Genomic DNA, 108420 nt, shown 5'->3' with positions numbered 1-108420 from the left:
CCGAAAGCGTCGCAAACGCGAACGTATTCCATGGGCTCCGGCTCGGCTGCGACGATGGCGTCGGCTGCCTGTGCGCCGGATACTGCTGCGAGAGCAGCAGCGGAGCCGAGAAGAAGGCTTTTGATGTTCATGCGGTCGATCTCTCTATGGTTGTCAAGGTCAACAAGGCCCGACCCTGGATGTCCCCCAGAGAATCATCGGCTGCCTCGCTCGCGCTGCGACGAAAGAACCGTCCGACTAACTTGCCGGCGGGCAGCGGCGACACCGCTACCAGTGCAAAACGACAGCTATGTAACAAATTTGTTTCGAGAACCCCTAAAAAGGCATTGATATAAACTGTTGCAAATTGGCAACTAACATAAATTGCTAAAATACAGGGGCAGATTTCGGGATAGTAATATTTACGAACAATATTACGGAGGCGAGATACTTATGAAAAAGCGCCTCATAAAAACTTCACAATTCGCACATTGACGACGAAATTGCTCCATTTTACTTAGTATCGGCCTTTGAGAAGAGAGGCTTCCGGTGAAGGCGCCGTCAACTATCAACAGTTGGCGGCGCAGTTGCTTTTTAGGGGTAATCGACGAGCGCATGTCGCTGGAGTGGTGTGCGTGGATCTTACTGCGTTGTTGCGACGGGTGGCTCGATGCTACGCCTTGCGACTTTGCCTTCCTCGGCCTTGTAGAAGAACTGACTTGAGACGAGCCAGCCCTTCAAGGGGCGAAGGGGTGGAATGCAGGTCAACAACATGAAGGGGCCGGTGACGAGCAGATGCACCCAAAGCGGTGCGCTATATTGGACCTCGAGCCAGACGCCGAGAAAAACACTGGGCACGCAGGCAAAGCAGATCACGAAGAAAGCGGGGCCGTCAGCCGGATCGGCGAAAGAATAGTCGAGGCCGCAGACTTCGCATTCCTTGCGCATCTTCAGAAAGCCATTGAACAGATGACCTTGCCCGCAGCGCGGGCAGCGACCGCGAAGGCCGGTCTGCATCGGCGGGATGGGCGGCCATTCGTTATCCGAAGACATTTTTCGTTCCTTTCAGGCGTGCTGGTCGGCGCTCGCGCTTGGCGCCGATATTGCCTGGGTCCGCGGTCTGCCTTTTCGTGGCGCCGCCTCAGGCTTGCGGAGATTAAGCGCCGAAAAACATACATTGTCAATTTATTGTATGCATACATTCCTGCGACAATTTCGCCCGATGCTCGCTCAGACGACGAGGCTGGACGCAACTGGAGACTGGCGGATGAGGTCTGTGATGGTCAAAAGGCTGCGCCGCAGCTCGGCGTGGGTCGGCGCGGCGCCGAGCCCCAGCCGTACGGCCTCCGTCGGCACGCCGAGCGTGAAAGCGTCGCTCGCCACGACGCTGATGCCGGCGGCCTGTAGTCGCGCGCTGAATTCGCCGCGGGTCCAGGGTTGCGGCAGCTGCAGCCAGACGTGAAATGCGTGCGGATCCGTCCGTGCGAGATTGCCGGCAAGGAGCTCGGCAGCAATCTGCTGTCGCGCCGCCGTCTCGCTGCGTATCTGCGCAAGCACGGCATCCGCCGTTCCATCCTCGATCCAGCGGGCGGCGACGGCGGCGGCGAACGGAGAGGCCATGCCGACGGTTGCGCGGATAGCGCCTTCGATGCGGACCGAGCTGCGACTGTCCGGCACGACGAGATAGGCGATGCGCAAGGCGGGCGAAAGGCACTTGGCGAGACCGCCGATATAATAGACAAGATCGGGCGCCAGCGCCGCCAGCGGGCGCGGCGCCCGTGAGGGAAGGGCGCCATAGGCGTCGTCTTCGATGATCGCCACGCCGTAGCGCCTGGCAATCGTGACGATCGCCTGGCGTCGCTCGAGTGAGAGCGTCGTCGTCGTGGGATTGTGCAGTGTCGGATTGCAATAGAGTGCTTTAGGGGTGTGTCTCGAGCACAGTTCCTCAAACGCTTCGGGAACAAGACCCTCGCCGTCCATGGCGATGCCTTGAAGGCCGATGCCAAGATGCGCCGCGAGCGCGCGCAGGCCAGGATAGGTGATCGCCTCGGCGCAAATCGTCTCGCCCGCCTTTGCCAGGCTGCTGACGGTCGCAAGCAATGCGCCCTGGGCGCCGGCGCAAACCAGCACGCGCTCCGCCGCAATGTCGCCGAGGCGCGACTTGAGCCACGCCGCGCCCGCCGCGCGATTGTGCATGGCTCCGCCAGGCGCCTGATATCGCATCAGCAGTTCGAGCCCGTGTTCGGCCTGCAGCGACGCCACGTCGTCCCAGAGCCTTGCTGCAAGTGTCGGGTCGTTGATCAGAGGCGGCAGATTCATGCTCATGTCGACGATGCCGCCGGCCATCACGCGGGCGACTTTTGCGCGCCGGGCCTTTACGTAGGTACCCTGACCGACCCGGCCGTCGACGAGGCCACGGTGTCGCGCCTCGTTATAGGCGCGGCTGACGGTGGTGAAGTCGATGCCAAGCGCCTCTGCAAGCGAACGTTGCGGCGGCAGCCGCATGCCCTCCGTAAGGCGGCCTTCGTTAATATCGGTGGCGATGGCGTCCGCGATCGCGAGATAGAGTGGCCCGTCCGATTTGCGGATGGAGGGCTGCCATGAAATTTCCAGGCGCTCGTCCTTCATTGCAATACCCCAGCTTGAATTGTATGGATATTGCATGGTTTATCGGTGGCGGGCAAGCACCCATTCTCATCGGTCGGGTCGGCGAGCCGCGACCAAGCGTCGCCTTAGCGCGCCAAGCTCGTGGTTGCCAGCAGGGCGCCGAAGCCGACGAGCAGAGTACCGAAGGCGCGATCGATCCAGTGGCGCAGATCAAGCAGACGGAGCCGCATCGTACCTGAGGAAAAGAACACAGCAACCAAGGCGAACCAGATGACGTGCGCTGCAGCGATGAAGACGCCATACCCGATCTGGACGGACAGAGCGGTCGTGGGCTCAACAACCTGCATGAAGAGGCTGACGACAAAAACCGTTGTCTTTGGGTTGAGCGCGTTGGTCAAAAATCCCATGCGCAGCGCACCGAGGTCGGACAGCGCGGCGATCTCCGCCGATGGGACCACGCCGGCCGGCTTCGCGCACAACATCCGCATTCCGAGCCAGATCAGATAAGCGGCGCCGATGAGCTTCAGGACACCGAAAAGAAGGATCGATTGCTGGATGACGAGACCGACCCCCAGCAGGGTATAGGCGACATGAACACAGACGCCCGCGCCGATCCCAAGTGCCGTCAAAATGCCGGCCCGCCGGGACAGCAAAAGACTGTTGCGGGTGACCATCGCGAAATCAGGGCCAGGGCTGATGACCGCGAGGATGGTAATGGTGATTACAGCTAACAATTCCGTCATTGCTTTTCTCGTTTACTACTCTGATATCACTTGGATACTGCATTCACGCGGCGGGGAATAACGATGATATCTGACGATATCGGTGATCCTGGATCACAGATTGGCACGACGCGACTGCCGGCGTTGGCAGCGCTTCGCTGTTTCGAGGCGGCGGCGAGGTTCGAGAGCTTCAGTCGTGCCGCCGACGCTCTCAACCTGACGCATGGAGCTGTCAGTCGAGCCGTTCGCCTGATTGAGGACGATCTGGGGGTGGCGTTGTTCGATCGGCGGAACCGTCGCGTTTTTCTGACACAGCCCGGAAGGAAGCTCGCCCAGGCGGTGCGCGAAGGCTTCGGTCTGGTCGAGGCTGCCGTGCGCGACATCAGGTCGGAGGCGCGGGCGCCTGCGCTGGTGGTCTCCTGCGAGCCGACCCTTCTGATGCGGTGGCTCATTCCGCGGCTTCCGGATTTCCAGAGGCGCCATCCGGATCTCGCCATACACCTGGTTGCGGGCGGGGGTCCGGTGATGCTGGGGCGCGGGATCGATCTCGCCATCCGGCGCGACGATTTTGTGCCGCCTGAAGGCACTCATGCCGTGCCGCTGTTTCGAGAACGAATCGGACCCGTGTGCCGGGCCGACAAGATCGCTTCGTCTTTCGACCATCTCGATGCAGGTGGATCGGCCCTTTTGCGAAGAGACGCCGTTCTTCTGCATACGCGCACTCGCCCGGACGCATGGGAGACATGGATGCGGCTCACGGATCGCCGCGTGCCGGGCCAGCGCTCCCAGAGCTTCGAGCATTTCTATATCAGCCTTCAGGCGGCGACCGCCGGTATTGGTGTTGCGATCGGGCCGTGGCAGCTCGTCCGAGACGAAATCGACAGTGGCATCCTGGCGGCGCCGCTGGGCTTTGTCGAAGACGGATCGACCTATCATCTGCTTTCGCCGGCCGCCATTGGCATGCACGGGCCGCAGGCGCTGCTGCGTGACTGGCTGTTGGCTGCGGCGATATGAAACGAAGCGCTTTCATTTCTGTTATTTGCATAAAGGGCAGCAACGTCATACGTTTACCAGCGACGCACGTTACAACCGCGATGCCGATCATCGAATGATGTGCGGTCCATCTGAAGTGCAATCGAATAGACCCGCAGGTCCCGGAGCGCCGCCATGAATATCCACAAGACCGAACTCGATCATGGACGTAGCGCACCACGCCTGCCCCTTTTCGTGCGCGAGAAAACCCTGCGGATGATGGGGCTGCTGGTGCCGGTGGTTGCCGCATGCCTTGCTTCGCTGATGGTGCCGACGGCCGGCCGCGCAGCGGCCAACTGCAAGGATTCGGCCGCCGCCGGCGCAGACTGGACCGATTGCAACAAGAAAGCGTTGATGCTTGGCGGCAGTGACCTTCAAGGTGCCAATCTCGTCAGCACGGATTTTACCCTGACGGATCTGCGCGGCGCAAATCTCACGGGCGCCAACCTGGAGAAGGCGACGCTCGTACGTTCGTCCATCGCCGGGGCCACCGCCAGCGGCGCGAACTTCGCGAAGATAGAGGCCTATCGCTGCAATTTTGCGGGGATTTCCGCCGAAAAGGCTTCCTTCGTCAATTCGGAACTGCAACGCGCCAATTTCAGCGGCGCAACGCTGACCGGGGCCAGCTTTGAAAAAGCCGAACTTGGACGGGCGAACTTCGACAAGGCGGAACTCACCGGAACCAGGTTCACCCACGCAAACCTCTCCCGCGCCGACCTCACCAACACCAGTTTTACCGGCCCGATCGATTTCCAGGGCGCCTTCATGTTTCTGACACGCATCGAGGGGGTAAACCTGTCCGAGGCGACGGGCCTCGAACAGGAACAGGTCGATATGACCTGCGGTGACGGTTCGACCAAGTTGCCGGCAGGTCTGAACACACCGGCCGGCTGGCCATGCCCCACCGATTGAGGCTTATTCCGAGAGCAGAGCCTCCTGTGCTGGGCGTCGCGAGCGCGGAACTGCCCTTCAACTCAAGTGCCGCTTGGCGGCAATCGCCAGGCACTCCTTGAAGGCCTCTAGGTTGGTCCAGCGATCGACCTCCGGTACGTCACGCTGAACGAGCGTGCCCTCCCGGCGCAACACGCCGCCGTCCAGCATGAGATTGTCGGCCATGTCGAAGTCCTCGATGCTGAGGCCGTCGGGTCCGGCCATCCGGCCGTCGGGACGGAGAGCCGCCTCGCCGTGGTAATGGTCGTTCAGGATGCGCTCGTAGTAGCTGCGCGCGGTATTGGTATAGGCGTAGACATATTTGCCCCGGCCGCACATGAAGCCAAGCTCGAACACAGTGCCGACGTCGGCGCTGATGCCGCGGAACGGCGTCAGGTTGGCGATGATCATGTCCGATGCCAGCATCATGCCTTCATCGACCGCGTAGATCGCCAGGCCACGCTCATGTTTGGTGCGCGCGGGCGGGATCTCGAGATCGCCTGGAACCAGAGGCGTAAACCCGGCGGCGCGCGCCAGCGCCGCCTTCTCCTTCTGGATTTCGACAGCGTTCGCCAGGAAAACTTCCGGGCCTGCGAGATAGACTTTCACGCTCATTCCTCCATGCAAATAGCCGCGGCAATCTAGGAGAGCGCCGTCGCCGCGCCTAGCCGCAAAAGCAAACAGGTTCATCTCACCGGATTTCTTGCTCTTGCTTCTTCATATGCCTGGCTGAAGGCTCCTACGATGTGGCTTTCGGCCCGACGTGGACAGATCGCTCGGGCATCGGCTATGTCTTGCAACCCATTTTCCCCGTATTCGAGGCCTTCCATGTCCGTCCAAGCATTGACTACCTATGTCGGCGTCGCTCACCCCTGGATGTGCGATACGATGGGCCATATGAACGTGCGCCATTATGCGGCGATGTTCGACGATGCGAGTTTCCAGCTTCTTGGCCACATTGCCGGGGTGGAGACAGCGTCAGAGCAGGGCAGAGGCTGGGCCGACGTGCGCTCGGAGGTCGAATACAAACACGAGACCAGGGCAGGCGCGCTGATCACCATCCGCTCGCGCGTCATCAAGCTCGGGCGTTCGTCGGTGACCTTCGAGCAGATCATGTCCGGTACGCTCAACGGTGTCGTGCATGCGGTCAACCGGACCACGACCGTACGTTTCGATCTTGAGGCACGCGCGGCGATTGCTCTGGAGCCGGAAGCGCGAGGGCGGGCCGAAGCGTTGTTGTCGGGCGGACCGACGTCGCGTCCCGATCACTCGGCGTAGACACGTTCCTCCGCGGGCGTCTCCGCAATCAGCGTCTGCAAGCCGGCGATCAGAGCCTTCTCGGCCCGGTTGATCGCCTTCTCCGGGTTTGTCAGCATGAAGATGTCGATGGCAGGGGGATTGTCATAGGGTGGCAGGCGCCAGAGAAGCCCGTCTGCCACATCCCGGCGGGCGACATGCAGCGGCAGCGAGCCGACGCCGAGACCGGCTAGCGTCATTCGGCGCACCTCTTCGAGGCTGGAGGAGACGCCGACGACGTTGGCATTGAGCTTGGCTTCGCTGCGCAGCAGCGCGACCGGCCGAAGCGCGTCGGCGATATGGTCGGTGTGAAACGACACCGAGGTCTCGCCCTTGAGGTCGGAAAGCTTCAATCCCGCCCGGCCGAAGAGCCGGTGGTGCGGGCCGCAGAAAAAGCCGAAAAACTCCCGGAAGACCATCAGATAGTCGAGAGCAGGATCCCGGACGCTGACGAGGCAAAGGCCGAAGGAGGCGCGCTTCTCCCGGACCTGTCGCGTAACCTCGCCGCTCGGCCCGACATTGATCGTAAGCGTCGCACGCGGATAGCTGCGGTGGAACTCCATCAACGCCCGATCAAAGAGCGGCGAGACCACGTGGCTTGCAACCGCGATCGTGACATGGCCGGTGACGTCGTCGCTCACCCCGCGCACGAGTTGAGGCAGTTGCGAAATCGTGCCGAAGACCTCGACGCTCTGCTCATAGAGCAGCTGTCCGACTTCGGTAAGGTCGAAGCGCGTCGCGTCGCGTTCCACCAGGCGGCGACCGACCCGGTCTTCCAACCGCCGGAGCGCATTGCTGACGCTCGGCTGCTTGAGATTCAGCCGTTCGGCCGCGCGCGTGATGCTTTTCACCTCGGCGATCACTACGAAGGTGCGCAACAGGTTCCAGTCGAGCTCCCAGACGAGCCGTTCCAATCGTGGTGATGCCATTCCTGAAATCTATGCCTTCTATTCCCATTATCTATTTGCGCAATGCTGATGCAGAAGCAATCATGAAATTCGGAAGGCACCCTTTGCCAGCCCCAAGCGCACAAGAAGGCGCCCCATCCAGAGGAACAAGGAACATTTCATGAAGACCCTATTTTCCGGCCTGCTGGCCGCGACGCTGACCCTTGCTGCGACCTTCTCTGCCGTGTCGGCAAAGGCCGATGACCTCGAAAACGTCAAGTCTGCCGGCGAACTGAAGATCGCGATGTCTGGTCAGTACCCACCCTTCAATTTCGTCAACGAGGAAAACCAGGTCGTTGGTTTCGACGCATCGATCGGCCAAGCCATTGCCGAGCGCGTCGGCGTAAAGGGCACACTGGTGACGACCGCCTGGGACGGCATCATCGCCGGTCTGCTCGCCAACAAATACGACACGATCGTCGGCTCGATGACGATCACGCCCGAGCGCGAGAAGGTCGTCGATTTCGTCGGTCCCTATTACCATGCCGGCCGCGCCGTCTTCGTCAGCGAAGCATCTGGTGTCCAGAAGCTCGATGAACTGAAGGGCAAGACGCTGGGCGTAACGCTCGGCGAGACGCACGAAAAGTGGGCGCGCGAGCAGGGCGGCTGGGACGTCCGCACCTATAAGGGCCTGCCGGAACTGCTGATGGAACTGAAGAGCGGCCGCGTCGATGCGATCGTCGTCGACAACATCCCGGTCATGGTCGCCGTGAAAGAAACCGGTGAGAAGGTCCGTCGTCTCGAAACGCCTGATATCGAAGGCGGCAGCGTCGCGATCGGCATCGCCATCCGCAAGAACAATCCGGAACTGAAGGCGGCGATGCAGAAGGCGCTCGAGGGCATGCTGGCCGACGGCTCCTACGAGAAGATCGCCATGCAATGGGTCGGCAGCGACATCCGCTGAACTCCGACGCTTCCCGTCTCTCCGGTCGCCGTTTGAGCCGCGGCCGGAGGTCACAAGTTTGCCTTCCGGAGTTTCCCAATGGACGTTTCGCTGGTGCAACGCGTCTTCCCGTTTTTCGTGGAAGCGGCGTGGATCACGATCGAGATCTCGATACTTGCGCTTGCGCTTGGCCTCGTCGTCGCATTCCTGATATCGGCGGCAAAGATGTCGCGCTCGTTCCTGCTGCGCGCATTCGGCACCGCCTATGTCAGCCTGTTTCGCGGCACGCCCTGCCTGATCCAGCTCTTCGTGCTCTACTTCGGTGGCCCGCAGGTCGGCATCAATCTGGAGCCCTTCGCGGCCGGCGTCATCGGCCTCGGCCTCAACATCGGCGCCTATATGGCCGAATCCATTCGCGGCGCGATTCAGTCGGTGGACCGCGGTCAGACGGAAGCCGCCCGTTCCATCGGCTTCAGCCGGCTTCAGACCATGCGCAAGGTCGTGCTGCCGCAGGCCGCTCGCCTGATGATCCGGCCGCTCGGCGTCAATGCCGTGGCACTGGTCAAGGGTTCAGCACTCGTCTCTACGATCTCCGTGGTCGAACTCACCTACACGGCCCAGCGCTACATCGGCTCAACCTACAAGCCGTTCGAGATCTTCGGCGTCGCCGCCGTGCTCTACATGCTCATCGTCTATGTCGTCGCGCGGATTGTCGATCTGCTTGACCGACGCTACGCCATAGCCTGAGGGGGACACGCCACATGCAAGGTCTCGATTTCAGCGTCGTGCCGCCCTATGCCGATATCCTCTGGATGGGAGTCTGGTGGACGGTCGTTCTGACCATCTCTGCCGCCGCCATCAGCTTCATTTTCGGTATCGTTTTCGCGCTTGTCGTTCTTTATGCCCCGAAAACGGTCGCTCTGCCGGTGCGCGGCTTCATGTGGCTGTTCATGGGCACGCCGCTGCTCCTGCAATTGTTCCTGATCTACTACGGCCTGGGGCAGCTTGGCTTCAAGATCCCGGCGCTGATCGCCGGCATCATCGGCCTCGGCCTGCACTTCGCCGTCTACAATGCCGACATCCTTCGGGCAGGCATTGTCGCAGTTGACACCGGGCAGACGGAAGGCGCGCGCAGTCTCGGCTTCGGACGGATGCAGACGCTGCGCTACTTCATCGTGCCGCAGGCGATCCGCAACACCATTCCCGCCATGGGCAACAACCTGATCGTGCTCCTGAAGGAATCATCTCTCGTCTCGATCATCGGCATTGCCGAACTGGTGCACGCAGCACAGCTCGCGATCAGCGAGACCTTCCGGCCGTTCGAATTCTACATCACGGTCGCCGCTCTCTATTACATCCTCAATCTCGTCCTCGAAGCGGGTCTGCGCCAGGTCGAAAAGAACGTGGAGGTCTCCCGATGACCGCTCAGAAGCCGATGGTCGAAGTCAGGGGCGCCCGCAAGAACTACGGCGCGCTGGAAGTCCTGAAGGGCATCGATCTCTCCGTTGCCCGCGGCCAGATCGTTGCGATCATTGGCCCCAGTGGGTCCGGCAAGAGCACCCTTCTAAGGTCGATCAACCATCTGGAGACGCTGAATGGCGGCGAGGTCTGGCTCGACGGCGTACAGGTGAACCAGAATCTAAAGGCGCAAGCCTTCGAGCGGCACATCAACGCAGTGCGCCAGCAGATGGGCATGGTGTTCCAGCACTTCAATCTGTTTCCGCATCTGACAGTGCTGCAGAACATCACCATGGGACCGATCATCCTGAAGGGCATGGGCAAGGCTGCGGCGCGTGAGCTCGCCATCGAGCTTCTGTCGAAGGTGGGGCTAGCGGATAAGGTCGATGCCTTTCCGTCGCGGCTTTCCGGGGGTCAGAAGCAGCGTGTCGCGATCGCGCGCGCACTCGCCATGCAGCCGAAGGTCATGCTTTTCGACGAAGCGACCTCGGCGCTCGACCCTGAACTGGTCGATGAGGTGAACGCCGTCATGAAGCAGCTCGCGGCCGAGCATATGACCATGCTGATTGTTACTCATGAGATGCGCTTTGCCGGCGAGGTCGCCGATCGCGTGCTGTTCATGGATGGTGGTGTCGTCGTCGAGCAGGGCGCACCAAGCGAGATCTTCCGCCAGCCGACTCAGGAACGCACCCGTGCGTTCCTCAAGAAATACCTGGCAGCGTGATGGGTGCCACGATGGAACACGCCAACCAATACCCCGATTTTGGCCTGACGCCGGAACAGCGCCGCGAAGCGGTGCTCGGTCACTACTACGAATACCCAGGCATGGACGGCGAACGCGGTGAGATCTGGTGCTACACCGACGCCTACGCCTATGCGCCGGGTGCCACCGCGCGGCTGCAGGTGAGTTCGACCGCGCAACGCTTCTCTATCGAGATCGTTCGTGACGGAGCGGTCGAGACGACGGTTCTTGAGCGTGGTGGGCTCGCTGTCTGCTGGCAGGAAACGCCGGACCAATGCTCCGTGCTCGGCTGCGGCTGGGAAACAAGCTTCGAATTCAAGATTGCCGAAGATTGGCCGTCCGGCGCCTATCGCATCACGCTGAGAGCGGAGGGCAGGGACGGCAAACCAATCCATTGCCACCATCTGTTCATTGTCCGGCCGCTCGCCGGCCGCAAGCCGGGCCGCGTGCTGCAGGTCGCCGCTACCGGGTCATGGACCTCGTATAACACCTGGGGTGGCTCCAACCACTACCAGGGCATCACGGGGCCCAACCGCGATCAATATGCGACGACGGTCAGCATCGAGCGCCCCTTCTGCCGCGGCTTCGTCGTGCTACCCGCAGATGCTCCACGCGTGCCGCTGGAGATCTATGCGCCGATGGCTGTCGCCCCGCGCTATCCGCACATGGAATGGGCTTATGCCAACGGGTACTCCAAGAAATACGCCTCCTCCGGCTGGGCAAGCTACGACAGCCACTTCTTCCGTTGGGCGGAACGTCGGGGCTATGCCGTCGACCTCGCGAGCCAGCACGAGCTTCATTTTTATCCCGAGATCCTCGACGGCTACGATTGCGTCGTCTTTGTCGGCCATGACGAATACTGGACCTGGGAGATGCGCGATGCGGTCGACAGCTATGTCGAGCGCGGCGGCCGGGCCGCGCGTTTTGCCGGCAATTTCATGTGGCAGACGCGTCTGGAAGACGGCGGCAAGCGGCAGGTCTGTTACAAATATCGGTCTCGGGCCGAGGATCCGGCCTACCGCTCGGCAGATCCGACGCGCACCAGCGGTTCGTGGGAAGCAGCCGAGATCGGCCGGCCGGGCGCGAAAACGTTCGGGCTCAATGCCACCCGCGGGCTTTACGTCGGCTGGGGCGGCTGCGCGCCGCGCGGCGCCCGCGGCTTCCCGGTCTACCGCCCTGAGCATTGGGCCTTTGCCGGAACGGGTATCTACTATGGTGACATCCTCGGTTCGGAAGGCCATGCCTTCGGCTACGAGGTCGATGGTCTCGACTACATCATCCGCAATGGACTGCCGGAGCCGACCGAAGACAGCGGTGCGCCGGATGGTCTCGAAATCCTCGCGCTCGGCATGTCGTCGCTGAAGGAAGAAAGCGCCGACATTCCCGCCGATGACCAGTTTCTTTCGGACGCCGATGCCAAATTCGTCGCCGAAACGCTGGTCGGCGACAATGGCGCGGCAGCCGTCGAGCGCGTCAAGCGCGGCTGTGGCATGATCGTCAACTTCCCGCGCGGAAAGGGCGAGGTGTTCCACGCCGGCAGCTGCGAATGGGTAGCGGCTCTGAAGCGCGGTGACGCGATGGTCGAGCGCGTCACCGCCAATGTTCTCAATCATTATCTCAATCGCTGACAGAGATTTGCCATGCTCAAGACGACAGCTTCCAACGAACGACCTGCCTCCCATCTCTTCTACCAGTCGCGCCTGCGTCGGCCGCTGGTCGACCGGGCCGAAGGCATCTATCTCTGGGACCAGGACGGGCGCCGGGTAATCGACGGTTCGAGCGGCGCCATGGTGGTCAATATCGGTCACGGCAACCGCAACGTGCTCGACGCGATGAAGAGCCAGATGGATCGCGTCACCTTCGCCTACAGGCTACACTTCGAAAACGAGCCGGCCGAGGAGTTGGCCCGCCGCGCGGCGGAAAAGCTGCCCGAGGGCATGGACAAGATCTTCTTCGTCTCGGGCGGTTCGGAGGCGGTCGAATCCTGCCTGAAGCTCGCGCGGCAATGGGCGGTTGCGACCGGCCAGAAGGATCGCTGGAAGGTGATTTCGCGCTTTCCCTCCTATCATGGCGGCACCCTCGGCGCCTTGGCGGTGACCGGCTACGCCGCGCTCTCCGAGCCATTCTCGCCAATGATGCGCGAAATGCCGAAGGTTCCGGCGCCGACCGCCTATCTCGACCGGGATAACCTGACGATGGAGCAGCGCGGCATCAAATATGCCGACATGCTGGAGGAGAAGATCCTGGCGGAAGGCCCGGAGAGCCTGCTTGCCTTCATCATGGAGCCGATCGGCGGCGCCTCCACCGGTGCGCTGGTGGCGCCGGACAGCTACTATCCGCGCATCCGCGAGATCTGCGACAAATACGGCATCCTTTTGATCCATGACGAAGTCATGAGCGGCGCCGGCCGCACCGGAAAATTCCTCGGCGGCGACCACTGGAATTGCCGGCCGGATCTGATCGCGCTCTCCAAGGGCTTTGCTTCCGGTTATTGCCCGCTCGGCGCCATGGCCGCGCCGTCAAGGATCGTTCAGCCGGTGCTTGATGCCGGCGGCTTCCAGCATGGCTTCACCTATGCCGGCAATCCGCTTGCCTGCGCCGCCGGTCTCGCCGTACTTGACGAAATCGATCGCCTTGGGCTGATCGACAATGCTGCTGCCATGGGCGAAGCGCTGAAGGCGGAGCTCGTGGGGCTCTCCAAGCGCTTCCCGTTCATCGGTGATGTCAGGGGTAAGGGACTGCTGCTCGCAGCCGAGTTCGTTTCCGACCGCGAGACGATGAAGCCTTTGTCGAAGGAACTCAACGCGCATCAGCGCATGGTCGACCTCGCCTACGAGCGTGGCCTGATCATCTATTCCAGGCGCACACGTGGCGGCGTCGAGGGCGACCACTTCCTCGTCTGCCCGCCGATGATCATCACCCGCGAGCAGATTGGCGAGATCGTCGCCATCCTCGGTGAGGTTCTCGACGTGCTTGCCGAAGAACTCAACCTTCCCGTCAACCGCTGAGGGCTGGACCATGACGAAAGCCAAGACATCGCGCAAAGTGATCATCACCTGCGCGGTGACGGGATCGGTACATACACCGACGATGTCGCCTTACCTGCCTGTTACCCCCGACCAGATCGCCTCCGAGGCGATCGCGGCGGCCGAAGCCGGCGCTTCCATCCTGCATCTGCATGCACGAAACCCCGAAGATGGCCGGCCGTCTGCAGACCCGGCGCTGTTCATGCAGTTCCTGCCGCGCATCAAGCAATCGACCGATGCGGTGATAAACATCTCCACCGGCGGCTCATCGCTGATGGCGCTGGAAGACCGGCTTGCTGCTTCCCTGCGCGCCGAACCCGAAATGTGTTCGCTGAACATGGGCTCGATGAATTTTGCGCTGTTTCCAGCGCTCGACAAGCCGACGGAGTGGAAGCACGAATGGGAACCGCAATTGCTTGAAGCAACGCGCGGCTCGATCTTTAAGAACACCTTCGCCGACATGGAGTTCATCCTGACCCGGCTCGGCCAGGGCTGCGGCACGCGCTTCGAGTTCGAATGTTATGACGTCGGCCACCTCTATTCGCTGGCGCATTTCCGCGATCGCGGCCTGGTGTCGGGCCATCTCTTCATCCAGTTCGTCTTCGGCATTCTCGGCGGCATCGGTGCAGATCCGGAGAATCTCACGCACATGAAGCGCATCGCCGACAAACTCTTCGGCGAAGACTACAGCTTCTCGGTGCTGGCCGCCGGCCGCCACCAGATGCCGATGATCACCATGGCTGCCGCCATGGGCGGCAATGTGCGCGTCGGGCTGGAAGACAGTCTTTACAACGGCCGCGGGACGCTTGCGACCAGCAATGCCGAGCAGGTCCACCGGATCCGCACGGTATTGGAAGCACTGTCGCTAGAGGTCGCCACGCCCGCCGAGGCACGCGATCTTCTGGGATTGAAGGGTGGCGACAACGTCGCGTTCTAGAACATCCCGCTCTCAGGTGGATTCACTGAAAGCGGAAAGACGCTCTAGAATCAAAGTGCTAGAGCATCCTTGTGCATTCATCAGAACGCTCGGTGCTCTAATGGCGCAGTCGGCCGCCGCGGCGCGCGCCGGCATGGCCCTGTCAATGAAGGAAGAATAGGTGATGACAGCAGCGGATGATGCTTCGGAGGTTACGATCCGCCCCGGACGGCCGGAGGATGCCGAGGACATGCATCGGGCGATCTTTGCGATGGGGCGCGGACTTGGCATGCAAGCCAAGATCACGAGCACCGTGGAGGATTTTCGCCGCTGCGGTTTCGGGCCTGAGGCCGCCTTCGGGAGCTTCGTCGCGGAAGCCGGCGGCGAATTGGTGGGCCTCTGCCTCTACTTCCCGATTTTTTCCACCTGGCGCGGCCGGCCCGGTGTTTTCGTGCAGGACCTCTATGTTGATGAAGGCCTGCGCGGGCAGGGCATCGGCGAGCGGATGCTGCGCGAGGCAGCAAGCTGGTCGAAGGCGCGAGGCGGCGATTATCTGCGCCTGACCGTCGATGCCGAGAACTTTGCGGCCCAGCGTTTCTACGAACGACTGGGAATAACCTGGCAGAAAGCCGATCACGAACATGCCGCCTATGGCGACGCTTTTCGGGCGCTGGCCGAGGGATTGAACGATTGAGGACGGAGACGAGATGAAAGCCTTCTATGCAGCCGAACAGAAGCGCCACAATCCGAAAGCCTTTCTGTCGAGCGGCGCGCCGCAGCCAAATCCGGAGCAGCCGGAACGGGTCGAGCGGCTTCTCGCCGGCGCTCGCGCTGCAGGTGGCGAAATCCTGCGGCCGCGGGACCACGGGCTCGGCCCGATTGCCGCCGTGCACACGCCGGAATATCTCGACTTTCTCGAGCATATCTACGCGCGCTGGCAGCGTATCGCGGAAGCCTCCGACGAGGTCATTCCGAACATCCATCCGCTGGCTCGCGATGGGCGCTACCCGGCCTCAGCCGTCGGGCAGGCGGGCTACCACATGGCCGATACGGCCTGCCCGATATCCTCAGAGACCTGGGAGAGCGTGCGCTGGAGCGCCTGGAGCGCGGTCGATGCGGCAGATGCGGTAATGGCCGGCGACCGGGCGGCCTATGCGCTCTGCCGGCCGCCGGGCCACCATGCCTTTGCCGATGTTGCCGGCGGTTTCTGCTTCGTCAACAACTCGGCGGTCGCGGCGCAACGCTTCCTTTCAAACTCCCGCCGTGTCGTGATCCTCGATGTCGACCTGCACCATGGAAACGGCACACAAGGCATTTTCTACCAGCGCGCCGATGTGCTCACGATCTCGATCCACGCCGACCCGGTGCGTTTTTACCCGTTCTTCTGGGGGCATGCGGACGAACGCGGCGAGGGGCCGGGCCTCGGTTATAACCTCAACCTGCCGCTCGAACGCAAATCCGGCGACGAGGAATTCCTGGCTGCGCTCGACGTCGCCTTCCGCCGCATCCGCGCCTATGCGCCGGACGCGCTTGTCGTCGCACTCGGCCTCGATGCCTTCGAGGGCGACCCCTTCGGCGGGCTCTCTGTTTCCACGCCCGGTTTTGCCCGGATTGGCGAAACGATCGCGGGCCTCGGTCTTCCGACCGCAATCGTGCAGGAGGGCGGCTATCTCTGCGATGCGCTGTCCGACAATCTGACCGCATTTCTCACGGGCTTCGGCGCGGCGGCATAGCAATTGCGGAGTGAGCCGGTCGTTTGACGACCAAGTGAACGTCCGCACATCTGCGGCCGGCGACGGCGCCGCGCACATTTCGATTTCTTCCAAGATCGGCTGTAGCGCCGCTTCGCCTTCGCTCGGACACGACCTCCGAGAGGTCGAGTAGAAGGCTGCATTTCCGCCAAAACAGTCTGCTTGCCGCATCGCCGGGCAGCCGGTGAGCGCGCTGTTTTTCCGTGTCTGGCGCAGCCTTACGTCCCCTTCACCGGCCTTCGTTCTCGCGCAATGACTGTATCCCAGGCTGCAAACCTGCGTCGAATTTTCGGACAGGGATGGCACCATATCTGCCTCGCCAACGATTTTAAACAATCATGCATACAAAATTGTCGACAAAATAGTTGACATTGTCGCCGACAGCTTCAAATCTAGGGCGGCTTGCTCACGAGTGGGCGAGAGCGCCGGAATAGGGCGACTGACGAGATAACAGAGGGAACGACATGAAACTGAGAAAGCATCTCCTCGCGGGGCTGGCATTTGCCTTTCTCGCATCCTCCGCATCCGCGGAAACGCTGCGCTGGGGAAGCCCGCGGGATATCTTCTCGCTCGACCCCTATTCCTACGGCAGCACCTCGAACCTGGCCTTCCTCAACCACGTTTATGAAGGCCTGACGCGCTATACGCCGGAGTTCAAGGTCGAGCCGGCGCTCGCGACCAGCTGGGAGATGGTTTCGGAAAAAGTCTGGCGGTTCCATCTGCGCAAGGGTGTGAAGTTCCAGAACGGCGCTGATTTCAACGCCGACGACGTCGTTGCCTCCATGGCCCGCGTCAGCCACCCGACCTCGCCGCTGCGCGGCAACATCCCGGCCTATGTCTCGACCACCAAGGTCGACGACTATACGGTCGACATCGAAGTCAATTCGCCGAACCCGCTTTTCCTCAACGACATGACCAACATCTTCATGTTCGACAAGGATTGGCTGGTCGACAACAAGTCCGAGCTTCCGACCGATGTCGGCGCCAAGGTCGAGGGTTTCGCCACCTACAACACCAATGGCACCGGCCCGTTCAAGGTCGAGTCCCGCGTTCCCGACAGCAAGACCGTGCTGATCAAGAATGACGGTTGGTGGGATACGCCCAAGCATAATCTCGACCGCATCGAATTCATGCCGATCACCTCGGCCGCAACCCGCGTCGCAGCACTGCTTTCCGGCGAGATCGACCTCACCGATGGCGCGCCGGTACAGGATCTGGAGCGCCTGAAAAGCTCACCGGACCTCAAGGTGGTCGAGCGCACCGATCTGCGCACCGTGCACATGGTCTTCAACCGTCACGAGACCTTCGCCGACGGTCGCGAGAACTTCTTCAACAATATCAAGGTGCGCCAGGCGATCGACCATGCGATCGACCGCCAGCTCATCTTCAAGCGCGTGATGCGCGGCAAGTCGCATGTCGCCGGCACCATGGTCGCGCCCGAGATCCCCGGCTACAGCGCCGAGCTCGACGTGCCGACCGCCTACGATCCGGAACTCTCCAAGAAGCTGCTCGAAGAGGCCGGCGCCGTCGGCAAGGAGTTCACGCTCGTCTGCATGAACGACGAGAGCGTCAACGAGGAAGACGTCTGCAGTGCGCTGGTTTCGATGCTGTCGCGCGTTGGCCTCAAGCCGACCCTCGACATCGGCCCGCGCGCCGTGCAGGCGCCGAAGCGCGCCGGCGGCAAGTCCGACGCCTACATGATCGGCTGGGCCAACGAGCCGACGCTCGATGCCTATTCGATCCTGGTTCAGGTTCTCTCGACCCGCGAAGGTGCGGCCGGTGTCGCCAACTACGGTGGCTGGTCCTATCCGGAACTCGACGCCATGGTGAAGAAGGCGGCACTGGAGATGGATCACGACAAGCGTCTGGCGATCGAAACCGAAGCGCTGAAGTTCGCCAAGGATGAGGTCATCATGATCCCGTTGCACCAGCAGCCAATGGCCTGGGCGATGTCGAAGAACGTCACGGACGTGATCATTCGGGCCGACAACAAGCCGCGCCACTGGCTGACCCGTATCGGCGATTGAGTTTCCTTGCCCCGGCAGAGTTTGCTCTGCCGGGCCTTCTCATTCAGCGAGAAACCCAATGATTGTCTTTCTCATCAAGCGGTTGGCCAATGCCGTGCTGGTCATGCTTGCCGTAGCACTGCTCGCCTTCCTGATCTTCCGCTTCGCCGGCGATCCGGTCGAGCTGATGGCCAACGAGCAGATGTCGCAGGCCGACCGTATCGAGCTGCGCGAAAAGCTCGGGCTCAACGATTCATTCCTCACCCAGTTCGGCCGCTTCGTCGGCAACGCCGCCCAGGGTGATTTCGGTATCAGCTACCGTAACGGCCAGGACGTGATGAAGCTCATTGCCGAGCGCTTCCCGGCAACGATGGAGCTGGCGCTGGTCGCAACCGTCCTGTCGCTCCTGATCGGCCTTCCGCTTGGCGTCCTGACCGCGATCCACCGAGGGCGATGGTATTCCGAGGGGTTGCAATTCGTCAGTATCATCGGCGTCTCCTTGCCGAGCTTCGTCGTCGGCATCCTCTTGATCCTCGTCTTTGCCGTGACGCTCGGCCTCGTCCCCGCCTTTGGCCGCGGTGATGTCGTGCAGTTCGGCTGGTGGAGCACCGGTTTGCTGACCGCCTCGGGTCGCGCGTCGCTGCTTCTGCCATCTCTTGCACTCGCGCTCTACCAGATCACCCTGGTCATGCGCCTCGTGCGCGCCGAGATGATGGAGGTTCTGCGGTCCGACTTCGTCAAGTTCGCCCGTGCCCGCGGTGTGCCGCGCTGGCGAATCTATTTCCGCCATGCGCTCCGCAACTGTCTCATGCCGGTTGTCACCATGACGGCGATGAATTTCGGCTCGCTGATCGCCTTCGCGCTGATCACCGAAACCGTCTTTCAGTGGCCGGGCATGGGCATGCTCTTCATCCAGGCGGTGACCTTCCTCGATATGCCAGTCATGGCGGGGTATCTCTGCATCGTCTCCTTCATCTTCGTCACGCTCAATACGCTGGTCGACATCGCCTATGCGGTCATCGATCCGCGGTTGCGCGATGCCACCCGCTGAGGTCGCTGTCATGACAGATCACGTCCAGCAAACCACACCGCCCCGCCGGCCATCCCGGCTTGCTCGCTGGCGCCAGAGCGATCTCTGGTGGTCCTTTACCCACAAGCCATCGGCGATCATCGGGGCGGTCATCCTCACTTTCCTGATCGTAACCGCCTTTGCCGCACCGCTGATTGCGCCGCAGAACCCTTTCGATCCGGCCCAGCTCGAACTCTGGAATTCCGAGTTGCCGCCGATCTGGGAGGCCGACGGCCAATGGCCCTACGTGCTCGGCACGGACACGCAAGGCCGCGACATGCTTTCGGCCATCCTCTATGGCTCGCGCATCTCGATCCTGATCGGCGTCGCCTCGGTGGTCCTTTCACTGGCCGTCGGTCTGAGCCTCGGCCTCGTCGCCGGCTATTTCGGCCGCTTCATCGATAACCTGCTGATGCGCATCGGCGATGTGCTTCTGTCGATCCCGACGATCCTCATCGCCATCCTCGTCAGCGCTGTCGCGCGCCAGATGCTGCCGCCGGAACTGAGGGACGTCGGCTCCGCCGCCGTTCTGGTGCTGGCGATCACGCTCAGCGCCTGGGTGCAGTACGCACGCACCGTGCGCGCCCAGACGATCGTCGAACGCGGCAAGGAGTATGTTCAGGCCGCGCGCCTTCTGAAAACGCCGGCACGGCGCATCATGCTGAAGCACATTCTGCCGAACACGCTGACGCCGATCCTGGTCGCCGCGACCTTGAACTTCGGCATGGCGATCCTGACGGAGGCGACGCTTTCCTTCCTCGGCATCGGCATGCCGCCGAGCCAGCCGAGTCTGGGAACGCTGATCCGCCTCGGCAACCAGTTCCTGTTCTCGGGCGTATGGTGGGTCGTGCTCTTCCCAGTCGTCCAGCTTTGCCTTCTCGTGGTCTCGGTCAACCTGCTCGGTGACTGGCTGCGCGATGCGCTCAATCCGAAATTGAGGTGAATGATGTCCAATCTCCTGATCCGTAACGTCAGGCCCAATGCCGGCGAAGCGCTCGACATTCTCGTGCGCGGCGGCAAGATCGCGGCCTTCGGCAAGGGGCTCGTCGCCGATGGCGTGGCGACGGAAGACGGCAACGGCCACATCGTGGTCTCCGGTCTTATCGAGGCCCACACCCATCTCGACAAGTCGGTCTGGGGCATGCCGTGGCACGTCAACGCCAAGTCTGCGACGCTGCGTGAACGCATCGATTTCGAACGCGAGCAGCGGTTGGAAATCGGCATTGACTCGCACCGTCAGTCGATGCGGCAGGCGATCATGCTGGCCGCCAATGGGGCAAGTCACATCCGCAGCCATGTCGACATCGACACCACCCACGGCCTCAGGCTGATGGACGGCATCGTCGAGACCCGCAAGGTGCTTGAGGGCGTGATCGATATCGAGATCGTCGCCTTCCCGCAGTCGGGCCTTGTCACCCGCCCGGGCACCATCGAACTCCTCGACCAGGCTCTGAGCAACGGCGCGGAAGTCCTTGGCGGTATTGATCCTTGCGGCATCGAGCGTGATCCGAAAGGTCACCTCGACGCGATCTTCGGTCTCGCCGACAAGCATGCCAAGCCGATCGACATTCACCTGCACGAGCAAGGTGAACTCGGCGCCTTCAGCATGGAAATGATGTTCGAGCGCATCCGCGCGCTCGGCATGCAGGGCAAGGTTGCGATCAGCCACGCGTTTGCGCTTGGCGCGCCGGACTATCTGCGTGTCGGTGGCCTGATCGAACAGATCGCCGAGCTCGACGTTCGCATTGTCACGACAGGTTCGCCGTCTTCGACCGTGCCGTCGATCCTTCGGCTGAAGGAGGCGGGCGTCAAGGTGGCCGCCGGCTGCGATGGTATCCGTGACACCTGGGGCCCATGGGGCCAGCCCGACATGATGGATCGCGCCCGCATCCTCGGCATGAAGAACGGGCTGCGCCGCGATGTCGATCTCGAACATGCATTGCATGTCTGCTCCAAGGGCGGCGCCGAGGTCATGGACATCGAGGGCTACGGCCTGGAGGTCGGCTGCAACGCCGATTTCACCCTGCTCACCGGCGAGACACTGGCGCATGCCGTCGTCGACGTCGCCCCGCGGCCGCTGGTCGTCAAGCGTGGCCGTGTCATCGCCCGTAACGGCGTTTCGGAGGTAGCCATCCCATGAACAGCATCAAGGACCTAACACTTGGCCATCGCCCTGAGGGGCGCACGCTTCTGACAGCGCAATGGGTGCTCGGCCACCGGGACGGTACGCACCGGCTGATCCCGAATGGCGAGGTCGTCATCGAAGGCGGCGCGCTGCTCTACGTCGGGCCACGTTTCGAAGGCGAGGTGGCCCGCAGGATCGATTTCGGCGCGGCGATGATCAGCCCCGGCTTCATCGACCTTGACGCACTCTCCGATCTCGACACGACCGTGCTGTCGATCGATCATCAGCCCGGCTGGGCCAAGGGCCGCGTCTGGCCGCGCTCCTATATCGAGCGCGGGCCCTACGAGATGTACACGCCGGAGGAACTCGCTTTCCAGAAGCGTTTCGCCTTTGCGCAGCTTCTGCTCAACGGCATCACCACCGCCGCACCGATCGCTTCGCTCTTCTATCGCGAATGGGGTGAGACCGTCGGGGAGTTCGCTGCTGCCTCGGATGCGGCCGGCGACCTCGGCCTGCGCGTCTATCTCAGCCCGGCCTACCGCGCTGGCGGCATGATGGTTACGGCCCCGGGCCAGCTCGAAGCGATCTTCGACGAGGCGCGCGGTCTCAAGGGCCTCGACGATGCGATCGGCTTCATCCGCGAGCACGAGGGTCGTCATGGCGGCCTCGTCAAGGGGTTGCTGGCGCCGGACCGGGTGGAAACCTGCACCGAGAAGCTGCTCATCCGCACCGCCGATGCGGCCCGCGACCTTGATTGCCCGATCCGCCTGCATGCGGCGCAGGGCACCATGGAGGTCGACACTGTCCGCCGCCTGCACGGCAAGACGGCGCCGGAGTGGCTGGCAAGCTTCGGGTTCCTGAGCGATCGTCTGATCGCACCGCATGCCACGCAGGCGACCGATAACGATCTCAACCTTTACGCGGAAAACGGCGTCAGCATTGTGCATTGTCCGCTGGTTTCGGCCCGCGGCGGCAGCGCGCTCAATTCCTTCCGCTCGGTCAAGGCGCGCGGCATCAACATCGCCATGGGTACCGACACGACGCCGCCGGACATGCTGATGAACCTGCTGGTCGGCCTGATCACCTGCCGTGTGGTCGAGAACGACCCGACGGCGGTCAGCTGCGCTGATCTCTTTGATGCCGCTACACTTGGCGGCGCCAAGGCGCTCGGCCGGACGGATCTCGGTCGCCTGGAAGCAGGCGCCGGCGCCGACATCGCCGTCTTCGACCTCATGGACCACCACATGGCACCCGCCATCGATCCGATCACGACGCTCGTCGTCGGCGGATCGGGGCGCGTCACCAAGGCGGTCTTCGTCGATGGCCGTCTGTCGATGCGCGACGGCGAGGTCGCAGGCTTCGATATGAACGCTGCGCGCGCGAAAGCGCAGGCCCAGTTCGATGGCCTGGTCGCCAAGTATCCGGAACGAAGCTTCGGCCATCCCCCGATCGGCGAGATCTTCCCGCCGAGCTACCCATTGGAGGTGCAGCGATGACGGAACATCTCTCATCGGCCGTGCTGGATGTGCGCGGCCTCTGCGTCGAGTTCCCCGGCCGCCATGGAACGGTTCAGGCGCTTTCCGACGTTTCGCTCAGCATTCGCCCAGGCGAAATCCTGGGCGTCGTCGGCGAGTCCGGCGCCGGCAAGTCGATGACCGGATTGGCTGTCCAGGGGCTTTTGGAGCCGCCGGGCCGCGTCTCAGGCGGCGAGGTCTGGCTTAGCGGTCGGCGCATCGACCAGCTCGACGACAAGGCGATGCAGCAGGTGAGGGGCCGGCAGATCGGCGCGATCTTCCAGGATCCGCTGACCTCGCTCAACCCGCTCTTCACCGTCGGCGCACAGCTTCTCGAAACCATCCGTCTTCATCTGAAACTCTCGAAAGCCGATGCCAAGGCGCGCGCCATCCAGCTTCTGAAGGAAGTCGGCATTCCGGCGCCCGAAGCCCGTTACGATCACTATCCGCATCAGTTCTCCGGCGGCATGCGTCAGCGTGTCGTCATTGCGCTCGCGCTCGCGGCTGAGCCGAAGCTGATCATTGCCGACGAGCCGACGACGGCGCTTGACGTTTCGATCCAGGCGCAGATCACATCGCTGCTTCGCCGTCTCTGCGACGATCACGGCACCGCGGTCATGCTGGTCACCCACGACATGGGCGTCATTGCCGAGACGGCCGATCGTGTCGCCGTCATGTATGCGGGGCGCTTGGTCGAGATCGGCCCGGTCACAGAGGTGCTGAAGAATGCGCGCCATCCCTATACCCGCGGCCTGATGGGCTCGATCCCGGCGCTTGGCCGTCGTGTCGAGCGCCTGAACCAGATCGATGGTTCGATGCCGCGCCTGAATGCAATCCCGGCGGGCTGCGCCTTCAACCCGCGCTGCCCGGATGCAGGTCCCCGCTGCCGCAAGGACCGGCCCGAACCGACACCTGTTGGCACCGGTGTCAGCGCATGCTGGCTCAATGCAGGAGGAGTTCTATGAGTGATGCCCTGACGGTCAATGACCTGACCTGCAATTTCGACGTCTCCGCCCCGTGGCTCAACCGTGTGATCGAGCGCAAGCAGAAGCAGTTCGTGCGGGCCGTGGACGATATCAGCTTCACCGTTCCGATGGGCGGCTGTCTGAGCCTCGTCGGCGAGTCCGGCTGCGGCAAGTCTACGGTCGCAAGGCTCATCACCGGTCTATACCGCGCCAGCGAAGGCGAGGTACGGTTTGCGCCGGGCAAGAATGGCGAGCCACTCTCGGCGCAGATGATCTTCCAGGATCCCTATGCGAGCCTCAATCCGCGCTGGCGCGTGCGCAACATCATCGCCGAACCGCTGCGCGAGCTGAAGCTGCGCAATTCGGAAGCCGAGATCATGGAGCGTGTCGGCGAGCTTTTGACGATCGTCGGCCTTGCACCCTCTGATGGCGGCAAGTTCCCGCATGAGTTTTCAGGCGGACAGCGCCAGCGCATCTCGATCGCGCGGGCGCTTGCCGGAGAACCCGAATTCCTCGTCTGCGACGAGCCGACCTCGGCACTCGACGTCTCGGTGCAGGCGCAGATCCTGAACCTCATGCGCAAGCTGCAGGACGAGATGGGGCTGACCTATCTTTTCATCAGCCACGACATGAGCGTGGTGCGCCACATGTCGGACCGTATCGCTGTCATGTATCTCGGGCGCATCGTCGAGGAGGCGGACACCGAGACGCTGTTTGCCAATCCGCGGCATCCCTATACACAACTGCTGTTGGAGACGATCCCCGATATCACCGATCCGAAGCGTGGGCGCAGCATTGCCGCCAGCGAAGTGCCGAGCCCGCTGAACCCGCCGTCCGGCTGCACCTTCCATCCGCGCTGCCCCTTCGCAGACGCCCGCTGCAAAAGCGAGAGGCCGGAGATGCGCAATTTCGCGGACGGTTCGCGTGCTGCCTGCCATCGCGTCGAGGAACAGGTCAAAGCAATCCACGCGGCCTGAACGGACATCTTTCCCTGAGACTTGGGCTCCGTGCTATGCCAGTGCGGAGCCTCTTTTTTGTCGGCCACTCTTGTTTGCCGCTGGGAGGATTCCGCTTTGCGAACAGGTCGCCATGTTTCATCCCTGCCACCAGCTGCGCGATTGATAACCGGAAAGCAACGAAATGGGCCGAAGACCATTTCCGGGCTTCGACACTCACGTTAGGGTAGGGCCATGAAGCGGGTGATGCTCCCTATGGGAGAAGCGGCCCGCGACCCAGTGCGTTGTTTTGAAGAGTGACCCTATGAACACGATCGCCGACACCGATTTCCCCGTTCTCACAGCCGTTGAAGCCCGCATCCTCGGGTGCCTGATCGAGAAGAAGGAAACAACGCCCGACGTCTACCCGTTGACGCTCAACGCGGCGCACGCGGCCGCCAATCAGAAGACGGCGCGTGATCCGGTCATGGCGCTGGAGCAGGTGGAGGTTCATCGTGCGCTTGCCTCCCTGGCGCAAAAGGGCCTGGTCCGACAGGCGTTCGCCTCGCGGGTGGAGCGCTATGAACACATGGTGGCGAGCCGGTTTTCCCTAACGTCACCGCAGATCGTCACGCTGGGCCTGCTGTTGCTGCGCGGCCCGCAGACAGCTTACGAGCTCTGGGCGCGCAGCGAGCGCATGGCGCGGTTTTCGTCGATCGAGGACCTTAAGGACAATCTCGACCTGATGATCGGCCGCCGCCCACCGCTGATCGTGCAATTGAACCGGGGCGCCGGCCAGCGCGAGGATCGTTTTGCTCATCTCCTGTGCGGTGAGGTGGAGCAGCCAAGTGCCGAGCGGGCCGCATTTGCTCCTGTATCGGGCGGCGCAGGACTGTCTGCGCTGGAGGAACGGCTGGAGGCGCTGGAGCAGAAGGTGGCGACGCTGCAAGAACAGCTCGACGCCTTGACCCGGTAGCAGTCGCGCCCCGATGGCCACAGTGCCGGGCGCGCGGCGCGCCGCCCGGCAGATTTCACAGATGGGGACGTCAGCCCGCGATGTCGATCAGCCGGCAGGCTGCGGTGTCCTTGACGCGCGGATAATCGTAGGCGCCGACCTTCGAGGTAGCGTAGCCAGCGCCGACGAGCGCTTCGGCGAGCTTCACGGCAGCCGTCACGCCATCGATCACAGGCATGCCGGTACGCACCTTCAAGCGATCACAGAGCTCGGACATGCCGGCGCAGCCGAGGATGATCGCTTCGGCCCCATCCTCGTTCCGAGCCTTGAGGATCTCCTGCGCCAGCAGCTCCTCGGTATGGGCAAGATCCTCTTCCAGCGCCAGGACAGGCATGTCCACGGAGCGGACTTTCCGACAGCGATGGCCGGCGCCATAGGCCTCGGCGAGATCCTCGATGATCGGCACGGAGCGTGGCAGAGTGGTGATGATGGTGAAGCGCGTCGCGATCGTCATCGCCACCTGGACGGCCGCCTGACAGATGCCGATGACCGGACCGCGGGCGATCTCACGCGCGGCACCAAGACCGGGATCGTCGAAGCAGGCGATGACATAGGCATCGACATCGCGTGCTTCGCCCTTCCTGATTTCCGCAAGCATCGCCGGCACCGCCATCGCCTCGTCGGCATGTCCTTCGATGCTGGCCGGGCTTGAGGTCGGATTGACGGATTCAAGATCGGTCTGGGGCCCGGCGACCCGTTCGGCGCTGCGATGCGCCTGTTCCGTCATCGATCGGGTGGAGTTCGGGTTGATGATCAGGATGCGCATCGGATCAGCTCGATTTCCGCAAGGCGGTTGCAGGGGGTATAGGGCGTGACGTCGGGGATCGGCATGACGAAATCCGGGCGCAGGCGATAGAGATCCCGGGCCGGCAGTTCAGTGAAATCGAAGTCCATCGGAGCTCTCAAATGGGGCCGGGGCCCGGTTTCATGCCGGTCGCGCGGTCGTGTTTAAGCGGTTGCCATTGCACATCAAGTTGCGGTACACAATATTGTCTACAATTTTGTAGTCAATATCTAACTGCAGCGGATGGAATTGACTTTGAGCGCCGCACGGCGAGAGTAAGCGAACGGCTAAAGGAGATTTCATGTACAACGCGGACGAAGCCGCCGGTGCTCCGACGGCGATCATTTGCGAGAAGATCTGGCTTGCGATTGCGGAACGGCGACTACGACCGGGAACGCGGTTGAAGGAAGAGCAGCTTGCCGAAATCTTCTCAGTCAGCAGGGCCCGCATTCGCCAGGCGTTGACGGCACTGGAGCGCGATGGCCTCGTGACCATCATGCCGAACCGCGGTGCCTTCGTCTCCGAACCCTCCGTCGACGAGGCACGCGATGTTTTTGTGGCGCGGCGGGCGATCGAGCAGCGGGTCGTCGAGCGCCTCTGCGAGCGCGCCAACCCCAAGGATATCGTCCGCTTGCGGGGCCATATCGAAGAAGAACGCATTGCCGGCCACTCCGGCAATCTCTCTGATATCGTTCGCCTTTCCGGCGGTTTCCATCTGCTGCTCGCGGAGCTTTCGGGCTCGGCCTTTCTCTTCGGCATCCTGCGCGACCTTGTCTCGCGCACATCCTTGATCACCGCGATGTACCGCTCCAACCACCTGCACAATTGCGGGCCGGACGAGCATCTGGCCGTCGTCGAGCACATCGCGTCACGCGATGTGGCGAGCGCGATCAAGGAAATGGCCGAACACCTGAACCACGTGGAAGCGGAACTGGACCTGGACGAGGAAAAGGATCAGCCGCGCGACCTTCGCACCGCCCTGCTTTGACGCTCAAACGAACCAATTGCACCGCCGATAAGAGGAGGCGGTGCCTGCCAGCAGACTGAAGGAAGATATGACCAACCGTAGTTACTATGCGCCACATGGCGGCAACCCGCCGCAAACCCAGCTCCTTTCGGATCGCGCGGTCTTCACCGAAGCCTACGCCGTGATTCCCAAGGGGACGATGATGGATATCGTCACCAGCTATCTGCCGTTCTGGGACAAGACCCGGCTGTGGATATTGTCCCGTCCACTCTCCGGTTTTGCTGAAACATTTTCACAATATATCATGGAAATCGCTCCGGGCGGCGGCAGCGACCGGCCCGAACTCGATGAAGCCGCCGAAGGTGCCATCTTCGTCGTCGAGGGCGAATTGACCGTGACGCTCGACGGCAAGACGCACAAGATGCAGCCCGGTGGTTTCGCCTTCATTCCGCCGGCGAGCAACTGGACCGTGCGCAACGGAAGCGGAGCGCCTGTTCGGTTCCATTGGGTCCGCAAGGCCTATGAACACGTCGACGGCCTGCCGGTACCGGAGGCCTTCTTCACCAACGAAGCCGAAATCACGCCGTCGCCGATGCCTGGCACGGACGGTAAGTGGGCGACCACCCGCTTCGTCGACCCGGCGGATCTGCGCCACGACATGCACATGACCATCGTCACCTTCGAGCCTGGCGCGGTGATCCCATTCGCCGAAACCCATGTCATGGAACACGGCCTCTACGTCCTTGAAGGCAAGGCGGTCTATCGGCTCAATCAGGATTGGGTCGAAGTAGAGGCCGGCGACTACATGTGGCTGCGCGCCTTCTGCCCGCAGGCCTGCTATGCCGGCGGCCCGGGCAAGTTCCGCTACCTGCTCTACAAGGACGTGAACCGCCATATGAAGCTGCGCGCGCGCTAACCGCCTACCTCAACGTTAGGCAAGAACCGCGCGTTCGGCGAATGCGCGGTTCTTCATTTTTTCAGTGGGATATGCCCGCATCTGCACCTTGTGGCTCAACGTTGTGAAAGCGCCAGCGTGCGAGCCCCCTCAATCCACCAATTGCGGATCGGCTGGTTGCAGGCTTCTCGGCTGCAGTCGCCGCAACGTGTTGCCTGTCGGGTTCTTGTCGAGATGCAGCACGCGGGTGAAGAAATCGTTGCCGCGCTCAGTGCGTCCGATGTTGACGATCGCCACACCTTCAAGCTCCTCATCAAGAAATGACAGCACCCGCTGGTAGGCGTCATCCTCAAGTGTGTCGAGCGCCTCGTCGATGATCAGCCAGCGCGGTTTGTGCAGGCTGAGCCGGGCGATCGCAAGAAGGCGCTGCTCGGCTTCGCTGAGGTTCATCTGTTTTCGTGCATCCTGATCGAGCCGGGCGGCAAGGCGACCGAGGCCGACCTTGGAGAGCACGGCCGCAAGTTCGCCCCTGCTGTAGCTGTCCGGCGCGCTCGGATAGGTAAGCACTTCGCCAAGGGTTCCGGGCGGGAAGTAGGGGGATTTCGGGATGAAGGCGAGACCTTCATCCACCGGCAGCGCTATGCGGCCATATCCCCAGGGCCAAAGTCCGGCAATCGCCCGGAAGAACGGGGCCTTCTCCACTTCCGGCGCGCCGGTGACAAGCACGCGCTCGCCGGGATCGATGGTGACGCTTGGTTCCCGAAGCCTGATGCAGCCGGTTGGCGAGACGATCTCGATATTGTCGAAGCGCATCTGCGGCGTGTCTGATGTCTTGAAGTCGATGCGCTTGTCACCCTCATGCCTTTCATCGGTCATCAGCAGAGCTGACCGGAAGGCGGCGACCCGCAGCAGCGTGGCGCGCCAGTCGGCGATCGCGCCGATGTTGTCGACAAACCAGCGCAACGACGCGTGTACCTGGTTGAAGGCGCCGACCGCCATCATCAGCCCGCCGAAACTGAGGTCGCCTGCAAAGTAGACCGGCGCGGCAATGACGATCGGCGCAACGACCGTGATCCAGCCGTAACCGCCGGTCACCCAGGTCAGCCGCGTCACGGCGCGCAGCAGGCCGTAGCTGATTTCAAGCACCGAGGCGAGGTCGCGCTGCAGCCGCTTCTTCTCGTTGGTCTCGCCGGATGAAAGCGATACGGCCTCGATATGCTCGTTGACGCGCATCAGCGAAAAGCGCAGCGCGGCTTCGCGCGCATAGTGTTCGCCGTTGAGCGCGACCAGCGGCCGACCAACCAGCCAGCTCAGCCAGGACGCCGTGCCGGCATATAGGATGGCCGCCCAGACCATGTAGCCAGGGATAGCGAAGGCATAGTCTGCAACATGGAAGACGAAGCCGTCGGAGAGCGACCACAACACACCGATGAAGCTCACCAGCAATATGCCAGATTGAAAAAGGCCAATCGAAAGCCCGGCGGAAAGATCGGTCAGATGACGCGCATCTTCGTGGATACGTTGGTCCGGATTGATACCGATCGCCCCGGCATTCGCCAGCCGAAACGCGCGTGAGGGGCGCATCCACTCGTTGATGAGATCTTCGGTCAGGCCCTCACGCATACGCAATTTAATGACCTGACCGAGCCAGGTTTGCAGAACATTGAGGATAAGGAGTACGCCGGCGATCTGGGCAAAGACGACGAGTTGATGCAGAAAAGCCGGTAAATCGCGACGCTCAAGCGTGTCGTAGAATGGCTTGTACCATCGGTTGAGGATGATCTGACCGAAGGCTGTCACAACGATGACAACGATGATGCTTATGCTCAGCCAGATGATCTTGTTGCGCAGCGGCGAGGCCATGAAGGCCCGATGCATCATTCGCAGTTGATCACCGAGGGGTTGTTCGTCGTTGGTTTCTGGCCGGCCGCTGTTCTTGCCGTTCGTCCGGTTCGACATCGGTGCGAATCTCTCCTTCCCGGTCTCCTCCATGAGAATATAGCTCGCCTTTCCCGGTCTCCCTAGCCCGGATTGCGTCAGTCTACATCGCGCCTGTGGTAAAACCGTTCCCGGGGTAACTGAAAAGACGCGTGGAACCGGCCATGCTGGCGCAACCACCGCGACTGCACGAAATTGATTTGTAACCTTGCACGGTGAGTTCATAGTCCTTGGAACGCGATGAAGCAGGCACAAGGAGGAACGTGCATGTCCGCGCATCTCGATCAAATACGCGACCAGCAAAAGGAGACCTGGGATCGGTTCTCCGCCGGCTGGAAGAAATGGGACAAGCTCGTCCTTGGATGGCTTGCTCCTTTCGGTCAGGCGATGATCCGGCAGGCGGCCATCGAGGAGCACGACCGGGTGCTCGATGTCGCGGCCGGAACCGGAGAACCGGGGTTGACCGTTGCTGCTGCCATTCCGGGCGGCCGCGTAACGGTCACCGACCTTTCCGAACGCATGCTCGCGGTGGCAGCCGAAAACGCCAAGCATCGCGGCCTCTCAAACTTTGAGACAAGAGCATGCGACGCTGGCGCCCTGCCTTTCGCCGATGCGACGTTCGACGCCGTCCTCTGCCGCTTTGGATTTATGTTCTTTCCTGACGTAGCAACAGCGGCGCGGGAGCTCACGCGCGTCGCGAAACCTCAGGCCCGTGTTTGCGCTGCCGTTTGGGGCGCCCCGGAAAAGAACGCCTGGGCAACGACCATCATGGCGACGATCGCCCGTCACGTGGACTTGCCGAAGCCGCCGGCAGGCGCACCGGGCCTGTTTCGCTGCGCCCCCGCGGGCATGATGACAGCGGTGTTCACGGACGCTGGTCTGCGTGACGTCCACGAAGAAGAAGTCACCACCACGATGGTGCACGATAGCGCCGAAGACTATTGGGCCTTCATGACCGAGATCGCAGCGCCAGTCGTCGCCGGTCTGGCCCAAGCGGATGACGCGACGCGCGCGCGCATCAGGGGCGAAGTCCTGGATCTCGCACGCCAAGCGGTACGCGCCGGCAAGGTGGAGTTACGCTCGACCGCGACAATTGTCGTCGGCACGCGTTAAGCCAGTTGGCAAACTGCGGGGGAGGGCCCGTCATGAATGAGCTGTCGGCAATGCCCAATGGCGCCGTCGAGGAAACGCTAGACCCCGAGGATTGGGCCGAGTTGCGCGCCTTGTCGCACCGGATCGTCGACGACGCGATCGACTACCTCAGTACAGTCCGCGAGCGCCCGGTATGGCGCAATATGCCGGCGGCGGTGCGAGAGACTTTCACCGCACCGCTTCCTCGATCGGCGACGCCGATCCAGGAGATCTACGCATCGGTTGCCGCGAACGTGCTCGGCTATCCCATGGGCAATATTCATCCACGCTTCTGGGCCTGGTACATGGGATCGGGCAATTTTACCGGCGCGCTCGGGGAGTTTCTTGCAGCAGTCCAAGGTTCGAACCTTGGCGGCGGCAATCACGCGGCAGCTCTCATGGACCAGCAGGTGGTCAATTGGTGCAAGGAAATGCTGGGCCTTCCTGCCTCGGCGAGCGGAACGCTCCTCAGCGGCGGTTCGATGGCCAACATTGTCGCCCTCGTCGTGGCGCGCAATGCCAAGGCCGACATCGATCTGCGAGAAAACAGCATCGCCGCGCTCAAGCAGCCGCTCTGCTTCTACGGCTCCGACCAGATCCACAGTTGCCACCGCAAGGGCGTGGAAGTGCTGGGCCTCGGTAACGAGGCACTGCGGCGCATTCCGACCGATCCCGAATTGCGCATCGACATTGCCGCGTTGCGTCGAGCCATTGACGACGACCGTGCCTCTGGACGGCTGCCTGCCTGCATCATCGCCAATGCCGGGACGGTGAACACCGGGGCAATCGACGATCTCGAGGCGCTTGCCGCGCTTGCCGCAGAACAACGCCTCTGGTTCCATGTCGATGGTTGCATCGGCGCGTTGATCAGGATCGCCCCTGAAAACGGCTGGCGGGTCGCGGGAATAGAAAAGGCCGATTCTATCGCGCTTGATCCGCACAAATGGCTGCATGCTCCATTCGAGGCCGGCTGTGTGCTCGTGCGCGACGCCACGGCCCACCGAGGCACTTTTGCCGTGACGCCAGAATTTCTTGAGGCAACGGCACGAGGCCTTGCCTCGGCGCCCTGGCTTTTCGACTTCGGACTGCAGACCTCGCGCGGTTTTCGAGCGCTGAAGATCTGGATGTCGTTGATGGAGCATGGCGTCGAGAAGTTCGGCCGCCTTATCGATCAGAACATCGCGCAGGGGCACTATCTCAGCGGCCTGATCGAGAAGGAGCCGCAACTCGAACTCGTCGCGCCGACCAACATCAACATCGTCTGTTTCCGCTATCGTGAGGGGGATATGACGACCGAGCGGCTGAAGGCGCTCAACACCGAAATCATGTTGCGGCTGCAGGATGAAGGAACCGCCGTCCTCTCCGACACCACCGTGCACGGCGAGCATTGCCTGCGCGTGGCGATCAACAACCACAGGACGCGCCGCGAAGACCTGGTCCTCCTGGTGAAGGAGGTTGTAAGGCTGGGGCAGGAAATTGCCTCGGATCACAGCAGCAACTGAGCCGTTTGCCGCGGTGTTTCAGTTTCACCGGGTGGCGGCAGGCACTTGCGTCGGCGCGGCCTGGCCTCCAGTTCCGGCCTCAAGGATGCGGACCATTTCTCCCACAGCCGCCTCCCGCTGCGGATCCTGTCCGGCCGAATAGGCAAGTGGAAATGCCACGGCTCTATCCGGCTCGATGCCGATCCCTTCAAGCCGGAGATCATCGCCAATAATTGCGTCCGAGACGGCCAGCTCCAGCAGGCTGTCATCAGGCAGGATATAGGCGCGTCCGGCGAGCAAGGCGCCGGCCGTGCGCTCCCCGACCAAGGGGACCGCGGCCTGGCGCAGCGTGTAAGCAAAGAGTTCGAGGCCGCTGCGGGTTCCCTTGTCGATCAGCGCGACGACCGGCTTTCGCCATCGGAAGTTTGCAAGTGTCGCATCCCCTTTTCGCGTCACCAGCCGGAACGTCGGGGTGTCGCCCACCAGCAACTCGGCGGCGTCGGCCGGCCCGCCGCCCCAACGCCCGCGCAGGTCGATGATAAGACCTTCCGCATCCCTCAGGCGACCGCTCGAAAGCGCCTCGGCGACGATATCGAGACCGTCTCGCGTCGAAAGCGTCCACACGCGCACATAGCCAATCTTTCTGCCGGCCCGTTCATCGAGAGCCAAACTTTGCTCGATTGCCCGCTCGAACATTGGCAAGGGCCGCAGGCGTTCGACCTCAACGCGGACCGACAGTGGCTCGGCACCACGATGCCTTCTGAGCCGAACCTCGACGTTGTGACCAACCCTATTGTCGAAGGAGGCAATTTCGCGATAGGGCAGCCCATCGACCGAAAGTATTTCGTCGCCGACCAGCAGACCGGCCTTCTTTGCCGTGGATCCATCGTAAACGTCGCTCACGAAACGCTGGCCGTCCACAGCGACCGTTACCATCCCGATGCCAGGATAACGGACCTCGCCATCGGGCGGAAAGAGACGTCGCGTGTCACCGCGAATGGCGAAGCGGAAGATGTCGGCGAGTTCGAAATAGTCGATTGTGTCGGGGGTGAATCTTCCGGTGTGGGAAACTCCCAGGTTTTCTAGGACCGAAGTTATCGCTTCCGTGACCCGGGCCGACGCGCTCGTTGCGGATATCGGCATCGGTTCGGCAGCGATCTGCGCCCGAACAGCGGCGTTGAAGCGGTCGAGCGCCTTGTCGTCGTAGAAATTCGTATTCACCAACTCGACGACGCGATCAAACACCGGCTGTCCGGAGCGCGGCTGATCCACCGCCCGCGTCACGGTTGCCATCGACAGGACGAAAATGACGAGCAGCCCCTTGCCAGCCAATCCAGCACGCATGGTTGTTCCTCCGGATCTACGGCGCCGATTATCGACAAAAGCGCGGTCACCTGTCCGCAAAATCGCGTGATCGCGGGTGTCGTGCTGGCGCCTTTTTTTGCGGGCGCCGCCAAAAACGAGTTTCCGAGACGTCGCCCGCGACAATGAGAGGAGCTGATCGTCCGACCGATCGCCTTTCAGGTTCATGTCAGGTTTCGATGGCCTTGTGGCGCATCGACCGTTCCGGCGGCGCAGGCGGCCTACCTGGACCGCTGCACATGCCCTGGAGAACAAAGGAAGGTGCGAATGGTTGGCAAAGCCCCGCATTTACACGTGCACGACAACAGCCATCCGAAAGACGAGGTGTTCGCCGCGCCGGACCAGAACGTCGGCGACTTCGCCTTCAATGCAACCGTGGCCGCCGTCTTTGACGACATGGTCATCCGCTCGGTTCCCTATTACGGCGAAATCCAGCGAATGGTCTGCGAACTCGCGAAGGACTTTGCCGAAGCTGATACCAGTCTCTATGATATTGGCTGCTCCACGGCGACAACGCTGCTCGGCCTTGATGGCATGGTTGATCCAACCGTGCGCTTCGTCGGGATCGACAATGCCCCTGACATGATCGAGAAGGCGCGGGAAAAGATCGCTCAGGCGAACACCGATCGGGCGATCGATCTGCGAGGCGGCGACCTGCACCAGGGCGTGGACATCCACAATGCAAGCGTCGTGATGATGCTGCTCACATTGCAGTTCGTGCGGCCGCTCTATCGCGAGCGGGTGATGCGGGGGATCTACAACGGGTTGAACGAACGAGGCGCTCTGCTGCTCGTCGAAAAGCTCACCAGCGAGGATTCGACCTTCAATCGCCTCTTCATCGAGCACTATTACGACTACAAGCGCCGCAACGGCTACTCCGACATCGAGATCGCCAAGAAGCGCGAAGCGCTTGAAAACGTGCTCATTCCATATCGTCTTGAGGAAAACTTCCAGCTTCTGAAGGAAGTGGGCTTTCGCAGCGTCGAAGTCTTTTTCCGCTGGTACAATTTCTGCGGCATCATCGCCATCAAGTAGGAACGTCTGGCCATGATCGCTATTGGCAATTTTTTGTTCCGCTTCCGCAACCAGCTGTTCCCGGCAATCATCGTCGTGCTGTATCTGCTGATGCCACCGCCGACCTTTGTGTTTGGCAGCCCGGCACTGACGCTCGCCAAAGACACCGTCGCGATCCTTGTCATCCTGGCGGGCCTGGCGTTGCGTGCGACGGCTGTCGGCTACAAATATATCCAGCGCGGTGGCCTGAAGAAGAAGGTCTATGCCAAGGATCTCGTGACGGAAGGCATGTTCGGCGTTTGCCGGAACCCGCTCTACGTCGGAAACATGCTGCTTTATTGCGGCGTCTTCCTGCTGCACGGCAATCCGCTTCTCGTCGTCGTCGGTGTTGGCCTCTTTGCCTTCATGTATCAATGCATCGTCTACGCGGAGGAGGCCTTTCTCCTGCGGACCTTCGGTGAAGCGTATCAGGCTTACTGCCGCGACGTCCCGCGCTGGGCCCTTCGTCTCAGAAATTTTGCGGCATCGACCGATGGCATGACTTTCAATGTCCGGCGCGTCATCGGCAAGGATTACTCGACTGTCTCCGCGGCGATGCTCGCCGTCCTTGCAACGGAAATGTACAAATTTGCGAGCTATGAGCCTGCTGGTCGCAATACCGGCGTGCTGGTCGCGCTCGGCATTGCGATGGCGCTCGTCGGTATCGCTACAGCGGTAATCAGTTATATGAAAAGACGCGGCGCCTTCCGCGAGCGGATGGCGTCGTAGATTAGCCCGCCTCTTTGCGCCTCAAGCGCGGTGGCAGACCTTGCCGGCGCGCCGTCGATCGCGCCTGAGCCTCACCCCATCACTGCTCAGGGACTTGACGCATATCCCCAATCGACAATAGGCAAGGACGAACAAGTGTCCGGTGATATCTTGAGAGTCCTACTAGTCGAAGACGATCAGGTTCTGGGGGAGGCGCTGCGCGACCACGTCGCGGCGGGCGGTCATGCAGTCGACTGGTTTACCCGTGTGCTCGACGCCACCGCCGCGACGGATACGGTCTCCTACGGCCTCATTCTGCTTGACCTTCGGCTGCCTGACGGTGCGGGCCTGACGCTTCTGCGTGCCCTGCGCGCACGAGGCGACGGAACACCGGTCATCATCCTGACGGCACACGACCAGGTTTCCGATCGGATCGAAGGGCTAAACAGTGGTGCCGACGATTATTTGCTCAAGCCTTTTGATCTCGGCGAGATGACGGCCCGCATGCTCGCCGTCTCCAGACGATATGCGGGAAATGCCGTACCGACGGTCAAACTTCCCGGCATCGAGATTGATCAGGTTCATCGCAGGATCGTTGTCAATGGCGACAGCCGGAGCCTCAGTGCCCGGGAATGGGCCGTTCTCGACAAGCTGGTCGCCCATCCGGGCGCCCTTGTTTCCAAGGAACAGCTTCACGACACGCTGTACGCTTTCGGCGCCGAGATCGAAAGCAATACCGTCGAGGTCTATGTCAGCCGTCTGCGCAAGAAGATCGGCGCTGACAGGATCGAGACCGTACGCGGCCTCGGCTACAGCATCAGGTGATCGGATGCCCACAGCCGCCAGCATGACCCGCAGACTGGCCATCGCGCTCACCAGCGTCGTCGCCCTCTTCTGGTTCGTCGCACTCGGACTTGGCGTTTACGTCATGCACGACGAATTCACGGAGATCTTCGACAGCGGCATCCAGGAAACCGCTGAGCGCCTGCTGCAAATCATCGCCAATGACGCTTCGCGCAGCGGTACCGAAGGGGTCGCCGGCGTAGCCGTAATGGTGCCTACTCCCAATTCGCAATACCTGACGTACCAGGTCCGAGACCGCGACGGCAAGGTGTTGCTCAACGATGGCGCGTCGGAGCCCTATCCGGTTTCTCTTGCTGTCGGTTTTTCGCAGACGGCCACCCACCGGATCTATACCGCCGGCACGACCGACGGATCGCTGTTTGTCCAGGTTGGTGATGCGCTCGAATACCGCAGCGAAGCGCTCATGGAAGCAGGAACCGCGCTGCTCTTGCCGCTGTTATTTCTCATTCCGGGCAGCATCTTCGCCATCATCTTCGTCGTTCGCAGCACACTTTCGCCGGTTGCGCAGCTGCGCGACGAAATTCTTACGAAGGACAGCGGCAATCTGGCGCCGATCGACGAGAGCGTCCTGCCCAGGGAACTGCGCGCGATCGCCCGCTCCGTGAACCTGCTGCTGGCACGGCTGAAAGCGGCGCTCGAAGCAGAGCGGGAATTCACCTCGAATAGTGCACATGAGCTCCGAACGCCGATCGCGGGGGCGCTCGCACAAACGCAACGGCTGTTGAGTGAGGTGCCACCGGGCTTCCGCCAGCGAACCGCTCAGATCGAACGCGCGCTTCTTCATCTCGGTCGGCTTGCCGAGAAGCTGCTGCAGATGTCGCGTGCCGAGGCAGGCATCGCCATTTCGGACGAACGTCAGGACCTGTTGCCGGTACTGATGGTTGTCACGCAGGACCTGGAGCGATCCTCACTCGGAGCGAGCCGGCTCAATGTGCAGGTCGAAACAGGCACTGTGCTTGAACGCCCGATCCGCGCGGACGCCTTTGCGATCGTTCTGCGCAATCTCCTGGAAAACGCTCTGATCCACAGTCCGCCGGGTAGCCGGGTCGATGTCCACGTCGACCTCAAGGGCATTCGCGTGACAAACGAGAGCGCCATCATTGATGCGGACGTTCGAGCGAACCTGACGAAGCGCTTCATGCGCGGCCCGACCGACGCCTCCGGCTCAGGCCTTGGTCTTGCCATTGTCCAGCGGCTGGTCGAGCAAATGCACGGCCAATTGCTGATCGCATCACCGGCGCCGGGAATGAGCCAAGGGTTCGAGGTCGAGGTCCGCCTCTGACGCCACAATCGAACGCGGCTACCGCAAAGCCGCGCTCTCCTGGCGCCGGTGGGCGCTGCTTACTGCTGGTCGAGCGCCCGTGTCAGGCTCAGCGCCACAATCGTGCAGATCGCACCGGATATCAGGTACCCGCCGATGAAGATGATGCCGAAGCTGCTTGCAAGGCCGAGTGCCACCAGCGGCGCGAAGGCCGCGCCGACAAGCCAGGCGAGATCCGACGTCAGGGCCGCACCGGTGTAGCGGTAGTACTGGGTGAATCGCGAGGAGACGGCGCCCGAAGACTGGCCAAAGGAAAGGCCGAGGATGGCGAAGCCGATCAGGATATAGGCATCCTGGCCCTTGCCGCCCGCATCGAGCAGGAAGGGTGCCGAGAAGCTGAAGATCGCGATCAGGATCGCACCGAACATCAGCTGATTGCGCCGGCCGACCCGGTCGGCGATTACGCCCGAGAGCACGATTCCAAGCGCCCCCAGCGCCGCCCCCGCAACCTGGACCCACAGAAATTCCCCTGCAGACTGGCCGCCGTTGAGCGTCACCCAGCTCAAGGGGAAGATGGTAACGAGGTGGAACATGGCGAAGCTTGCGAGGGGAACGAAGGCGCCGAGCACCACGTCGATGCTATGCTTGCTCAGCATCTCGAAGATCGGCCGCGGCTGCAGCTCCTGCGCCTCCATGGCGGCGCCAAACTCCTTGCTGGCGACGATCCGCAGGCGCGCAAACAGCGCCACGACGTTGATCGCGAAGGCGACGAAGAACGGATAGCGCCAGCCCCAGGCCAGGAAGTCGGCCTCGGAAAGGTTGGTGACGAAGTAGCCGAACAGAATGCTTGCCAGCGCAAACCCGATCGGGGCGCCGAGCTGCGGGATCATCGCATACCAGCCGCGGTGATTCGATGGCGCGTTGAGGTTCAACAGCGATGCCAGCCCGTCCCAAGCGCCGCCGAGCGCAAATCCCTGTCCCAGCCGGAACAGCGCCAGTAGCGCGACGGCCCAATACCCGATCGTGTCGTAGCCGGGCAGGAAGGCGATCGATGCCGTCGAGCCGCCGAGAATGACCAGAGCAACCGTCAGCTTCGTGCCGCGTCCATAATTGCGGTCGATCCACATGAAGACGAAAGAGCCGACCGGACGGGCGAGAAAGGCGAGGGGAAAAAGAGCGAAGGACATCAGCGTCGCCGCCACGGCATTGGGCGCGAACGGGAAAATCAGCTTCGGGAAGACGAGGATGGAGCCGAGGCCGTAGACGAAGAAGTCGAAGAACTCCGATGTCCGGCCGATCACCACGCCAATGGCGATACTGCCAGCAGACAAGGGCTTGTCGTCTTCATGGATGCGGCGTGCGTCACGCTCCAGACCAGACGATGTTGGGTTAGCGACCGAAACCATGAACTTCTCCGACGGACCAGCGTCATGTCGTTAGAGTGTTGACCAAATGGCGTCTGATATCAAGAATGCCGCGCACGTGCATGCGCAATCACCTTGTTTCAGTTGATGTCTCTCGTCGGCCAGAACGGCCGCCGTTGAGCCGACAACGCCTTTTGCGCTAGTACAAATGTGCATGGGCCGATAGTCCTATCGTTGTCATTGCACTGCGGCAAAATGCTGCGCTGCGACGATGGACCTCACTTCCATGCGCGAACATGCCCGAGTAATTGCGACTAGACAAAACGCAAGTTGAGGCCGCAATGCCGAAGCCATTCAATCTAGCCGGACGATCGGCTATGTCCGTCCTGTTGCTCCTGACCCTTACGGGATGCAATATGGTCGTGATGTCGCCGTCTGGCGACATCGCCGCGCAGCAGCGGGATCTGATCGTTATTTCGACGGTCCTGATGCTGCTGATCATCGTTCCGGTGCTTTTCCTGACCCTTTTCTTCGCCTGGCGTTATCGCCAGTCGAACACAGCTGCGAAGTATGATCCGGAATGGCACCATTCCACCGGTCTCGAAGTCATCATCTGGTCGGCGCCGCTCGCGATCATCATCGCGCTCGGTGCAATCACCTGGGTGAGCACGCACAAGCTCGATCCCTACCGTCCGCTTGACCGGATCGATGCGGCGCGCCCGGTGACCGAAGAGATTAAGCCGATCACCGTCGAGGTGGTGGCGCTCGACTGGAAATGGCTGTTCTTCTATCCGGAGTATGGCATTGCTACGGTCAACGAGATGGCTGCACCGGTGGACGTGCCGATCAACTTCAAGATCACGGCCTCCTCGGTGATGAACTCCTTCTACGTTCCCGCCCTTGCAGGCATGATCTACGCCATGCCCGGCATGCAGACCAAGCTGCACGCCGTCATCAACAAGCCCGGCGAGTACGAAGGCCTTTCGTCCAACTATAGTGGCGACGGCTTCTCGCACATGCGCTTCAAGTTCCATGGCGTGGATCAAGCAGGCTTCGACCAGTGGGTCGCCCGGGTGAAGCAGAACGGCACTATGCTCAACCGCGACGCCTACCTGAAGCTCGAAAAACCGAGCGTCAAGGAACCGGTGCGCTACTACGCCTCCGTCGAAGACGGACTCTATGACGCCGTGCTCAACATGTGCGTGCGGGTCGGCCAGATGTGCATGAAGGACATGATGCACATCGACATGATGGGTGGGGCGGGCGTCGAAAGCCATGAGAACCGCGCCAAGCTCGAGCATGACAACCGCCATGCCGGCAGTGTCACTGAAGCTGCAGCACCTGCTGCGACCTTCCCCGAAACCGGCAATCCCGCCAAGAGCGAGGAGCCGGCAGAGGGCGTCAAGGAAGAGCCGGCGCCAATGAACCACGACATGCACAAGACGCACTAGGAATTTCGCGCGCACGCCGGCTCCGATCCAGCGAGCGCCAAGGCCCCTGGGGCCGCAATTCGAGACATATTGGACGAACCATGTTCGGTGACACCAACCTCACACAACTCATCTTCGGGCGGCTGACCTTAGAAGCGATCCCCTATCACGAGCCCATTCTCGTCGTGACCTTCGCGGTCGTGGCGGTGGTTGGCCTTGCGGTCCTCGCGCTGGTCACGAAGTACAAGCTCTGGGGCTATCTCTGGCACGAGTGGTTCACCTCGGTCGATCACAAGAAGATCGGCATCATGTACATCATCCTGGCGATCATCATGCTTTTGCGCGGCTTTGCCGATGCCATCATGATGCGCCTGCAGCAGGCGATCGCCTTCAACGGCAATGAGGGCTACCTCAACCCGCATCACTACGACCAGATCTTCACCGCCCACGGCGTGATCATGATCTTCTTCGTGGCGATGCCCTTCGTCACCGGTTTCATGAACTATGTCGTGCCGCTGCAGATCGGCGCGCGCGACGTCTCCTTCCCCTTCCTCAACAATTTCTCGTTCTGGATGACCGCCGGTGGCGCCATCATCATCATGATGTCGCTGTTCGTCGGCGAATTCGCCCGCACCGGCTGGCTCGCCTATCCGCCGCTTTCGGGTGCCGACTACAGTCCCGGCGTCGGCGTTGATTATTACATCTGGGGCCTGCAAGTGGCGGGCGTCGGCACGACGCTCTCAGGCATCAACCTGATCGCCACGATCGTGAAGATGCGCGCTCCGGGCATGACCTTCATGAAGATGCCGGTCTTCACTTGGACCTCGCTCTGCACCAACATCCTGATCGTCGCGACCTTCCCGATCCTGACCGCGACCCTCGCGTTGCTTTCGCTCGACCGCTACCTGGGCATGAACTTCTTCACCAATGACCTTGGTGGCAATCCGATGATGTATATCAACCTCATCTGGATCTGGGGTCACCCCGAAGTGTACATTCTCGTCCTGCCGGCCTTCGGCATCTTCTCCGAGGTCGTCGCGACCTTCTGCGGCAAGCGCCTGTTCGGCTATACCTCGATGGTCTACGCCACCTGCGTGATCATGATCCTGTCCTACCTGGTGTGGCTGCACCACTTCTTCACCATGGGTTCGGGCGCCTCGGTCAACGCCTTCTTCGGCATCACGACGATGATCATTTCGATCCCGACGGGTGCCAAGATGTTCAACTGGCTCTTCACCATGTATCGCGGCCGCATCCGCTACGAACTGCCGATGCTGTGGACCATCGGTTTCATGGTGACCTTCGTCATCGGCGGCATGACCGGCGTCATGCTGGCGATCCCGCCGGCCGACTTCGTGCTGCACAACTCGCTGTTCCTGATTGCCCACTTCCATAACGTCATCATCGGCGGCGTTCTGTTTGGGCTGATGGCCGGCCTCGTCTACTGGTGGCCCAAGGCCTTCGGCTACAAGCTGGATCCCTTCTGGGGCAAGATGAGCTTCTGGTTCTGGCAGATCGGCTTCTTCTTCGCCTTCATGCCGCTCTATGTGCTCGGCCTGATGGGTGTTACCCGTCGTGTCAGCCAGTTCGAGGACCCGTCGCTGCAGATCTGGTTCATCATCGCCGCCTTCGGCGCCGTCCTGATCGCGATCGGCATTGCGTCCTTCATCATGCAGCTGATCGTCAGCTTTCTCCGTCGCGACCAACTGCGCGAAACATCCGGCGACGCATGGGATGGCCGCACGCTCGAATGGTCGACCTCGTCGCCGCCGCCGGACTATAACTTCGCCTTCACGCCCGTCGTGCACGATCACGACAGCTGGTACGACATGAAGAGCCGCGGCTACGAGCGCCCGCTCGAAGGCTTCAAGCCGATCCACATGCCGAAGAACACCGGCACGGGCGTCATTCTCGCCGGGATCAGCGTCGCGCTCGCTTTCGCGCTCATCTGGTACATCTGGTGGCTGGCGGCCGTGTCCTTCATCGCCATCATTGCCGTCGCGATCGGCCATACCTTCAATTATCACCGTGATTTCTTCATCCCCGCCGAGACCGTGGCGGCGACCGAGGATGCGCGCTCCAAGCTGCTGGCGGAACGGACCTGAGACGATGAGCGAAACCCAAGTCCAAGAAAACGAGACGCCGCAGTTCTACCTGACGGAAGAGCATCATCCGGAACACAGCACCATGCTGGGTTTCTGGCTCTACCTGATGAGTGACTGCCTGATTTTTGCCGTGCTCTTTGCCACGCACGGCGTCGTCGGCCGTAACTACGCGGCGGGGCCGTCACCAGCCGACCTGTTCGACCTCGGCCTCGTTGCTTTCAACACGGCGATGCTGCTCCTGTCCTCCATCACCTACGGCTTTGCCATGCTCCAGATGGAGCGCAACGCCAAGATGGAGACGCTGTTCTGGCTCGGCGTCACCGGCGTGTTCGGCGCAATCTTCGTGGCGGTGGAACTCTATGAGTTCTATCACCTGATCCTCGAGGGTGCCGGTCCGACGCGTTCGGCCTTCCTGTCGTCGTTCTTCACGCTTGTCAGCACCCATGGGCTGCACGTCACATTCGGCATCATCTGGCTGATCACGCTGATGGTGCAGGTCGGCAAACGCGGGCTGATCCCGGAAAACCGGCGCCGGCTCATGTGCCTGTCGATGTTCTGGCACTTCCTCGACGTCATCTGGATCGGCGTCTTTTCCTTCGTCTACCTGCTCGGAGTTCTCGGATGAGTTCGCAGCATTCTGGCCACGAGAGCGCGTTCGAGCCCCATCACGCGCACAGCCACCCCGGTGACGCCGCCGGCCATGGTTCGTTCAAGAGCTACCTGACCGGCTTCATCCTGTCGGTGATCCTGACGGCCATCCCGTTCTGGCTGGTCATGAGCGGCGCGCTCGACAGCAAGCTTCTGACGGCTGTGCTCGTCATGGGCATCGGTGTCGTCCAGATCATCGTGCACGTGATCTACTTCCTGCACATGAATGCGCGCTCAGAAGGCGGCTGGACGCTGATGGCGCTGATCTTCACGATCGTGATCGTCGGCATCGCGCTCGCCGGATCGCTCTGGGTGATGCATCATCTCAACACCAACATGATGCCAATGACGCACGAGATAATGAAGAACATGCCCTGACGGCAGGTCGCGCAGGCTGTAACGAAGATGACCATGGAAAGCCAGTCGAGCGGGGACGGAAAGTCGTCCTCCTCGCGCGCGCGCCTCACGCTGACAGGCGCGCTCCTGTTTCTCGTCGCCGTGTTCGTCGCGCTCGGGACCTGGCAGGTTCAGCGCCTTTCCTGGAAACTTGACCTTATCGCCCGCGTGGATGCCCGCGTTCATGCTGAAACCGTGCCGGCGCCCTCGCGACCGGACTGGGAGTACGTGACCAGGGAGAAGGACGAATATCGGCGTGTCAGCGCAATCGGCACCTTCCTCCACGGCAAGTCGGTTCTGGTGCAGGCGGTCACGGAGCGTGGCGCCGGCTTCTGGGTGCTGACGCCGATGATCCTTGCAGACGGCTCGACGATCCTCATCAATCGCGGTTTCGTGCCGTCGGATCGCCGCGACCCTGCTGCCCGCGCGCAAGGCGAGATCGTCGGAACCGCTACAGTCACCGGTCTGCTGCGCATTACTGAACCTGGCGGCGCCTTCCTACGTTCGAACGATCCGGCAAATGACCGTTGGTTCTCCCGCGACGTCGCCGCCATCGCTGCGTCGAAGGCGCTGAGCGATGTCGCGCCTTATTTCGTCGATGCAGACGCATCCCCCAATCCCGGCGGTCTGCCGATCGGCGGGCTCACCGTCGTCCGTTTTCGCAACAGCCACTTTGTCTACGCGCTCACCTGGTTCGCGCTCGCGGCCATGAGTGCCGCCGGCGTGTGGATCGTCTATCGCCGAAGGGTCGCTTAGCGCGACAGGCCCTCCACAGCATCCGTCGTCCGCCATCTTGCTTCGGGGCTTCCGCTGCACATTAAAGATGAGTAAAAGAGGAAGGAATAAGCCTGAGGCGTCGTCTCGCCTCTTTTAGCGTTGGACAAGCGTCGATGTCGTTTCAGCCGCGGATGCAGAACAGGATTTCCGGGTTCAAGGTGCTCGGCGGCTTGCACCGCAGGGAATGGAACGGCATCGTCGCCGACGTCTGGGATGTCGAGTGCGAGACGCAAGCCGGTGGGCACTACGTATCCGACGATCCGCGCATGTTTATCGTCCTCGAGGCGCAGGGTGGCGCCCGTTGCAACGTCAAGCTTTCTCCCGATAGCCGCGGCTCAGTGCAAAACGATCACCGGCAGGCGCTTTCCTACATTCCCGCAGGCATGGAAATCTGGGCGGATGTCGTCGATGTCAGCTACATCCGCCATCTTGACCTGCATTTCAACCTTGAGATCCTCAGCCGGCGTTTGATGGAAGATCTCGATGCCGACCGCTACGACACGCCGCGGCTGATGTTCCACGACGAGCGCTTTCTGCAACTCGCGCAGCTGATCGCCGCCGAGTGCCTCAATCCGCAGCCGTTGCACGACCTTTACGGCGACGGATTGACGGTCGCACTGTTCATCGACCTGATGAAGCTCAATCGCAGCGACGCACGCAAACGCAGCCCGCTCGCCACCTGGCAGCTTCGCCGTGCGGTCGAGTTCATCGACGAAAACAGCAGCCGCAATATCCGCCTGGAGGAGCTGGCGTCCCTTGCCGGGCTGTCGCAATCGCATTTCAGTCACGCCTTCAAAGCCTCGACCGGCATGGCCCCGCATCAGTGGCAAACCAATGCCAGGGTCGAGAAGGCCAAGACGCTGCTGTTGAAGAACGAGGTGTCGCTCACGGCCATCGCCGCCGAAACCGGATTTTCCGATCAGGCGCACTTCACCCGGATCTTCCGGAGGGTCGTCGGCACCACGCCGGCATTGTGGAAACGCAGCCGGTTGAGCTGAGCAAAATCATCTGCACTGAGCCGATGTTCGCTGTGAATAGCCCAGGAACGTTCAATTTCCGCTGATCGCGACAAGAGTCGATCGAATAGTTGATATAAACACTCATCTTATCAGAGGGGCAGAAGCCGCACCCGGAAGGGGTCGTGCGGTGGATCGGCGTGGGACGACAGGGCAATGATGGTAAGAGGTAAGGCGGCGCGGTTGACGGAATGGCTGGCAAGCGGGGCCGCCTGTGTCGCGGTTTTGGCTGCTGGGGCGGCGCTTGCACAGGACGCGCCTGTGACACAGCTGCAAAAGATTGAGGTCAAGGGCACCAAAGCCGAGGATGATGCGACCGGTCCGGTTCAGGGCTACGTCGCCAAGGCGACGACGACCGGTTCGAAAACGGCGACGCCGATCGCAGAGGTTCCCCAGAGTGTTTCCGTCATCGGACGCGAAGAACTCGACGACCGCGGTGTCGTCAACAAGGTCGACGAGGCGCTGCGCTATACGCCCGGTGTCATGGCCGAGCCTTTCGGCGTCGATCCGGATACCGACTGGTTCTACATTCGCGGCTTCGACGCGTCACAGACCGGTGTCTTCCTCGACGGCCTCACCCTGTTCTCGTACGGATTCGGCGGCTTCCAGGTCGATCCCTTCATGCTGGAACGTGTCGAGGTACTCAAGGGCCCGGCTTCGGTGCTTTACGGGGGCGCTAACCCGGGCGGCATTGTTAGTCTGGTCAGCAAACGCCCCCTCGACGAGACCTTTGCCAACGCGGAGACCGGTATCAACAGTAACGGCAATGCGTTTCTGGCCGTCGACGTAAACCGGCCGCTGAACGATGCCATCAGCTACCGGGTTACCGGCAAGGTGTCCGGCGGCGACAACTACACCGACCACTCAGAAGACCTGCGCGGCTTCATACTGCCGCAGGTCACCTATCAGCCCGACGACACGACGAGCCTGACCGTCTACGGCCTGTTGCAGGGTCTGGATCAAGTCCACACCGGCAACGGTTTTCTGCCCTATGTCGGCACGGTCGTCGACGCACCTTTCGGCAAGATCGATCGCAAGGCTTTCTTCGGCGAACCGGACATCGACACCGGCACCTATGTCCAGCAGATGCTCGGCTACGAGTTCAAGCACGAGTTCGACAGCGGCTGGCAATTCAGCCAGAACCTGCGCTACGGCCACCTCTACAAGCACGAGAACGGCCCCTACACCTACGGCTACTACGATCCGAGCCTGCCTTTCCCGGTGTCAAACGTGCCGGCCACCCCGGACAACCGGCTCTATCGGCTTGGTTTCGAGGCAACCTCCAAGGTCGATACCTTCGCCGTCGACAACAGGCTCGAGGGCGAATTCGAGACCGGAGCACTCGACCACACGCTTCTCGTTGGCCTGGACTACAAGCTTTACCGCCTCGACCATGTCCAGGCGTCCTCGGCCGGAACGCCGATCAGCGCGACGAACCCGATCTACGGCGCGCCGCAGCCCGCCAATGCCACCTACATCAACCAGGTGGTGACGCAGCAGCAGCTGGGTGTCTATGCGCAGGATCAGATCCGTTTCGGCGACGGCTGGCTGGTGACGCTCAACGGCCGCTACGACTACGTCGACACCAAGACCGAGAACGGGCCGACGTTCTGGGCGCCAACGCAGAACTCGACCTTCGACTACAGCGAAGGGGCAGTCAGCGGCCGCGCCGGTCTCGCCTACGAGCTCGACAACGGCCTGACGCCCTATGTCAGCGTCGCAACCTTCTTCAACCCGGTCGTGGCGGTGACGGCGACCGGTAACACCAAGCCCGAGGAAGGCGAGCAGTTCGAAGCTGGCGTCAAGTACGAACCGACGCTGCTCGACGGCGTGCTGACGGCATCCATCTACCAGCTGACCAAGCGCAACGCCCTTGTCACCGACCCCTTTACCAGCATTTCCACGCAGACGGGCGAGGTGCGCTCACGCGGCATCGAACTCGAAGGCAAGATCAACATCAACGAAAGCTGGAAGGTGATCGCGGGCCTCGACTTCACCGATCTCGAGGTGACGGAAGATGCGGACGCGGCTTTGGTCGGAAAGACGCCCTATCTGGTTCCCGATAGGCAGGCCTCGCTCTGGATCGACTACACGGTGCAGCAGGGCGTGTTCGAGGGTGTCAGCCTTGGGGCTGGCGTTCGCTACCGTGGCGAAAGCTGGGCGAACAAGGAGAACACGGCAAAAGTGCCGTCATTGACGGTCTTTGACGCCGGCCTGCGTTACGAAAAGAACGACTGGGGTGCCGCTCTGAACGTCACGAACCTGTTCGACAGGCACTATGTCAGCGGCTGCAGCGGCATTCTCGTCTGCGGATACGGCGACGCCCGCACGGTCACGTTCAAGCTCAGCAAGAAATGGTAGACCGGTCGCCGGCCTGAAGCCGCCGATCGTCTCAAAATGAACAGGGCGCTCAACCCTTGTCGGGGAGCGCCCTGTTCGAACCCGGAGGGCTGCCGTCGCACGCCAGAGGCGGCAATGGTCTGAGCTCTCGAAACGGGTAGTGGCCTTTAAATGGAGAGGTCCGCTGCCTTTTCAAGGGCAGGGACCTTCCGCAGCGTGGCTCACTTCGCGCCGATGGCGGCAAGGCCGGCGCTTGCGCAGGTTGCGTCGATGTCGCCCGACGGCGCACCGCCGACACCGATACCGCCTACCAGCGCCTTGCCGAACTTGATCGGAACGCCGCCGGCCTGGATCACCATACGTGCATCCATGTCGCGAAGTCCTTCATTGGCAGGCTTCGAGGCAATGAACTCGCCGAGAGCGGCCGTGTCGCGACCCATTGCAGCCGAGGTAAAGGCCTTGCCCTGGGCGCTGTTTCCGGTGTGAGGTCCGGAGTTGTCAGCCTTCAGCAGCACCTTGGTCGCGCCATCGCGTGCGACGACAGCGACGCTGACGTTGTGGCCTTCGGCAGCGCAGGCCTTCACTGCGGCCTCAGCGGCCTTCACGGCCATATCGAGCGGCAGATAGGCCGAAGTCGGCAGTTCCTGGGCCGTGGCGGCTACGGGGGCGAGAAGGGCTGCTGCAAGCACGATGTTGCGGATCATCATAGGTTCCTTTCCTGTTGATATGGAAAGGTTATTCGTCTTCGCACCCGACCGACATTCGTAGGCCTTTCGTCGATCTCCGTAGTTCTACGGAGTTTTTCCTCCCTCAAGCCAGAGGCGCGTCATCTCCGCTTGCGAAGTGCTGCCAAGCTTGGCGCCGATGGCTGCGCGATGGCTTTCGACCGTTCGCGGCGACAGGCCAAGTCCTTCAGCGATCTGGCGGGTGGTGAACCCCGCGGCAATCCGGTCGAGAACCTCACGCTCGCGCTGCGTGAGTGCGGCCAGCAGAGCAAGAGTTTCGGCCTTCTCCGCGTGCAATTGCATCGCGCGCACGAGCGTTTCCTGCCCCTTGTGGATCGCGTCGATCAGATCCTGCTCATCGATGGGTTTCGACAGGAAATCGATCGCGCCATTGCGGAAGGCCCGCCTGCAGGCCTCGATGTCGCCGTGACCGGAGATGACAATCGTCGGCCAGTCCACGCCGCGTTCGGCAAGCTTCTCCTGAAGCTTCAGCCCGGATATGGCGGGCATGCGGATATCGAGGATGAGGCAGCCGGTCTCGAGGCGCGACAGCTGCGCGAGGAAGGCCTGCGGATCCGCGAAGGCGGTGACCTTGATGCCGACGGTCGAAAGCAGCAGGCTGAGGGCGCGTCGGACCGCATCGTCGTCATCGACCAGGTAGACGGGAACGGTCATTGCAAGGCCTCCTCGATCTTGGGCCCGCGCGGCAGAACCACCCGGAACGTTGCGCCATGATGGGTCTCCAAAAGGGCGATTTCGCCGCCCGCGCGCTCGACGAGGCGCTGGCTGAGCGCAAGCCCAAGGCCGGTGCCACCGACGCGGGTGGTCGTAAACGGCGTGAACAGCCGTGGGCGAATGTCTGGAGCAATGCCGGGGCCGTCGTCTGAGACCTCGAAGACCGCATTCGACCCTTGGTCGGCCAAGGTTACGGCGACCCGTCCCCGATCGTGCGGCTGCCCGTCCAGGGCCTCAAGCGCGTTTCGCACCAGGTTGAACGCCACCTGCTCGATTTCCACCGGGTCGGCTACGACGACCACGGGTGTCTCGGGAACCAGAAAATCAAGCTGCACGCCGCGGGACGCGGCCTCCGGCTCCAGCAAGGCTTTCACGTTCGCCAGCGCGGCACGCAAGTCGAAGGCGGCGGGCGGTGCGGCGTGCGGATGGGACCAGTTGCGAAATCTTTCCAGTATGGCCGACGCCCGGCGCGCCTGTGCCACGTTGTCATCCAGCGCCGGGGCGAGCGCCTCATACTGCCCCTGTGCCAACAGGCGACGCCCGGCCTGCGCCTGCGCCAGGATAGCGGTCAAGGGCTGGGTCAGTTCATGCGCCATGCCGCTCGCCATTTCGCCAAGAGCGTTGACGCGCGAGGCGTGGGTGAGACGCGATTCCAGGGCACTTAATGTTGCCTGCTGCACTGCGGCGCGGGTTCGCGCGCGTTGACGCAAGGCCGCGAGGGCCGCCAGATAGGCAAGACTGATTGCAAGAAGCGTCAGGCCGGTGCGCAGCGGCGGAAACATGCCGGTGAGGCCGATCTCCCTGCCTGTCTCAAGCCGCAACGGCTGGGAGGCGCTCCCGAGCGCCTTCGAAAACCGGATCGCACCGGGTAGCGCGGGCGAAGACAGGAGCGAGTGGCCATCCGGCAGGAAAAGGCTTACCGCCACCTCCCGCCGGGACCAGAATGGCCCGCCGTCGCCGATCAGTCTTGCCGCGTCAATTCCCAACATCAGGCCGTAGCGGGCCTCTGCGGTGTTGGGACTGCGCTTGATCATGATGTAGTGGTCTGGCCGCTGCGGGTGAGCAAGCAGAGCGATCCGCCCATCCGAAGCCTTTGCCGCCGCGCGGACGAGGTCCGCCGTCGCGGTGTCGAGCGGAGTGGTCCCGATGGTCTCGATTGCCGGGTCCAGAGGGACAAGCTGCACTTCATCGATGCGCGGATAGAACCGGGTGATCGTGCGCGCAACATCGAGGAACAGATCGTGCCTGCGCCCTTCGGAGGCCACCGCCACGGCCGACAACGCCGTCAGATGCGCATCGTGCTGGTCAGCGCGCTGGGAGGCGAGGCTATGCAGCGCCGTGCTTTCCCGTTCGAGTTCCGCAACGAGTGCCTGGCGCTCAAGCGCGGCCAGAATTCCGGCGCCAACGAACAGGAAAAGACACCAAAGGGCGACAAGATAGAGCGGCCGCTCAAGAATCGGACGGTTGTTCGGCATCATCTATGAATTACTTGTCATTTGCACAGTTGCGTCGGTTGGGCACCGTTCGGCGTCGGGCGACAGTACGATCCAACCCATCGGAAATCCAGAGGCTCGGCATCCGCGCCGCGCTTGAACATGTGCAAGCGGAAATCAGCCGAGGTAGCCGGAGACGCCGTCCCACAACAATTTCAGCGCCACCATGAGGATGGTGGTGCCCGTCAGTTCCGTCAGTGCCGGCCAATTGGCCTGCGCGAAACCATGAGCTTCGCTTTGAGTATCTGGACGACCTCATCGCGCTGGTTGATCGTGCGCATCATGACAACGGCAATACCCCGATCGGGTTTTGAGCGCGAGGGGATAAGCTCGACCACTTCGCTTTCCACGTGCAGGCTGTCGCCGGGACGCGTCGGAGCCGGCCAACTGATTTCCCCGCCGGCTCCGACAAGGCCTCCTGCCAAGGGCAAACCCGTCTCGACATTGAGACGCATCGTCACGGCAGCCGTGTGCCAGCCGCTTGCGGCCAGCCCCTTAAACAGCGTTTCCCGGGCAGCAGCCTCATCGAGGTGAAACGGCTGAGGGTCGAACTGCGCGGCAAATGCCTTGATCTCATCTTCGCCGATCCTCTGGCTTGCGCTCCTGAAGCGTTGCCCCACATGGAGGTCGTCGAGATAGAGCCGATCGGGTCCGGAGTTGCTCATTCGCGGTCTCCTTTTCGCTTGATTTGTCCGCTGGAGATTGGTGTTTCAATGGGCGCCGCCAGCACCTCCACCGACCTGAACCTTTCGGGTAAGGAGCAGCACCAACGCGGCGAGGGCGAGTACAAATCCGATCACGGCGAAAGTGTCGCTGAAGCCCAGAATGAGCGCCTGGCGACGGACCGTGGCACCGATCGCGGCGATCGCCTTGTGTTGGGCAACCGCGACGTCCGTCACGCCGCGCGCTATGAAATGCTGCGTCAGATCGCCAATTCTATCACGGACTTCATCCCGGTAGATCGTAACCGACTGCCCGATTATGTTCGAATGGAACTGCTCCCGTTTGGTCAGCACCGTCGCCAGCGTCGCCGTGCCGACTGCGCCCCCAAGATTGCGCAGCATGTTCGACAGGCCCGAGGCAGCACCTGCCTCGCTCGGGGCAATACCGGCCGTCGTGATCACCGTAATCGGGGTCAGGACAAGTGCCTGGCCGATGGCGCGAACGATATTGGGCATGAAGAACTGGTCGCCGGCGCTATCGAGCGACAGGGTCGTGTTCATGAAACAGCTGGCGGCAAAGATGCTGATGCCGACAAAGCCGATGTAACGCGCGTCAAACCGTTTCATCAGCATCGGCACCAGCGGAATGATGAGCAGCTGCGGCAGGCCGGTCCAGGCGAGGACCAGGCCGATCTGCTCGGCATTGTAGCGCTGCACCTGCCCGAGGTACTGGGGCAGGATGTAGACGGTGCCGAACAGTGCGACGCCGACGAGCACGTTGACGAGCACACCGACGCCGAAATTGCGCTGCCTGAGCAGGCGCAACTGGACGAGCGGCTTCTCGACCCTGAGCTCGATGATGACGAAGGCGATCAGAAACACAGCAGCAACCAAGGCAAGCTTGACAATGAACGGCGACTGGAACCAGTCATCCTTGTTGCCTTCCTCCAGCACGGTCTGCAGCGCCGAAAGCCCGATGGCCATGGTCACGATACCGGCCCAGTCGCCCTCCTTCAGCAGCGACAGTTGCATCGGCTTTTTCTCAAGCGTGAAATAGAGCGCAACGACCATGATGATGCTCGGTGGCGCGTTGACGAAGAAGATCGACTGCCAGCCATAGTTTTCGGTGAGATAGCCGCCAATCGTCGGGCCAATCGCCGGCGCAAATGTGACCGACAGCGCAAACAGCGCCAGTCCGAATGGCTGCTGCGCCTTCGGCAGCCTGGTCAGGATCATGGTGAAGGCCATTGGGATGAGCACGCCGCCGGCAACTCCCTGCAGTCCACGCAGCGCGATCATCGAGCCAAGGTCATGCGCGAAGGCGCAAGCCGCGGAGAACAGGGGAAACAGAATGGCATTCGCGAGCATGTAGCGCCGGAAGGAAAAGACGCGACTGAAGTAGTCGGCAAGCGGGATCACGACGATCTCGCCGATCAGGTAGGAGGTCGATATCCAGGCGCCGTTGTCGACGCCTGTGCCAATGCCCCCCTCGATGTCGAGCAGCGAGGCGTTGGTGATCTGGATGTTGAGGATCGCCATGAAGGCGCCGATCAAACCGGCAAGCACCGCGATCCATGCCGTCGTGCTTGCCTTCTCGGATGAAGCTGTCGTGGCGATGCCGGTGCCGATTGAGCCGGGCAAAGCCGCGTGCGTTGTGGTGGACATCATATCCTCCTGCCATACTGTGGCTGGCGAGCCGGCGGCTGACCGCCGTCAGTTTATGTTCCTTGGAACCGCGGCGAGTTCGGTCGCCATCTGCTTGGTGTCGATGGTCGGATAGACTGACATACCGGGCCTCAGCGCCACCGAAATCGGTCGGCTGCGATCGAGCACGATCTTCACCGGAATGCGTTGCACAACCTTGGTGAAGTTGCCCGTCGCATTGTCGGGCGGAAGCAGTGCGAATTCCTGGCCACTGGCCGGCGATATGCTGTCGACATGTCCCTCAAAGATCTGTCCGGGGAAGGTGTCCACCTCAATCGTCACCGCCTGGCCGGGATGGACATCCGCAAGCTGCGTCTCCTTGTAGTTGGCGACGATATAGGCTTCATCCGTCGGGACCACTGCCATCAGCTGCGTGCCCGCCTGGACATATTGGCCGACGCGCAAGGTGCGGTTGCCGATCACGCCATCGATCGGGGCGGCGAGGGCGGTGTAGGAGAGGTTGAGTTCAGCCTGATGCTCGGCCGCCCTGACGCTGTCGAGAGCCGCCTTCGCCTGAGCAAGCTCCGCCTTGATCACGTCGAGTTGCTTGACCGCATTGGCAAGGGCCGCGCTGTCGCGCGTAACAGCCGCGCGGGCAGCCGCAATGCGTGAGGCGGCCTGTTGTGCGTTCTGAATGGTGCCGAAGCCTTGCCTCGCCAGCTCCGAATAGCGCTTATCGTCCTGTTCCGCGAAGGTCTGATCGGCCCGGTCCGCCTCTACCGTCGCTTTCGCCGCGTCGATCGCCGATTGCTGGGCGGCAAGTGCCGACTGCTTGTTGGTGATGTTGGCCTCGGCGGCCTCGACCTGCGCCCTGGCCTGTTCCAGGCTGACCTTGAAGTCGCGATCGTCGATCCTGGCGAGGATCTGGCCGGCGCTGACCTTCTCGTTGTCAGCCACGAGCACCGCGGCGATGTGGCCGGAAACCTTAGGTGCGATCGTTGTGCTGTCTGCCTTCACATAGGCGTCGTCAGTCGACACCTGGAAGCGACCCGCTGTCCAATACTGCCAACTGAAATCAGCTGCGCCAGCCGCGACAGCGACGGCTGCCGATGCGAACAGCAGGTTACGCAGCCAGCGCCTCCGTGGCACGTTCGTTTCCGCTGCGATCGTCGCAGGGGCCGCAGGCAACGCCCGCGGCGCCTCGATGGCCGGAATGCTCTCCATCGTCGGCAGGGCATTCTCGTGACTGATGACTGCTTGAAGCTGGCTCATGTCCGGTTCCTTTCCCCGGCGCAGCGGGGCTGAAGCGATATCTCACCATTTAGGAAACTACCTAGTTTCTAAAATACGCGCGCGATCTTCGGATGTCAATAACATTTGGAAAGCAACCATTGTCCTTAATTCACAGAGGCAGCCAATAACATGCGGGTCCCGCATGCGTCTGACACCGCCTTCAACCTCAAGATCATGGGCGGCGCCAGCGTCGACAATTTCGCGTGAACCTCACCATCCGGCTCAAAAGCTGCAGGCAGGCTGGGCGTTCCTAAAACCCGGCCTGGCGAAACTCGGCCGCGAGAAACTCGGTAAAGACCTTTACTTTGGGCAGCAACAGGCGGTTGGTCGGATAAACCACGTAGATACCGCGTTGCGCAAGCTGATGTCCGGGCAGGACACGCAGGAGCCTGCCACTGGCAAGCAACGGGTCGGCGATGAACGACGGCAAGACGCCGATACCGATGCCCGATTGGATCATCTCGCTCAGCATCAAGCTGTTGTCGGCGACAAAGCGGGCAGGCAAGTCAACGCTGGCAGCGCCGTTGGGTCCTTCGAGCACCCAGCTGCCGGGCTGGTCGGCCAGGCGATAGGTCAGACAATCGTGGTTCTTGAGATCACTCACTGCCGTCGGCGTGCCGTGGCTCGCCAGATAGCCGGGTGCAGCGCAGATGATCTGCTCGATGTCGCCAAGCCGCCGGGCAATCAGCGAGGAATCCGTCAGCGCCGCGCGCACGCGGATGGAGACGTCGAACCCCTCCGAAACGACGTCGAGCACGTGGTCGTCTAGCGTCATATCGACCTTCAACTGCGGATGAAGGGTCATGAAACGGGCGAGCATCGGTGCGAGCACCGTCAATCCAAAGGACAAGGGCGCGTTGAGACGAAGCCGGCCGTTGACCTCGCCCGCCTCTCCTGAGGTCGTGCGCTCCAAATGGTCGAGTTCATCGAGAAGGCGGCAGCACTCGGCGAAATAGCCGCGCCCGTTCTCCGACAGGCTCATGCGCCGGGTCGTGCGCAGGATCAAGACAGTGCCAAGGCGCTGCTCCAACTGCCGGATCTGCTTGCTGATCGACGCATTTGATTGCCCAAGTTCCTCCGCCGCCTTGTTGAAGCTCTGAAGCTCGACGACCCGGCGGAATGAACGCATGACCGCCAAGAGGTCCATATTTTCTCCACAGTAAATTATGTTTTCCGTTTATCTCTGATTATTCTCGTCAATGCCAGCAATAAGGTGAACTCAGCTTCCTGATTTCGAGGGAAGACCAGAAAAAGGAGTTCATCATGTTCAACACCGCAGTTGTCGGCCGGGTCTTGGTCGCCTCCCTTGTCGCCGGCCTTCTTGGCGGCACGGCCGCCGCGCAAGAGGTCGGAAAGAGCCCATGGGGACCCAAGGACGAGATCGGACGTCTCAACCTGATCACGCCCCAATCTCGCGCCGCCATTCTTGCGCGCATCGAAGGGGCCAAGTCCTACGATCTGGCGGTTGAGTACTTCATTGGCATGCCGAGTTGGGAGGCGGCCGGCGACCCGCCATATCAGATGTGGATGACCCATACGCCGCACGGCACGGCGGTCTCCGACCCGATGAAGGTCGGCAAGGAAATGAACCAGCATGTCAGCTATACCGGCTCGGCGGTTTCGATGTACGCGCATATGGGCACGCATATCGACGCGCTCAATCACTTCGGCCTGAATGGCAAGATATGGAATGGCTATGCGGCGGCCGACCACTTGGGGGACCAGGGCTGGACTGTCACAGGCGCGGAAAAGCTGCCGCCAATCGTTGCCCGCGGCGTGATGATCGATGTCGCAGCTGCCAAAGGCATGCGGATGCTTCCAGACAATTACAGGATCACGCGCAACGACCTCCAGGGGGCGCTCGACAGCCAGGGGGTGACGCTGGCGGAGGGCGACGTCGTTCTGATCCGCACCGGACGCATGCAGCATTACGAGGACAAATCGGCTTACATGACAAACCCTCCGGGATTGAGCATCGACGCGGCGAAGTTCCTTGTCGAGGACGGCGGCGCCATGGTCGTGGGCGCTGACAACCTCAGCTTCGAGGCGTTTCCCGCGGAGACCGCGAACAACTACATACCCGTTCATACCTATCTGCTCGCCCAGCAGGGCGCCCCGATCATCGAACTTATCAACCTCGAGGAATTGTCAAAGGACCGGGTCTACGAGTTCGCATTCATCGGCGCTTCCTTGAAGTTCCGCGGCGCGGACGCAGCGCCGATCCGGCCGGTGGCGTTCCCGCTGCGTTAATCCCCGATGCCGACCGCCACGATCCGCAGAACGAAGCGTCGCAGGGTAACCTGCGACGCAAGGCGGGTACTTTGCGGGAGGAGCATCATCTTTGATTGCATGATTTATCTTGACATTGCACGAAAATGCACGATTTTGCCTTCAAACAAGGAATGGGCCTTCTGCCAACCTTGTCGCAATGAAGGAGGTCACGATGACGATTGCGCACCGCGTTCGCGTGGAGGATGTCACCATCCTCTCAAATGACTGGTACGTCCTGAAAAAGACGACATTCTCCTTTCTGCGCGGCGACGGGAACTGGCAGCGACAGTCGCGCGAAACCTATGATCGCGGAAACGGTGCAACGATCCTTCTCTACGATCCGAACCGCCGCACGGTAATCCTTACCCGTCAGTTTCGTTATCCAGCCTTCGTCAACGGTCATGACGACCTCCTCATCGAAGCGCCGGCCGGACTGCTCGACAATGCCGAACCGGAAGCGCGCATCCGGGCGGAAACGGAAGAGGAGACGGGCTTTCGCGTGCGTGACGTGCGTCAGGTGTTCGACGCATTCATGAGCCCAGGCTCCGTAACGGAACGACTGCACTTCTTCGTTGGCGAATACCAGCCGGGCGACAAGGCTTCCGCCGGCGGTGGCAACGAGGCCGAAGGAGAGGATATTGCCGTCCTGGAAGTCGACATTGACGAGGCGCTGGCGATGATCCGATCCGGGACAATTCGCGATGGCAAGACGATCATGCTGCTGCAATACGCCGCCTTGAACCTCTTCGGCAAACCGACAGCCGCAGAGGCTGCCGCAGCCCACTCATCCTGAGAAAGCAGCAACCGTCGGCTGCCGTGCGAGCAAAGGCGCCACACGGTCGCCGCCGCTCTGCATTCGGAACATCAGCCTGTGACGGCACCTTCGCTGGCGGGGCGGACCAAAGCCGCAAACTTCGCCAAGACGCCGCGCCGATATCGCGGCTCTGGCTGCCGCCATAAGGCCCGTCGCCGCGCGATCTCTTCGTCCGGAAGGTCCAGTTGCAGGAGCTGGCGACGAGCGTCGATCGTGATCTGATCACCATCTTCAACCAGCGCAATGGTTCCTCCCTCGAATGCTTCCGGGGTGACGTGCCCGGCCACCAGGCCCCACGTCCCGCCGGAGAAGCGCCCATCAGTAATGAGGCCGACGCTCTCTCCGAGACCCCGCCCGATGATCGCAGACGCAGGGGCGAGCATTTCCGGCATGCCCGGTCCGCCCTTCGGGCCGAGATAGCGAAGGACGACAATATCGCCGGGTTTGATGCGATCGGATAGAATGGCGTCCATGGCCGTTTGTTCGTCGTTGAAGACCCGGCCCGGGCCGGTCATCACCGGGTGTTTGAGGCCACTGATCTTTGCCACCGCCCCGTCCTCGGCCAGATTGCCCTTGAGGATCGCAAGGTGCCCTTCGCGATAAAGCGGGGCCTTGAGTGGCCGGATGACATCCGGGTCCGTCCGGGGCTCCTCAGGCACGCCGGAAAGTTCTTCGCCGATGGTCCTGCCGGTAATCGTCAGACAGTCGCCATGCAGAAGGCCGGCGTTCAGCAGCAGCTTCAGAATCTGCGGAACGCCGCCGGCCTGATGGAGGTCAACCGCCATATGGCGGCCGGATGGCTTGAGATCTGCGATCACCGGCACCCGACGGCGCACACGCTCGAAATCCTCCAGCGTCCAGTCGATCTCGGCGGCATGCGCGATTGCGAGATAGTGCAGCACCGCATTCGTCGAACCACCTGTCGCCATCACCAGTGCCACCGCGTTCTCGATCGACTGCCGTGTGACGATGTCCCGTGGCTTTAAGCCGGCCCTCACCGCATCGACCAGGGCACGCGCGCGCTCGACGGTGCTGTCGATTTTCTCCCGGTCGGGATTGGCCATGTTCGAGGAGTAGAGCAGCGACATGCCCAGCGCCTCGAACGACGAGCTCATCGTGTTGGCGGTATACATGCCGCCGCAGGAGCCGGTTGTCGGGCAGGCATTGCGCTCGATACCCTCAAAATCCTCATCGCTCAATTTTCCGGCCATGTAAGCACCAACGGCCTCGAAGGCGGAGACAACGGACAGGCTCTGACCTTTCCAATGGCCTGGCTTGATTGGGCCACCATAGACGTAGATGGCCGGAATATTGGCGCGCAGTATGCCGATCATTCCGGTTGACTACAGCTTGCTGCCCGCGATCGTCGGTCGCTTTCGAGCCTCCTACCCACATGTCGAGCTTTCGCTGCGGGAGGCGACGAGCGACCTGCAGATCGACGCGCTGCTGAGACACGAGACGGACGTTGGGATTGTCATCGCGCCGCCATCGACCGCGCTGAGCCAGACTTTGACCTATCTTCCTATCTTGCGTGAACCGCTGGTCGCCGCCGTTCCGTCGCAGTGGATCGAGGCAAGGCGCGACGGCTTTTGCGGCGAAGCGCTCGCGCCAGCGGACTTTTTTGCCGCCCCGCTCATCCTCTTTCCGCGTCGGTCCGCGCCGATCTTTCATGATCTCGTTTCCGGTTACTTTGCCGAGGACCGTGCGACCTTCTCCGTCTTCCAGGAGGCGATACAGATGCGGACGATTATCGGGCTGGTCGCCGCCGGAATGGGGGTTGCATTGGTTCCGATGTCCATGACCCGATTGCAACGGGAGGGGGTGTGCTACCGGCCGCTCTCCGGGCCTGTTCCCACGGTCGAGACCGGCTTGATCTGGCGCAGCAACGACGAAAACGCGGCGCTTGCAAATTTTCTCGCCATTGCGAATGAATGCATGCCCAAAGTGCAGCACGAGTCATGAACCAATTTCGCGCAGCGCCTCTCGCAGAACCTGAAGAGCGAAGGGCGCACCGAACCGACACGGGGGGCACGGGCGTGCGGTCCGCGTTCCGTGTCGCTTCGACTTTAGTGCGCGCGTGTCGTGGCGCTGGCGCTAAGCCGTCGGCCGATCCAAGAAAGATATGAGCAGGACAACAGAAACCACAGACCGACAAAGACATAGGCCTCCAGCGCCTGGTTGCCCCAGGCGACGTCACTGAAGGCCATGCGGGCGGTCGCGCTCAGGTCGTGTAGACCGAGGATCACGACCAGCGAGGTATCCTTGTAGGCACCGATGGTGCTGTTGACGAGTGCAGGCATTGACCGCTCGATCGCCTGCGGCAACAGCACGAGCCTTGCCGTTTGCCAGAAGCCGAGCCCGAGCGAAGACGCAGCCTCGTGTTGGCCGGGGGGAAGCGACAGGAGGCCGCTGCGGACGTCTTCGGCAAAATAGGCGGCGTGAAAAAAGACGAGCGCGATCAGCACAGCGACAATCGGGTCGATTGCCATGCCCTTGGGAAGCGTGAGCGGCAGCACGAACACACCGACGAAGAGCAGCGTCACCATCGGCATGCCGCGCATGATCTCGACATAGGCGGCGGCCGCGCGACGCATGAACCGGTGGCGTGTCTGGTAGCGCGCCAGCGCCAGAAGCACACCCACCGGCAGCGCCAGCGCCAGCGCGATGGTGGAGAGGATGAGCAGGATTGGCAGGCCGTTCCATCGCGTCGCATCAACCGGCGCCAGACCGGCGACGCCGCCCGCCATCAGCACAAAGCTGGCGATCATGCCGGCGACCCAACTGCCAACAAGGAGACGAACGTCCACCCACCGCCCACAAACCGCCATCTGACCGGTCGCCATGGACAAAGTAAGCAGCAGCATGCAGACCACCATCGGCCGCCACTGCAAATCGAACGGGTAGGTGCCAAACAGGATGAAGCGCGTCTTCTCCACCCAAAACGGCCAGCAGGCGCCGCTCGCAGTCCCGCAAAACTCGGCATTGGCCCAGGGCGGAACTGCCGAAAGCAACAACCAGTCGAGCGTGATCCAGCCGATGTAAAGCACCAGCGCGACGCAGGCGAGCGACAACAGGGTCGAGGGTCCCAGCGCCGGCAGCCTGCCCCAACGCGCCTGCGCTTTGCTGTGCGGGCGGCCTGAGAGTGCAACGTCCACGTTCATCGCGTTCCGCGTCCTTCCCGGGCGCGAATACGGGCGCTCCAATGGTTCAAGGTGCCGGCAAGCACAAGGCAGAGCGCCAAGTAGATCGACATGGTGATCAGCATGGTCTCCAGCGGCCGGAATGTCTGGTTGATGGTGGTGCCGGCCACCGACATCAGGTCGGAATAGCCCACGGCGATCGAGATGGAGGTGTTCTTCAGCAGATTGACGAACTGGTTGTTGAGCGGCGGGATAATGATGCGCAGCACCTGGGGCAGGACGATGAGCCGGGTGATGCGGCCGCGCTTCAGGCCGAGTGCGGCCGCCGCCTCGATCTGTCCGGCAGGCACGGCCCGGATGCCGCCGCGCAAAACCTCAGCGATCTGTGCGCCGTGATAAAGTCCAAGCGCGATCGCGACCGTGCAGAACTGGATGGAAAAAGCGACGCCGCCTCCTACGGAAAAGCCTTCGAGTTTTGGCCATGACAAGACAAGCGGCGCCTTGAGCACGAAGGCGAGGGCGGTCGGCACGACGATCGCGATCGCAATGACGACGGGCCATGCAGTGCCGCGCACGCCGGTCTGCGCCTGGCGCCGTGCAACCCGGCGCAGCCAAAGCGCGCTCGCCGCGGGAACGGCCACGAGGGACGCAAGCAGCCAGCGGCTGTTGCGTGGGTCGTCCGAGAGCCATGGAAGATAGATCGCCCGGTTGGAAATCGTCAGCGGCCCGAAGGTGATGGCCTGCCGGACCGCGGGCAGGCCATTCACCGCCGCAACGAAGATCACCAGCAGGACGAGAATCTTCGGCAGGTTCCGGAACAGCTCGACATAGCCAAGCGCAAGCAGGCGCGCAGGTGCCTGAGCGCTGACGCTGAGCAGGCCAACCAGCAGCCCGCTCGCGCAGGCGACCACGAGACTGGCTGCTGCGACGGCAATCGTGTTGGCGAGGCCCGCGAGGATCGCCCGCAGGTAGCTGTCGCTGGCCCCATAAGGGATCAAGCTCTCGCTAAGATCGAAGCCGGCCTGTTGCGTCAGAAATGAAAACCCTGGCTGGATGCCAGCTGCGACCATGTTGGAATGGATGTTCATCGCCACCAGAGCGAACACCGCGATCAGTGCAAGGCCGGCACCGATATCCAACCAGGAAATGTCCAGCGCTTTCTTCGGCGGACTGCTCTGTGCGACAGGAGATATCAGCTTCTGATCCATAGTCGCCTCAAGGATGTACTTCGGCCGGGCTGCGCGACGCCACGGATCCGGCGATCCGGACCACCAGCTCTTTCTGCGCTTCGGTCTCGGGTCCCGATCCGGCATCGGCGACAAGCCTTGCGGCATGAGTCTGGCTGAGCCCAAGGGCCAACAGAATGCATGTAGCCGCTGTGCCGGTGCGGCCAATCCCGGCGGCGCAATGGACAAAGACGCTGGCGCCGGCCGCAAGCGCGATCGCAGCCTGATCGGCTGTAGCCAAAAAGCCGTCTTCGTCATCAGGCACGCCAAAATCGGCGATCGGGAAACGGGTGACCGCAATGCCTAACCCCTTGGCCAAGGCGCTGGCATAGTCCGGCGCCTTCTCTTCTATCTCGCCAATCGGCGTGAGGCTGACCACATGGGAGATCCGTTGCCGGCGCAGCGCGTCCAGATCGTCGGACAATGGCCGCAGGCGGCCGGGCATCGGGCCAAGCCAAAGCTCGCCCGGAACGCCAGTCGGCAAATGGACGGGCCGCAGGAAGGGGATGATGGCGGGGGTCATGCTGTCGTTGCCGGCTCGTCGGCGAGACACGCGAGCAGCCCGGCCGGCTTCTCCGTCTCTGCAAGCTTCGAGACCACGTTGCGCAGCGCTGCAAATGCGCCAGCGACGTCGGCTCGCGCTGCCTGCATGCGCCAGCGAATTGCCCGCCAGTGCAGCGCCGCATGCGCCTCGGCGATGATCGGATCACGCACCAGCCCAGACGCCAGTTCGAGAAACTGCGCGCGAATGGCGAAGTAGCTCGCGAGCGGATCGTTGCCAGGCTTTGCCGACAATTCTGCAATCGCCGCGATCTGGATGCGCGACTGCATGGTGTAGCTTTCCGCGCAGCAGCGCGTGCAGAGCCGAAGCATGTCCGACAACATTGAGAAATGAAGCCCACATTCGGCGGGGTCGAGGGCGCTCACGACCGTGCCGACGCCCGAGCGCGTTTCCAGCAACCTTTCAAACGACAACCGCTGCAGCACCTGCCGGATCGGCGTCCGACTGACGCCGAACTCCTGCGCCAGTTTGCCCTCGTGCAGCATGATCGGCGTATCGGGATCGGTATTGCAGATGCGAAAGCGCAGCTCCTGCAACATGTCCTCGGAACGTGGCGGACCGGACCTCGATGTTTGCGGCAAACTCACGTCTTAGGACCTCCATTGGTCTCGACCGCTCTTTTGCGGTCGTTGAATTGCTCGTGCAGCCAGGTTTCCTGAAGAGGGCTTTCGACGGATTCCGGAAACTGGTCTCGTATCCTGAACAGGGCCTCTTTGACCGAGAGGCCCCGTTCGTTGAGTATGTAGGCCGCAACCGTGCCGCTCCTGCCAGCACCATAACTGCAGCACAGAGCAATTGTCCGATCCTGAGCCAGGGTTGCCGATACATACCCTTCCAGACGCCGCCAGGCTCTGATCCATGCCCGCCCCGGCGCGGCGAAATCATCGATCGGCAGCGCCGCAAAGGCGATGCCTGCCTGCCTCACGCGCTGCCGCAGCAGGAGCCGGAGCCCTGCGGGGCAATCTTCGTCCCGCGCCAGGAACAGAAACAACGAGGCGTCGCGTCGGACCAGCGCATCGATCGCTCTTTCGACCCCCTCTGGATCGAGCCATGCGTCACCGCGGTGGCCGATGGAAAGACCGGGAGCGCCGAGAGTCACGAGGCGACCACCGGCTGGGCAATCCACTGTGGCCCGAATGGGTACGAGGTCCCCGATGTCGCCCTCCAGCTCGCCGCCGGTCATCACGCGTTGCCCCACTTGTGACAATGAACGCCTCACCGTATCGGATAGGCATACATCAGGCCACCATCCTTGGACGAAGCGTTCAAACTGCCCTCGCGCTTGAGATTGAACGGTGTCGATGGGCCGAGGTGGCGATCGAACACCTCGCCATAGGAACCCACCTGCTTGATGACCTGATAGGCCCAATCGGCCGGCAGTTTCATCTTCGCGGCCATGTCGGCGGTCGCGCCGTCCTTGGCGAGCAAGCGCTGTACAGCCTTCGGCTGCTTGTCCAGATGGGCGACAGCAGCATCGACATTCGTCGAGTTGAGGCCAAGCTCGTCGGCGTTGAGCATGACTTCAAACCCCCAGCGCACGGCCCTTTGCAGAGCTTCGTCCGGCTGCGTGACGAGGGTGAGGGGCTCGGCGGAGATCACTTCGGGCAGAAGCTCGTAGTCGGCCGGAGTTTTGGCGAGGTGGCGGTCGGCCGCAAGGGCGGTCATGTCAGAGGCGTAGACGTCGCACTTTCCAGCAAAGAACGCCTGCAGGCGCGCCGTCTTGTCGGCAATGTTTTCGACCTTGTACTCGAGACCTTGCGCAGAAAACCAGTCTGCGATGTTGAGAAGCGTTGTCGATCCATCCTCGGCACAGATCGTCGCGCCCTTCAGCTCGGTTGCCGATTTCACGCCGAGCGACTTTGGCACCATGAAGCCTTGCCCGTCATAGAAGGTCGTGGCGACGAAGGACAAGCCGGGGTCGGCCGACCGCGTGCCCGTCTCCGTCACCGAGCGCGACGCCATGTGTGCCTGCCGGGAGACGAGGCTCTTCAGCGAATCTGAAAAACCGATGCCGCGAATATCGGCCTTGCCGGCGTCACCGAGAATGGCGGCTGCGGCCATCCGGCAAAAATCCGCATTGAACCCCTGAAAGACGCCGGCACTGTCCGGTACCGAGAAACCCGGCGCGCTCGGGCTTACCAGGCAGATCAGCTTTCCGGTTGAAACGACCTCGTCGAAGACAGGACCGGCATGGACGTAAGAAGCGCTTGCAAGCGAGGCAACGCCGGCGAGCGCCGCCGCAAGATAAGACCGAAGCATGATGTTCCCCATTCTTTTAGACAGCAACAGCTATACCTGTATACAGGTGTACCATATGAGGCGCCTATGCGGCTGTCAAGCAGCGCCGTTGCCCGGCAGTTCGGGCATGGGAGCCCTATGCGATGAGCCTTGACTCGACGCCACCAACAAGATCGGTAGCGAGACCGATCGTGAATGGGGACGGGTGCTGCAGATGTCGCCGGCGGTCATCGGTCAGGTCGACGCGATCTGGGCTGATCTCGGGCTTGGAGGCGTCACGCGATGAACCGGATGAAAATCGTTCTCGGCGTTACCGGTGCGTCCGGGGCAGCGATTGCCGTGCGCATCGCCGATGCGGCTCGCCGAAGTCGACAGTGTCGAACTGCATCTCGTCCTATCGCCGGCGGCACACCGCACGCTTGCGCACGAGGTTGGCGCGGACGGGCTTCCTTGCCTGCTGCAGAAGTCCGCCCGAACCTACGACCACGCAGACATCGGCGCGGCGATTGCCAGCGGGTCGTTTTCGACCGCGGGCATGATCGTGGCGCCGTGCTCCATGCGGACGCTGGCGGCGATCGCCGGCGGCATGGCCGACAATCTTCTGGTTCGTGCGGCCGACGTGCATCTGAAGGAACGACGCAGGCTCGTTCTGATGGCGCGCGAGACTCCGCTGCATCTCGGTCACCTGCGCAACATGTGCGCCGTCACGGAAATGGGCGCAATCATCATGCCGCCGGTGCCGGCCTTCTTTCACCGCCCGGCGACCGTCGATGCCATTGGCGGCGCGGGCGATCGATCTGCTGGCGCTGCCGATAGCGCCGCTGGCAAGGGCCTGGCAAGGCGAAGGCTAGTCGAGTGCACTAGCCTGAAGCAGGGGGTCGGCGCCGAAGAGAACCTCGTGCCCGCCAAGCAGCAGCCAGACGGCAATCGTGACGGTGGCAAAGGCGGCGATGATCATCACGGGATCGGCACGCAAACGGGTTTCGCCCCTGATGACGGCTGCGAAGGGCCAGACCGATGTGCCCTTCGAGGCTGTTTGCCAACTAACCCCGAGACGCCTCCGGGCACGCTTTTCGAGCATGAAGAAACCGCCGACCGAAAACAGCGCGAGGCCGCCGAAAAGCACGAGCGAACGCAGATCGCCGTTCGGTACGATGTGACCGGCGGCCCAGAGCAGGAAGCCCCAGAGCACAGGATGGCGGGTGATCGTCACGATGGCGCCCGGCCGTTCGCTTCCCTCATAAATCGAGATCGACAGCGCGTTCTCGCTGAAGAGGCCGGCCAGCACGAAAAAGATGCCAAGCGGCGCCAGAACGAAGGTCACCCAGGCCTGCCAGGCAGCCGGCTCCCAGAGCGGGATGAAATCAAGCTGCAGTGCTGCGTGAAAGACGAATCCGAGGGCGAGCAGCGACAGAAGCGAATAGACCATGAAATAGGTCGAGCGGCTGAGACGGTCCATCAGGCCCTGCCGCAGCGCCGGCCAGGCCGGCACCATATGGAGCAGGAGGAAGACGGCGAAGGCGAGAAGAAAATAGGTCATGTCGATTGTCTCACGCATGGCGCCAGAGAAGCAGGCGTTCCGTTGCCACGTGGCGGCGAACGGTTTCGAAGAAACCACGCAACATATAGCCGATCGCGTCCCATCTCAGCGATGCCCTGTCGTCGAGAACGGCCTTCAGCACGCGCACCAGTTCGGCGGCCGCCCGATCGTCCTGATGGTGCTCGGCACGCAGCCGCTCGATCAGGTCCTTGCGATTCCTGGCTGTGCGCTCGTCTACGACCGCGGGCAAGAGAATCGTCTCCTCGAGCGCATGGACCTGCCTGAGCTTGTCCTGCAGTTCCGCCATGATCACATGGCAGCTCGAGGCGTCGATGCGATGCGGAATCGAGTCTGCGAGCGTCTCTAGGCGGTCGCAGAGAGCAAGAAGCTCGCGGTAGGCTTGTCCCAGCGCCTGTTGTCCGGAAAATCGTTGCTGCATCGAACCTGCTCCAGTGGGTGTCGTGTTTGAACTACACCCGACGGCAACGGTTCTCTTTGACATTTCTCAAAGTCTGCGGCGTGACCGTTCACGGCTCGCACGCTTGTCGCTGGCGAGAGGCGTCCTTGTCACCTCAAATCAGATTGTGACTTTGGTTTGCGGGGCCCGGAACACGGCCGCGGCCTTTGGCCGGGTTTGGTTCCGTCGCCGTATTCACGGACGCGGTGTCATTCGATCAAGCCATGCGGTCAGTCTTGATCTTTCGCGGACCAGACCATCCTGATTGAAGTGATGAACACAAAAATGCGCCCATGAATCTTCGTAGGCCATCTGCATATCCCCGGTGACCGACGTCGTACCGAGCCCGATTTCTGCGTAGGTAAACTCGAAACTGCCACTCGGACGTGCCATCGCAATGTGGAACGGCTGACCGGTAAACTCGTTGATCTTCGGCCTGGCGCGGCTCACCAAGATGCCGGGTATCTCTACTCTGGCGGTTCTGAGTTCCATGTCCACTTCGAGATCGATCGACAGGAACAATGTCCGACAAAATTCCGAGCATGTGGACGCGAATACGGAGAACAGATTGCTGAACGGTTCGCCAGCCTCGCCTGAGATGATCGCCTCCAGCGCGCTCTGTTGAGCATCGTTCGCCCGCTCGTCGATGACGATCTGGCGCTGGCCGTTGCCGTCCTTGATTTCGCCGGGCCACTTATAGATCGCCGCCCAGTTCAGGCCTGCTATCGGCGTGTCGCCAAAGTAGCCTTCAACAATGTTGCCAACGAAAGCCGACTGACAATAGCCGTGGGTGCTTGGTAGGTTGAACTGGCAGCCGCAGTTCATGGCGCAATTGCAGTTATCGTAAGTCTCGCTCTTGAATAACCATTGGTCGACCATAACCCCGATCCTCCCCTAATCTGTGAGAGGGCAGCTCGTCACGCTGAACTCTTCCGCATCGCCGCGCCCGCGATGCCCACGAGACAGCTCCCATTTTGGATGCGGAAGAAACCGAAGCTGCGCAGTGCTGACATGTGGCTTCAACCGCGATGCTCGAACTCCGATTATAGCATGACTCAGAAGAGCCCCCACCGCTCCAAAGCGGGCTTTGACAGGCCGTCCGCTCGCGTGGTTATGAGTCCGCTCCCTTCGGTCCAGGCAGCTAGCGCCGCGGAAGCCCCCGTCTCAGCGATCGAGGAAGAGAACGATGGCGATCGCAACGGAGGAAAGGATCGCCGACAGCGTCGCGCCGCGTTGAAGCACGCCCATGCGATAGAGCACGAGGGCAAAGATGATGATGATGGGGTGGCAACGGATAGGCCGATCTGTGCGTCTGTCATCGGAAGGCTCCTTTGTTCAACGGCAATAGCGCCGCCCCATGCTGCCTTCTTTGCGTAATCGCAACGACAGGATTTGCATCCGCGCCTAGCTCAAGCCTCGTGTTTTTGGAGAGGGATGAGGCAAAACGTGCCGTCCGCATCCCGCTCTACCCCCTTAGACCTGACGGAGACGCTGACATGGACGCCCGCAGTCATCCGATCACCACGGCGGCGGAAGAGGAGACGACGGACACCCTACTGCTCTGGGTGCTCGTCTGGAGCGAACTTGCCGCCTTCGGCATTCTGCTCATCGGTTTTCTGGTTGGCGGCCTCATTCAGCCGGATCCGTTTGCTGCCACCCGCTTGCATCTCGATCCGCTGCTTGCCGGTATCAACACGCTCGTTCTGCTGACCAGCGGCTGGCAGGCGGCCCTGGCGACAAGGCCGCAGGCGTCGCTCGGGCAGCGTCGGCGGGCGCTGGTCAATGCCGCGCTCTTCGGCATGCGCCGTCTGTGCTTCGCTTCGGCCTGCTGATCTGGCCCGCAGCGCTCGTCCTCATCGCCGCAGCGAAGCTGATGCTGGGGACTGTTCTCTTCGGCTGAGGTCACCCGCCGACTTGTTTGCCGAAACGCAAAGAAGCCGCCGCCGATTTCCCTAGACATGGGTTCGCCCCGATTGTTGCCGGAGTCGCAAGTTTCGACGCCACACGGGGAGGGGATCAGATCAGCCGGCTGCGGCACATCGCGGCCATCTGAAATCGAAAGGACCACGTGATGGCAGAACGCCTCACCAAAACCGGGGCCCGTAACGTCTTTTACGGCGGGTCCTTCTTCTTCGCCATCTTCGTCGGGCTGACAGCCCACAGCCACTACTACATGCGGACGACCTCGACGGATGAAACGACGCTGACCGATGCGGTCGCGCGCGGCAAACACGTCTGGGAAAAAACTCCTGTATCAACTGCCAGACGCTTCTGGGTGAGGGCGCCTATTTCGCGCCCGAACTCGGCAATGTCTGGAAGCGCTTCGGCGGCGAGGCCGATCCGGACGGCGCGCGCGAGACGCTCAAGGCCTGGATGGCCGCCCAGCCGACCGGCATCGAAGGGCGGCGGCAGATGCCGCAGTTCAACCTTACCGAACAGGAACTCAACGACCTCGCCGACTTCCTGGAATGGACGAGCCGCATCAAGACCCAGGACTGGCCGCCGAACGAGGCAGGTTAAGCGACGCGATTGGAGTGTGACACCATGAAGTACCAAACCCAGAAGGTCGCGATGCTCTATTTCTACGGAGCGCTCGGCCTGTTCGTCGCCCAGGTGCTGTTCGGCGTGCTTGCCGGCACCATTTATGTCTGGCCTGGCCGACCGAGCTTTGGAACGTCTTCGTCGAGAAGAACCCGCACCTTGCCGTCAATGCGCTGCACACGATCGGTCAGCGCCTCGACGAGGCGCATACCCGCATCCGCGAGATGTCGACCGAGGAGGTCGAGCGCCGCGTCGCCCACACGGTGCTGCGGCTCGCCGAACAGGCCGGCAAACCTTACGGCGGCGGGATCCGCATCGACCTCCCGATCTCGCGCCAGGATATCGCCGAGATGACGGGGACCACCTTGCATACGGTTTCAAGAATCCTCAGTGCCTGGGAAGGACAGGGCCTTGTCCAAGGCGGGTGGCAGAAGCTGACGCTCAGGGACATCCCGGGCCTGCGGCGCATGGCGGAGCGGATCGGCGGCTAGTTGCCGCCGGGCGCTCCTGCGATCCATAGGTGCGCGCACAACACCGATTGTCCAAGGGACTCAAAGGGCGATGACGGCCTCAATCTCAACCTTTGCACCCTTCGGAAGCGCGCTGACCTCGTAGCAGGCGCGGGCGGGAAATGGCTTGGCAAAAAAGCCGGCATAGACCTTGTTGATTTCCGCGAAATGGCCAAGGTCGGTCAGGAGAACCGTCGTCTTGACCGTGTTGGCGAGGGTCGTGCCGGCGGCGGCCGCAATTGCCGCAAGGTTCTTCAGGCATTGATCGGCCTGCGCGATCGCGTCGTCCGAGTTGAACTCTCCGGTCGCAGGATCGATCGGGAGCTGGCCGGAGACGAAGAGCAGGTTGCCGACCTTGATCGCCTGCGAGAAGGGCCCGACAGCGCCCGGCGCGTCGTTCGTGTGGATTTCCTCAATCATGACATGTCTCCTTGAAAAAGGGTGTGTGGAACCGTTCAGGCGTAGCGGGCGATCGCGAGGTCGGTGGCATCGATCTCCGGCTGACGACCGCTGACGAGGTCAGCGACCACGCGGGCCGAGCCAGAGCTCATCGTCCAACCGAGCGTGCCGTGGCCGGTGTTGAGATAAAGGCCGGCGACCTTGGTTGCTCCGATCACGGGGGTGCCGTCCGGCGTCATCGGGCGAAGGCCCGACCAGAAGCTTGCTTTCGACACATCGCCGCCGGGAAACAAATCGGTGACGGAATGCTGCAACGTGAGGCGGCGTGGCTCGCCGAGATCGTTGGTGTAGCCGGAGATCTCCGCCATGCCGCCGACGCGGATGCGATCGCCGAGGCGGGTGATCGCGATCTTGAAGGTCTCGTCCATAACGGTTGATTCGGGAGCACGCGCGGCGTCGGTGATCGGGATGGTCAACGAGTAGCCCTTGACCGGATAGACCGGCAGACGGATTCCGTGCGGCCTGACGAGGAGCGGGGAGAAGCTGCCAAGCGCCACCACCACGGCATCGGCCTGCAGCGTTCCGTGGGCGGTGACGACGCCCCGTATGCGACCGCCTTCCACGTCGAGGCCGCGGATGATGCTGCCGTAGCTGAAGCGAACGCCGAGCTCTTCGGCCCTTTTGGCCAAGGCGTTGGTGAACTTGAAGCAGTCGCCGGTCTCGTCCTTCGGCGTCAGCAGACCGCCGACGATCTTGTCGCGCACATGCTTCAGCGCCGGCTCGACGCGGATGCAGCCTTCACGATCGAGAACTTCGAAGGGGATGCCGTCGGCGGCGAGCGCCTTGACGTCCTTGCCGGAGGCATCAAGCTGCTGTTGCGTGCGGAACAATTGCAGCGTGCCCTGCATGCGTTCGTCATAGGCGATGGCTGTTTCAGCGCGGAGTGCTGCGAGCGAGGTCCGGCTGTAGTCCGCAAGCCGCAACATGCGGCTCTTGTTGATGGCGTAGCGCCTGGACGTACAGTTGAAGAGCATCTTCATCATCCAGGACAACATCGCCGTGTCGACCTTGGGGCGCAGGATCAGTGGTGCGTGTTCCATGAACAGCCATTTCATCGCCTTCATCGGTATGCCCGGTGCGGCCCAGGGCGAGCAGTAACCGAAGGAGACTTCGCCGGCATTGGCGAAACTCGTCTCCAGCGCCGGGCCGGACTGGCGGTCGATGACCGTCACCTCGTGACCGGCCTTGGCAAGCTCGTAGGCCGAGGTGACGCCGACGATGCCGGCGCCGAGAACGATGACTTTCATGATGTCCTCACTGGGAAAGAAGGGTTACCGGTATTGCCGCTCATAGCGATCGCCGAGACCGGTCAGGATTTCGTAGGAAATGGTGCCGGCGTCGCGAGCGATGTCTTCGAGCGTCTGGTTGGGCCCGAGGACTTCCACGAGGCTGCCGAGCGTCAGGCGGTCCGCCGGAAGGCCGGTGATATCGATGGTAATGCTGTCCATGGAAACCCGCCCGACGATCGGCAAGCGCACGCCGTCGCAATAGACGGCTCCTCTGCCGCTGAGGCTGCGCGGCAGGCCGTCGGCATAGCCGGCAGCAATCGTGGCGAGACGCGTTTCGCCTGCCGCGACATGGGTGCCGCTGTAGCCGACGCGCGCACCGGCCGGCACGGTGCGCGTCTGGACCACGGCCACGTCGAGCCGCACGACCGGTTCCATCGGGTTTGCAACGCCCGCAGTCGGTGCGCCGCCATAAAGTGCGATGCCGGGGCGGGCAAGCACGCCGTGATAGTCACCACCGAGAAATATGCCGCCCGAATTGGCAAAGCACAGGTCGAAACCGGGGAACTCCCGTGCGATGTGCGCCATCTCGGTAAGCTGGCTGGAATTTTGCTCACTTTCGACTTCGTCGGCCGAGGCGAGGTGGCTCATGATGAAGAACACGTCGACCCTGTCGTCCGTTCGAAGCGCTTCAGCGAGCCTCGCCCGCTCTTCCGGTGGCAAGCCGAGCCGCGACATGCCGGTATCGAACTGCAACACCGCCGGCAACCTGCGCCCCAGCGCCTCAGCCATCTCGGACCAGCGCTGCCACTGCTCGAGCGAATTGATGACCGGCACGATGCCCTGCTGGGCGCAGCCGGGTTCGTTGCCGGGTTGCAGGCCGTTCAAGACGAAGATCTGCGCGTCATCGGCCAGGTGTGGCCGCAACCGGACTGCCTCGACAAATTGGGCAACGAAGAAGTGCCGGCAACCCTGGGCATAGAGCCGCGCGCCAACCTGTCCTGCGCCAAGTCCGTAGGCATCGGCCTTGACGACGGCCGCTGCGCGCGCCGGGGCAACTTCCCCCGAGAGCTTTTCGTAGTTGCGCGCAAGGGCCGCAAGATCGATGGTCAGATAACCCGAAGCGCCGCTCGTGCACTCCGCCCTCATCTGCCTGTTGTTCTGTAGCACGCCATCCATGCCCGGCCTCCCCATCTGGCGCGAGCCTATTGAAACGATCGTGAAATTGCCGAGGAAAGAGTAATTGATCGTTGCGCCAAATCATGATCATTGAAAGAAACGAAGAAGAATTGGAATAATCTGCAATGACTGCGCTTGATGCGATAGACCGTAACATCCTTCGACTCCTCCGACTGGATGCGCGCCGAAGCAATGCCAGCCTCGCGGGCGAAGTCGGGCTTTCGCCATCGGCTTGCCTCAGGCGGATAAAGATCCTGGAGCAGGCGGGCGTTATTCGCGGCTATACGGCGCTGGTGGACACGTCGAACGTCGAGGCCACCATCGCGGTGATCATCAACATCACGCTGGATCGCCAGACGGAGGACTATCTCGACCGTTTCGAAGCGGCGGTGCGAAAACACCCCGAGATCAAAGAGTGTTTTCTGATGACTGGCGGCTCGGACTATCTGTTGCGCGTCGAAGTCGCCAATGCCGGCGAGTTCGAACGCATCCACAAGGAGATCCTCTCGGCTCTCCCGGGGGTCTCGCGCATTCATTCAAGCTTTTCGATCCGCAACGTGCTTGCAACAAGGACCGGGACGATGCGGTCAGCGCGACGATAGGCGCGACGACAGCATGCCATGACTGGCCGTGGTTCGTCGATTGATGGCCGCTATGCCGGTACTTCACGGACAGTCGCCGATACGAAGCCGGATCGCACTGGTTACCGCCGCGCGGCCTCATTCAATTGTGTTGCCGACAATATTCTTGTGAAAAACCCTTTGCTCAGGCACAATTTATGAACGCAACCGAAGTGCGGCGCTATCTGAGTTCCGGCCGTCATGCGCCCGCAGAATGGTTCGCGCGGGAGAGGCTGCGTCAATGGGCCAGGGGTTCTTCCTTCTGTTTGCTGCGGGGGCCGTGATCACCGCCCTGACAGTCGTCCTGGCGCGCAACCCTGTTCACAGCGCATTGGCGCTGATGGCATGTTTCCTGCAAATCTCGGCAATCTTCGTCCTGCTCGAGGCGCCGCTGCTCGCAGTCGTGCAGATCTTCGTCTATGTCGGCGCCATCATGGTCCTGTTCCTGTTCGTGATCATGATGATCGACGTGCGCGAAGCGGTATTGCAGCGATTTGTGCCGGGGCGAAATCTGCCTGCACTGGTCCTGCTCGTCCTGCTTGGGGTCGAGATGCTTGCGTTGGTGCTCTGGAGCAGCCGCTTCTCGGCGGTTGAGCCCGTCGCGTCGCGCGGCGGCGACCAAGTCAGGGAGCTCAGCACGACACTCTTCGCCGAGTACCTGCTGCCGTTTGAAGTCGCTTCGGTCATCCTTCTGGCGGCACTCGTCGGCGCCATCGTACTGGCTCGCAAGGAGCCCGGGTGATGGTTCCGCTCTGGTGGTACATTTCGCTCGCAGTGGTCCTCTTCGTGATCGGAGCCGCGGGCGTGCTGCTCAGGCGCAATATCCTGGTGGTGCTGATGTCGCTGGAGCTGATGCTCAACTCGGTCAACATCAATTTCATCGCTTTCGGACGTTACTATGATGATTTTCGCGGGCAGATCTTCGCGATCTTCGTCATCGCCATCACCGCGGCGGAAGTTGCCGTCGCCCTCGGCATTTTGGTCGCCCTCGTGAGGAACAAGCCCACCCTCAAGATCGACGACGTGACGACGATGAAAGGATAGCGCTTGGAACCGGTGCTATCAATCCGGCCGCTACTTGCCGTCGCCGTCGCAGGGCTGGCGGCCCTTGCAGTTCTCCTTCTCGACAAGCGCGAGAAAATCCGGGATGCCGTCTCGCCGCTGGCCGCAGTCGCTATGTTCGCGATCGTCCTCTCGATGGCGCCCACGGTGCTTTCGGGCGGCACCATCGAACTGCGCCTGTTCGAGATCCTGCCGGGGATCGACTTCGCTTTTCGGGTCGATGCGCTCGGCATGGTGTTTGCCACCGTCTCGTCGCTCCTGTGGATCGTCGCGGCGGTCTATTCCATCGGCTATATGCGACACCTGAACGAGCACGCGCAGACCCGCTTCTTCGCCTGCTTCGCAACCAGCCTTGCCGCCGCCGTCGGCGGCGCGTTTGCCGCCAATCTGTTCACGCTGGTGATCTTCTACGAGGTGCTGAGCCTCGTGACCTATCCGCTCGTCTATCACCACGAGGACGAAGAGGCATGGGCGGGCAGCCGCAAGTACCTCGTCTACCTGATGGGCGCGTCGAAAAGCGTGCTACTCGCCGCGTTGGCGCTGACCTATCAAATTGCCGGGTCGCTCGACTTTGTGCCCGGAGGGTTGTTGGCGAGTATTGATGCCTCGGCGCCGCTGCTGACGGTTGTCTATTTCTGCTACCTCTTCGGTTTCGCCAAGGCCGCGGTGATGCCGATGCATGCCTGGCTGCCCGCAGCAATGGTTGCGCCGACGCCGGTCAGCGCACTGTTGCATGCCGTGGCCGTGGTCAAGATGGGCGTGTTTTGCGTGTTGCGGTTGGTGTTCGATGTGTTCGGCGTGGATCTGGTCGGAAGGCTCGGGCTCGGCATCGCAACGGCCTATCTCGTCTCCTTCACCATCCTGATGGCGTCGATCTATGCCCTGACCCGGGACGACCTGAAGGCGCGGCTTGCCTATTCGACTGTCAGCCAGCTCTCCTATGTGGTGCTGGGAGCGGTCCTGCTGTCGCCGGTCGCGATGATCGGCGGCATCATTCATATCGCCGTGCACGCCTTCTCCAAGATCACGCTCTTCTTCTGCGCCGGATCGATCTACTGCGCCTCGGGAAAACGAAACATCAGCGACATGGCCGGCATCGGCCGCCGGCTGCCCTGGACGATGGGGGCGTTCTTCGTCGCCTCGCTCAGCATGATTGGCGTGCCGCCCACCGCCGGTTTCGTCAGCAAGTGGTATCTGGCCCTCGGCTCTGTCGAAGCGGGCGAGATGGTTTTCCTGGCCGTCCTGCTGGCAAGCTCGGTGCTGAATGCCGCCTACTTCCTGCCGGTCAGCTATATCGCCTTTTTCGGTTCGGAGGCGCCGGGAGGGACGGAACCTGTCCATGAAATACCGCTGGTAACGATCCCGTTGGTCGCGACCGCCGCCTTGTCGGTCCTGATGGGCATCTTCCCCGGCTATTTCATCGCCTTGGCGGAAGGAGTGGTCAGATGATCAAGCAGATCGTCGATTTCTTTGGCGACGAGGGCTATGCAAGGTCGCGCCGCCGCCTGTTCTATCTCGTGCTCGTTCTCATCGTCGTCGCCGATTTCCTGGTTCCGCGCGAACACGCCGAATATCTCTGGGACCGTTTGCCTGGCTGGTCGGCCGTCTACGGCTTCGGCTCCTGCGTGCTGCTCATCTTCGTTTCCAAGTTCCTCGGCCATCAAGGCGGGCTCATGCGGCGCGAGGACTACTATGATTGACTTCGTCCATCCGGCCCTCCTGTTCATTCTCGGCGCCGTGCCGATCCCGTTCCTGAAGGGATCGGTCCGCAAGGCCTATCTGGTGCTGGTTCCGGCCCTGGCGATCGTCGCGGTCCTCGCAATGGAGCCGGGCAACTATGGGGCGGGGCGCTTCATCGGGCAGGAAATCCTGCTTGCGAAGGTCGACAAGCTCAGCATCGTCTTCGCCACCGTCTTCTCCGTCATGGCGCTGATTGGCATGGTCTACGCACTGCATCTGACAAGGGCCGGACAGCATGTGGCGGCCTTCGTTTATGTCGGCAGTGCGCTGGGTGTGGTGTTTGCAGGCGACTATTTGACCCTCTACCTTTTCTGGGAGAGCATGGCGTTTGCCTCGGCCTATCTGGTCTTTGCGCAAGGGGGCAAGCGAGCGATCGGCGCCGCGTTCCGCTATCTGATGGTGCATATCACCGGCGGCGTCGCGCTGCTCGGCGGCATCGTGCTCCACGGACTTGCCGCCAGCTCGCTACTCTTCGGGCCGATCGCGGGTGCAATGGACACGGGTGCGTATCTGATCCTTGTTGGCTTCTTGCTGAATGCCGCCGTGCCGCCGCTCAATGCCTGGCTGACTGACGCCTATCCTGAAGCGACGGTCACGGGGGCAGTGTTCATGAGCGCCTTCACCACCAAGACGGCCGTCTACGTGTTGGCGCGCGCATTCCCAGGGATGGAGCTTCTCGTCTGGCTCGGCGCGGCCATGGCGCTCTACGGCGTGATCTATGCAGTGCTTGAGAACGACTGTCGGCGGCTGCTTGCCTATCACATCGTCAGCCAGGTGGGTTACATGGTGGCGGGCATCGGCATCGGCACAGAGATGGCCGTGAACGGAGCCACCAGCCACGCCTTCGCCCATATCCTCTACAAGGCGCTTCTCTTCATGGGGGCGGGGGCGGTGATTGAGGTCACCGGGCGGCGCAAGCTCACCGAGCTCGGCGGGCTTTATAAAGCCATGCCGCTGACGGTTGCCCTCTACATGGTCGGCGCCTTCGCGATCTCGGCTTTTCCGTTCTTCTCGGGCTTCGTCACCAAATCGATGGTAATAGCCGCCGCCGGGCAGGATCACCGGGCGCTCGTGGTTCTGGCGCTCACGATGGCATCGTCAGGGACGTTCCTGCACACCGGCCTCAAGCTGCCGTACTACATGTTTTTCGGGCCGGATCGAAAGCTGGAGGCGCGGGAGCCTCCCCGCAACATGCTGGTTGCCATGGGGATAGCGGCCGTGCTCTGCATCGCGATCGGCGTGTTCCCGGGACCGCTCTATGCGCTCCTTCCCTATCCGGTCGTCTTCGAGCCCTATACGGGCGCGCATGTCGCCGAGAGCCTCGGCCTGCTGATGTTTACAGCGCTGGGCTTCGTCCTCTTCCTCCGGGCGCTCGATCCGGAAAATACAATCAGCATCGATACGGACTGGTTCTACCGGAAGGGCGCGCGAGCCTTCCTCTGGCTCGCCGAGAAGCCGTTGGCGCGCTACGAAAAGGCGGTGAGCAATGTGTCCGACACAGTCGCGCTGCCGCTCCTGCACGGGACGGCGCACGCCGGACTGCGGGCCGATCTCAACGGCGTCGACGCCGCCGTCAATGGCCTCGCCCGCGCCATCCTTGTCGGCGGCGGCGCGTTGCGGCGGCTGCAGACCGGCGTCGTCACTCACTATGCGCTGGCGATGATCGCCGGCGTGATCGCGGCGATCGCCGTTTTCACAGTCGTGTGGCAGTAGGGGGTGTGATGGCGTTCCCGCTGCTCAGCCTGATCGTCTTCGCACCCGCCACCGGGGCAGCGATCCTGATGTTTCTGCGCAGCGACGATGCGGTGCGATGGGTCGCGCTCGGTTTCACCTTGCTCGACCTGGCGTTCGCCATCGCGATGCTCGCCGGTTTCGATACCGGGACCTCCGCGATGCAGTTCGTCGAGAAGCGCCCGTGGGTGCCGGCGCTTGGCATTACCTTTGCGCTCGGCGTCGACGGGATCAGTGCGCTCTTTGTGTTCCTCACGGCGCTTTTGGGCCTGGTCTCGGTGCTCGCCTCATGGATCGCCATCGACCGCAAAGTGAAGCAGTTCATGGTCAGTCTGCTCGCCATGCAGAGCCTGATGTTGGGTGTGTTCTCGGCGCTCGACCTGTTTCTGTTCTATGTCTGCTGGGAGGCGATGCTGATCCCGATGTATCTGATCATCGGTGTCTGGGGCGGCGACGGCCGGGTCTATGCGGCGTTCAAGTTCTTTCTCTACACCCTGGCGGGCAGCCTCCTGTTCCTGATCGGCGTCATCGTGCTGTATTTCGAGGGCGGCAGGACCTTCGACATCCTGGCGCTGATGATGCTGAACCTGCCGTTTGATGTTCAGTCCTGGCTGTTCTTTGCCTTCCTCGTCGCATTCGCGGTCAAGGTGCCGATGGTCCCGCTCCATACCTGGCTGCCGGATGCCCATGTCCAGGCTCCGACGGCGGGCAGCATCATCCTTGCCGGCGTGCTCCTGAAGATGGGCGCCTACGGGTTCCTGCGGTTCTCGCTGCCGATGCTGCCGGCGGCCTCGGTCTATTATTCGACCCTGATGATGGCGCTTTCGGCATTCGCGATCGTTTATGGCGGTCTGCTAGCCTTGGCGCAGGACGACCTGAAGAAGCTGGTGGCCTATTCCAGCATCAGCCATATGGGTTTCGTGACGCTTGGGATTTTTGCCCTCAACCCGCTCGGGCTCCAAGGCAGCATCCTGCAGATGTTCAATCATGGCGTGACGACCGGTGCCCTGTTTCTGTTCGTCGGCCTGATCTACGAGCGGACCCACACCCGCAGCATCGCCGACTACGGCGGCTTGATGAAGGTAGCACCAGTCTACACCGGTTTCTTCGCGCTCTTCGTGCTGTCGTCGATGGCGCTGCCGGGGACGAACGCATTCGTGGGCGAGTTGCTGGTGCTGTCGGGTGGGTTTGCAGCCAATCTTGCCTTCGGCGCGGTCGCGGTTTTCGGCGCATTGCTGGGCGCGGCCTATCTGCTTGGCATGTACCGGAAGGTCGCGCTTGGCCCGGCGAGCGTCGGCGCGCGGTTCAAGGTCCGTGATGTCAACGGCCGCGAGATGGCCGCGATCCTGCCGCTCGCAGTCTTCGTGTTTTGGGTCGGGCTCTACCCCAAGCCCTTTCTCGCCATTATCGACAGCTCGGTCACGCATCTTTTGCAGCAGGTCCACGACAAGGAGACCGGCCCATGATCGCCGCAGCGCTCCTTCCGTCGATCCTTGCGAGCCTGCCCGAAATCATCGTGATCACGGGAGCCTGCATCCTTTTGATCGCTGGACAGCTTACGCCGAAGGGACAGGGCGCTGTCCTTGTCTCGGCCGCGGTCGCAGTGGTGCTGCTTGCGGCGCTGGCAACATTCACGGTGTCGGGTGCGGCGCAGCCAGCCTATGCGGACATGTTCGTCGCCGATCCCTTCTCTGTCTTCTTCAAGTCCCTGTTCTACCTGGCGATCCTCCTGACCTTCCTGCTTTCGCGAAACTATGCCGAAATCGAAGGGATCGCCGGCAGCGAATACTACGTCCTGCTGCTCCTTGCGCTGTCCGGCATGATGATCATGGCGTCTGCGACCGACCTCCTGTCGATCTATGTCGGCCTCGAACTGATGGTGCTCTGTACCTACGTGCTGACTGGCTTCCTTCGGCGAGAGCAACGGTCAAACGAGGCGGCGCTGAAATATGTCATCCTCGGCGCGGTCTCGACCGGGATTTTCCTCTACGGCGTCTCGCTGGTCTACGGCCTCACCGGCACGACGCAGCTGGACCGGATGGCGGCGGCAGTCACCGGTGATCCGCTCGATCCGGGCCTGCTTTTGGCGGTGGTCTTCATCGTCACCGGACTGGTCTTCAAGATTGGTGCGGTGCCGTTCCACATGTGGGTGCCGGATGTCTACGAGGGCGCACCGACGACGATTACCGCCTTCATGTCCGTCGGTCCCAAGGCTGCGGGCTTCGCGGTGATCCTCAGGGTGTTTCTCAATCCGCTGGTCGCAGGCTCCAATGTCTGGATCATATTGGCCGTCATTGCGGTCGTGACGATGACGCTCGGCAGTTTCGTGGCGCTGGTGCAGGAGAACTTCAAGCGCCTGCTCGCCTATTCCAGCATCGCCCATGCCGGCTTTGCCATTTTCGGCATCGTGGCCGGAGGTGCCGACGGGATCGCCAGCGTGATGCTCTACCTCCTGATCTACACCTTCATGAATCTCGGCATCTTCGGCGCCGTCATCATGATGCGAAACGGCAATTTCTCGGGCGAAGTCATCGAAGACTATGCGGGTTTCGCCAAGCTGCATCCGGGGCTGGCGCTGTTGATGTTGCTCTATCTGTTTTCTCTGGCGGGCATTCCGCCAACGGCCGGGTTTTTTGCCAAGTTCTACGTGCTGGTCGCGCTCATCGAGCGCGGGTTCGTCCTGCTGGCCGTGATCGCAGTGCTCCTGAGCGCTGTCGCCGCCTATTTCTACATCCGTATCGTCATGGTGATGTTCATGCGCGAACCGGAGCGGGTGTTCGAGCCGGCGCTGACGCCGCTGGTCGGCACCGCTCTCGCCGTGACCGCCGCTGGCACGCTCGGCATCGGACTGTTTCCGGCGTGGTTTTTGAGGCTCGCACAGCAGTCGGTCTTCGGCGGCTGAGCGATCGGATTTGCAATGGCCTATGCGACGGAATAAACTAGCGGTTTAGGAAAGGAATGCCCTTAGTCGCTTCTCCGGGGCGACCGCGTTACCGGCCCAAATGAGCCGATCGCGGCTTGAGCAACGCCCCCGATGGGTGACCGGGCTGCGCAATATGTCTGCAGCGGAATTCCTGCCGGTTCTTTTCATGATCGCCGGAATTGTTCTGGTGGTGGGGGCGACGCTTTTTGTTTCCTCGCTCTTGCGGCCGTCCAATCCCTATCCCGAAAAGAACATGCCCTATGAATGCGGCATGGACCCGGCTGGCGAGGCCGCCGGGGGCCGCTTCAGGGTGCAGTTTTTCATCCTCGCGATCCTGCTGGTCGTCTTCGATGTCGAGGCGATGTTTCTCTTTCCCTGGGCCGTTGTCCTCAAGGAGATCGGTATCGTCGCCTATCTCGAAATGTTCGTCTTCATCGTGCTGCTTCTCGTGGGTTTCGCCTACGCCTGGCTGAAGGGAGCGCTGGAATGGGAGGAATAGGAAACACCATCCAGGACAGCGTGCTGTTCACCACGGCCGAGAGCGTCATCAGTTGGAGCCGAAGGTCGGCTCTGTGGCCCGAGACCTTCGGTATCGCCTGCTGCGCCATCGAAATGATCTCGGCGGGGTGCGCGCGCTACGATCTCGACCGGTTCGGCGTGGTCTTTCGTCCTTCGCCGCGGCAGTCCGATGTGATGATCATTGCCGGCACCGTGACCCGGAAGTTCGCGCCCGTCGTGCGCCGGCTTTACGACCAGATGCCGGAGCCGCGCTGGGTCATCGCCATGGGCACCTGCGCCATATCGGGCGGCGTCTACAACACCTATGCCGTGGTGCAAGGGTCTGAAACCTTCGTGCCGGTCGACGTGCACGTGCCTGGCTGTCCGCCACGCCCCGAGGCGCTGATGCATGGTTTCCTTCTGCTGCAAGAAAAGATCAAGAGGACCCGCGCGCTGGCCGGAACGCCTCTCGATCGGGTTGCCGCATCATGAGTGTCGAGCCGTCTCTCAATCGCGCCCCGATCCTGGAGCGCTTCGGCGAAACAATCGAGGATCTCGGCACCGCACATGACATGGACGTCTTTGTGGTTCCGCCCGAGAAGATCGTCGAGTTCTGCCGCTTCCTGAAAGACCACCCGGAGCTGAAGTTCAATTTCCTTTCCGACATCTGCGGCGTTGACCACTATCCCGAAACGCCGCGCTTCGAGGCGGTGTATCATCTCTATTCGCTGCCCAACCGCTGCCGTGTCCGCATCAAGTGCCGGCTTGGCGACCCGCCCGAGGTCCCCTCGGTCACCGGGGTCTGGCGTACCGCCAACTGGCACGAGCGCGAAGCCTGGGACATGTATGGCATCCGGTTTCAGGGGCATCCCGATTTGCGACGGATCTACATGTGGGAGGGCTTCGAGGGCTTTCCCCAGCGCAAGGATTTCCCGCTCAGGGGCTACAAGGACAAGCTGAACCCGTTTGGTGCCGAAGGTCCGCCACCGACACAGCCCGACCTCGCCACCCGGGACATTCCATAGGGAGGGAGAAGGAAAGGTGAGTGCGGTTTTGCGTTTGGGCCGATCCGAAAGCATCATGAACAACGGAGGCCGATCGACGTCGGAAAAGTTGAGATGACCGAAGTCACCGAGCTCGCGCGGCCCGAAGGTGAAGCGCTCAACAGCAAGGAAGTGCTTCTCAACCTCGGCCCCCAACACCCCAGCACTCATGGGGTTCTCCGGCTCGTCCTCGAACTGGACGGTGAGTATGTCAAGCGGGTGGACCCCCATATCGGCTATCTGCATCGCGGCACCGAGAAACTGGCGGAGAGCTTCACCTATACCCAGATCTTCCCGTTGACCGACCGGCTCGACTATCTCTGCCCGCCTTCGAACAATCTCGCCTTCGCGCTCGCGGTGGAGAAACTGCTCGGCATCAAGGCCCCGATCCGGGCGCAGTACATCCGCGTCATGATGGCGGAACTCGCGCGTATCTCCGGTCATCTGCTGATCACCGGCGCCCTGCCGATGGATCTCGGCGCCATGACCGCGCTGCTTTACGTCATGCGCGAGCGTGAAATGATCATGGATCTCCTCGAAATGGTCACCGGTGCGCGTATGCACACGTCCTTCTGCCGGGTTGGCGGCGTGCGCGAAGACCTGCCTGACGGGTTTTTCCCGAAGATCAGGGAATTTTGCGACATCTTCCCGAACCGGATCCGTGACTATGAGCGGCTGCTCGAAGACAACCGGGTGTTCCTCAAGCGCACCCAGGGGATCGGCGTGCTCACCGCCGAGGATGCCATCGATCTCGGCTTGAGCGGCCCAAACCTGCGGGCTTCCGGTGTCGACTGGGACATCCGCCGCGACGAGCCTTACGAGATTTACGACCGGCTCGATTTCAAGGTCATCACGCGCGCGGAGGGTGATTGTTATGCGCGTTGGCGGTGCCGGGTCGATGAGATGCGGGAAAGCATGCGTATCATCGAACAATGCATCGACCAGATGCCCGAGGGGGGCTTCCAGATCGACATGCCGACGATTGCCTTCCCCGTCGACAAGGAACGCGTGCATTGCTCGATGGAGGCGCTGATCCAGCATTTCGACCTGTCGGCCTATGGCTTCAGCGTGCCGAAGGGCGAGGTCTATTCGGCAATCGAGGCGCCCAAGGGTGAGCTGGGCTTCTACATCATCAGCGACGGGTCACCGAAGCCGTTCCGCATGAAGGTCAGGGCGCCCTCATTCGTCAACCTCCAGGCGGTCTTTGGCGTCACGAACGCCCGCTATCTGGCAGACATGATCGCCGTGCTCGGCAGCCTCGATCCCGTGATGGCGGAGGTCGACAAGTAGGGGAGATTTGGACGTGATGACGATGCGCGAAAAGATCGAACAGGCGGCGGGGCGGTATCCCGACCAGCGCTCGGCGATCATGCCCGCGCTTCTGATCGCGCAGCGTGAACATGGCCATCTTCCGGGGGCGGTTCTTGAGGAGGTCGCCGAAATCCTCGGCGTCGAGCGGATCTGGGTCTACGAGCTGGCGACCTTTTACACGCTCTTCCATACGGAGCCGGTGGGCAAGTTCCATCTGCAGCTCTGCGACAACGTTTCCTGCATGCTGCGGCGATCCGAGGATCTGCTGACGCATCTGGAGGAGGTCCTCGGGATCAAGAAGGGCGGCACGACCCCTGACGGGTTGTTCACGCTCTCGACCGTCGAATGCCTCGGCGCCTGCGAAATGGCCCCGGTGATGCAGGTCGGCGATGACTATCACGGCACTCTCGACATTGAGCGGATCGATGCCCTCATCGCGCGGCTGCGTGCGACGGTGCCCGACACGACCGGCGCCGATCTCGCAGCGGCGGAACCACCGGGGGGATAGCGCCATGTTCGAACCGGTTCTTCTGAAGAACGTGAACGTGCCGGAGGGACATCTCCTCTCCAGCTATGAGGCCGGCGGCGGTTATCGCGCGCTTGGGAAGGCGCTCAGGGAAAACACGCCAGACGAAATCATCGAGCTCATAAAAAGATCGAACCTGCGCGGCCGCGGCGGAGCGGGGTTTCCGACCGGCATGAAATGGAGCTTCGTGCCGAAGCGGGCCGACAAACCGAAATATCTCTGCTGCAACGCCGATGAAGGGGAGCCTGGCACCTTCAAGGACCGGATCATCATGGAGCGGGACCCGCACCAGCTGATCGAAGGCATGGCGATCAGCGCTTATGCGATCGGGGCCGAGGTCGCCTATGTCTATGTCCGCGGGGAGTATGTGCTGGCGATCCGTCGGCTGGAACAGGCGATCGAGGAGGCCAAAGCCAAAGGCTATCTCGGAGCGCGGATACTCGGCTCGGATTTCAATTTCGTCGTGCACGTCCATTGCGGCGCGGGCGCCTATATCTGCGGCGAAGAGACCGCAATGCTCGACTCGCTCGAAGGCAAGAGGGCGCAGCCGCGCCTCAAACCGCCATTCCCGGCAGTTGCCGGGCTCTATGCCAGCCCCACGGTCATCAACAATGTCGAGACGCTCGTCTGCGTGCCGCACATCGTGGCGCGGGGCGCCGATTGGTTCCGCGGCATCGGCCCCGAGAAGAGCCCCGGCCCAAAGCTCTATTGCGTCAGCGGGCAGGTGCGCAAACCCGGGCTCTACGAACTGCCGATGGGCATTCCGCTGCGAGAACTGGTCGAGGACCATGCCGGCGGTCCGCTGCCTGAGCGCAAGATCAAGGCGGTGATCCCGGGGGGCGTTTCGGCGCCGGTGATTCCGGAGCAGGGGCTGGACGTCGGGATGGATTTCGACTCGCTTGCTGCCGCCGGTACCATGCTGGGCTCGGCCGGGGTGATCGTCGTCGACGACACGACCTGCATGGTCAAGGTCGCCACACGCATCATCGAGTTCTTTCACCACGAGTCCTGCGGCAAGTGCACGCCTTGCCGTGAGGGGCTGAACTGGGTGGTGAAAGTGCTGCGCCGCATCGAAGCGGGTGAGGGCGAAGCCGGCGACATGGAACAGTTGGACATGCTCTGCAAGGGCATTTTCGGCAACACGTTTTGTGCTTTGGGCGACGGCGCGGCGATGGGGCTACGCGCTGCGCTGGCGCATTTCCGCGAGGAGTTCGTCGCCCATATCGAGGAGCGGCGGTGTCCGTTTCACTGAGGAGGCCCCTGGTGCGGGCGAGTAAGTCATGGCGAGCGTTACGATCAATGGGCAAACGGTGGAAGTCGAGGCCGGTTCGACCGTGTTGCAGGTCGCCCAGCGATTGGGCATCGAGGTTCCGACCTTCTGCTACCTGAAGCGCCTGCCGCCGCTTGCCTCCTGCCGCATGTGCCTCGTCGAGATCGAGGGACTACGGCGACTACAGCCGTCCTGCGCCACCGCGGTCACCGACGGCATGGTGGTGCGAACTGACACCCCGTTGATCGATGAAACGCGTTCAGCCATGCTCGACATGCTGCTTGCCAACCATCCGCTTGATTGTCCGATCTGCGACAAGGGCGGCGAATGCGAACTTCAGGACATGGTGATGGCCTATGGTCCAGGCAAAAGCCGCTTTCGTGATCCCAAACGCGTCTTCCATTCCCGCGACATTCGCCTGAGCCCGGTCGTGATCATGAACGTCAACCGTTGCATCCAGTGCCAGCGCTGCGTGCGGATGTGCGAGGAGGTTGTCGGCGCCGTCGCCCTTGGCACCGTCGAAAAAGGCATGGATACCGCCGTCACCGGCTTCGAGGGCAGTCTTGCCAGTTGCGACCAGTGCGGCAACTGCATCGAGGTCTGCCCGGTCGGCGCGCTGATGAGTTTTCCCTATCGATACAAGGCGCGGCCGTGGGATCTCGCCGAGACGGATACCGTCTGCCCGCATTGCGGTACCGGATGCCAGCTGACCGTCGGGGCACGCAAGGGCGAGTTCATGCGGGTCCGCTCCAAGGAGGAACACGGCGTCAACCGCGAAACGCTCTGCGTCCGCGGCCGCTTCGGCCTTGACTTCATCGAAGGGCACGGTCGGATCAAACGACCGATGATCCGCCGCGATGGCGCTCTGGTTCCGGTTTCCTGGGACGAAGCAGGAGACCATCTGCGCCGGCGGCTGGCGGCAGTGGAAAGCAAGGCGGCTGGTGGTGTTGTCTCGCCGCGCTTGCCCAACGAGGTGCTCTATCAGTTCCAGAAGCTCATGCGCACGGTGTTTCGGACCAACAACATCGACTGCTCGTCGCGCTGGTCCACACCCTTTGCTGCGCTTGCTCCGCTGCTGGCGAGCTACACCCGTGCGCCGCTAGAGGAGGTAATCGGCGTCGACAGTTTGCTTGTCATCGGTTGCAACGTCACGGAGGAAAACCCGGTTACCGAATATCTGCTGCGGGATGCCGCCCGGCGGCGCGGCGCCCGATTGCTCATGCTCTCGACACGGCCGTCCCGTCTCGACGCCGATGCAGAGGCTGTGGTTCGTGTACCGCCCGGCCGAGAGGCCACGAGCCTTGCGGCGTTGGTCGCCGCGCTTGCAGCGGCGGCCGGCGACAAACTATCGGGCGACGTTCTTGCAGCGCTCGGAGCGGTAACCGGCAGTGCAACAGCGGGCAATGGCAGCAACGGACCGGATCGTCTGGCCGCCGCGCTCAACGATGGAGGCACTGTCACCGTGCTTGTCGGTGTTGACCTCCTGAGATCGTCCGAAGCGCGGGTGGCATTGCACCAGCTCGGCAATCTGCTGCAACTGCTCCGCCGCCTCGGCAAGAACCCGGCATTGCAGATCCTCTTCGACCGCGCGAACCAGATGGGCGCCTGGGACATGGGAGCACTCGCAGCTGCTTTGCCAGGGCCGCAGGCCGTCGCCGACGAGAAGGTGCGTGCCACCTTTGCCCGGACCTGGCGCGCCGAAATCCCCGCTGAGCCGGGCGCCGATCTCGACACGATGCTGGATCTCTGCGTCGCAGGACAAATGGGCGCGCTCTACCTTGTCGGTAGCGACCCGCTGATCGCCTATCCGGACAGGGAGTTCGTGGCGCGGGCCTTTGGTGCGGCTGATTTGCTGATCGTCCAGGAAAGTTTCCTGACGGAGACGGCGGCACTGGCCGAGGTCGTCCTGCCAGCGGCCGGCTACGGCGAAGAACCTGGCAGCTTTACCAACAATGAGGGTCGCATCCAGCAGGTCCGCAAGTTCCGGCAACCGGTCTTCGAGGCACGAGACAATCTCGCGATCTTCGATTTCGTGGCGGCGCTGGGCGGCCAAACAGTGCAGCCTTCGACGCAAATCGAGATCTTCGATGAGATCGCCCGTGTGATACCGGCCTATCAGGCTTTGACTTGGACCGGGCTTGGTGCCGACGGCGCCTTCACCAAGGCGGGGCAGATACCGCCGCTGGGCGCCTTCCACGCACCGCCGGTCGCCTCGCACGCGAGCGACGGGCTCATGCTCGTCACTGGCAACTGCCTGTTCCACAACGGCTATCTTTCGGAGCGCTCGGAAATCCTCAACACGATCGCCAACGACCCCTATGTCGCGATGAGCGCTGAGGATGCCGTGCAGCTTGGCCTTTCGGACGGCGATCAGGTGGTCGTTCGTTCAACGCGCAGTGAGCTGACGGCGCAACTCAAGATCGAGAAGTCGTTTCCCAAGGGCCTCGTCTTCGTTCCCGAAAACTACCGATCTCTTCGTCTCAACAGCTTGCTGCGGCGCGGTGAATACCCGTGTCCGGTCGAGGTTCAAAAGGCAGAAACCGCGCGCGAAATCGAGGGCAGGAACCGGGTCTGGCGTGGAGCGTGAGGATTTGGGCGCGAGGCGCCCGCAAGGGCCCGCGTCCTCGCCAGCCGGCACGAAGCCTCATCAGTGGTAGCCGGCTCCGGCGATGTAATCGTGCAGGTGCCGCTCCGTGCGCTGCGCTTCGTCCAGCCGATGCTTGACCACGTCGCCGATACTGACGACGCCGACAATCGCCTCCTCCTCGATGACCAGCACATGTCGCGTCCGTCGCTGGGTCATGATCGACATCACCAGGGGCAGCCCATCGACAGCCGAACAGATCGCCACGTTGCGGTTCATGATGTCGGCAACCGGCATCAGCGCTGCCTCGGGTCCGTACTCCGCAAGCGCGTTGCAGCAATCCCGCTCCGAAAGCGTGCCGAGATATCTTCCGGGCGCGTGGCTGACGACCACGAAGCCGATATTGTTGTCACGAAAGAGCCGCAGGATCTCCACCATTGTCTGGTCGGGAGCGACTGCAATCACTCCAGCGCCCTTGTCCTTCACGATTTCACCGACAAGCATCTGAGCCTCCTATCTGCGCGCGCCGGTTTCATCGTTGCTCCTCACGTTCGCCGGATATTGCGCCACCAGTTATATCCTTGCGGCTCGCTCGCTTCGACCAGCACGTCCTGTTCTGTGTTCAGGCGTGCGGTGACGACGCCACCGCCGGTCATTGCCTTTCCAGGTTTGCCAAGCAGATCGTCACGTCCGATCACCAGGTCACGTGACGAAAAACTCGAGAACTCATACTGCTGGCCAAGTGCGATGGCGTCCGCCGGGCAGGCGTCTTCGCACAGGCCGCAGAACAGGCACCGTGCCGTGTCGATCTCGAATTTTGCCGGATGGCGTTTGCCGTTTTCGTCCTCATAGGGAACGACTTCGATGCAATCGCAGGGGCAGATGCGAGCGCAGAGTTCGCACGCGACGCACTTGATCTCGCCCTCTTCGTCCCGTTTCAGGAAGTGATGCCCACGATAGCGCGAGTAGGGGAGCCATTTCTCCTTGTCCGGATACTGCATGGTCACCGGCTTGGAGAACATGTAGCCAAATGTCAGCGTAAAGGCGCTCGCCAGGTCGGCAAAAAGCGCCCAGCCGATCCATGTTCCAGCTCTGTCGACTATGCGTGACATCGTCGCGCCGTTCTACAGCGCCATGCGTTTGCTGCAACGCAGTCGGGTCGCTGTAGTCCTTTCGATCGCTGCACGTTCTTTGCTGAGATCCATCGATCCAGGAAAGAACGTGGAGAAGCCGCAATGGCTCCTAAGTGAAAGCAATACCAGTGATAATTATGTTCGCCATCGACAGAGGAAGCAAGACTTTCCATCCGATCGCCATCAGCTGGTCGTAGCGATAGCGGGGCAGGGTGAAGCGAAACCACATGAAGACGTATATGAAGAATGCCACCTTGAGCGCGAACCAGAGGAGTGGCGGCAGCGGAATGAGCGCGCCGTTCCAGCCGCCGAAGAACAGGATCACCGACAGGACCGATACCAGCAGCACGACGACGTATTCGCTGACCATGAAAAGCGCGAAACGGATACCGCTGTACTCGGTGTGAAACCCGGCGCCGAGGTCGCCTTCCGCCTCGGCCAGATCGAAGGGAATGCGCTGCGCTTCGGCTAATCCCGCGACGAAGAATACGAAGAACCCGATCGGCTGATAGACGATGTTCCAGAGATCGCTCTGGGCGCGCACGATGTCCACGAGGCTCATCGACTGTGCCAACATGACAACGCCGACGACCGCGAACCCCATGGGGATTTCGTAGCTGATCATCTGCGCGCACGTCCTGAGGCTGCCGAGAACCGCGTATTTACTGTTGGCGGCCCAGCCGCCGAAGATGACGCCATAGACCTCCAGACCGATCACCGCGAAGACGAAAAGCAGAGCCACGTTCAGGTTGGAAACGTAGAGCGTGATTTCGGCATTGAGCACTGAGATGCTCTCGCCGAAGGGAATCGCGACGAACACGACAAAGGGCGGCGCGAGCGCCAGGATTGGCGCCAGCTTGAAGAGGAATCGATCGGCCTCTGCAGGGATGTGATCCTCCTTCGTCAGGAGCTTGATGCCGTCCGCCACGGGCTGCAGCAGCCCGTGCCACCCCACGCGCATCGGACCCATCCGTTGCTGCATATGCCCGGCAATCTTGCGTTCCAGCCAGGTCAGCGGCAAAGGCAAAAGAAGCAGCATCGCGATCAGCAGCGCAATCTTGATGGCGATGAGGCCAAGAGCGAAGAGAAGTTCCATGTTCCGCGGCCACCTAATCGACAGGCTGAAACGCGACCGGACCTGCCCCAGCTTACCCGTTGAGCGGGTCCTTCTAGCTTTCTCCATTTTCGCACGAAACGGCGGCCGTGGACAAGCGGCAGCTTCCCGTTCCGTGCCCGGCGCCGAATGCCGAGATCATCGACAAGGGAGCATGCGGCTCTCGGTGGCTGCCGGGGTTTCCGGGCAGGTGTGGGTCTTGCTGTCTCGCCCAACCACTGTTGGCCCGGTCGCGCGCGGGGCCCTATGCTCTCACGGCAATCGCTTCCATGGTGGCCGCAAGCAGCATACGGGCACCCGCAATGGAATGCTCGGGCTCGACATATTCCGCCTCGTTATGGCTAAGCCCATCGCGGCAAGGCACGAAGATCATGGCGGCTGGCGCCACTCGATTGACGAACAGCGCATCGTGGAAGGCGCCGGACAGCATATGCTTGGCCTTTAATCCGAGTGAGGCAGCAGCCCGATCGAGACAGGCCAGCAGGTCCTCAGAAAAGGCGGCCGGCGGCATGTCGAAGATCTGTCTCAATTCGCTCTCACAGCCGGCGGCCGCAGCCGCGCTGTCACAAGAGAGGCGAACCCGGTCCTCCAGAGCGTCGATGACCGCGGTCTCCGGGTGCCGCAGGTCGATGCTGAAAGTCACCGAACCTGGAATGGCATTCACAGCCCCCGGTTCGACCGCAATCCGGCCGACGGTGAAACGAGCGTACTGATCGCTCGGCATCGCGCTTTTGTAGAGCGGCTCAAGCGCGGCAACAGCCGCCGCCATGGGATCACGACGGAACTCCAGCGCTGTCGTGCCGGCATGCGCTGCCTGGCCTTTGATCGTCACCTCCAGCCACCGGGTTCCCTGGATGCCGTGGACGATGCCGATCGGTATGTTTTCCCGTTCGAGCGACGGACCCTGTTCGATATGCAGCTCAAGATAGCCGCAGATCGGGAAACCAAGTGGGCGCATTTCGGCTTCTGGCAAGGCCTGGAGCGTTGCGCTCAGCTCATCAACAAACAGCGATCCGTCGCGACCGCGAAGATCGGACCAGGCATCAGGGATTGCGCCCGCGGCGAAGGCCATGGATCCCATGGCGCCCGGGGCAAACCGGCTTCCTTCTTCGTTGGTCCAGGCGACGACCTCAAGCGAAAGATCAGTCTCGATCCCGGCATCCGCAATGCTCTCCATCACCTCGAAGGCCGCGAGGGTGCCGAGCGCTCCATCGAAACGCCCGCCTGTCGGCTGGCTGTCGAGATGGCTGCCGATCACGAGAGGGGCGCGCGCCGGAAGGCGGCCTTCGCGACGAATGAACAGGTTTGCCATCGAATCCTGAAACACGCGAAAGCCGCGTTGAAGGGCGAGGTCAGCCAAAAGGCGCCGTGATGCCCGGTCCTCAGGCGACAGGGCCTGACGGTTGACGCCTCCGGCCGGCGTTGCCCCGATCCTTGCGAAATCATCAAGGCGCTGCAGCAGTCGCTTGCCGTCAATTGCGATGCGAGAGGTCATGGTCGGCTCCAATCAGGTCGTCTCGATCAGCGATAGGCTGCATCGTGAAAGGCGATCTCGAGTTCTTGTGCGCGCCCGAAGATGGCACTGAGGCGGTTGCGCTCGGAAGCGTCGAGCGTTTTACCGGCGGCGTCGAGTTGTTGCCGGAGCCAGGTCGCCTGAGCCGCGAAATCATCATGAGCATGCATTTCGACCCATTCGTTCAGATGCGGGTCGGAGATGTTTGAGCCCGCGGCTCTTTTCGACCAGGTCCAGTACATCCATTCGGCGGCGAACATGGCGGCGACCGTATCGAGGAAACCGCCGTCGCGGGCGATCTCCAGCATGCCTGTCCGGAAGGCTTCGACCTCGGGACGGTCGACATCGTAGGCGCTGGCATCGATGCCGCGCTCGGCAAATACCCTCTCGAAATAGGCGATCTGTTGGTTGGCGAGCGCATCGAGAACCGCGATCAGCCAGCGCTTCTGCTCGATGGTCTCGGCCTTCGCCGTCGCGAAGGCGAAGATCGAGATGGCAGTGTCGACGAAGGCGCCCTCATAGACCAGATAGCGCTCGAAAACCGCAGGGGAGAGGCGCTCCAGCACGATGTCCTCGACGAAGCGATGGTTCACCATCGCTGCGAAGACGGCCGCGTTTTCTCGAAGAATCTGTTGCGAGAGCGTTTCCGTCGGCATCGTCATGCCTCCAATGCGGGGGCGGCGGCGGCGCGGAAGGCTTTGACGCGCTCGATATCGACCGGGTTCCACCACACGCCGTCTTGCTTCAGCGACGAGGCCACGATCACCCCGTTGGTACGCTTGAGGATTTCGACGATGTTGTCCTTGGTCACGCCCGAGCCGACCAGAAGCGGCAGGTGTGTGGCCGAGCCGATCTCCTCGATCTCTTCGATGGTCGCGGTGTTGCCGGTGCGCTGGCCCGTGGCAATCACGCCATCGGCGTCGAAAAAGGCGAGGTCGCGTGTCAATTCCTGGATCGATCGATCGGCAACGATTGCGTGAGCACCATGCTTCACATGGCTGTCGGCGAAGACCTTGATGTGCTCGGCGCGCAGCAAGGAGCGATACCGCATCGCTTCTGCTGCCCGGCCTTCCATGAAGCCTTCATTGGCGACATAGGCATTGGCCCACTGGTTGACGCGAATGAACTTGGCGCCGCCGGCCATGGCAATGGCAAAGGCCGGGATCGGCGCATTGGCAAGCACGTTGATGCCGAGCGGCACACCCGTGGCCCGCGCGATCCTGTCGGTGACGACCGACATGAAGGCTGCCGTTTCGTGGCCGATATCCTCCGGCTTGGAGAAGGGCACGTCGCCATGGTTTTCGATCATCAGACCATGCAGCCCACCTTCGATCAGCGCTTCGGCATCACGCATGCAGGCGTCGTAGATAACAGACATATCGGCGCCCCGATAGCGCGGCGCACCCGGGAAGGCGGGGCAATGGATCATGCCGATCAGAACCTTGTCAGTCCCGAATATTTCCCTTATGGCGCTTGATGACTTGTCGGATATTTCCTGCATTTCTGTCCCTTTCGAAGGTATGTTCATGCACGCTTACGTAATCGGTAATGTGACGGTGGACGAGACCATCGCCGTGTCGGAAATGCCGGCCGCGGGTGCCTCTATTCACGGCAGTCAGCGGTCGCGGGACCTTGGTGGCAAGGGCGCGAACCAGGCGGTCGTCATGGCCCGCACGGGCCTGCCGACGAGCCTCGTCGCCGCCTTCGGCGATGGCTTTCGCGCCGACATGATCCGCCAGCATCTGGCAAGCGAACCGCTTGTCAGCCGGCTCGTGCCGATCCTCGGGAAGTCCACCGACTTCTCGATCGTGCTGACCACGCCGGATGGCGAAAACGTCAACATCACGACCACCGATTCCGCCCAGAACCTCACGCTTGCCGATGCCATCGCGCCCTTGGCCAACGCGGCTCCCGGTGACCTTGCCGTGCTCCAGGGAAACCTGTCGGACGAGACGACACGGGGCGTCCTTGAGGCCGCCCGTGCCCGCCGCATGATCACCGCTTTCAATCCGTCTCCCTTGCGTCCCTATTTCGGTAACCTGTGGCCCTTGACCGACATCGCCTTCCTCAATGAAGGCGAGGCGCAGGCATTGACCGGCACAAGCGGCGATGAGGCTGCCCGCAAGCTGCTTGCGGCCGGCGTTCGCGAAGTCGTTCTGACCTTCGGCGGCGACGGAGCCATGCTCGTCACCGCCGAGGGCAGTGTCCGTGTTGCGGCCGTCGAATGCGACGTTGTCGATACGACGGGGGCGGGCGACACGTTCATGGCGGTGGCGCTGGCATCCGCTGCTCTTCGAGGCAGCCGTCTCGATCGCACCGCAATCGAACATGCAACGCGGGCCGCCGCCATCACCGTCAGCCGCCCGGGCACCCGTTCGGCGTTCCCGTCGAACGCGCAGCTGACAACCATTCTGGCAGCTCGCTGAGCTTTCGGCACAGCGCGCTCTTTCTCGTCGTCAGTGCTTGGCCTCCGTCATCCAGCCGAGGATGTTCTTCCAAAGGCGGCCGTAGCCCTCCCATTCGCAGAATGCCGGCGACAGCCAGTGGGGCCCGATATCGGACGTCCAGGCGGCGGTGCGGCCCTTTCCAAAGCTGCCGAGGACGAGCAGCGGGTGTCCGCCCTGGTCTGCCGGAAGCCTGGCGACGACCTCGGCCCCTGGGCGAACCTCCACTTCGTTGACGCCGAGAAGCAGCGGCCAATTGCCGGAAAGGCCCGCCATGGTCGGATGGTCGGGCTTGACGACGTCGGCAACCGCACCCTCCGGGATTTCGACGCGGTCGTCATAGGGCAGGCAGGTGACCGGAAGCGTGTCTTCGACCGCCGTGCGGCGCCAGCGTGCCTTGCCGTCGATGCCCTGGAAGGAGAAGTAGCCGCCGACCATCAGCAGTGCACCGCCCTTTTCCACCCAGGCCTTGATCAGCTTCAGACGGTTCGGAACGGTGCGCGAGTGCAGCCAGACTGCCGGCGGCAGCAACAGCGAGTTGGCGCCGATATCCGAAAGGATGATCGCGTCGTATTGGTCGAGGCCCGCCATCTCGTAGGGGAACTGGTCCACGGCATCGTGCGCTGTCACGTAGGTCAGCTCGAACTCGCTGTCCTTCAGCACCTTGACGAGCGGTTCCGCGCCGAGGTGGAAGGTCACGCTGCCGAACTGGTCGAAACCCTTGTAGTGGGTGGCGGAGCTTACCCAGCTCTCGCCGACGAGGAGTACTTTCTTGGTCATGGTCTATCCGTAGGTCTAAAATTGCGTTGAGAGCCGGATGTCAGGCCCCGGTTTGGAATACCGAGCGGGGATTGCCCCGCATCATGCGGTCGAGCGCAGCGTCGTTCAGTCCGTGTCGTTTGAGGCGCGGCAGGAAATGGCGCAGGACATAGGCATAGCCGTTGCCTCCATAGTGGCTGAGCATCATCTTCAGGAACACGTCGTGCGAAAGCAGGATGCGGTCGATGTGACCGGCGTCCACCAGCCGTGCGATCGCCCGCGCAGCCTCTTCGTCGCTCGGGCATTGCACCTGTTGATCGGCGTAGAAGAAGTCCATGCCGATCATGTCGTACTCGATGAACGCCCCGCGTGCGGCGAGTTCGCTTTGGTAGGCGAAGTCGTCGTGCGACGGGTTCATGTGGCAAAGCACGGTGTGGCGGAGATCCGCGCCCTCCTCGGCGACGACGTCGAGCACACGGTGGCCGAGCCGGAACCAACCGGGCAGATGCACCATAAGCGGCAAGCCGGTCCGAACCTGCGCCCGTGCGGCCCCACGCAGCGACTTTTCCTCCGCCGCAGTGAAATCCGAGGAGACGCCGATCTCCCCGATCAGGCCGATTTTCACGTCCGTGCCGTCGGCACCTTCAACAGCCTCGCGGACGATGCCGTCGGCAATCTGGTCGACGCTCATCCCTGCGACCTCGGCCGGGTGGGAGGAGGCGAGGTAGTATCCCGCACCCATCACGATGTTGAGGCCGGTCGCCCCGGAAATCCGTCGCAGCGCGAGCGGATTTCTCCCGATACCCTTGCAGGTGGGCTCGACGACCGTGCGTCCCCCTTCGGCGACGAAGGCTTTCAACTCGGCAATTGCCAGCGGTTCGTCGTCCAGCGTGATGTTGTGCTCGTTGACGAAGGGATCCTGGCGGAGCTCGCCGAGGATTTCCATGCAGACAAAACCTTCGGCGAGATACTGACGCTCCTTGGTTTGCGGCGCGTTCCACCAGCAGCGGCAATCGTTGAGGATGTGCTCGTGCATCAGCGTGATGCCAAGCAGATCCGCGTCGATCGCCCCGTTGACCGTCATCACCTTGCCGGATCGCACGTGCGCTTCAGACAGTTCCTGGGTCATGACGGCTATCTCTTCTTGCCGCCGAGGCGAAAGTTGGCGGTGAAGATCCGGGTGTTGAGCCAGATCGCGACGAGAATGATCGCGCCGGTAACGATCTGCGTGAAGAACGGCGAGATATGCATCAGGATCAGGCCGTTGCCGATCACCGCGATCGTCATGGTGCCAAGCACGGTGCCGAGGATCGTGCCGCGGCCGCCCATCAGCGACGTTCCGCCAAGCACCACCGCGGCGATGACCTGTAGCTCGAAGCCGACTGCCGCATTCGACGAACCGGAACCGAGACGCGCGGCGATCAGCAGGCCGGCGAGCGCGCAGGCCACGCCTGCGATCATGTAGACCGAAGCGATCACCCATCTTGCCGGCATGCCAACGCGGCGGGCGGCTTCCATGTTGGAGCCGACGGCGACGACCTGGCGGCCGTACTTGGTCGAGGATATGACGACATAGCCGAGCACCGCGACCGCAACAGCGATCAGGGCCGGCATGGGAACACCGAACAATTCACCGCGGCCAAGCGCAAAAAATCCCGGGGCGTCCTTGATCGGGATCGAATAGCCCTGCGTCAGATAGAGCGCGAGCCCGCGCAGGATGGACAGGCCGGCAAGCGTGACGATGAACGCCGGAATGCCCTGGTAGGCTGTGAACCATCCCTGCACGAAGCCGAGGAAGGCGCCGAAAAAGAGCATCGCGACGACGACGACAGGCCAGGGATAGCCCATCGCCAAAACGATCGCCGCGACAGCATTGACCAGTGCGACCTGCGAGCCGACCGAGAGATCGATGCCGCCGGTGATGATCACAAGTGTCATGGCAACCGCGACGATGAGGATTGGGGCTGCCTGGCGGATGACGTTCAGGATATTGCCGAGCGTCATGAACGTGTCGGTCGTGGCCGCGAAGAAGACGACACAGGCCAGGAAGAAGAAGGCGATCGACAGAACCTGTGCATTTTCCGACAGGAAGTCTGCCGCCGGCGAGCCTTTTGCGCGTTCGGTATAGGCCGTCATTGCTTGGCTCCTTCCCCGACGATCAGCTTGACGAGGTCTTCCAGGTTGGTCTTGCCGATTTCGCGCTCGGCGACCTTGGTGCCCTCATACATGACGGCAATGCGGTCGCAGACCCGGAACAGGTCCTGGAGGCGATGCGTGATCAGGATGACCGATACCCCCTTGGCCTTGACGCGGTTGATAAGCGCGAGCACGGCTTCGACCTCCGCCACGGCAAGCGCCGAGGTAGGCTCGTCCATGATCAGGACTTTCGGGTTGAACGAAGCGGCGCGGGCAATCGCGATGGCCTGACGCTGGCCGCCGGAGAGCTGGGCGACCTTGCCGGTGAGCCGCGGAATGCGGATCTCCAGCGCATCGAGCATCTTGCGCGCTTCGGCCAGCATGGTTTTCGTATCGAGAAATGGTCCCCTGCTGATTTCACGACCAAGAAACAGATTGCCCACCACATCGATGTGATCGCAGAGGCTCAGGTCCTGGAAGACCATTTCGATCTGGCGGTTGCGGGCGTCCGCGGGCCCCGAGAAGCGGACCTCTTCACCTTCCAGGGTGATCGTTCCGCCATCTGGAATATAGGTTCCCGAGATGATCTTGGTCAGCGTCGATTTGCCGGCGGCGTTGTCGCCGACCAGGCCAAGGCATTCACCAGGATAGATGTCCAGGTCTACCCCACGCAGTGCCTGGTGCGAACCAAACGTCTTGACGATCCCCTTGAGGGAAACGCGGGGACTGGCACCGGTGCGGGAGGGCAAAGCCCCCCCGACACCAGCGACAGCGGGAGGATGCTGTCTTTCAGTCGTCATCATTTGAAGATCGCCCGGTATGGCTCGACGTTGTCCTTGGTGACGATCGTTACCGGCACGGCGATGCTCTTCTCGACGCTGCCACCGTCAGAGACCTTCTTCAAAGCGTCGACGGCAGCCGCGCCCATCGCAGCCGGATCCTGCTGGATCACGGCGGTGACGTAGCCGGCATCAATGCCTGCGATCGCCTGGGCCGTCAGGTCCCAGCCAAACACCTTGACGCTATCCTGCTTGCTCTGGCTTTCGACAGCGGCGATGGCGCCCATCAGGGCCGGTTCGCCGGTCGCATAGATGGCGGTCAGGTCCGGATTGCCGGTAATCAGGTTCTCGGCTGCGGCAAGCGCGTTGTCCTGCACGTTCTGTCCATCGACGACGCCGGCCGCGCTGATGCCGTCGACGTCCTTGATGGTCTTTTCAAATCCCTCCTGGCGAACGTTCTGGATGAAGGAGTTGAGCGCACCGACGACACCGATCTTGGCTTTGCCTGATGCGTTGGCCTTGATGTAGTCGAGGAAGAACTTGCCCATGTCGGCACCCGCAGTGGCGTTATCGACGCCGATTTGCGCCTTCTGCGGGCCTTCCGGAAGGATCGCATCGATTGCAACGACGGGGATGCCGGCTTCGGCCGCCTGGTTGACCGCAGGCATGATGCCGTTGACGTCGATTGCAACGACCGCGATGCCATCGACCTTTTGCTGGATATAGGTCTCGATCGCGCTGTTCTGCGCGGCCGGATCGTTATTGGCGTTGAAGATGACGAGCTTCGCGCCGGCGGCATCGGCCGCTTTCTGCGCGCCTTCGTTCATCTGGTTGAAGAAAAGCGCCTGCTGATTGATCTGTACGAGTGCGAACGTCTTCTCGGCGGCAAGAGCCGGCGACAGCGCCGCGCCGAGGGTGGTCAATGCGGTAAATCCAAGTGTGGCAATCAAAGTCCTGCGTTTCAAAGTCCAGTTCATGTTCCTATCCTCTGTTGGTTCTCCATTGCGTGATTTATCGTTTCGCAGGCGGAGCAACGGATTTCCGCACGACGATTTCGACTGGCAGCAGCTCTTCGGTGGCAAGCTGCTTGTCCTGCCAGTTTGTTTCGAGAAGCAAAGAAAGGGCGCGTTCGCCGATCGCGCGGACCGGCTGGCGAATGGCAGTCATCGGCGGACCGAAAAGATGGAGCGGTCCGACATCGTCGAAGCCGACGACCGAGACGTCGTCCGGGATCGATACGCCTTGGTCACGGAAGACCTCGATCATGCCGATGGCAATTTCGTCCGAGCTCGCGAAGATCGCAGTCGCGGGACGATTTTCTTCGATGAAGCGCTTGGCCGCCTGCCGACCGAAACCGACGGTATAATCGCCTGCGTATTTCGCCAGTCGGGACCTTTCGCCAAAAGCCTCCCGCAGGGCCCGTTCAAGCCCGTTGAGACGCCGACGTGAACTGATCATCTCTTCCGGGCCGCCGACGAACAGCACGTTTGTGTGCCCGAACTCAGCCAGATGCCTGCCCGCCAGATATCCGCCTAGCTCGTTGTCGCAGAACAACTTCGGAGCCCGTGCGCCTGGCACGTCTTCGTCTGCAACCACAACTTTGCCGGTGCGGTTTATCAGCGTGGCGAGTTGCCCGTCATCCGGGTGGTTGGTGACGAAGATCAGGCCATCTACGTGGTTGCGCTCAATAAGCTGAAGATAGGCGACCTCGCGGCCAGCCCGGTTCAGTGTCGCGTAGAGAGAAACGGCAAGACCGCGGCTATCCGCTTCTTCTTCGACCGCGGCCACGAGCGTCGCGAAAAAGGGGTTGGCAATATCCGGAACGACAAGACCGATCGTATCGGAACGGCCACGGCTGAGGCGGCGGGCGTGCGGGTTGGGTTGATAGTTGAGGTCGTGGATGGCGTCCGAGATCCGCTTCTTCGTCTCGAAGGGAAGGTCGAGCGAGCCGTTCAGCAGGCGCGAAACCGTCGTCACGGAAACGCCGGCGGCTCGGGCTACATCCTTAAGACCTGTCACGCGTCGTGTGGTCACCTTGGCTCCATCCTTGCCGTTGTAAACCGATTTACTAAAACGCTTTACAATAAGATTTCGACTCTCCGTCTATGTCAAGACACTTTCGGCGCAATGTGTTCGTCAGCGTGAATTCGGGCATCGCCGTCGAGAGACTGAGTTGCGGCTATCGAACGGGAATGGGTTGAAAGCGAAGCTGAACACTGCCTGGAAATCGCTTGTGGATGAACTCCAGCGTCGCAACAGGGCAGGGGCCGGAGAAGTCACAGCGCTCAAAACCAGGGAAGACGGCCATGCGCTGACGGCGCACGCCAGGTCCAAAGGAGCTGAATGCCCGGTGTCGAACACGGTGACCGCGAAACGCTGCGCGCAGGCGTTAAAGCGTTTTCGGCTCAACAGAAGGCTCCGATTTGACCCGGAATGGTGTATGAATCGTGCATTCGCGAAATGCAGAAATGAGGCCACATACACAGCTCTTAACGATCAGCAGGAGGAATACAGCATGGCTGATCTGATAATAAAATTGAATCGCGAGGCGGCGGACGCGATGGTAACTTCTGGTGGAAGCCAGCCAAAAGTAATCGCTGGGATTTTGCACGATTTCGATGCCAGACTTGTCGCGCCGGCGCAGGACGCCGGTGAAGCGCGACTCTATTTCCGCGTGGATGGCGTAAGGCCCGAAAGAATTGAGGATCTCAGGAATCGGCTTGCGCCGCTTGAGGGAGTGGAGGCGTCTTACATCAAGCCATCCGACGAGTTGCCATAGGGGAGCGGCAGCCGGCGCTCCTCCTTCATGAGGAGATGAACAATGGCAAAGCGGCCTTCCAGACCCAGCAGTCGCAATGGAAATGGCGACGGAGATAAGCCAGCTCCCCCACCTTCGCCGCCCGAGCTTGTTGTCATCATGCAGCCCGAAGCGAGCATGCGAGCCTCTGCTGGCCGCTTTGAGGCTCTTTCGGGGGCGCCCACCGACACACTCAGGAGCCTTCTCAGCGACAACAATGCCACCATGCGTCCGCTCTTCGGCGCGACAGAGGAGCGTGTCGCCGCCTTTAGCTATCAGTCTGCCGGTATTGCCGCCACCGCGGAGCCCGCCGACCTTATGAATTTCTATTCGGTTGAGGCTCCGCCCGAGAAGATAGAGGCGCTGAAGTCCGACTTGTCGAAGCACGATCTCGTGGCTGGGGCCTATGTCAAGCCGGGCGCGGAGCCCGCCGCTCTTCTGAACGACATGGCACCTTCGGGCGAGGAGGCGCCGCCATCCACTCCCGACTTCACCGCTCGACAAGGATATCTCGAAACCGCCCCCGCAGGCGTGGAGGCGCGCTGGGCATGGGCGCAGGCTGGTGGTCGAGGCAACGGCATTCGCATCATCGACATTGAGGGCGCCTGGCGTTTCACCCACGAAGATCTGACCGGCAACCAGGGTGGTGTCGTGGGCGGCACCATGTCCGCGGACATAGGTTGGCGCAATCATGGCACGGCCGTCATCGGCGAGTTTAGCGGCGACCTCAACTCCTTCGGCATCGACGGGATTGCTTCCGACGCCATTGTCAGCGCGATCTCCATCTTTGGTGGCATGGGTTCGGCCGGAGCGATCAATGCCGCGGCCGCGCGGCTGGGCGCCGGCGACGTTATCCTCATCGAGCTACACCGCCCGGGACCGCGGTTCGGCTTTGCCAGCCGTAATGACCAACGGGGCTATATTGCCATAGAATGGTGGCCCGACGACTTCGCGGCGATCCGCAATGCCGTCAACCGCGGCATCATCGTGGTGGAAGCGGGCGGCAACGGCGCGGAAAACCTTGATGACGCAATCTACCAAAGCCCGGCACCCGGGTTCCCGGCGGGCTGGACCAATCCCTTCCGCCGGTCGAACCGGGACTCGGGTGCGATCGTCGTCGGCGCCGGTGCTCCACCTCCCGGTACGCATGGCCGCAACCATGGAGCAGACCGGTCCCGTCTCGACTTCTCGAACTTTGGGGCTCTCTTCGATACGCAGGGCTGGGGGCGCGAGGTGACCACGGCGGGCTACGGAGATCTTCAAGGCGGTACCAACGAGGATATTTGGTACACGGATATGTTTTCCGGCACATCGAGCGCCTCTCCGATCATCGTTGGGGTCGCGGCCTCGCTCCAGGGCATGGCGCGGGCAAGGGGCCGTTCGCCGCTGACGCCTGCCGAATTCCGCAATTGCCTGCGCGCCACCGGCTCGGCCCAACAGGACGAGCCTGGCCGCCCTGCCTCCCAGCGCATCGGGTCTCGGCCCAACTTGCGCCAGCTCTCCGTCTGTGCCTTCGGCAAGAGCAAGGAACTGAGCAAGGAACTCGTCAAGGAGGCCAAGGAAGTCAAAGAATCCGTCAAAGAGTTGAAGGACACTCGCAAGGAGGGCAAGGAGTTCGTCAAGGAAGGCAAGGAAGCCAAGGAAACCGTCAAGGAACTCAAGGACGTCCGCAAGGAGCGGAAGGAGTTCAAGGAGGGCAAAGAGTTCAAGGAATTCAAGGAGGGAAAAGAAAAGGACAAAGACATCTTCGAGGGGCGGGGCGGTATTCGCGAACGGCTGACGCAGCCGACCGGCTTTGCTGGCGAGGAAGGTGACCTCCAAGGCCGCATCGCAGCGCTCGAAAGCGCCGTCCAGGAGCTCATCCATTTCATCGGCGCAGAGCTCAGACCCGACCTTTCGGCATCCGCGCTCGGCGGTGATGCCAGCGGTCTCGCGAGCGGCGACGAGCAGGCCAAACGGTTAAAGGATCAGAAGGACACCGAGGGCTTTTGAACTCGAGCCGGCCAAAAGGAGCACCTTTCTGTGTTACTGGTCCTCGCGAACCCTGATGACCGCGAGGCGCTTTGGCTGCGCACCGCCCTCGTGTCGCTCGTGGACATGCCGGTGGAGGTGTTGACGCCTACACGCCTCATCTGCGCGCGCTCGATCACGCATCGCTTGCCTTCGACCAGCGGCGGCTTCCGCTTCGAGTTCGCCGACGGCGGTGTGCTTCTTGCAGGCGAGGTCGCCGGCCTCGTCAACCGAATGACGACAATGCCGACGGCCCATCTGGAATTTGCTGCCCCCGTCGATCGCGCCTATGCGGAAGCCGAGCTTCATGCCTTCCTGCTCGGTTGGCTAGGCTCTCTTGCCTGTCCGATGCTCAACCCGCCGGCGCCGGAGTCGCTCGCCGGCGCATGGCACAGCGAAGTCGCCGCTCTGCATCTTGCCACGCTTGCCGGCCTAAACTGCGCCGTTGCGAGTGTCGACGCGGATGCTCCGTTTCTGCCCGCTCGGACTCCCGCGCAAATGGTACATTTCGTCCTTGACGGCAAAGTCATCGGCCCCATTCTGCCGGCCGGCGATCGCGACGCGCTGCTGCAGTTCGGCCATCTGTGGGGCACGCGCCTGCTGCAAGTGGAAACCGCCAGACAGGGCGGAAAGCTCACCTTCGTTTCCGCCTCCGCCCTCCCGCACTACTCGCTTGGTGGCCGCGCGCTTGTCCGGGCCATGGCTGAGGTATTGTCGGCATGATCTTGATCGCCGGGATACCTCACGAGCCGCCCGTCGCGCTCGCCATTGCAGCGGCGGAGGAGAGTGGTGCCGCCTACATCGTCTTCGATCAGCGCGACCATCTTTCTGCCCGGCTGCAGCTCAAGCTGGATGCCGTTGCCGGCTGGCAGGGCACGTTGTCGACGGCGGCTGAGGTGATCGACTTACAGGCGATCGACGGCGTTTATGTGCGGCTGATGGACGAACGGTACCTGCCTGATGTCGCGGTCCTGCCCCCGAGCACGCCCGAAAGACTGAGGGCAGCTCGTTTTCATTCGCTGCTGTACGACTGGCTCAACACCGCGTCGATCCGCATCGCCAGCCGTCCGCGCGCGATGTTGTCGAACATGTCGAAGACCTATCAGGCCGGTATTATCCACCGCTGCGGCTTCGGTATTCCCGAAACGCTTGTGACCAACGATCCCGACGCCGTGGTCGACTTCGTCGATCGATGCGCAGCCGAGGGGGACGACGTCGTTTACAAGTCGGTCAGCGGCACGCGCTCCATTGTCGAGACCTTCCGGGTGGCGGATCGAACACGGCTTTCGCGTATCCGGTGGTGCCCGACGCAGTTCCAGCGCAAGGTGCGCGGCACCGACGTCCGTGTCCATGTCGTCGGCAGCCGTGTCTTTGCCACGCGGATCGAAAGCGAGGCCACTGACTATCGCTATTCCGGGCGACAGTCGGGCACCGACGCGAAGCTGACCTCGATTGAGCTGGAGCCCCGACTGCAAAAGGCCTGTGTCGCGCTCTCCGCAGCACTTGACCTCCCATTTACCGGTATCGATCTCAGGCTTACACCGGAAGGCGAGGCCGTCTGCTTCGAGGCGAACCCTTGTCCGGCCTACAGCTACTACCAATCGCGCACAGGCGCCCCAATTGCCGCTGCGCTTATCCGCTGGCTTGCGGAGGGAGAACGATAGCCGGAACGAAAGTGGACCTGGTCCCGACTGAGATGGAGCGGTTTCCAACGGCGTCATCGTCGCGCGGTTCAGCCAATCGATCCGATCCTTCCGGTTCATTGCGGCCGTCGCTCGTGGTGCCTGCCAAACATGCGACCAGCCTTTGTTTCGGCGGCCCCAGGTTGAGGAGGCTTTTTGTGACGACGGATGGAATACGCCCGAGGAAGCCGCAATCACATGCGACGCCGGAGGCTCGGTTTTCGCATGCCCCGACGACGTTTGTGGCCTTGAGGAGCCCGTCGCGCGGTTCAGCGCCTTGCCCTGGTGCCGTGCTGCCCATCCCAGATCGGCTCTGACGCCAGACAAATCCGCTTGCAAAGAAACCAACCGCGCGGTATGTTTTCTCTATAGATCAAAGGGGCACGTCATGAATTCCGCTGTAACAGCCTATTTCGCCTTGGGGCTGGCGATCGCCCTGGAAGTCGCCGGGACGATGTTCCTGCAGAAATCAATGCAATTCACACGCGCGTGGCCGACGCTCGCGATGGTCGTTCTCTATGCGGGATCCTTCTATTCGCTTACGCATGCGGTCAAGGCCATGCCTCTTAGCATCGCCTATGCGATCTGGGGGGGTGTCGGCATCATTCTGACCGCGGCGGTGGGCTATGTCGTCTTCAAGCAGGCCATCGACCTCGCCGCCGTCGTCGGCATTGGGCTGATCGTGTCGGGCGTTTTCGTGATCAACCTGTTCTCGCAGACCGCGGTGCATTGAACACATGGGTTACAATCGCAAGAAACAACCGGAGCAGGTTCAGCGCGCACTACTGGAATGCGCTGCCAAGATAGCCGCCGACCACGGAATCGCGGGGGTGACGGTGCAGGCCGTGGCGGACGCGGCCGGGGTTACGAAGGGCGGTCTCTTTCACCACTTCTCGTCGAAACAGGTTCTTCTCGAGGGTATGGTAGACGCTCTGCTCGATAAGCTCGATGCAGAAATAGATTCATCGATGGCTGAAGATCCCGCGCCATACGGCAGCTTCACACGCGCTTACGTCAAGTCTGTCTTTGTCGGAAAGGCGTTCGGTTTTGAGACCCCATGGTCGACGTTGTTCATGGCCGTCATCAGCGATCACGACTTGCGTCATCGGTGGATCGACTGGTTCAACGAACGCCTGCGACGTCACGATGTGACGGACGGCCACCCAAGCCTCCAAATAGTGCGATTGGCCGCAGACGGCGCCTGGCTTTCATACGTGACCGCCGATTCCAAGTCAGGTTCAGCGGAGCTCCAGGCCTTGAAGGACCAACTTGTGGCAATGACAGAGGCGCCGCGCTGAGCCGTTCCAGCGGGGGAACTCGTTCGTTTAAGAACTGGTCCCATGCCGGTGTTTCCCGCACCGGATCGCGAGCATATAGGCAGTTGCAGGCCGGCGCCGGCTCGTATCATCAGGCCGAACCGGTTGGTTGACAGCCCACGATCCTCGAGCGGACGAAACACCAATGCACAATCGGCAATCTCGTTTTGCGCGCCGATTGGCGTCATGATCGAGACATGTTGCCCGAGTTGCGCCAGTCCGACGAGCATGCGAATGGACGCGACTTCCAGGAGCGGTGGCGGCAACGAACTGGACGCTTCGAGCAGAGGCTGGATCGCCTCGCGGATCGACAGGTCGCGCTTTCCGATCGCGACAGGATGGGCGAAGCAGTCCGCGATCGTCAGGTGTTTCATTTCCGCCAACGGATGTTGCGGATGCACCAGGGCGTCGATGCGAACATCACCACGCACGGCCTTTTCGATGTCGCGCATGGATGCCGTGAGGAAGCCAAAGCCGACATCGGCGGTCTCGTCGAGCAGACGCTGGACGACCTCGGAAGACGAGGTGACCTCGACATTGAGATGGAGCGTGAGGTAGCGCCGCGAAAATCCACGATCAGCGAAGGCAGGAAGGAAAGCCCTAGACTCTCCACAGTAGCGAAGCGAACCGTACCTGTCTTCAAGCCTCTGAGCATGTCGAGTTCGGATACTGCCGCTTCGAGCGGTGATGCGACGCGACGGACATGCCGGTGGAGGATTTCGCCCGCCGCTGTCAACTTGGGCCGGCGGCCTTCGCTGAAACAACTCCATGCCCAAGGCACCGTCGAGCTGTCCAATCTGCCGCGATACGGCCGACGCCGCGATGTTGAGCCTGCGGGCGCATTCGCGAATGGAGAGCAGTTCCGCCACCGTCTGAAAATAGACCATCGCCGGCTGATGGAACATGCGCGCCAAGAGGGCTGGCGAAACGCCCGCTCACGCGATTGCGATGACCGGGTGGCCGTGGATTTCTCGGTGGTCATACGCTGCTCCGTTTGATGCCTTTTCGGCAACAATCCGCTCTTGAATCGGAATCCCAGTTGTGCTCGGGCCCGCGGGCCTCTTGCGCGAACGGATCGAGGCGGGCGAGCCGTTCGACCTTTTCGCTTCTACCAACATGGCGCACCCGCAGCGCCTCGTTACTATCGGCCTTCCGGATCAAGTCGTCTGCTTTGCAAGAAACCGGCTCTGCATCCTCGCACGAGCCCAGCTCGAGCTGACGCCGGCCAATCTCATCAACGTCCTGTCGGATCCCGAAACCAAGATCGGCACTTCCACGCCAGGCGATGATCCATCCGGCGATTACGCCTTTGAAATGTTCGATCGCATCGAGGCAGCGCATCCAGGGAAGGGAGAAGTCCTGAAGTCGCGGGCTTTGCAATTGGTCGGGGGACGCCGCTCGCCGCCCGGGAGGAGCGCCGCCGATCTGTTCGTCGGATATGCATCCAACGCCGGGCTGCACCGGGGCGAACCGGCGCTCAGCATTTTGGAGGTGCCTTTCGAGTTTTCGGCTGATATCGCCTATGGCTTGGCGCTGCGCAAAGACGCGGCTGCCGATGCCTGCAGCCTATGGGACTTTTCGATGTCGAAGCGTGCACAGCAGGTGCTGAGCAAGAACGGGTTTCTTCCACGAGGGTAGGGGCCCAACAATGCTTGGCGGCCCACACGAGGTCGTTTTCTGTGGCGTTTGCAGCCCGCGGCCAAAGTGGATCAATGTGGCTTTGAGATCATCCCGCCACGAGGCGGACGGGCAGGTGAGGACCGAAGAAGGACGCCTGCCATGACACCGGCCGGCTCCCGGGAGCTTTTACAACTCTCCCTCAAAATTTCTACTGGAACGCGCGTCATAGTTGTTTTATGCAAATATCGGGAGTGGTCCTTCGCAGGGGGAGGATTGTAAGGGGCAATTGGAGGGCTTGAGGCATCCCGATTGACGCCGTGTGCGGCGCGTTTTTCGATGCCTGAGATCTGATCAGCCCCAGACGTCGGCCCTTGCCTGGTTGTGCGGGATAGCCGCGCATTGGGCGAACCAAGCTAAAGCATCGTACGTTTAATCAGACGCATACCCTGCCGCCTTGAGATAGTTCCAGCACTCGGTTCTGTTGAAGAGGTTGCAGATGGAACCAAGGGCGTTTGAGAGCGTGTCGAAGGTTCTGGCGGCAGCGGCTCGCAGGTGCGCTTTGATTTTTGAGAAAGCCATCTCGATGGGATTGAGATCGGGTGAATAGGGCGGCAGGAACAGGAACCAGGCCCTTTTTTCCTTCAGGGCTTCAGCCGC

The 108420-nt window shown here is 62.0% G+C and carries 107 protein-coding genes and 4 pseudogenes; 67 read left to right on the top strand and 44 right to left on the bottom strand.

The annotated features are described in order from the left end of the window. The 4 genes from BBX50_RS29885 to BBX50_RS13620 all read right to left on the bottom strand — a co-directional run. Window positions 1-131 (bottom strand): porin (locus BBX50_RS29885; protein WP_201723516.1); only part of this gene is annotated, 131 nt, incomplete at its 3' end. Window positions 132-621: 490 nt separating this feature from the next. Then, window positions 622-1032 carry a DUF983 domain-containing protein gene (locus BBX50_RS13630; RefSeq protein ID WP_065775860.1) on the bottom strand — a complete coding sequence of 137 codons (411 nt, stop codon included), beginning with the start codon at window positions 1030-1032 and terminating at the stop codon, window positions 622-624. 177 nt (window positions 1033-1209) lie between these two features. Then, window positions 1210-2607, bottom strand: coding sequence for a PLP-dependent aminotransferase family protein (locus tag BBX50_RS13625; protein ID WP_065775859.1), 1398 nt, complete (start codon window positions 2605-2607; stop codon window positions 1210-1212). Window positions 2608-2711: 104 nt separating this feature from the next. Next, window positions 2712-3329, bottom strand: coding sequence for a LysE family transporter (locus BBX50_RS13620; RefSeq protein ID WP_065775858.1), 618 nt, complete (start codon window positions 3327-3329; stop codon window positions 2712-2714). Between the two features lie 63 nt (window positions 3330-3392). Between BBX50_RS13620 and BBX50_RS13615 the strand changes: the two genes are divergently transcribed. Then, entirely contained in the window at window positions 3393-4322 is a 930-nt protein-coding gene (locus BBX50_RS13615) for a LysR substrate-binding domain-containing protein (protein ID WP_065775857.1), read from the top strand. Window positions 4323-4604: 282 nt separating this feature from the next. After that, window positions 4605-5252 carry a pentapeptide repeat-containing protein gene (locus BBX50_RS13610; protein ID WP_244513154.1) on the top strand — a complete coding sequence of 216 codons (648 nt, stop codon included), beginning with the start codon at window positions 4605-4607 and terminating at the stop codon, window positions 5250-5252. Window positions 5253-5309: 57 nt separating this feature from the next. Here the strand turns inward: BBX50_RS13610 and BBX50_RS13605 are convergent, their stop codons facing one another. After that, a complete protein-coding gene (locus BBX50_RS13605) occupies window positions 5310-5885 on the bottom strand; it encodes a nucleoside 2-deoxyribosyltransferase (protein ID WP_065775856.1) in 576 nt (191 codons plus the stop codon). A gap of 213 nt (window positions 5886-6098) precedes the next feature. Between BBX50_RS13605 and BBX50_RS13600 the strand changes: the two genes are divergently transcribed. Further along, entirely contained in the window at window positions 6099-6548 is a 450-nt protein-coding gene (locus BBX50_RS13600; RefSeq protein WP_065775855.1) for an acyl-CoA thioesterase, read from the top strand. On the opposite strand, the gene BBX50_RS13595 is transcribed toward BBX50_RS13600, so the two are convergent. Then, on the bottom strand, window positions 6536-7495 hold the full coding sequence (locus BBX50_RS13595) for a LysR family transcriptional regulator (protein WP_065775854.1): 960 nt from the start codon (window positions 7493-7495) through the stop codon (window positions 6536-6538). The two genes, BBX50_RS13600 and BBX50_RS13595, sit on opposite strands and share 13 nt — an antisense overlap. Window positions 7496-7634: 139 nt before the next feature. Between BBX50_RS13595 and BBX50_RS13590 the strand changes: the two genes are divergently transcribed. From BBX50_RS13590 to BBX50_RS13510, 17 genes are all read left to right on the top strand, one after another. Further along, entirely contained in the window at window positions 7635-8417 is a 783-nt protein-coding gene (locus tag BBX50_RS13590) for an ABC transporter substrate-binding protein (protein WP_065775853.1), read from the top strand. Window positions 8418-8495: 78 nt separating this feature from the next. Beyond that, window positions 8496-9143, top strand: coding sequence for an amino acid ABC transporter permease (locus BBX50_RS13585; protein WP_065775852.1), 648 nt, complete (start codon window positions 8496-8498; stop codon window positions 9141-9143). 14 nt (window positions 9144-9157) lie between these two features. Further along, complete coding sequence (locus BBX50_RS13580; protein ID WP_065775851.1) at window positions 9158-9817, top strand: amino acid ABC transporter permease; 660 nt, start codon at window positions 9158-9160, stop codon at window positions 9815-9817. Further along, window positions 9814-10578 (top strand): amino acid ABC transporter ATP-binding protein, encoded by a 765-nt coding sequence (locus BBX50_RS13575; RefSeq protein WP_065775850.1) that lies wholly within the window; start codon window positions 9814-9816, stop codon window positions 10576-10578. Before BBX50_RS13580 ends, BBX50_RS13575 begins: the two co-directional genes overlap by 4 nt. Window positions 10579-10589: 11 nt before the next feature. Then, window positions 10590-12224: a N,N-dimethylformamidase beta subunit family domain-containing protein gene (locus BBX50_RS13570; protein WP_065775871.1), complete on the top strand. Its 1635-nt coding sequence runs from the start codon at window positions 10590-10592 to the stop codon at window positions 12222-12224. A gap of 12 nt (window positions 12225-12236) precedes the next feature. Beyond that, complete coding sequence (locus BBX50_RS13565; protein ID WP_065775849.1) at window positions 12237-13604, top strand: aspartate aminotransferase family protein; 1368 nt, start codon at window positions 12237-12239, stop codon at window positions 13602-13604. 10 nt (window positions 13605-13614) lie between these two features. Next, window positions 13615-14559, top strand: coding sequence for a 3-keto-5-aminohexanoate cleavage protein (locus BBX50_RS13560; protein ID WP_065775848.1), 945 nt, complete (start codon window positions 13615-13617; stop codon window positions 14557-14559). A 163-nt stretch (window positions 14560-14722) separates the two neighbouring features. Then, on the top strand, window positions 14723-15232 hold the full coding sequence (locus BBX50_RS13555; protein ID WP_065775847.1) for a GNAT family N-acetyltransferase: 510 nt from the start codon (window positions 14723-14725) through the stop codon (window positions 15230-15232). Between the two features lie 13 nt (window positions 15233-15245). Then, window positions 15246-16271, top strand: coding sequence for a histone deacetylase family protein (locus tag BBX50_RS13550; RefSeq protein ID WP_065775846.1), 1026 nt, complete (start codon window positions 15246-15248; stop codon window positions 16269-16271). Window positions 16272-16753: 482 nt separating this feature from the next. Continuing rightward, complete coding sequence (locus BBX50_RS13545) at window positions 16754-18316, top strand: ABC transporter substrate-binding protein (RefSeq protein ID WP_065775845.1); 1563 nt, start codon at window positions 16754-16756, stop codon at window positions 18314-18316. 58 nt (window positions 18317-18374) lie between these two features. Further along, window positions 18375-19346, top strand: coding sequence for an ABC transporter permease (locus BBX50_RS13540; protein WP_065775844.1), 972 nt, complete (start codon window positions 18375-18377; stop codon window positions 19344-19346). 10 nt (window positions 19347-19356) lie between these two features. Continuing rightward, window positions 19357-20307, top strand: coding sequence for an ABC transporter permease (locus BBX50_RS13535; protein WP_065775843.1), 951 nt, complete (start codon window positions 19357-19359; stop codon window positions 20305-20307). Window positions 20308-20310: 3 nt separating this feature from the next. After that, entirely contained in the window at window positions 20311-21504 is a 1194-nt protein-coding gene (locus BBX50_RS13530) for an amidohydrolase family protein (protein ID WP_065775870.1), read from the top strand. Further along, window positions 21501-22985 (top strand): amidohydrolase family protein, encoded by a 1485-nt coding sequence (locus tag BBX50_RS13525; protein ID WP_065775842.1) that lies wholly within the window; start codon window positions 21501-21503, stop codon window positions 22983-22985. Before BBX50_RS13530 ends, BBX50_RS13525 begins: the two co-directional genes overlap by 4 nt. Next, a complete protein-coding gene (locus BBX50_RS13520; protein WP_065775841.1) occupies window positions 22982-23968 on the top strand; it encodes an ABC transporter ATP-binding protein in 987 nt (328 codons plus the stop codon). The genes BBX50_RS13525 and BBX50_RS13520 overlap by 4 nt, the downstream gene beginning before the upstream one ends. Then, the gene (locus tag BBX50_RS13515) at window positions 23965-24945 is read left to right on the top strand and encodes an ABC transporter ATP-binding protein (protein ID WP_244513150.1); all 981 of its coding nucleotides are present in this window, start codon (window positions 23965-23967) and stop codon (window positions 24943-24945) included. Before BBX50_RS13520 ends, BBX50_RS13515 begins: the two co-directional genes overlap by 4 nt. A gap of 283 nt (window positions 24946-25228) precedes the next feature. Beyond that, on the top strand, window positions 25229-25879 hold the full coding sequence (locus BBX50_RS13510; protein ID WP_065775839.1) for a DUF480 domain-containing protein: 651 nt from the start codon (window positions 25229-25231) through the stop codon (window positions 25877-25879). A 70-nt stretch (window positions 25880-25949) separates the two neighbouring features. Here BBX50_RS13510 and BBX50_RS13505 read toward each other — a convergent pair whose 3' ends face one another. Beyond that, on the bottom strand, window positions 25950-26684 hold the full coding sequence (locus BBX50_RS13505) for an aspartate/glutamate racemase family protein (protein WP_065775838.1): 735 nt from the start codon (window positions 26682-26684) through the stop codon (window positions 25950-25952). Then, window positions 26672-26812, bottom strand: a complete 141-nt coding sequence (locus BBX50_RS30270; RefSeq protein WP_161490870.1) for a hypothetical protein — start codon at window positions 26810-26812, stop codon at window positions 26672-26674. Before BBX50_RS30270 ends, BBX50_RS13505 begins: the two co-directional genes overlap by 13 nt. A gap of 191 nt (window positions 26813-27003) precedes the next feature. Here BBX50_RS30270 and BBX50_RS13500 point away from each other — a divergent pair, with 191 nt between their 5' ends. Together BBX50_RS13500 and BBX50_RS13495 are read left to right on the top strand one after the other, a co-directional pair. After that, window positions 27004-27690 carry a GntR family transcriptional regulator gene (locus BBX50_RS13500; RefSeq protein ID WP_065775837.1) on the top strand — a complete coding sequence of 229 codons (687 nt, stop codon included), beginning with the start codon at window positions 27004-27006 and terminating at the stop codon, window positions 27688-27690. Window positions 27691-27757: 67 nt separating this feature from the next. Continuing rightward, window positions 27758-28585, top strand: a complete 828-nt coding sequence (locus BBX50_RS13495) for a bifunctional allantoicase/(S)-ureidoglycine aminohydrolase (protein ID WP_065775836.1) — start codon at window positions 27758-27760, stop codon at window positions 28583-28585. Between the two features lie 129 nt (window positions 28586-28714). Here the strand turns inward: BBX50_RS13495 and BBX50_RS13490 are convergent, their stop codons facing one another. Beyond that, on the bottom strand, window positions 28715-30523 hold the full coding sequence (locus tag BBX50_RS13490; RefSeq protein ID WP_065775869.1) for an ABC transporter ATP-binding protein/permease: 1809 nt from the start codon (window positions 30521-30523) through the stop codon (window positions 28715-28717). Window positions 30524-30769: 246 nt separating this feature from the next. Between BBX50_RS13490 and BBX50_RS13485 the strand changes: the two genes are divergently transcribed. Both BBX50_RS13485 and BBX50_RS13480 read left to right on the top strand, forming a co-directional pair. Continuing rightward, window positions 30770-31615, top strand: coding sequence for a methyltransferase domain-containing protein (locus BBX50_RS13485; protein ID WP_065775835.1), 846 nt, complete (start codon window positions 30770-30772; stop codon window positions 31613-31615). 32 nt (window positions 31616-31647) lie between these two features. Then, window positions 31648-33135, top strand: a complete 1488-nt coding sequence (locus tag BBX50_RS13480) for a pyridoxal-dependent decarboxylase (RefSeq protein WP_065775834.1) — start codon at window positions 31648-31650, stop codon at window positions 33133-33135. Window positions 33136-33159: 24 nt separating this feature from the next. Here the strand turns inward: BBX50_RS13480 and BBX50_RS13475 are convergent, their stop codons facing one another. Next, window positions 33160-34458, bottom strand: coding sequence for a S41 family peptidase (locus tag BBX50_RS13475; protein WP_065775833.1), 1299 nt, complete (start codon window positions 34456-34458; stop codon window positions 33160-33162). Between the two features lie 285 nt (window positions 34459-34743). On the opposite strand from BBX50_RS13475, the gene cmoA reads away from it, so the two are divergent. From cmoA to BBX50_RS13455, 4 genes are all read left to right on the top strand, one after another. Continuing rightward, on the top strand, window positions 34744-35511 hold the full coding sequence (gene cmoA, locus BBX50_RS13470) for a carboxy-S-adenosyl-L-methionine synthase CmoA (protein WP_065775832.1): 768 nt from the start codon (window positions 34744-34746) through the stop codon (window positions 35509-35511). Between the two features lie 12 nt (window positions 35512-35523). After that, window positions 35524-36258, top strand: a complete 735-nt coding sequence (locus BBX50_RS13465) for an isoprenylcysteine carboxylmethyltransferase family protein (RefSeq protein ID WP_065775831.1) — start codon at window positions 35524-35526, stop codon at window positions 36256-36258. A 150-nt stretch (window positions 36259-36408) separates the two neighbouring features. Next, a complete protein-coding gene (locus BBX50_RS13460; RefSeq protein ID WP_065775868.1) occupies window positions 36409-37062 on the top strand; it encodes a response regulator transcription factor in 654 nt (217 codons plus the stop codon). 22 nt (window positions 37063-37084) lie between these two features. After that, complete coding sequence (locus BBX50_RS13455) at window positions 37085-38383, top strand: ATP-binding protein (protein WP_139108484.1); 1299 nt, start codon at window positions 37085-37087, stop codon at window positions 38381-38383. A 59-nt stretch (window positions 38384-38442) separates the two neighbouring features. Here the strand turns inward: BBX50_RS13455 and BBX50_RS13450 are convergent, their stop codons facing one another. Further along, window positions 38443-39768 carry an MFS transporter gene (locus BBX50_RS13450; RefSeq protein WP_065775829.1) on the bottom strand — a complete coding sequence of 442 codons (1326 nt, stop codon included), beginning with the start codon at window positions 39766-39768 and terminating at the stop codon, window positions 38443-38445. A gap of 335 nt (window positions 39769-40103) precedes the next feature. Here BBX50_RS13450 and cyoA point away from each other — a divergent pair, with 335 nt between their 5' ends. The 7 genes from cyoA (at window position 40104) to BBX50_RS13415 (ending at window position 48459) form a co-directional block, all read left to right on the top strand. Beyond that, window positions 40104-41177, top strand: a complete 1074-nt coding sequence (cyoA, locus tag BBX50_RS13445; RefSeq protein ID WP_139108485.1) for a ubiquinol oxidase subunit II — start codon at window positions 40104-40106, stop codon at window positions 41175-41177. Window positions 41178-41257: 80 nt separating this feature from the next. Continuing rightward, complete coding sequence (gene cyoB, locus BBX50_RS13440) at window positions 41258-43261, top strand: cytochrome o ubiquinol oxidase subunit I (RefSeq protein WP_065775827.1); 2004 nt, start codon at window positions 41258-41260, stop codon at window positions 43259-43261. Window positions 43262-43265: 4 nt separating this feature from the next. Then, the gene (gene cyoC / locus BBX50_RS13435; protein WP_065775826.1) at window positions 43266-43886 is read left to right on the top strand and encodes a cytochrome o ubiquinol oxidase subunit III; all 621 of its coding nucleotides are present in this window, start codon (window positions 43266-43268) and stop codon (window positions 43884-43886) included. Next, the gene (gene cyoD, locus BBX50_RS13430) at window positions 43883-44287 is read left to right on the top strand and encodes a cytochrome o ubiquinol oxidase subunit IV (RefSeq protein WP_065775825.1); all 405 of its coding nucleotides are present in this window, start codon (window positions 43883-43885) and stop codon (window positions 44285-44287) included. Before cyoC ends, cyoD begins: the two co-directional genes overlap by 4 nt. Before the next feature lie 27 nt (window positions 44288-44314). Further along, window positions 44315-45061 carry an SURF1 family protein gene (locus BBX50_RS13425; protein WP_065775824.1) on the top strand — a complete coding sequence of 249 codons (747 nt, stop codon included), beginning with the start codon at window positions 44315-44317 and terminating at the stop codon, window positions 45059-45061. A gap of 134 nt (window positions 45062-45195) precedes the next feature. Next, the gene (locus BBX50_RS13420; protein ID WP_065775823.1) at window positions 45196-46080 is read left to right on the top strand and encodes an AraC family transcriptional regulator; all 885 of its coding nucleotides are present in this window, start codon (window positions 45196-45198) and stop codon (window positions 46078-46080) included. Window positions 46081-46254: 174 nt separating this feature from the next. Next, the gene (locus BBX50_RS13415) at window positions 46255-48459 is read left to right on the top strand and encodes a TonB-dependent siderophore receptor (protein ID WP_065775822.1); all 2205 of its coding nucleotides are present in this window, start codon (window positions 46255-46257) and stop codon (window positions 48457-48459) included. A 200-nt stretch (window positions 48460-48659) separates the two neighbouring features. Here the strand turns inward: BBX50_RS13415 and BBX50_RS13410 are convergent, their stop codons facing one another. The 3 genes from BBX50_RS13410 to BBX50_RS13400 form a co-directional block, all read right to left on the bottom strand. Continuing rightward, the gene (locus BBX50_RS13410) at window positions 48660-49142 is read right to left on the bottom strand and encodes a heme-binding protein (protein WP_065775867.1); all 483 of its coding nucleotides are present in this window, start codon (window positions 49140-49142) and stop codon (window positions 48660-48662) included. Between the two features lie 87 nt (window positions 49143-49229). Further along, window positions 49230-49838, bottom strand: coding sequence for a response regulator (locus BBX50_RS13405; RefSeq protein WP_065775821.1), 609 nt, complete (start codon window positions 49836-49838; stop codon window positions 49230-49232). Then, window positions 49835-51169, bottom strand: a complete 1335-nt coding sequence (locus tag BBX50_RS13400; RefSeq protein ID WP_244513151.1) for an ATP-binding protein — start codon at window positions 51167-51169, stop codon at window positions 49835-49837. Before BBX50_RS13400 ends, BBX50_RS13405 begins: the two co-directional genes overlap by 4 nt. An 18-nt stretch (window positions 51170-51187) precedes the next feature. On the opposite strand from BBX50_RS13400, the gene BBX50_RS30745 reads away from it, so the two are divergent. Then, window positions 51188-51382, top strand: coding sequence for a hypothetical protein (locus BBX50_RS30745; protein WP_244513152.1), 195 nt, complete (start codon window positions 51188-51190; stop codon window positions 51380-51382). Between the two features lie 203 nt (window positions 51383-51585). Here BBX50_RS30745 and BBX50_RS13395 read toward each other — a convergent pair whose 3' ends face one another. The 4 genes from BBX50_RS13395 to BBX50_RS13380 all read right to left on the bottom strand — a co-directional run bounded on the left by BBX50_RS13395 (window position 51586) and on the right by BBX50_RS13380 (window position 56137). Beyond that, entirely contained in the window at window positions 51586-52056 is a 471-nt protein-coding gene (locus tag BBX50_RS13395; protein WP_065775819.1) for a MaoC family dehydratase, read from the bottom strand. A 45-nt stretch (window positions 52057-52101) separates the two neighbouring features. Then, complete coding sequence (locus BBX50_RS13390; RefSeq protein ID WP_065775818.1) at window positions 52102-53718, bottom strand: DHA2 family efflux MFS transporter permease subunit; 1617 nt, start codon at window positions 53716-53718, stop codon at window positions 52102-52104. Between the two features lie 48 nt (window positions 53719-53766). Then, window positions 53767-54969 carry an HlyD family secretion protein gene (locus BBX50_RS13385; protein WP_065775817.1) on the bottom strand — a complete coding sequence of 401 codons (1203 nt, stop codon included), beginning with the start codon at window positions 54967-54969 and terminating at the stop codon, window positions 53767-53769. 271 nt (window positions 54970-55240) lie between these two features. Further along, the gene (locus BBX50_RS13380) at window positions 55241-56137 is read right to left on the bottom strand and encodes a LysR family transcriptional regulator (RefSeq protein WP_065775816.1); all 897 of its coding nucleotides are present in this window, start codon (window positions 56135-56137) and stop codon (window positions 55241-55243) included. 116 nt (window positions 56138-56253) lie between these two features. On the opposite strand from BBX50_RS13380, the gene BBX50_RS13375 reads away from it, so the two are divergent. After that, window positions 56254-57240 carry a cyclase family protein gene (locus BBX50_RS13375; RefSeq protein WP_065775815.1) on the top strand — a complete coding sequence of 329 codons (987 nt, stop codon included), beginning with the start codon at window positions 56254-56256 and terminating at the stop codon, window positions 57238-57240. A 193-nt stretch (window positions 57241-57433) separates the two neighbouring features. Next, entirely contained in the window at window positions 57434-58054 is a 621-nt protein-coding gene (locus tag BBX50_RS13370) for an NUDIX domain-containing protein (protein ID WP_065775866.1), read from the top strand. 71 nt (window positions 58055-58125) lie between these two features. Here BBX50_RS13370 and BBX50_RS13365 read toward each other — a convergent pair whose 3' ends face one another. Next, a complete protein-coding gene (locus tag BBX50_RS13365; protein ID WP_083213668.1) occupies window positions 58126-59409 on the bottom strand; it encodes a dihydroxy-acid dehydratase in 1284 nt (427 codons plus the stop codon). Between BBX50_RS13365 and BBX50_RS13360 the strand changes: the two genes are divergently transcribed. Next, window positions 59399-60037 (top strand): LysR substrate-binding domain-containing protein, encoded by a 639-nt coding sequence (locus BBX50_RS13360; protein ID WP_065783912.1) that lies wholly within the window; start codon window positions 59399-59401, stop codon window positions 60035-60037. The genes BBX50_RS13365 and BBX50_RS13360 overlap by 11 nt on opposite strands. A gap of 104 nt (window positions 60038-60141) precedes the next feature. Here BBX50_RS13360 and BBX50_RS13355 read toward each other — a convergent pair whose 3' ends face one another. The 6 genes from BBX50_RS13355 to BBX50_RS13330 form a co-directional block, all read right to left on the bottom strand. Next, a complete protein-coding gene (locus BBX50_RS13355; protein WP_065775813.1) occupies window positions 60142-61236 on the bottom strand; it encodes an amino acid ABC transporter permease in 1095 nt (364 codons plus the stop codon). Then, window positions 61233-62423 (bottom strand): ABC transporter permease subunit, encoded by a 1191-nt coding sequence (locus BBX50_RS13350; RefSeq protein ID WP_065775812.1) that lies wholly within the window; start codon window positions 62421-62423, stop codon window positions 61233-61235. Before BBX50_RS13350 ends, BBX50_RS13355 begins: the two co-directional genes overlap by 4 nt. Window positions 62424-62430: 7 nt before the next feature. Further along, window positions 62431-62865, bottom strand: coding sequence for a tyrosine-protein phosphatase (locus BBX50_RS13345; protein ID WP_161490871.1), 435 nt, complete (start codon window positions 62863-62865; stop codon window positions 62431-62433). A gap of 95 nt (window positions 62866-62960) precedes the next feature. Further along, window positions 62961-63590, bottom strand: a complete 630-nt coding sequence (locus BBX50_RS13340; protein WP_139108486.1) for a GntR family transcriptional regulator — start codon at window positions 63588-63590, stop codon at window positions 62961-62963. Continuing rightward, the gene (locus BBX50_RS13335; RefSeq protein ID WP_065775809.1) at window positions 63587-64186 is read right to left on the bottom strand and encodes a dual specificity protein phosphatase family protein; all 600 of its coding nucleotides are present in this window, start codon (window positions 64184-64186) and stop codon (window positions 63587-63589) included. Before BBX50_RS13335 ends, BBX50_RS13340 begins: the two co-directional genes overlap by 4 nt. A gap of 32 nt (window positions 64187-64218) precedes the next feature. After that, window positions 64219-65262 (bottom strand): transporter substrate-binding domain-containing protein, encoded by a 1044-nt coding sequence (locus tag BBX50_RS13330; RefSeq protein WP_065775808.1) that lies wholly within the window; start codon window positions 65260-65262, stop codon window positions 64219-64221. Window positions 65263-65523: 261 nt separating this feature from the next. Here BBX50_RS13330 and BBX50_RS29310 point away from each other — a divergent pair. Further along, window positions 65524-66092: pseudogene (locus BBX50_RS29310) on the top strand (UbiX family flavin prenyltransferase). On the opposite strand, the gene BBX50_RS13325 reads toward BBX50_RS29310, so the two are convergent. The 3 genes from BBX50_RS13325 to BBX50_RS13315 form a co-directional block, all read right to left on the bottom strand. Beyond that, window positions 66089-66781, bottom strand: a complete 693-nt coding sequence (locus BBX50_RS13325) for an NnrU family protein (RefSeq protein WP_065775865.1) — start codon at window positions 66779-66781, stop codon at window positions 66089-66091. The pseudogene BBX50_RS29310 and the gene BBX50_RS13325 overlap by 4 nt on opposite strands. A gap of 10 nt (window positions 66782-66791) precedes the next feature. Then, window positions 66792-67220 carry a hemerythrin domain-containing protein gene (locus BBX50_RS13320; protein WP_161490872.1) on the bottom strand — a complete coding sequence of 143 codons (429 nt, stop codon included), beginning with the start codon at window positions 67218-67220 and terminating at the stop codon, window positions 66792-66794. Between the two features lie 213 nt (window positions 67221-67433). Next, window positions 67434-68117: a DUF1326 domain-containing protein gene (locus tag BBX50_RS13315; protein WP_065775807.1), complete on the bottom strand. Its 684-nt coding sequence runs from the start codon at window positions 68115-68117 to the stop codon at window positions 67434-67436. Between the two features lie 617 nt (window positions 68118-68734). Here BBX50_RS13315 and BBX50_RS13310 point away from each other — a divergent pair. The 3 pseudogenes from BBX50_RS13310 to BBX50_RS13300 form a co-directional block, all read left to right on the top strand. Further along, window positions 68735-69037 (top strand): annotated as a pseudogene (locus BBX50_RS13310) (cytochrome c oxidase subunit 3 family protein); the annotation flags it as partial. Between the two features lie 272 nt (window positions 69038-69309). Further along, window positions 69310-69758 (top strand): annotated as a pseudogene (locus BBX50_RS13305) (cytochrome c). A 128-nt stretch (window positions 69759-69886) separates the two neighbouring features. Further along, window positions 69887-70270: pseudogene (locus BBX50_RS13300) on the top strand (Crp/Fnr family transcriptional regulator); the annotation flags it as partial. 60 nt (window positions 70271-70330) lie between these two features. Here the strand turns inward: BBX50_RS13300 and BBX50_RS13295 are convergent. The 3 genes from BBX50_RS13295 to alr are packed head-to-tail and all read right to left on the bottom strand — an operon-like array spanning window position 70331 to window position 73152. Next, window positions 70331-70708 carry a Rid family detoxifying hydrolase gene (locus tag BBX50_RS13295; RefSeq protein WP_065775805.1) on the bottom strand — a complete coding sequence of 126 codons (378 nt, stop codon included), beginning with the start codon at window positions 70706-70708 and terminating at the stop codon, window positions 70331-70333. Between the two features lie 35 nt (window positions 70709-70743). Then, window positions 70744-71994 (bottom strand): D-amino acid dehydrogenase, encoded by a 1251-nt coding sequence (locus tag BBX50_RS13290; protein ID WP_065775804.1) that lies wholly within the window; start codon window positions 71992-71994, stop codon window positions 70744-70746. A gap of 24 nt (window positions 71995-72018) precedes the next feature. Continuing rightward, window positions 72019-73152, bottom strand: coding sequence for an alanine racemase (gene alr, locus BBX50_RS13285; RefSeq protein ID WP_065775803.1), 1134 nt, complete (start codon window positions 73150-73152; stop codon window positions 72019-72021). 125 nt (window positions 73153-73277) lie between these two features. Here alr and BBX50_RS13280 point away from each other — a divergent pair, with 125 nt between their 5' ends. The 15 genes from BBX50_RS13280 (at window position 73278) to nuoG (ending at window position 88463) form a co-directional block, all read left to right on the top strand. Then, the gene (locus BBX50_RS13280; protein ID WP_065775802.1) at window positions 73278-73754 is read left to right on the top strand and encodes an Lrp/AsnC ligand binding domain-containing protein; all 477 of its coding nucleotides are present in this window, start codon (window positions 73278-73280) and stop codon (window positions 73752-73754) included. 259 nt (window positions 73755-74013) lie between these two features. Further along, a complete protein-coding gene (locus BBX50_RS13275) occupies window positions 74014-74514 on the top strand; it encodes an NADH-quinone oxidoreductase subunit J (RefSeq protein WP_065775801.1) in 501 nt (166 codons plus the stop codon). Then, complete coding sequence (gene nuoK / locus BBX50_RS13270; protein ID WP_065775800.1) at window positions 74514-74816, top strand: NADH-quinone oxidoreductase subunit NuoK; 303 nt, start codon at window positions 74514-74516, stop codon at window positions 74814-74816. Before BBX50_RS13275 ends, nuoK begins: the two co-directional genes overlap by 1 nt. Before the next feature lie 3 nt (window positions 74817-74819). Next, a complete protein-coding gene (locus tag BBX50_RS13265; RefSeq protein ID WP_065775799.1) occupies window positions 74820-76283 on the top strand; it encodes a monovalent cation/H+ antiporter subunit D family protein in 1464 nt (487 codons plus the stop codon). Next, window positions 76280-76534 carry a hypothetical protein gene (locus BBX50_RS13260; protein WP_065775798.1) on the top strand — a complete coding sequence of 85 codons (255 nt, stop codon included), beginning with the start codon at window positions 76280-76282 and terminating at the stop codon, window positions 76532-76534. The genes BBX50_RS13265 and BBX50_RS13260 overlap by 4 nt, the downstream gene beginning before the upstream one ends. Further along, entirely contained in the window at window positions 76527-78287 is a 1761-nt protein-coding gene (locus tag BBX50_RS13255) for a Na(+)/H(+) antiporter subunit D (protein WP_065775797.1), read from the top strand. The genes BBX50_RS13260 and BBX50_RS13255 overlap by 8 nt, the downstream gene beginning before the upstream one ends. 8 nt (window positions 78288-78295) lie before the next feature. Then, on the top strand, window positions 78296-79771 hold the full coding sequence (locus tag BBX50_RS13250) for an NADH-quinone oxidoreductase subunit M (RefSeq protein WP_065775796.1): 1476 nt from the start codon (window positions 78296-78298) through the stop codon (window positions 79769-79771). Beyond that, on the top strand, window positions 79768-81207 hold the full coding sequence (locus BBX50_RS13245) for an NADH-quinone oxidoreductase subunit N (protein ID WP_065775795.1): 1440 nt from the start codon (window positions 79768-79770) through the stop codon (window positions 81205-81207). The genes BBX50_RS13250 and BBX50_RS13245 overlap by 4 nt, the downstream gene beginning before the upstream one ends. Window positions 81208-81361: 154 nt before the next feature. Further along, window positions 81362-81727: an NADH-quinone oxidoreductase subunit A gene (locus BBX50_RS13240; protein ID WP_065775863.1), complete on the top strand. Its 366-nt coding sequence runs from the start codon at window positions 81362-81364 to the stop codon at window positions 81725-81727. Continuing rightward, window positions 81715-82218: an NADH-quinone oxidoreductase subunit B gene (locus BBX50_RS13235; protein WP_065775794.1), complete on the top strand. Its 504-nt coding sequence runs from the start codon at window positions 81715-81717 to the stop codon at window positions 82216-82218. The genes BBX50_RS13240 and BBX50_RS13235 overlap by 13 nt, the downstream gene beginning before the upstream one ends. Then, window positions 82215-82751: an NADH-quinone oxidoreductase subunit C gene (locus BBX50_RS13230; RefSeq protein ID WP_065775793.1), complete on the top strand. Its 537-nt coding sequence runs from the start codon at window positions 82215-82217 to the stop codon at window positions 82749-82751. The genes BBX50_RS13235 and BBX50_RS13230 overlap by 4 nt, the downstream gene beginning before the upstream one ends. A 93-nt stretch (window positions 82752-82844) precedes the next feature. Next, the gene (gene nuoD / locus BBX50_RS13225; protein WP_065775792.1) at window positions 82845-84059 is read left to right on the top strand and encodes an NADH dehydrogenase (quinone) subunit D; all 1215 of its coding nucleotides are present in this window, start codon (window positions 82845-82847) and stop codon (window positions 84057-84059) included. 16 nt (window positions 84060-84075) lie between these two features. Beyond that, window positions 84076-84588: an NADH-quinone oxidoreductase subunit NuoE gene (nuoE, locus tag BBX50_RS13220; protein ID WP_065775791.1), complete on the top strand. Its 513-nt coding sequence runs from the start codon at window positions 84076-84078 to the stop codon at window positions 84586-84588. A gap of 4 nt (window positions 84589-84592) precedes the next feature. Then, a complete protein-coding gene (gene nuoF / locus BBX50_RS13215; protein ID WP_065775790.1) occupies window positions 84593-85858 on the top strand; it encodes an NADH-quinone oxidoreductase subunit NuoF in 1266 nt (421 codons plus the stop codon). A gap of 28 nt (window positions 85859-85886) precedes the next feature. After that, window positions 85887-88463, top strand: coding sequence for an NADH-quinone oxidoreductase subunit NuoG (gene nuoG / locus BBX50_RS13210; protein WP_065775789.1), 2577 nt, complete (start codon window positions 85887-85889; stop codon window positions 88461-88463). Between the two features lie 60 nt (window positions 88464-88523). Here the strand turns inward: nuoG and BBX50_RS13205 are convergent, their stop codons facing one another. From BBX50_RS13205 to BBX50_RS13180, 6 genes are all read right to left on the bottom strand, one after another. Further along, entirely contained in the window at window positions 88524-88964 is a 441-nt protein-coding gene (locus BBX50_RS13205; protein WP_065775788.1) for a CBS domain-containing protein, read from the bottom strand. 41 nt (window positions 88965-89005) lie between these two features. Further along, a complete protein-coding gene (locus tag BBX50_RS13200; protein WP_065775787.1) occupies window positions 89006-89572 on the bottom strand; it encodes an NADH-quinone oxidoreductase subunit I in 567 nt (188 codons plus the stop codon). A 130-nt stretch (window positions 89573-89702) separates the two neighbouring features. Beyond that, window positions 89703-90689, bottom strand: coding sequence for an NADH-quinone oxidoreductase subunit NuoH (gene nuoH, locus BBX50_RS13195; RefSeq protein ID WP_065775786.1), 987 nt, complete (start codon window positions 90687-90689; stop codon window positions 89703-89705). A gap of 262 nt (window positions 90690-90951) precedes the next feature. Further along, window positions 90952-92202, bottom strand: coding sequence for a Zn-dependent hydrolase (locus tag BBX50_RS13190; protein WP_065775785.1), 1251 nt, complete (start codon window positions 92200-92202; stop codon window positions 90952-90954). Window positions 92203-92228: 26 nt separating this feature from the next. After that, entirely contained in the window at window positions 92229-92876 is a 648-nt protein-coding gene (locus BBX50_RS13185; RefSeq protein WP_065775784.1) for a TenA family protein, read from the bottom strand. Window positions 92877-92878: 2 nt separating this feature from the next. Further along, window positions 92879-93721 carry a BtpA/SgcQ family protein gene (locus BBX50_RS13180; RefSeq protein ID WP_065775783.1) on the bottom strand — a complete coding sequence of 281 codons (843 nt, stop codon included), beginning with the start codon at window positions 93719-93721 and terminating at the stop codon, window positions 92879-92881. Between the two features lie 25 nt (window positions 93722-93746). Between BBX50_RS13180 and BBX50_RS13175 the strand changes: the two genes are divergently transcribed. Further along, window positions 93747-94646, top strand: coding sequence for a ribokinase (locus BBX50_RS13175; protein WP_065775862.1), 900 nt, complete (start codon window positions 93747-93749; stop codon window positions 94644-94646). A gap of 30 nt (window positions 94647-94676) precedes the next feature. Here the strand turns inward: BBX50_RS13175 and BBX50_RS13170 are convergent, their stop codons facing one another. The 6 genes from BBX50_RS13170 to BBX50_RS13145 are packed head-to-tail and all read right to left on the bottom strand — an operon-like array spanning window position 94677 to window position 100372. Then, the gene (locus BBX50_RS13170; RefSeq protein WP_065775782.1) at window positions 94677-95444 is read right to left on the bottom strand and encodes a glutamine amidotransferase; all 768 of its coding nucleotides are present in this window, start codon (window positions 95442-95444) and stop codon (window positions 94677-94679) included. Window positions 95445-95484: 40 nt separating this feature from the next. Further along, complete coding sequence (locus BBX50_RS13165) at window positions 95485-96552, bottom strand: phosphotriesterase (protein WP_065775781.1); 1068 nt, start codon at window positions 96550-96552, stop codon at window positions 95485-95487. Window positions 96553-96557: 5 nt separating this feature from the next. Further along, window positions 96558-97559, bottom strand: coding sequence for an ABC transporter permease (locus BBX50_RS13160; RefSeq protein WP_065775780.1), 1002 nt, complete (start codon window positions 97557-97559; stop codon window positions 96558-96560). Further along, window positions 97556-98359, bottom strand: a complete 804-nt coding sequence (locus BBX50_RS13155) for an ATP-binding cassette domain-containing protein (protein WP_065775861.1) — start codon at window positions 98357-98359, stop codon at window positions 97556-97558. Before BBX50_RS13155 ends, BBX50_RS13160 begins: the two co-directional genes overlap by 4 nt. Continuing rightward, window positions 98359-99315, bottom strand: a complete 957-nt coding sequence (locus BBX50_RS13150) for a substrate-binding domain-containing protein (RefSeq protein ID WP_065775779.1) — start codon at window positions 99313-99315, stop codon at window positions 98359-98361. Before BBX50_RS13150 ends, BBX50_RS13155 begins: the two co-directional genes overlap by 1 nt. Window positions 99316-99349: 34 nt before the next feature. Then, window positions 99350-100372, bottom strand: a complete 1023-nt coding sequence (locus BBX50_RS13145; RefSeq protein WP_065775778.1) for a LacI family DNA-binding transcriptional regulator — start codon at window positions 100370-100372, stop codon at window positions 99350-99352. Window positions 100373-100535: 163 nt separating this feature from the next. On the opposite strand from BBX50_RS13145, the gene BBX50_RS29875 reads away from it, so the two are divergent. The 8 genes from BBX50_RS29875 (at window position 100536) to BBX50_RS13105 (ending at window position 107781) form a co-directional block, all read left to right on the top strand. Beyond that, a complete protein-coding gene (locus tag BBX50_RS29875; protein ID WP_139108488.1) occupies window positions 100536-101117 on the top strand; it encodes a hypothetical protein in 582 nt (193 codons plus the stop codon). Window positions 101118-101273: 156 nt separating this feature from the next. After that, window positions 101274-103127, top strand: coding sequence for a S8 family peptidase (locus BBX50_RS13135; protein ID WP_065783922.1), 1854 nt, complete (start codon window positions 101274-101276; stop codon window positions 103125-103127). Between the two features lie 30 nt (window positions 103128-103157). Continuing rightward, the gene (locus BBX50_RS13130; RefSeq protein WP_065775775.1) at window positions 103158-103868 is read left to right on the top strand and encodes a hypothetical protein; all 711 of its coding nucleotides are present in this window, start codon (window positions 103158-103160) and stop codon (window positions 103866-103868) included. Beyond that, window positions 103865-104809 (top strand): hypothetical protein, encoded by a 945-nt coding sequence (locus BBX50_RS13125; protein ID WP_065775774.1) that lies wholly within the window; start codon window positions 103865-103867, stop codon window positions 104807-104809. Before BBX50_RS13130 ends, BBX50_RS13125 begins: the two co-directional genes overlap by 4 nt. Window positions 104810-105215: 406 nt before the next feature. Continuing rightward, on the top strand, window positions 105216-105560 hold the full coding sequence (locus BBX50_RS13120) for a multidrug efflux SMR transporter (protein WP_065775773.1): 345 nt from the start codon (window positions 105216-105218) through the stop codon (window positions 105558-105560). Window positions 105561-105564: 4 nt separating this feature from the next. Next, window positions 105565-106125 (top strand): TetR/AcrR family transcriptional regulator, encoded by a 561-nt coding sequence (locus BBX50_RS30740; RefSeq protein WP_065775772.1) that lies wholly within the window; start codon window positions 105565-105567, stop codon window positions 106123-106125. A gap of 215 nt (window positions 106126-106340) precedes the next feature. Then, a complete protein-coding gene (locus BBX50_RS30735; RefSeq protein ID WP_065775771.1) occupies window positions 106341-107141 on the top strand; it encodes a hypothetical protein in 801 nt (266 codons plus the stop codon). 43 nt (window positions 107142-107184) lie between these two features. Continuing rightward, complete coding sequence (locus BBX50_RS13105) at window positions 107185-107781, top strand: substrate-binding domain-containing protein (RefSeq protein WP_274534007.1); 597 nt, start codon at window positions 107185-107187, stop codon at window positions 107779-107781. Between the two features lie 411 nt (window positions 107782-108192). Here the strand turns inward: BBX50_RS13105 and BBX50_RS13100 are convergent. Then, a partial coding sequence (locus BBX50_RS13100; protein ID WP_202619042.1) for a transposase occupies window positions 108193-108420 on the bottom strand: 228 nt, incomplete at its 5' end.

The sequence above is a fragment of the Ensifer sp. LC11 genome, from assembly GCF_001695835.1.
Taxonomy (GTDB): Bacteria; Pseudomonadota; Alphaproteobacteria; order Rhizobiales; family Rhizobiaceae; genus Ensifer.
Note: the sequence above shows the minus strand (reverse complement) of the source record. Positions and strands in the feature narration are given on the sequence as shown.

What these genes read in the sequence shown, in the direction of transcription:
- BBX50_RS13630 (WP_065775860.1), bottom strand. Translation starts at nt 1,032, where the DNA reads ATGTCTTCGGATAACGAATGGCCGCCCATCCCGCCGATGCAGACCGGC.
- BBX50_RS13625 (WP_065775859.1), bottom strand. Translation starts at nt 2,607, where the DNA reads ATGAAGGACGAGCGCCTGGAAATTTCATGGCAGCCCTCCATCCGCAAA.
- BBX50_RS13620 (WP_065775858.1), bottom strand. Translation starts at nt 3,329, where the DNA reads ATGACGGAATTGTTAGCTGTAATCACCATTACCATCCTCGCGGTCATC.
- BBX50_RS13615 (WP_065775857.1), top strand. Translation starts at nt 3,393, where the DNA reads ATGATATCTGACGATATCGGTGATCCTGGATCACAGATTGGCACGACG.
- BBX50_RS13610 (WP_244513154.1), top strand. Translation starts at nt 4,605, where the DNA reads ATGGTGCCGACGGCCGGCCGCGCAGCGGCCAACTGCAAGGATTCGGCC.
- BBX50_RS13605 (WP_065775856.1), bottom strand. Translation starts at nt 5,885, where the DNA reads ATGAGCGTGAAAGTCTATCTCGCAGGCCCGGAAGTTTTCCTGGCGAAC.
- BBX50_RS13600 (WP_065775855.1), top strand. Translation starts at nt 6,099, where the DNA reads ATGTCCGTCCAAGCATTGACTACCTATGTCGGCGTCGCTCACCCCTGG.
- BBX50_RS13595 (WP_065775854.1), bottom strand. Translation starts at nt 7,495, where the DNA reads ATGGCATCACCACGATTGGAACGGCTCGTCTGGGAGCTCGACTGGAAC.
- BBX50_RS13590 (WP_065775853.1), top strand. Translation starts at nt 7,635, where the DNA reads ATGAAGACCCTATTTTCCGGCCTGCTGGCCGCGACGCTGACCCTTGCT.
- BBX50_RS13585 (WP_065775852.1), top strand. Translation starts at nt 8,496, where the DNA reads ATGGACGTTTCGCTGGTGCAACGCGTCTTCCCGTTTTTCGTGGAAGCG.
- BBX50_RS13580 (WP_065775851.1), top strand. Translation starts at nt 9,158, where the DNA reads ATGCAAGGTCTCGATTTCAGCGTCGTGCCGCCCTATGCCGATATCCTC.
- BBX50_RS13575 (WP_065775850.1), top strand. Translation starts at nt 9,814, where the DNA reads ATGACCGCTCAGAAGCCGATGGTCGAAGTCAGGGGCGCCCGCAAGAAC.
- BBX50_RS13570 (WP_065775871.1), top strand. Translation starts at nt 10,590, where the DNA reads ATGGAACACGCCAACCAATACCCCGATTTTGGCCTGACGCCGGAACAG.
- BBX50_RS13565 (WP_065775849.1), top strand. Translation starts at nt 12,237, where the DNA reads ATGCTCAAGACGACAGCTTCCAACGAACGACCTGCCTCCCATCTCTTC.
- BBX50_RS13560 (WP_065775848.1), top strand. Translation starts at nt 13,615, where the DNA reads ATGACGAAAGCCAAGACATCGCGCAAAGTGATCATCACCTGCGCGGTG.
- BBX50_RS13555 (WP_065775847.1), top strand. Translation starts at nt 14,723, where the DNA reads ATGACAGCAGCGGATGATGCTTCGGAGGTTACGATCCGCCCCGGACGG.
- BBX50_RS13550 (WP_065775846.1), top strand. Translation starts at nt 15,246, where the DNA reads ATGAAAGCCTTCTATGCAGCCGAACAGAAGCGCCACAATCCGAAAGCC.
- BBX50_RS13545 (WP_065775845.1), top strand. Translation starts at nt 16,754, where the DNA reads ATGAAACTGAGAAAGCATCTCCTCGCGGGGCTGGCATTTGCCTTTCTC.
- BBX50_RS13540 (WP_065775844.1), top strand. Translation starts at nt 18,375, where the DNA reads ATGATTGTCTTTCTCATCAAGCGGTTGGCCAATGCCGTGCTGGTCATG.
- BBX50_RS13535 (WP_065775843.1), top strand. Translation starts at nt 19,357, where the DNA reads ATGACAGATCACGTCCAGCAAACCACACCGCCCCGCCGGCCATCCCGG.
- BBX50_RS13530 (WP_065775870.1), top strand. Translation starts at nt 20,311, where the DNA reads ATGTCCAATCTCCTGATCCGTAACGTCAGGCCCAATGCCGGCGAAGCG.
- BBX50_RS13525 (WP_065775842.1), top strand. Translation starts at nt 21,501, where the DNA reads ATGAACAGCATCAAGGACCTAACACTTGGCCATCGCCCTGAGGGGCGC.
- BBX50_RS13520 (WP_065775841.1), top strand. Translation starts at nt 22,982, where the DNA reads ATGACGGAACATCTCTCATCGGCCGTGCTGGATGTGCGCGGCCTCTGC.
- BBX50_RS13515 (WP_244513150.1), top strand. Translation starts at nt 23,965, where the DNA reads ATGAGTGATGCCCTGACGGTCAATGACCTGACCTGCAATTTCGACGTC.
- BBX50_RS13510 (WP_065775839.1), top strand. Translation starts at nt 25,229, where the DNA reads ATGAACACGATCGCCGACACCGATTTCCCCGTTCTCACAGCCGTTGAA.
- BBX50_RS13505 (WP_065775838.1), bottom strand. Translation starts at nt 26,684, where the DNA reads ATGCGCATCCTGATCATCAACCCGAACTCCACCCGATCGATGACGGAA.
- BBX50_RS30270 (WP_161490870.1), bottom strand. Translation starts at nt 26,812, where the DNA reads ATGGACTTCGATTTCACTGAACTGCCGGCCCGGGATCTCTATCGCCTG.
- BBX50_RS13500 (WP_065775837.1), top strand. Translation starts at nt 27,004, where the DNA reads ATGTACAACGCGGACGAAGCCGCCGGTGCTCCGACGGCGATCATTTGC.
- BBX50_RS13495 (WP_065775836.1), top strand. Translation starts at nt 27,758, where the DNA reads ATGACCAACCGTAGTTACTATGCGCCACATGGCGGCAACCCGCCGCAA.
- BBX50_RS13490 (WP_065775869.1), bottom strand. Translation starts at nt 30,523, where the DNA reads ATGTCGAACCGGACGAACGGCAAGAACAGCGGCCGGCCAGAAACCAAC.
- BBX50_RS13485 (WP_065775835.1), top strand. Translation starts at nt 30,770, where the DNA reads ATGTCCGCGCATCTCGATCAAATACGCGACCAGCAAAAGGAGACCTGG.
- BBX50_RS13480 (WP_065775834.1), top strand. Translation starts at nt 31,648, where the DNA reads ATGAATGAGCTGTCGGCAATGCCCAATGGCGCCGTCGAGGAAACGCTA.
- BBX50_RS13475 (WP_065775833.1), bottom strand. Translation starts at nt 34,458, where the DNA reads ATGCGTGCTGGATTGGCTGGCAAGGGGCTGCTCGTCATTTTCGTCCTG.
- cmoA (WP_065775832.1), top strand. Translation starts at nt 34,744, where the DNA reads ATGGTTGGCAAAGCCCCGCATTTACACGTGCACGACAACAGCCATCCG.
- BBX50_RS13465 (WP_065775831.1), top strand. Translation starts at nt 35,524, where the DNA reads ATGATCGCTATTGGCAATTTTTTGTTCCGCTTCCGCAACCAGCTGTTC.
- BBX50_RS13455 (WP_139108484.1), top strand. Translation starts at nt 37,085, where the DNA reads ATGACCCGCAGACTGGCCATCGCGCTCACCAGCGTCGTCGCCCTCTTC.
- BBX50_RS13450 (WP_065775829.1), bottom strand. Translation starts at nt 39,768, where the DNA reads ATGGTTTCGGTCGCTAACCCAACATCGTCTGGTCTGGAGCGTGACGCA.
- cyoA (WP_139108485.1), top strand. Translation starts at nt 40,104, where the DNA reads ATGTCCGTCCTGTTGCTCCTGACCCTTACGGGATGCAATATGGTCGTG.
- cyoB (WP_065775827.1), top strand. Translation starts at nt 41,258, where the DNA reads ATGTTCGGTGACACCAACCTCACACAACTCATCTTCGGGCGGCTGACC.
- cyoC (WP_065775826.1), top strand. Translation starts at nt 43,266, where the DNA reads ATGAGCGAAACCCAAGTCCAAGAAAACGAGACGCCGCAGTTCTACCTG.
- cyoD (WP_065775825.1), top strand. Translation starts at nt 43,883, where the DNA reads ATGAGTTCGCAGCATTCTGGCCACGAGAGCGCGTTCGAGCCCCATCAC.
- BBX50_RS13425 (WP_065775824.1), top strand. Translation starts at nt 44,315, where the DNA reads ATGACCATGGAAAGCCAGTCGAGCGGGGACGGAAAGTCGTCCTCCTCG.
- BBX50_RS13420 (WP_065775823.1), top strand. Translation starts at nt 45,196, where the DNA reads ATGTCGTTTCAGCCGCGGATGCAGAACAGGATTTCCGGGTTCAAGGTG.
- BBX50_RS13415 (WP_065775822.1), top strand. Translation starts at nt 46,255, where the DNA reads ATGATGGTAAGAGGTAAGGCGGCGCGGTTGACGGAATGGCTGGCAAGC.
- BBX50_RS13410 (WP_065775867.1), bottom strand. Translation starts at nt 49,142, where the DNA reads ATGATCCGCAACATCGTGCTTGCAGCAGCCCTTCTCGCCCCCGTAGCC.
- BBX50_RS13405 (WP_065775821.1), bottom strand. Translation starts at nt 49,838, where the DNA reads ATGACCGTTCCCGTCTACCTGGTCGATGACGACGATGCGGTCCGACGC.
- BBX50_RS30745 (WP_244513152.1), top strand. Translation starts at nt 51,188, where the DNA reads ATGCGCATCGTGCTGGTCAGCGCGCTGGGAGGCGAGGCTATGCAGCGC.
- BBX50_RS13395 (WP_065775819.1), bottom strand. Translation starts at nt 52,056, where the DNA reads ATGAGCAACTCCGGACCCGATCGGCTCTATCTCGACGACCTCCATGTG.
- BBX50_RS13390 (WP_065775818.1), bottom strand. Translation starts at nt 53,718, where the DNA reads ATGTCCACCACAACGCACGCGGCTTTGCCCGGCTCAATCGGCACCGGC.
- BBX50_RS13385 (WP_065775817.1), bottom strand. Translation starts at nt 54,969, where the DNA reads ATGAGCCAGCTTCAAGCAGTCATCAGTCACGAGAATGCCCTGCCGACG.
- BBX50_RS13380 (WP_065775816.1), bottom strand. Translation starts at nt 56,137, where the DNA reads ATGGACCTCTTGGCGGTCATGCGTTCATTCCGCCGGGTCGTCGAGCTT.
- BBX50_RS13375 (WP_065775815.1), top strand. Translation starts at nt 56,254, where the DNA reads ATGTTCAACACCGCAGTTGTCGGCCGGGTCTTGGTCGCCTCCCTTGTC.
- BBX50_RS13370 (WP_065775866.1), top strand. Translation starts at nt 57,434, where the DNA reads ATGACGATTGCGCACCGCGTTCGCGTGGAGGATGTCACCATCCTCTCA.
- BBX50_RS13360 (WP_065783912.1), top strand. Translation starts at nt 59,399, where the DNA reads ATGCCGATCATTCCGGTTGACTACAGCTTGCTGCCCGCGATCGTCGGT.
- BBX50_RS13365 (WP_083213668.1), bottom strand. Translation starts at nt 59,409, where the DNA reads ATGATCGGCATACTGCGCGCCAATATTCCGGCCATCTACGTCTATGGT.
- BBX50_RS13355 (WP_065775813.1), bottom strand. Translation starts at nt 61,236, where the DNA reads ATGAACGTGGACGTTGCACTCTCAGGCCGCCCGCACAGCAAAGCGCAG.
- BBX50_RS13350 (WP_065775812.1), bottom strand. Translation starts at nt 62,423, where the DNA reads ATGGATCAGAAGCTGATATCTCCTGTCGCACAGAGCAGTCCGCCGAAG.
- BBX50_RS13335 (WP_065775809.1), bottom strand. Translation starts at nt 64,186, where the DNA reads ATGACCGGCGGCGAGCTGGAGGGCGACATCGGGGACCTCGTACCCATT.
- BBX50_RS13330 (WP_065775808.1), bottom strand. Translation starts at nt 65,262, where the DNA reads ATGCTTCGGTCTTATCTTGCGGCGGCGCTCGCCGGCGTTGCCTCGCTT.
- BBX50_RS13325 (WP_065775865.1), bottom strand. Translation starts at nt 66,781, where the DNA reads ATGACCTATTTTCTTCTCGCCTTCGCCGTCTTCCTCCTGCTCCATATG.
- BBX50_RS13320 (WP_161490872.1), bottom strand. Translation starts at nt 67,220, where the DNA reads ATGCAGCAACGATTTTCCGGACAACAGGCGCTGGGACAAGCCTACCGC.
- BBX50_RS13315 (WP_065775807.1), bottom strand. Translation starts at nt 68,117, where the DNA reads ATGGTCGACCAATGGTTATTCAAGAGCGAGACTTACGATAACTGCAAT.
- BBX50_RS13295 (WP_065775805.1), bottom strand. Translation starts at nt 70,708, where the DNA reads ATGATTGAGGAAATCCACACGAACGACGCGCCGGGCGCTGTCGGGCCC.
- BBX50_RS13290 (WP_065775804.1), bottom strand. Translation starts at nt 71,994, where the DNA reads ATGAAAGTCATCGTTCTCGGCGCCGGCATCGTCGGCGTCACCTCGGCC.
- alr (WP_065775803.1), bottom strand. Translation starts at nt 73,152, where the DNA reads ATGGATGGCGTGCTACAGAACAACAGGCAGATGAGGGCGGAGTGCACG.
- BBX50_RS13280 (WP_065775802.1), top strand. Translation starts at nt 73,278, where the DNA reads ATGACTGCGCTTGATGCGATAGACCGTAACATCCTTCGACTCCTCCGA.
- BBX50_RS13275 (WP_065775801.1), top strand. Translation starts at nt 74,014, where the DNA reads ATGGGCCAGGGGTTCTTCCTTCTGTTTGCTGCGGGGGCCGTGATCACC.
- nuoK (WP_065775800.1), top strand. Translation starts at nt 74,514, where the DNA reads ATGGTTCCGCTCTGGTGGTACATTTCGCTCGCAGTGGTCCTCTTCGTG.
- BBX50_RS13260 (WP_065775798.1), top strand. Translation starts at nt 76,280, where the DNA reads ATGATCAAGCAGATCGTCGATTTCTTTGGCGACGAGGGCTATGCAAGG.
- BBX50_RS13255 (WP_065775797.1), top strand. Translation starts at nt 76,527, where the DNA reads ATGATTGACTTCGTCCATCCGGCCCTCCTGTTCATTCTCGGCGCCGTG.
- BBX50_RS13250 (WP_065775796.1), top strand. Translation starts at nt 78,296, where the DNA reads ATGGCGTTCCCGCTGCTCAGCCTGATCGTCTTCGCACCCGCCACCGGG.
- BBX50_RS13245 (WP_065775795.1), top strand. Translation starts at nt 79,768, where the DNA reads ATGATCGCCGCAGCGCTCCTTCCGTCGATCCTTGCGAGCCTGCCCGAA.
- BBX50_RS13240 (WP_065775863.1), top strand. Translation starts at nt 81,362, where the DNA reads ATGTCTGCAGCGGAATTCCTGCCGGTTCTTTTCATGATCGCCGGAATT.
- BBX50_RS13235 (WP_065775794.1), top strand. Translation starts at nt 81,715, where the DNA reads ATGGGAGGAATAGGAAACACCATCCAGGACAGCGTGCTGTTCACCACG.
- BBX50_RS13230 (WP_065775793.1), top strand. Translation starts at nt 82,215, where the DNA reads ATGAGTGTCGAGCCGTCTCTCAATCGCGCCCCGATCCTGGAGCGCTTC.
- nuoD (WP_065775792.1), top strand. Translation starts at nt 82,845, where the DNA reads ATGACCGAAGTCACCGAGCTCGCGCGGCCCGAAGGTGAAGCGCTCAAC.
- nuoE (WP_065775791.1), top strand. Translation starts at nt 84,076, where the DNA reads ATGACGATGCGCGAAAAGATCGAACAGGCGGCGGGGCGGTATCCCGAC.
- nuoF (WP_065775790.1), top strand. Translation starts at nt 84,593, where the DNA reads ATGTTCGAACCGGTTCTTCTGAAGAACGTGAACGTGCCGGAGGGACAT.
- nuoG (WP_065775789.1), top strand. Translation starts at nt 85,887, where the DNA reads ATGGCGAGCGTTACGATCAATGGGCAAACGGTGGAAGTCGAGGCCGGT.
- BBX50_RS13205 (WP_065775788.1), bottom strand. Translation starts at nt 88,964, where the DNA reads ATGCTTGTCGGTGAAATCGTGAAGGACAAGGGCGCTGGAGTGATTGCA.
- BBX50_RS13200 (WP_065775787.1), bottom strand. Translation starts at nt 89,572, where the DNA reads ATGTCACGCATAGTCGACAGAGCTGGAACATGGATCGGCTGGGCGCTT.
- nuoH (WP_065775786.1), bottom strand. Translation starts at nt 90,689, where the DNA reads ATGGAACTTCTCTTCGCTCTTGGCCTCATCGCCATCAAGATTGCGCTG.
- BBX50_RS13190 (WP_065775785.1), bottom strand. Translation starts at nt 92,202, where the DNA reads ATGACCTCTCGCATCGCAATTGACGGCAAGCGACTGCTGCAGCGCCTT.
- BBX50_RS13185 (WP_065775784.1), bottom strand. Translation starts at nt 92,876, where the DNA reads ATGCCGACGGAAACGCTCTCGCAACAGATTCTTCGAGAAAACGCGGCC.
- BBX50_RS13180 (WP_065775783.1), bottom strand. Translation starts at nt 93,721, where the DNA reads ATGCAGGAAATATCCGACAAGTCATCAAGCGCCATAAGGGAAATATTC.
- BBX50_RS13175 (WP_065775862.1), top strand. Translation starts at nt 93,747, where the DNA reads ATGCACGCTTACGTAATCGGTAATGTGACGGTGGACGAGACCATCGCC.
- BBX50_RS13170 (WP_065775782.1), bottom strand. Translation starts at nt 95,444, where the DNA reads ATGACCAAGAAAGTACTCCTCGTCGGCGAGAGCTGGGTAAGCTCCGCC.
- BBX50_RS13165 (WP_065775781.1), bottom strand. Translation starts at nt 96,552, where the DNA reads ATGACCCAGGAACTGTCTGAAGCGCACGTGCGATCCGGCAAGGTGATG.
- BBX50_RS13160 (WP_065775780.1), bottom strand. Translation starts at nt 97,559, where the DNA reads ATGACGGCCTATACCGAACGCGCAAAAGGCTCGCCGGCGGCAGACTTC.
- BBX50_RS13155 (WP_065775861.1), bottom strand. Translation starts at nt 98,359, where the DNA reads ATGACGACTGAAAGACAGCATCCTCCCGCTGTCGCTGGTGTCGGGGGG.
- BBX50_RS13150 (WP_065775779.1), bottom strand. Translation starts at nt 99,315, where the DNA reads ATGAACTGGACTTTGAAACGCAGGACTTTGATTGCCACACTTGGATTT.
- BBX50_RS13135 (WP_065783922.1), top strand. Translation starts at nt 101,274, where the DNA reads ATGCGAGCCTCTGCTGGCCGCTTTGAGGCTCTTTCGGGGGCGCCCACC.
- BBX50_RS13125 (WP_065775774.1), top strand. Translation starts at nt 103,865, where the DNA reads ATGATCTTGATCGCCGGGATACCTCACGAGCCGCCCGTCGCGCTCGCC.
- BBX50_RS13120 (WP_065775773.1), top strand. Translation starts at nt 105,216, where the DNA reads ATGAATTCCGCTGTAACAGCCTATTTCGCCTTGGGGCTGGCGATCGCC.
- BBX50_RS30740 (WP_065775772.1), top strand. Translation starts at nt 105,565, where the DNA reads ATGGGTTACAATCGCAAGAAACAACCGGAGCAGGTTCAGCGCGCACTA.
- BBX50_RS30735 (WP_065775771.1), top strand. Translation starts at nt 106,341, where the DNA reads ATGTTGCCCGAGTTGCGCCAGTCCGACGAGCATGCGAATGGACGCGAC.